At 38.4% G+C, this 115343-nt stretch carries 89 protein-coding genes and 1 tRNA gene (1 of these 90 running past the window's edge); 24 read left to right on the top strand and 66 right to left on the bottom strand.

All coding sequences use genetic code 11. The features are described 5' to 3' along the window. From ACJMMI_RS10010 to ACJMMI_RS10000, 3 genes are all read left to right on the top strand, one after another. Positions 1–902, top strand: the 3' portion of a protein-coding gene (locus ACJMMI_RS10010; protein ID WP_405355387.1) for an L-lactate dehydrogenase. Its footprint begins 52 nt before the window's first position; only the last 902 of its 954 coding nucleotides appear in the window; its start codon lies off the left edge, out of view; its stop codon occupies positions 900–902. 153 nt (positions 903–1055) lie between these two features. Beyond that, positions 1056–3002: a methionine--tRNA ligase gene (gene metG / locus ACJMMI_RS10005; RefSeq protein WP_405355386.1), complete on the top strand. Its 1947-nt coding sequence runs from the start codon at positions 1056–1058 to the stop codon at positions 3000–3002. Between the two features lie 612 nt (positions 3003–3614). Beyond that, a complete protein-coding gene (locus tag ACJMMI_RS10000) occupies positions 3615–4262 on the top strand; it encodes a signal peptidase I (protein WP_405355385.1) in 648 nt (215 codons plus the stop codon). Positions 4263–4902: 640 nt separating this feature from the next. Here ACJMMI_RS10000 and ACJMMI_RS09995 read toward each other — a convergent pair. Together ACJMMI_RS09995 and gltX are read right to left on the bottom strand one after the other, a co-directional pair. After that, positions 4903–6594 carry a glutamine--tRNA ligase/YqeY domain fusion protein gene (locus tag ACJMMI_RS09995; protein ID WP_405355384.1) on the bottom strand — a complete coding sequence of 564 codons (1692 nt, stop codon included), beginning with the start codon at positions 6592–6594 and terminating at the stop codon, positions 4903–4905. A 29-nt stretch (positions 6595–6623) separates the two neighbouring features. Further along, positions 6624–8081: a glutamate--tRNA ligase gene (gltX, locus tag ACJMMI_RS09990; RefSeq protein ID WP_405355383.1), complete on the bottom strand. Its 1458-nt coding sequence runs from the start codon at positions 8079–8081 to the stop codon at positions 6624–6626. A gap of 283 nt (positions 8082–8364) precedes the next feature. On the opposite strand from gltX, the gene ACJMMI_RS09985 reads away from it, so the two are divergent. Further along, positions 8365–8441: transfer RNA gene (locus tag ACJMMI_RS09985), tRNA-Met, on the top strand. 781 nt (positions 8442–9222) lie between these two features. Here the strand turns inward: ACJMMI_RS09985 and ACJMMI_RS09980 are convergent. From ACJMMI_RS09980 to ACJMMI_RS09780, 41 genes are all read right to left on the bottom strand, one after another. After that, positions 9223–9888 carry a hypothetical protein gene (locus ACJMMI_RS09980; protein WP_337781501.1) on the bottom strand — a complete coding sequence of 222 codons (666 nt, stop codon included), beginning with the start codon at positions 9886–9888 and terminating at the stop codon, positions 9223–9225. 139 nt (positions 9889–10027) lie between these two features. Further along, positions 10028–10804 carry a hypothetical protein gene (locus ACJMMI_RS09975; RefSeq protein WP_296152965.1) on the bottom strand — a complete coding sequence of 259 codons (777 nt, stop codon included), beginning with the start codon at positions 10802–10804 and terminating at the stop codon, positions 10028–10030. Between the two features lie 213 nt (positions 10805–11017). Next, positions 11018–12598, bottom strand: a complete 1581-nt coding sequence (locus ACJMMI_RS09970; protein WP_405355381.1) for a DUF3991 domain-containing protein — start codon at positions 12596–12598, stop codon at positions 11018–11020. 2 nt (positions 12599–12600) lie between these two features. Continuing rightward, on the bottom strand, positions 12601–12912 hold the full coding sequence (locus ACJMMI_RS09965) for a hypothetical protein (RefSeq protein ID WP_295047201.1): 312 nt from the start codon (positions 12910–12912) through the stop codon (positions 12601–12603). Between the two features lie 391 nt (positions 12913–13303). Further along, on the bottom strand, positions 13304–14203 hold the full coding sequence (locus ACJMMI_RS09960) for a helix-turn-helix domain-containing protein (protein ID WP_405355379.1): 900 nt from the start codon (positions 14201–14203) through the stop codon (positions 13304–13306). Between the two features lie 96 nt (positions 14204–14299). Continuing rightward, positions 14300–14716, bottom strand: coding sequence for a topoisomerase C-terminal repeat-containing protein (locus ACJMMI_RS09955; protein WP_405355377.1), 417 nt, complete (start codon positions 14714–14716; stop codon positions 14300–14302). A gap of 15 nt (positions 14717–14731) precedes the next feature. Next, positions 14732–16150, bottom strand: coding sequence for an Ig domain-containing protein (locus ACJMMI_RS09950; protein WP_405355375.1), 1419 nt, complete (start codon positions 16148–16150; stop codon positions 14732–14734). Positions 16151–16157: 7 nt separating this feature from the next. Beyond that, on the bottom strand, positions 16158–18587 hold the full coding sequence (locus ACJMMI_RS09945) for a VirB4-like conjugal transfer ATPase, CD1110 family (RefSeq protein WP_405355373.1): 2430 nt from the start codon (positions 18585–18587) through the stop codon (positions 16158–16160). Continuing rightward, on the bottom strand, positions 18568–18891 hold the full coding sequence (locus tag ACJMMI_RS09940) for a PrgI family mobile element protein (RefSeq protein WP_405355371.1): 324 nt from the start codon (positions 18889–18891) through the stop codon (positions 18568–18570). The genes ACJMMI_RS09945 and ACJMMI_RS09940 overlap by 20 nt, the downstream gene beginning before the upstream one ends. Before the next feature lie 12 nt (positions 18892–18903). Next, positions 18904–20337, bottom strand: a complete 1434-nt coding sequence (locus ACJMMI_RS09935; RefSeq protein WP_405355369.1) for a hypothetical protein — start codon at positions 20335–20337, stop codon at positions 18904–18906. 59 nt (positions 20338–20396) lie between these two features. Then, positions 20397–20744, bottom strand: a complete 348-nt coding sequence (locus ACJMMI_RS09930; RefSeq protein ID WP_405355367.1) for a hypothetical protein — start codon at positions 20742–20744, stop codon at positions 20397–20399. Positions 20745–20826: 82 nt separating this feature from the next. Next, entirely contained in the window at positions 20827–21804 is a 978-nt protein-coding gene (locus tag ACJMMI_RS09925; RefSeq protein ID WP_405355364.1) for a hypothetical protein, read from the bottom strand. After that, a complete protein-coding gene (locus ACJMMI_RS09920) occupies positions 21797–23923 on the bottom strand; it encodes a VirD4-like conjugal transfer protein, CD1115 family (protein WP_405355362.1) in 2127 nt (708 codons plus the stop codon). The genes ACJMMI_RS09925 and ACJMMI_RS09920 overlap by 8 nt, the downstream gene beginning before the upstream one ends. Positions 23924–23981: 58 nt before the next feature. Next, positions 23982–24737, bottom strand: a complete 756-nt coding sequence (locus ACJMMI_RS09915) for a septation protein SpoVG family protein (protein WP_405355360.1) — start codon at positions 24735–24737, stop codon at positions 23982–23984. Positions 24738–24749: 12 nt separating this feature from the next. Continuing rightward, positions 24750–25073 (bottom strand): hypothetical protein, encoded by a 324-nt coding sequence (locus ACJMMI_RS09910; RefSeq protein ID WP_405355358.1) that lies wholly within the window; start codon positions 25071–25073, stop codon positions 24750–24752. Positions 25074–25078: 5 nt separating this feature from the next. Further along, on the bottom strand, positions 25079–25903 hold the full coding sequence (locus ACJMMI_RS09905; RefSeq protein WP_405355355.1) for a DUF6674 family protein: 825 nt from the start codon (positions 25901–25903) through the stop codon (positions 25079–25081). Between the two features lie 16 nt (positions 25904–25919). After that, positions 25920–32144 (bottom strand): LPD25 domain-containing protein, encoded by a 6225-nt coding sequence (locus tag ACJMMI_RS09900; RefSeq protein ID WP_405355402.1) that lies wholly within the window; start codon positions 32142–32144, stop codon positions 25920–25922. 575 nt (positions 32145–32719) lie between these two features. Then, positions 32720–33088, bottom strand: coding sequence for a TnpV protein (locus ACJMMI_RS09895; protein WP_368075095.1), 369 nt, complete (start codon positions 33086–33088; stop codon positions 32720–32722). Between the two features lie 928 nt (positions 33089–34016). Continuing rightward, on the bottom strand, positions 34017–35801 hold the full coding sequence (locus ACJMMI_RS09890) for a relaxase/mobilization nuclease domain-containing protein (protein ID WP_405355353.1): 1785 nt from the start codon (positions 35799–35801) through the stop codon (positions 34017–34019). After that, on the bottom strand, positions 35801–36247 hold the full coding sequence (locus tag ACJMMI_RS09885) for a plasmid mobilization protein (RefSeq protein ID WP_405355352.1): 447 nt from the start codon (positions 36245–36247) through the stop codon (positions 35801–35803). The genes ACJMMI_RS09890 and ACJMMI_RS09885 overlap by 1 nt, the downstream gene beginning before the upstream one ends. A 257-nt stretch (positions 36248–36504) precedes the next feature. Beyond that, positions 36505–36771 carry a hypothetical protein gene (locus tag ACJMMI_RS09880; RefSeq protein WP_405355351.1) on the bottom strand — a complete coding sequence of 89 codons (267 nt, stop codon included), beginning with the start codon at positions 36769–36771 and terminating at the stop codon, positions 36505–36507. A gap of 22 nt (positions 36772–36793) precedes the next feature. Next, the gene (locus tag ACJMMI_RS09875) at positions 36794–37882 is read right to left on the bottom strand and encodes a GH25 family lysozyme (RefSeq protein ID WP_405355350.1); all 1089 of its coding nucleotides are present in this window, start codon (positions 37880–37882) and stop codon (positions 36794–36796) included. A gap of 61 nt (positions 37883–37943) precedes the next feature. After that, positions 37944–38426 (bottom strand): macro domain-containing protein, encoded by a 483-nt coding sequence (locus ACJMMI_RS09870; RefSeq protein WP_249377321.1) that lies wholly within the window; start codon positions 38424–38426, stop codon positions 37944–37946. Further along, a complete protein-coding gene (locus ACJMMI_RS09865; protein WP_405355349.1) occupies positions 38423–38638 on the bottom strand; it encodes a hypothetical protein in 216 nt (71 codons plus the stop codon). The genes ACJMMI_RS09870 and ACJMMI_RS09865 overlap by 4 nt, the downstream gene beginning before the upstream one ends. Positions 38639–38642: 4 nt before the next feature. After that, positions 38643–39476, bottom strand: coding sequence for a class C sortase (locus ACJMMI_RS09860; RefSeq protein ID WP_405355348.1), 834 nt, complete (start codon positions 39474–39476; stop codon positions 38643–38645). Between the two features lie 56 nt (positions 39477–39532). Further along, positions 39533–41041 (bottom strand): SpaH/EbpB family LPXTG-anchored major pilin, encoded by a 1509-nt coding sequence (locus ACJMMI_RS09855; RefSeq protein ID WP_405355347.1) that lies wholly within the window; start codon positions 41039–41041, stop codon positions 39533–39535. Between the two features lie 67 nt (positions 41042–41108). Next, positions 41109–44228: a SpaA isopeptide-forming pilin-related protein gene (locus ACJMMI_RS09850; protein WP_405355346.1), complete on the bottom strand. Its 3120-nt coding sequence runs from the start codon at positions 44226–44228 to the stop codon at positions 41109–41111. A gap of 155 nt (positions 44229–44383) precedes the next feature. Continuing rightward, positions 44384–45319 carry a hypothetical protein gene (locus tag ACJMMI_RS09845; protein ID WP_405355344.1) on the bottom strand — a complete coding sequence of 312 codons (936 nt, stop codon included), beginning with the start codon at positions 45317–45319 and terminating at the stop codon, positions 44384–44386. A gap of 136 nt (positions 45320–45455) precedes the next feature. Then, the gene (locus ACJMMI_RS09840) at positions 45456–46016 is read right to left on the bottom strand and encodes a molecular chaperone GrpE (protein ID WP_405355342.1); all 561 of its coding nucleotides are present in this window, start codon (positions 46014–46016) and stop codon (positions 45456–45458) included. Between the two features lie 351 nt (positions 46017–46367). Further along, on the bottom strand, positions 46368–46694 hold the full coding sequence (locus tag ACJMMI_RS09835) for a BlaI/MecI/CopY family transcriptional regulator (RefSeq protein WP_405355340.1): 327 nt from the start codon (positions 46692–46694) through the stop codon (positions 46368–46370). Between the two features lie 33 nt (positions 46695–46727). Next, a complete protein-coding gene (locus ACJMMI_RS09830; protein ID WP_405355339.1) occupies positions 46728–47315 on the bottom strand; it encodes a leucine-rich repeat protein in 588 nt (195 codons plus the stop codon). Then, positions 47300–48469, bottom strand: coding sequence for an exonuclease domain-containing protein (locus ACJMMI_RS09825; protein ID WP_405355337.1), 1170 nt, complete (start codon positions 48467–48469; stop codon positions 47300–47302). The genes ACJMMI_RS09830 and ACJMMI_RS09825 overlap by 16 nt, the downstream gene beginning before the upstream one ends. A gap of 17 nt (positions 48470–48486) precedes the next feature. Next, complete coding sequence (locus tag ACJMMI_RS09820; RefSeq protein ID WP_405355336.1) at positions 48487–49515, bottom strand: replication initiator protein A; 1029 nt, start codon at positions 49513–49515, stop codon at positions 48487–48489. Continuing rightward, on the bottom strand, positions 49512–49721 hold the full coding sequence (locus ACJMMI_RS09815; protein WP_405355335.1) for a hypothetical protein: 210 nt from the start codon (positions 49719–49721) through the stop codon (positions 49512–49514). The genes ACJMMI_RS09820 and ACJMMI_RS09815 overlap by 4 nt, the downstream gene beginning before the upstream one ends. Next, on the bottom strand, positions 49721–49993 hold the full coding sequence (locus tag ACJMMI_RS09810) for a septation protein SpoVG family protein (RefSeq protein WP_249377309.1): 273 nt from the start codon (positions 49991–49993) through the stop codon (positions 49721–49723). The genes ACJMMI_RS09815 and ACJMMI_RS09810 overlap by 1 nt, the downstream gene beginning before the upstream one ends. Next, positions 49983–51263 (bottom strand): ParB/RepB/Spo0J family partition protein, encoded by a 1281-nt coding sequence (locus ACJMMI_RS09805; protein ID WP_405355334.1) that lies wholly within the window; start codon positions 51261–51263, stop codon positions 49983–49985. The genes ACJMMI_RS09810 and ACJMMI_RS09805 overlap by 11 nt, the downstream gene beginning before the upstream one ends. A gap of 3 nt (positions 51264–51266) precedes the next feature. Beyond that, on the bottom strand, positions 51267–52055 hold the full coding sequence (locus tag ACJMMI_RS09800) for a ParA family protein (protein WP_405355333.1): 789 nt from the start codon (positions 52053–52055) through the stop codon (positions 51267–51269). A gap of 85 nt (positions 52056–52140) precedes the next feature. Next, positions 52141–53169: a tyrosine-type recombinase/integrase gene (locus ACJMMI_RS09795; RefSeq protein WP_405355332.1), complete on the bottom strand. Its 1029-nt coding sequence runs from the start codon at positions 53167–53169 to the stop codon at positions 52141–52143. Positions 53170–53447: 278 nt separating this feature from the next. Further along, the gene (locus ACJMMI_RS09790) at positions 53448–55040 is read right to left on the bottom strand and encodes a zinc ribbon domain-containing protein (protein ID WP_405355331.1); all 1593 of its coding nucleotides are present in this window, start codon (positions 55038–55040) and stop codon (positions 53448–53450) included. A 79-nt stretch (positions 55041–55119) separates the two neighbouring features. Continuing rightward, on the bottom strand, positions 55120–56400 hold the full coding sequence (locus tag ACJMMI_RS09785; protein ID WP_405355330.1) for a hypothetical protein: 1281 nt from the start codon (positions 56398–56400) through the stop codon (positions 55120–55122). Between the two features lie 36 nt (positions 56401–56436). Then, positions 56437–56841 (bottom strand): hypothetical protein, encoded by a 405-nt coding sequence (locus ACJMMI_RS09780; RefSeq protein ID WP_405355329.1) that lies wholly within the window; start codon positions 56839–56841, stop codon positions 56437–56439. 199 nt (positions 56842–57040) lie between these two features. Here ACJMMI_RS09780 and ACJMMI_RS09775 point away from each other — a divergent pair, with 199 nt between their 5' ends. Then, positions 57041–57376 carry a helix-turn-helix domain-containing protein gene (locus tag ACJMMI_RS09775; protein WP_405355328.1) on the top strand — a complete coding sequence of 112 codons (336 nt, stop codon included), beginning with the start codon at positions 57041–57043 and terminating at the stop codon, positions 57374–57376. Between the two features lie 103 nt (positions 57377–57479). Here the strand turns inward: ACJMMI_RS09775 and ACJMMI_RS09770 are convergent, their stop codons facing one another. Next, positions 57480–58184, bottom strand: coding sequence for a serine/threonine-protein kinase (locus ACJMMI_RS09770; protein ID WP_405355327.1), 705 nt, complete (start codon positions 58182–58184; stop codon positions 57480–57482). A gap of 83 nt (positions 58185–58267) precedes the next feature. Here ACJMMI_RS09770 and ACJMMI_RS09765 point away from each other — a divergent pair, with 83 nt between their 5' ends. Then, positions 58268–58696: a hypothetical protein gene (locus tag ACJMMI_RS09765; RefSeq protein ID WP_405355326.1), complete on the top strand. Its 429-nt coding sequence runs from the start codon at positions 58268–58270 to the stop codon at positions 58694–58696. A 12-nt stretch (positions 58697–58708) separates the two neighbouring features. After that, positions 58709–59446: an elongation factor P 5-aminopentanone reductase gene (gene ymfI, locus ACJMMI_RS09760; RefSeq protein WP_405355325.1), complete on the top strand. Its 738-nt coding sequence runs from the start codon at positions 58709–58711 to the stop codon at positions 59444–59446. A gap of 119 nt (positions 59447–59565) precedes the next feature. On the opposite strand, the gene ACJMMI_RS09755 is transcribed toward ymfI, so the two are convergent. Beyond that, positions 59566–60219 (bottom strand): Crp/Fnr family transcriptional regulator, encoded by a 654-nt coding sequence (locus ACJMMI_RS09755; RefSeq protein ID WP_405355324.1) that lies wholly within the window; start codon positions 60217–60219, stop codon positions 59566–59568. Between the two features lie 600 nt (positions 60220–60819). On the opposite strand from ACJMMI_RS09755, the gene leuC reads away from it, so the two are divergent. From leuC to ACJMMI_RS09725, 6 genes are all read left to right on the top strand, one after another. Further along, on the top strand, positions 60820–62085 hold the full coding sequence (gene leuC, locus ACJMMI_RS09750; protein ID WP_405355323.1) for a 3-isopropylmalate dehydratase large subunit: 1266 nt from the start codon (positions 60820–60822) through the stop codon (positions 62083–62085). 24 nt (positions 62086–62109) lie between these two features. Further along, positions 62110–62589 (top strand): 3-isopropylmalate dehydratase small subunit, encoded by a 480-nt coding sequence (gene leuD / locus ACJMMI_RS09745; RefSeq protein WP_405355321.1) that lies wholly within the window; start codon positions 62110–62112, stop codon positions 62587–62589. A 189-nt stretch (positions 62590–62778) separates the two neighbouring features. Beyond that, entirely contained in the window at positions 62779–63546 is a 768-nt protein-coding gene (locus ACJMMI_RS09740) for a nucleotidyltransferase domain-containing protein (RefSeq protein WP_405355318.1), read from the top strand. Between the two features lie 629 nt (positions 63547–64175). After that, positions 64176–65423 (top strand): hypothetical protein, encoded by a 1248-nt coding sequence (locus ACJMMI_RS09735; RefSeq protein ID WP_405355317.1) that lies wholly within the window; start codon positions 64176–64178, stop codon positions 65421–65423. Positions 65424–65437: 14 nt separating this feature from the next. After that, positions 65438–66397 (top strand): leucine-rich repeat protein, encoded by a 960-nt coding sequence (locus tag ACJMMI_RS09730; protein WP_405355314.1) that lies wholly within the window; start codon positions 65438–65440, stop codon positions 66395–66397. A 9-nt stretch (positions 66398–66406) separates the two neighbouring features. After that, positions 66407–67432 (top strand): leucine-rich repeat protein, encoded by a 1026-nt coding sequence (locus ACJMMI_RS09725; protein WP_405355311.1) that lies wholly within the window; start codon positions 66407–66409, stop codon positions 67430–67432. A gap of 638 nt (positions 67433–68070) precedes the next feature. Here ACJMMI_RS09725 and ACJMMI_RS09720 read toward each other — a convergent pair. The 3 genes from ACJMMI_RS09720 to ACJMMI_RS09710 form a co-directional block, all read right to left on the bottom strand. Further along, positions 68071–68529, bottom strand: a complete 459-nt coding sequence (locus ACJMMI_RS09720; RefSeq protein WP_405355310.1) for a GtrA family protein — start codon at positions 68527–68529, stop codon at positions 68071–68073. Between the two features lie 2 nt (positions 68530–68531). Beyond that, positions 68532–69488, bottom strand: coding sequence for a glycosyltransferase family 2 protein (locus ACJMMI_RS09715; protein WP_405355308.1), 957 nt, complete (start codon positions 69486–69488; stop codon positions 68532–68534). 145 nt (positions 69489–69633) lie between these two features. Beyond that, on the bottom strand, positions 69634–70422 hold the full coding sequence (locus ACJMMI_RS09710; protein ID WP_405355306.1) for a dockerin type I repeat-containing protein: 789 nt from the start codon (positions 70420–70422) through the stop codon (positions 69634–69636). Positions 70423–70734: 312 nt separating this feature from the next. On the opposite strand from ACJMMI_RS09710, the gene ACJMMI_RS09705 reads away from it, so the two are divergent. The 3 genes from ACJMMI_RS09705 to ACJMMI_RS09695 all read left to right on the top strand — a co-directional run bounded on the left by ACJMMI_RS09705 (position 70735) and on the right by ACJMMI_RS09695 (position 75468). Further along, a complete protein-coding gene (locus ACJMMI_RS09705) occupies positions 70735–73515 on the top strand; it encodes a YfhO family protein (protein ID WP_405355305.1) in 2781 nt (926 codons plus the stop codon). Between the two features lie 657 nt (positions 73516–74172). Next, complete coding sequence (locus ACJMMI_RS09700) at positions 74173–74805, top strand: DUF4230 domain-containing protein (protein WP_405355303.1); 633 nt, start codon at positions 74173–74175, stop codon at positions 74803–74805. 3 nt (positions 74806–74808) lie between these two features. After that, on the top strand, positions 74809–75468 hold the full coding sequence (locus ACJMMI_RS09695) for a DUF4230 domain-containing protein (RefSeq protein ID WP_405355302.1): 660 nt from the start codon (positions 74809–74811) through the stop codon (positions 75466–75468). Positions 75469–76082: 614 nt separating this feature from the next. Here the strand turns inward: ACJMMI_RS09695 and ACJMMI_RS09690 are convergent. Further along, positions 76083–77978: a glycoside hydrolase family 13 protein gene (locus ACJMMI_RS09690; protein WP_405355301.1), complete on the bottom strand. Its 1896-nt coding sequence runs from the start codon at positions 77976–77978 to the stop codon at positions 76083–76085. Between the two features lie 357 nt (positions 77979–78335). Between ACJMMI_RS09690 and zapA the strand changes: the two genes are divergently transcribed. The 5 genes from zapA (at position 78336) to lexA (ending at position 83337) form a co-directional block, all read left to right on the top strand. Then, entirely contained in the window at positions 78336–78833 is a 498-nt protein-coding gene (zapA, locus tag ACJMMI_RS09685; RefSeq protein WP_405355300.1) for a cell division protein ZapA, read from the top strand. 5 nt (positions 78834–78838) lie between these two features. Beyond that, positions 78839–80905 (top strand): DUF3656 domain-containing protein, encoded by a 2067-nt coding sequence (locus ACJMMI_RS09680; protein ID WP_405355299.1) that lies wholly within the window; start codon positions 78839–78841, stop codon positions 80903–80905. Between the two features lie 200 nt (positions 80906–81105). Continuing rightward, the gene (gene dut, locus ACJMMI_RS09675) at positions 81106–81546 is read left to right on the top strand and encodes a dUTP diphosphatase (protein ID WP_405355297.1); all 441 of its coding nucleotides are present in this window, start codon (positions 81106–81108) and stop codon (positions 81544–81546) included. A gap of 29 nt (positions 81547–81575) precedes the next feature. Next, the gene (locus tag ACJMMI_RS09670) at positions 81576–82082 is read left to right on the top strand and encodes a flavin reductase family protein (protein WP_405355296.1); all 507 of its coding nucleotides are present in this window, start codon (positions 81576–81578) and stop codon (positions 82080–82082) included. Positions 82083–82749: 667 nt separating this feature from the next. Continuing rightward, a complete protein-coding gene (gene lexA, locus ACJMMI_RS09665) occupies positions 82750–83337 on the top strand; it encodes a transcriptional repressor LexA (RefSeq protein WP_405355295.1) in 588 nt (195 codons plus the stop codon). Positions 83338–83884: 547 nt separating this feature from the next. On the opposite strand, the gene ACJMMI_RS09660 is transcribed toward lexA, so the two are convergent. The 12 genes from ACJMMI_RS09660 to ACJMMI_RS09605 all read right to left on the bottom strand — a co-directional run bounded on the left by ACJMMI_RS09660 (position 83885) and on the right by ACJMMI_RS09605 (position 99530). Continuing rightward, positions 83885–85054, bottom strand: coding sequence for an Ig-like domain-containing protein (locus tag ACJMMI_RS09660; protein WP_405355293.1), 1170 nt, complete (start codon positions 85052–85054; stop codon positions 83885–83887). Between the two features lie 17 nt (positions 85055–85071). Continuing rightward, positions 85072–87633 carry a starch-binding protein gene (locus ACJMMI_RS09655; RefSeq protein ID WP_405355291.1) on the bottom strand — a complete coding sequence of 854 codons (2562 nt, stop codon included), beginning with the start codon at positions 87631–87633 and terminating at the stop codon, positions 85072–85074. Between the two features lie 18 nt (positions 87634–87651). Continuing rightward, positions 87652–89688: a hypothetical protein gene (locus tag ACJMMI_RS09650; protein ID WP_405355289.1), complete on the bottom strand. Its 2037-nt coding sequence runs from the start codon at positions 89686–89688 to the stop codon at positions 87652–87654. Between the two features lie 15 nt (positions 89689–89703). Continuing rightward, the gene (locus ACJMMI_RS09645) at positions 89704–90681 is read right to left on the bottom strand and encodes a hypothetical protein (protein WP_405355287.1); all 978 of its coding nucleotides are present in this window, start codon (positions 90679–90681) and stop codon (positions 89704–89706) included. Positions 90682–90693: 12 nt separating this feature from the next. After that, positions 90694–93339 (bottom strand): hypothetical protein, encoded by a 2646-nt coding sequence (locus tag ACJMMI_RS09640; protein ID WP_405355284.1) that lies wholly within the window; start codon positions 93337–93339, stop codon positions 90694–90696. Positions 93340–93464: 125 nt separating this feature from the next. Further along, the gene (locus tag ACJMMI_RS09635; RefSeq protein ID WP_405355282.1) at positions 93465–95006 is read right to left on the bottom strand and encodes a hypothetical protein; all 1542 of its coding nucleotides are present in this window, start codon (positions 95004–95006) and stop codon (positions 93465–93467) included. A 192-nt stretch (positions 95007–95198) separates the two neighbouring features. Next, positions 95199–95897, bottom strand: a complete 699-nt coding sequence (locus ACJMMI_RS09630; RefSeq protein ID WP_405355279.1) for a signal peptidase I — start codon at positions 95895–95897, stop codon at positions 95199–95201. 36 nt (positions 95898–95933) lie between these two features. Further along, positions 95934–96680, bottom strand: a complete 747-nt coding sequence (locus ACJMMI_RS09625) for a hypothetical protein (protein WP_405355278.1) — start codon at positions 96678–96680, stop codon at positions 95934–95936. Positions 96681–96770: 90 nt separating this feature from the next. After that, on the bottom strand, positions 96771–97568 hold the full coding sequence (locus ACJMMI_RS09620) for a hypothetical protein (RefSeq protein WP_405355276.1): 798 nt from the start codon (positions 97566–97568) through the stop codon (positions 96771–96773). Between the two features lie 23 nt (positions 97569–97591). Then, positions 97592–98404: a hypothetical protein gene (locus ACJMMI_RS09615; RefSeq protein ID WP_405355274.1), complete on the bottom strand. Its 813-nt coding sequence runs from the start codon at positions 98402–98404 to the stop codon at positions 97592–97594. Between the two features lie 369 nt (positions 98405–98773). Continuing rightward, entirely contained in the window at positions 98774–98947 is a 174-nt protein-coding gene (locus ACJMMI_RS09610) for a DUF6472 family protein (RefSeq protein WP_022234144.1), read from the bottom strand. After that, complete coding sequence (locus ACJMMI_RS09605; protein ID WP_405355273.1) at positions 98940–99530, bottom strand: TIGR00730 family Rossman fold protein; 591 nt, start codon at positions 99528–99530, stop codon at positions 98940–98942. The genes ACJMMI_RS09610 and ACJMMI_RS09605 overlap by 8 nt, the downstream gene beginning before the upstream one ends. Before the next feature lie 119 nt (positions 99531–99649). Here ACJMMI_RS09605 and ACJMMI_RS09600 point away from each other — a divergent pair, with 119 nt between their 5' ends. From ACJMMI_RS09600 to ACJMMI_RS09590, 3 genes are all read left to right on the top strand, one after another. Continuing rightward, positions 99650–101023: an MATE family efflux transporter gene (locus ACJMMI_RS09600; protein WP_405355271.1), complete on the top strand. Its 1374-nt coding sequence runs from the start codon at positions 99650–99652 to the stop codon at positions 101021–101023. Positions 101024–101650: 627 nt separating this feature from the next. Next, on the top strand, positions 101651–102766 hold the full coding sequence (locus tag ACJMMI_RS09595) for a hypothetical protein (RefSeq protein WP_405355268.1): 1116 nt from the start codon (positions 101651–101653) through the stop codon (positions 102764–102766). A gap of 118 nt (positions 102767–102884) precedes the next feature. After that, a complete protein-coding gene (locus tag ACJMMI_RS09590) occupies positions 102885–103682 on the top strand; it encodes a hypothetical protein (protein WP_405355266.1) in 798 nt (265 codons plus the stop codon). A 670-nt stretch (positions 103683–104352) separates the two neighbouring features. Here ACJMMI_RS09590 and rpoC read toward each other — a convergent pair. The 5 genes from rpoC to ACJMMI_RS09565 all read right to left on the bottom strand — a co-directional run bounded on the left by rpoC (position 104353) and on the right by ACJMMI_RS09565 (position 114821). After that, positions 104353–107937 (bottom strand): DNA-directed RNA polymerase subunit beta', encoded by a 3585-nt coding sequence (gene rpoC / locus ACJMMI_RS09585; RefSeq protein ID WP_405355265.1) that lies wholly within the window; start codon positions 107935–107937, stop codon positions 104353–104355. Between the two features lie 14 nt (positions 107938–107951). After that, positions 107952–111677: a DNA-directed RNA polymerase subunit beta gene (rpoB, locus tag ACJMMI_RS09580; RefSeq protein WP_405355264.1), complete on the bottom strand. Its 3726-nt coding sequence runs from the start codon at positions 111675–111677 to the stop codon at positions 107952–107954. Between the two features lie 1095 nt (positions 111678–112772). Then, complete coding sequence (locus ACJMMI_RS09575) at positions 112773–113249, bottom strand: DUF4854 domain-containing protein (protein ID WP_405355262.1); 477 nt, start codon at positions 113247–113249, stop codon at positions 112773–112775. Positions 113250–113776: 527 nt separating this feature from the next. Continuing rightward, on the bottom strand, positions 113777–114349 hold the full coding sequence (locus ACJMMI_RS09570; protein WP_405355261.1) for a hypothetical protein: 573 nt from the start codon (positions 114347–114349) through the stop codon (positions 113777–113779). Further along, positions 114333–114821: an RNA polymerase sigma factor gene (locus ACJMMI_RS09565; protein ID WP_405355260.1), complete on the bottom strand. Its 489-nt coding sequence runs from the start codon at positions 114819–114821 to the stop codon at positions 114333–114335. The genes ACJMMI_RS09570 and ACJMMI_RS09565 overlap by 17 nt, the downstream gene beginning before the upstream one ends. Positions 114822–115343: the final 522 nt, after the last annotated feature.

Here is a 115343-nt window from a genome sequence, read left to right as displayed (position 1 = left end):
TGAGCTTTGCTTATGCGTCACTCAATCAAAATTTATGTGATGAGCTTGTGCTTATCGACATAAACGAACAGCGAGCTAAAGGCGAGGCAATGGACTTAAACCACGGCATTGCCTTTTCCCCCTCAAGCACCAAAATTTATGCAGGCAATTACAGCGACTGCAAAGACGCCGACATTGTTGTAATTTGTGCCGGTGCAAATCAGCGACAGCCTGACCAAAGCCGACTTGACCTTTTAAAAGGCAACTATAATGTTTTCAAAAGTATTGTTCCGCAGGTGGTCGAAAGCGGATTTGATGGGATTTTTATTGTTGCCACAAATCCTGTTGATATTATGACACGCATAACCTGCGAATTGTCGGGCTTTAAACCTGAAAAAGTAATTGGTACAGGCACTACCCTTGATACCGCAAGACTCAGGTATCTTCTCGGTGAATATTTTGAGGTTGACCCACGCAACATACACGCATATGTTATAGGCGAACACGGCGACAGCGAATTTGTGCCATGGTCACAGGCTTTGATTGCGGTAAAGCCAATTTGTGATATTCTCACCGACAATCCAAAAAGTTATTTTATGGAGGATCTCGACCGCATAAGCAAGGAGGTACGCACTGCCGCCCACGAAATTATTGCCGCAAAAAAGGCCACCTATTATGGTATCGGTATGGCAATCGTGCGTGTTGCAAGGGCTGTGCTTGAAAATGAAAATTCCGTTCTTACCGTATCTGTTCGACTTCGCGGTGAATATGGGGGTAAAAAAGATGTGTTCCTCGGCAATCCTGCCATTATCGGCAGTGAGGGTGCAAAGCGTATTCTTGAATTAAAACTCACCCCATCCGAGCAAAAATACCTCGAAAATTCCTATAATATTTTAAACGACACCTACAAGGGGATAATGTAAATTGTACGGTGTTTCTACTTTGCCTGCCCGACTTTAGCTTTTGCCAAGGTCGGGGATTTTTTCTGTTTACTTTCACTTTATTATTGCAATTTTTGTATGATATTGGTATAATATAATATACAGCTCATTTGCTGAAAAGGGAGGAAATTAATTATGTGTCAGAAAAAACCGTACTACATCACGACACCAATCTACTATCCATCAGGTAATCCGCATATCGGACATTGCTACACTACTGTTGCTTGCGACTCTATCGCTCGTTACAGACGAATGCAGGGCTATGATGTAATGTTTCTTACGGGAACTGACGAGCACGGACTTAAAATTGAGCAGAAAGCTGCCGAAAAGGGCGTGACTCCCAAGGAATATGTTGACGAAATCGTAAAGACATTCAAAGGCCTTTGGAGCTTTATGAATATCAGCTACGACAGATATATCAGAACCACAGACGATTACCACATCAAGACCGTTCAGAAGATTTTTAAAGAGCTTTACGACAAGGGCTACATTTACAAGGGTGAATACTCAGGTAAATACTGCACACCTTGCGAAAGCTTCTGGACTGAAAGCCAGCTTGTTGACGGCAAATGTCCCGAGTGCCACAGAGAGGTTACCGAGGCTAAGGAGGAGGCTTACTTCTTCAAGATGTCACCGTTTGCCGACAGAATTGAAAAGCTTCTTACCGAAACCGATTACTTACAGCCAAAAACTCGTGCAACTGAGCTTGTAAACAACTTTATCAAGCCCGGTCTTGAGGATCTTTGCGTATCAAGAACCACATTCAAATGGGGTATTCCTGTAACCTTTGATGATAAGCATGTTGTTTATGTGTGGATTGACGCACTTTCAAACTATATCTCGGCACTCGGTTTTTACAACGATGCCTACAAAGATTTTGACAAGTTCTGGCCTGCCGATGTACATATGGTAGCAAAGGATATTATGCGTTTCCACGCTATCATCTGGCCTGCAATGCTTATGGCTCTCGATTTGCCGCTTCCAAAGCATCTTGCAGTTCACGGCTGGATTACATTTAACGGTCAGAAAATGAGTAAATCACTCGGCAATGTTGTTGACCCGTTTGTACTCGGTGAAAGATACGGTGCAGACGCTATCCGTTACCACATCCTTCGTGAAATGGCTCTCGGTGCAGACAGCTCATTCTCTAACGAAATTATGATTAACCGCATCAACTCCGACCTTGCAAACGGCTTTGGCAACCTTGTTTCCCGTACCGTTGCTATGGTTGAAAAATACTTTGGCGGTACACTTCCAACCGAGCGTGAAAGCGGCGAATTTGACGATGACCTTATCGCAACCGCTGCCGCACTCAAGGCAAGCGTTGACGAATATATGGATAAAACTCAGCTTAACAACGCACTTGCTGAGATTTTCAAGGTGGTTTCCCGTGCCAACAAGTACATTGATGAAACCGCACCTTGGGTAATTGCAAAGGACGAAACCAAGAAAGCAAGACTTGCAACTGTCCTTTACAACTTGCTTGAAACTATCAGAATTACAGCTACACTTCTCTCTGCATTTATGCCAACCACAATGCCAAAGGCACTTGAGCAGATTGGTGCTTGCGAAAAGTGTGCTACCTATGAAAACGCAGACAAGTTCGGCGTTCTTCCGCTTGATGTAACAGTTAAAAAGGGCGAGGCTCTCTTCCCGAGAATTGATGTTGAAAAGGAAATCGAAGAGCTTAACGCTATCATTAAGAACAACGAGCAGGCTGACGAAAAGACAGCAAAGCTTAAAGAGGAAATCGAGGGTGTTGCTCAGATTGGCATTGACGATTTCTGCAAGGTTGACCTCAGAGTGGCTGAAATCAAGGCTTGCGAGCCGATTAAAAAGGCTAAAAAGCTCTTAAAGCTCACAGTATTTGACGGTGTAAAGGAAAGAACAGTTGCCTCAGGCATTGCAAAGTACTACACACCTGATGAACTTATCGGCAGAAAGATTATTCTTGTGTCAAACCTCAAGCCTGCAAAGCTCTGTGGTGTTGAAAGCTGCGGAATGATTCTCGCCGCTACCTGTGGCGAAGATGTAAAGGTCATTTTCGTTGACGATATGGAAGCCGGCTCAAAGATTAGCTAATTTAATTGCTTAATAATTCACCTCTGCAAAATTTCGTGCAGAGGTGATTTTATTTGTCTGACATCAACAAAAGCATTGCCCGAAAAATTTTGCTGTGCTATAATAAAATTGATTTTTATTATGAGTTAGATAAATTAGTGTTTAGTAGAAAGTTTCGGATAAATAACAAAAAATTTAGGTCAAGCCTTTTTAAAGGCTTGCGGGTATGGGCAGAGCCCATAAAATCTTCCAATATAACAATTTATCAGACACAAACAGCAACGCTGTTTGTGTGCCAAAGCAAGCTTTGACAAAACAGGCGGTAGCCTTTTAATAAAAAATGATTATAATGGAGAAAGAATATCTTTTCTGTTTTGTGTTGCTATCGCATTATAAGGCTTTCGCCATTGTGTTCAAGCCGCCAAACAGCAAGCTGTTCGGCTATAAGAATTTTGCATAAACTTAAAGTATTTGTGGGCTTTGCCCACACCCACAACCTTTGAAAAAGGTTGACCAAATTTTTATTTTCGAGTATAAAGTCTGTGCTAATTCAAAGAAAATTTCCCGACCGTTGCTAAACCATAATTTATCCCCAAAAAATTAGCATAGAACCGTAAAATTAAGGTGATTAAATTGGAAAAGCTTAAAAGAAACAAAGCTGTGCGAATTTTGCTCGCTATTAAAAATATAATTTGCTGGATGCTGATTGTGTGCCTTGCATTTTTGATTGTAATGATGATTTACTCCCGCATAAAGGGCGAAGTACCGTCTGTGTTTGGCTACTCAATTTTGCGAGTATCAACCGGCAGTATGGAGCCTGAGCTTATGGTGGGCGATGTTATTCTCGACAAAGATATTGACGATGTGCAAAGTATTAAAGTTGACGATGTTATAACCTACAGGGGCAGTGGTGAGCTTAGCGGTATGTTGATTACCCATAAGGTGATAAAAGCACCGTACCTTGCCGAGGATGGCACATACTATTTGCAGACAAAGGGCATTGCAAACGAGATTGCCGACAAGGAAATATCCGCCGATAAAGTAGTTTCTGTTATGGTGTGCAAAATCCCACAGCTTGACGCATTATACAACTTTTTTCTGTCGCCATGGGGACTTGTTGTATTTATAGTGCTTATAGTGCTGATTTTCTTCGATGAGCTTGTCGCATTTGTAAGAGCCTTGACAGGCAACACAAAATCAGCAAAAGACGCTACAGATATTAACGAAATAATTGAAAGATTGTCCGCCGAAAACAAGAATAAAGATGATAAGGAAAAATAATTCTGTTTATCATTACAGCGTAATAAAAAAGTCAAAACAAACAGGTGTCATCAAAAATTAGATAACACCTGTTTGTTTAGGTTCTTCATAAATAGTTGGGGGTAAATTATGGTTTAGCAGAGAGCTTTGGAAAATAAACAAAAAATTTAGGTCGAGCCTTTTTAAAGGCTCGTAGGTTTGGGCAAAGCCCAAGAAAAGTTGTTTTTATTTCAAATTTTCAAGCACAAACAGCAACGCTGTTTGTGTGCTAACGCAAGGTTTGATAAAACAGGCGACAGCCATTAAAAAGAAATACTTCATTAATAAATAATAAAGAAAAACGGCTTTTTGTGTCGCTGTCGCAATTATAAGGCTTTCGCTGTTGTGCTCAAGCCGCCAAACAGCAGGCTGTTTGGCTATCAAAAAAATTCCGTAAACCGAAAGTATTGTGGGCTTTGCCCACACCCACAACCTTTAAAAAGGTTGACCAAATTTTTATTTCCGAGTAGAAATTTAGGCAAATTTCAAACCTTTTTACTCCCGACCGTTACTAAGTCATTGTCAGGAACAAGAAAATTAAACTATCTTCTCATAATAAAAATAAAAAACAAGCGGCAAAATTCATTCTGCCGCTTGTTAATAGATTTTTGTTAAAGCAAAATTATTTCTTAAATCCGTCTTTTAAGCTTACACTTCTGTTGAAAACAAGGTGCTCCGGTGAAGAATCTTTGTTATCCACGCAGAAGTAGCCAATTCTCATAAACTGTAAGCTCTGTGGAGCAACGGCAGTTTCGAGGTTTTTCTCTGCTTTACAGCCTGTAAGCACCTCAAGTGAGTTTGGATTGAGGTAGTCGAGGAAGTTTCTGTCGCCTGTATCCGGATCAGGAACGGTAAAGAGGTTGTCGTAAAGTCTTACCTCGGCATCGGCACAGTTGTTTGCGTCAACCCAATGGATTGTGCCTCTCACCTTTCTGCCGTCAGGTGTGTTGCCGCCTCTGGTTTCAGGGTCATACTCGGCATAAACCTCAACAACGTTGCCATTCTCGTCCTTTTTACAGCCTGTGCACTTTACAATATAGGTTGACTTGAGTCTTACCTCGTTGCCCGGATAAAGACGCTGATACTTCTTGATTGGCTCTTCCATAAAATCGTCAGCCTCAATAAAGCACTCTCTTGAGAAAGTAACGGTTCTTGTGCCGTCCTCAGGGCGGTTAGGGTTGTTTTCAACCTCAAATTCCTCGGTTTTACCCTCAGGATAGTTTGTAATAACAAGCTTAATCGGATGGAGTACGCACATTGCACGCTTTGCGTTTTCATTTAAATCATCACGCAGGCAATGCTCAAGAAATCCGTACTCAACTGTGGAATTTACCTTTGAAACGCCAATTTGTTCTGTAAATGAACGGATAGACTTAGGTGTGTAGCCTCTTCTTCTGAGTCCGCAGAGTGTAGGCATTCTCGGATCGTCCCAACCGCTTACATAGTTCTTTTCAACAAGCTCACGAAGCTTACGCTTTGACATAACTGTGTTGTTAATGCCAAGACGGGCAAACTCAATCTGACGAGGCTTGCTTGGAGCCGAAATATTGTTGATAACCCAATCGTAAAGCGGACGGTGAGCCTCAAACTCAAGTGAACAAAGGCTGTGAGTAATGCCCTCAATAGCGTCCTCTATCGGATGTGCAAAGTCATACATTGGGTAAATGCACCACTTGTCGCCTGTGCGGTGGTGTGTAAGACGATTAATTCTGTAAATAACAGGGTCACGCATATTAAAGTTGCCCGATGCAAGGTCAATTTTTGCACGAAGAGTCATTTTGCCGTCCTCAAATTCGCCGGCTTTCATTCGCTCAAAAAGGTCAAGGCTTTCTTCAATAGGTCTGTCACGATACGGACTCTTTGCCGGAGTCTGAGTGTCGCCTCTGTTTTCCCTCATCTGCTCAGGTGTAAGCTCGCAAACATAGGCAAGTCCCTTTTTGATAAGCTCAACAGCGTACTCGTACATCTGGTCAAAGTACTCAGACGCAAAGTAAAAGCGATCCTCCCAGTCAAATCCGAGCCATTTAATATCCTCTTTAATAGCGTCAACATACTCTACATCTTCCTTTGTAGGGTTTGTGTCGTCCATACGAAGATTGCAAATACCGCCGAATTTTTCGGCTGTGCCAAAGTCAATGCAAATAGCCTTTGCGTGGCCTATGTGGAGGTAGCCGTTTGGCTCAGGAGGGAAACGGGTGTGAACCTTTTTGCCCTCAAATCTGCCGCCCTCGGCAATGTCCTCCTCAATAAATGTATGAATAAAGTTACCGCTTGGAGTTTCGGTAGCTTCAGTATTTTTAATTTCTTCTGCCATATAATATACCTCTTTTGCCGATGTATTACTTATTCTGCAAGAATTGCCAAACCTTTTTCAAGTCTTGCAAGTGTTTCATCTCTGCCGAGAATGTCGAGAATTTCAACTGCACCGCCCGGTGTAACCGTCTTGCCGGCAGCCGCAATTCTTACAGGCCACATTACTGTGCCGTTTTTAAGCTCCTTTTCAACAGCCATATTGATAAGGCAATCGTGAATTGAAGTTTCGTTCCACTCAGGCATAGCCTTTAATCTCTCGTAAGCCTCTTTCAAAACTACAGGTGAGTTTTCAAGGTTTGTCTTGCTCTTCTTGTTTACAAAAAGCTCCTTTGTGTAGCTTGGAAGCTCAGCGAAGAAATCAATCATTTCAGGAATCTGAGTAAGCTGAGTTGTACGCTTTTGGAGAATTGCCGCAAACTTTTCGTATGGCATTTCCTTGTCGCCAAACACCTTTTTATAGTAAGGCATAGCAAACTCGGTGAATTTTTCCGGAGTCATAGCCTTGATGTACTCGCCATTGAACCAGGTGAGCTTATCATAGTCAAAAATAGCAGGCGACTTGCTGATACCGCTGATGTCAAATGCTTTTTCAAGCTCTTTAAGTGTGAAAATCTCCTGATTGTCCTTAGGACACCAGCCAAGAAGTGCAATGTAGTTGATGATAGCCTCAGGCAAATAACCCTCGTCAATCAAATCATAAAAGCCGGTTGCACCGTGACGCTTTGAAAGCTTTGAAACATTGCCCTCAGCGTCCTTGCCCATAATAAGTGGGAGATGAATATAGGTAGGAATTTCCCAGCCGAATGCCTCGTAAAGAAGGTTATACTTAGGAGTAGAGCTGAGATATTCACATCCACGAACAACATGGGTGATACCCATTGTGTGGTCATCAATAACATTTGCAAAGTTATAGGTTGGATAGCCGTCAGTCTTAATCAAAATCTGATCCTGCAATTCGCTGTTTTCAACGGTGATTTCACCGAATACAGCGTCAACAAATGTTGTGCTGCCCTCGATTGGCATTTTTTGACGGATTACATATGGAGTACCCTCGGCAAGAAGTCTGTCGATTTCCTCCTGTGGCAGGTCACGGCAATGTCTGTCATAGCCGCCGCCAACTGTGTCATCTTGTAATTTTTCAAGTCTTTCCTTTGAGCAGAAGCAACGGTAAGCTTTGCCCTCCTTGACAAGCTGCTCGGCATAAGGAAGGTACATATCCTTTCTCTCCGACTGAACATACGGGCCAAAGTCACCGCCAAGGTCAGGGCCTTCATCGTGCTGAAGACCGGCAAGCTTTAAGGTATTATAAATAACATCAACCGCACCGTCAACAAGTCTTTCACGGTCGGTATCCTCAATTCTCAAAATAAATTTGCCGTTCTGAGATTTTGCAACAAGGTACTCATAAAGAGCAGTACGCAGGTTGCCCACATGCATAAATCCTGTAGGACTTGGTGCATATCTTGTACGAACTGTAAGCTCAGGCATATTTTTACCCTCTCTCTATAAAAAATTAGCTTTATTCTTTATTATATCAATAATGGCGGTACTTTTCAATATTTTACAAGCTTTTTTATCCTACATTAAAGAATAATTTTATCAATGCTTAAAAACATAGTAATGTTATGTTTAAAGTAATAGAGTAACAGCCGATTTTTATGTTTGAATAAAATAAATGTAAAAAAGTTTTTAAAAAGTCTTGACAAAATGATAATAAAGGTGTATTATAATAGAGCTGTGAAGATACAGCGATATGCAGTATCTTAAATATCGCGGGATAGAGCAGCTCGGTAGCTCGTCGGGCTCATAACCCGAAGGTCGTCGGTTCAAATCCGGCTCCCGCAACCAAATTAAGTAAAGTGATTTAAATAGCCGCAAAGCTACTTAAATCACTTTGCTGTATAATTTTTGTAAATTAATTAGAACTGAAAACATCAAACATCTTTCCTTTGGTCTTAGATTATGCTAATCACTTAGTAATCGTGTGTGGCTCACGCAATGCTGCGATTTATGAGTTTTGCATACTATATGTTGTAAGCGGACAAATTGTCCGGTTATGAGCATACGGTATTTGCACAGCCAAGTATTGAACAGGGAATATTATCTCCCTTTCACCCTTTTATTTAACATTGTTCTAGTCAACATTGTAGCAATAATGTTACTGACAATATTGGCTCGCTTCTCGCAAGAATGTTTCGCAACATTCAAAAGTGCATATGGTCACGGCGTAACTCTGAGAACAATAGGTGTACTGATGTTCGAAGTTTTGATTTATTTAGTTTTGTGTATAAAAAAGACCTGCGTCCGACCGTTGTCAGAGCAGGCAAGTAAAAGTTGACAGTTTGCTTATTTTGTGTTATAATACACTATAAATAAGCCATAACGCAACTGAGTACTTCCAATACTCTGTAGCGGGACACCAAGATATTTTATGGATATTTTGGTGTCTATGGACTTTTATGTCCTTTTTACATAGATTATTATACCATATATTTCCTGTAATGTCAATGTTTAAAGTATATTTTATTATAATATTTTTGTATAAGTAAACAGTTTTGTTTACTTTTTTGTTTTTAAGAGAAAAAGGCTTCACTTGTTTTAGGTGAAGCCTTTTTCTGTTTATATTACCTTATGTTGAAGGGTAAACGCTTGTATCTAATACTTCTCCTTCGCTATCCTTTACTATATATGTACAAGTTATAATTTCGCTGTCATCATTTTTCTTTAGTAGTGCTTGATAATATACACTCTCATAATTAATTTCTTGGTTATGCGAATAATCTGTATATGGTAAAGTGTACAATAGAGCACGGTTTTGGTCATCGTCAGAACTGTGCTCAGGCTCAGTTTCTTTAGGAACTTGATACTCAACAATTTCCGAAAAATCATCGTTGTACTCTATTCTATCTATATACATATCGGCTTGTTCACGCTCTATAAGCTCACACAACTTATTCTTTTGGTGTTCCAGCAACTGGTCATACTTGTCTTTTTCGACTGTAATAATCATACCTCCGGTTGACACTTTTTCTTTGCTTATTATGCCGCACTCCCTGTCTTCATTAGTAAGAATTAAATCGCTATCTGTAGGTAACCCTCCTGCCGGAAAGCACGAATACGGCAAATGAATTTTATACTCTGTTGCTTCTGTTGGTGCTTCTGTTTGAAGTGCTGTTGTTGCAACAGTCTGAGATGATGCAGATGTATCTGATTCAGCTGTGGTAGTTGTTCCATTGCAAGCTGTTAAACTTGCAATCAAAGCAGTTGCAATACATAAAGCTATAAGTTTTTTCATTTTCTATTCCCCTCTTTGATTTTTGTATCTAAAGAGTATCACAACATATACCTTATGTCAAGCAAAATATAACAATTTGTGAAAAAATCGCAACAAGCAATTTTGTTTGTTGCGATTTTTCTGTAAACTTAGGTTAATATTATTTTTGTTTAATTATTTTAGCTCCAGCAGGGGGCTCATAGTTAGCTTCGTAATTAGTATCGCCTTGTACATATATGGAAAAGTGTCCGATAGTAGGAGCATTCATATAATCTGATTCATTTAATACTTGGTTAGCTTGCGTTTGGTCCAATATCGGGGTAACTTGATGCTTTAATACAGTGTTAAAGTTTGACCATTTCATAGTGCAGAGATTGTTTATATAATGTATGTATTCAGTATCATATTCATTTGAGTACTTTTTGTTACTAAAAAAAACGAAATGGGGGATCGTAACATTGAAATGTTTTTTCCCAAAAACTTCAGAATTGCGACACTCAACAACCCCGGCATATTCCATATTTTTAGCTTCTTCTGGATTTAGCACTATCCAATCTTTAGGACAAATCAATACACCGTTTTTAATGTCATATTTTTTGTACTCTTTTTTTTCATCTTCTTTAACTATAATGTCTTTGCCTTCGTTTAAAAAGTTTGCTATGTTACAATAGGCGTTATAACTTTCAATCAAACTTTTTTTATAGAATTCTTCGTGTGGAGATAATAATCGTATTTCCTGTTCAATACTCGAGATTCTCGACTTTATAAAATCAAGAAGTTCTGCTTTTACTCTATCAGGAATATTGAGAAAAGTATCCATTGTATGATTGATTATCTTACCCAAAGAAGTCGGTTTATCCAACTTTATTCTATCAAGTAATGCTTTGTTTTCTTCGCTAAGGTTAATAGTTGATTTATAAGTATTTTTAGAATTCATATATATACCTCCTTGTTGCTTTAATAATAGCATACATTAATATTCTTGTCAATACCGTATTTTTATTTTTCGGCATACATAAATATTCTTGCAAAAATATTAAGAGCATATTTTAATGTTGTCTAATATGAAATGCTTATGGTATGTATGCAATTCATTCGCTTTTTAGAGAAGAATAAAAAAAGTATATAATTAATAATAAATACAAAAAACTCATTTCTTTAATGTATTACAGCGAATGTTTTGTTGTATCATTGCCGATAATTCTTCCGTTACACTCTCCCCAACAGACTCAAATCTTGTACAGGCATAGCCTTTTTCACTATACTTCTGCAAAAAATGTCTGCTCGTTTCAATGTCAATTTCTTCGCCACCGAGCTGAAAACATATTTGATTAACATCAGGATTTTCGGCAAGAAAATTCTGCAAAGCTGTATCATCAGTTCCGCCAAGAGATAATCTTGTTGAATTGAGCCACTCACGTTTACTGCGAAAAGTAAGGTTGCTCATAGTTGCGTCAGCCAATAAGTCAATCGGGGATTTATATACAATAACTTTACTTTTATCATAACCTTTTAAGTAGAAGCTATTTTTTGTTGACCCCGATACACTAACAGAATTATCGTTAATGCTTACGCTATAAGAATAAACAGGTGATCCACCTCGATTATGACCAACAAAAGAAATATTCTCTGCATCTGAGCAAATATAATTTTTGTTAATCAGCGTAGTAACAATTTCGGGTGCTATACCGAGCTTCTCCGTTAAGTAAGTATAAGCTGCCTGATTTTCTTTTTCTGTTGGTAGCTGTAAAGGCAAGTCCAGCATATTGTGTAGTTCAGCATATCTGCACAAATCTTCGTTGTAGTCTTTTGTGCGTGGCAGTATTGTATCAACACGATAGCCTTGATTTTTATACTTTTCGGAAATGACCTCACAAGCTTTTCGGCCTGCGAGGTCATTATCTAATCGTAAGTTTATATGTCTGACTGTCGGATGATTTTGCAAAAAAGTTTCTAATGCTCTGTCAGATACACCGGCAAGACTTAAGCGTGTAGCGTTAAGCCATTCTTGTGGATTGCCTGTTTCGATATTGCACATTGTTGCGTGTGAAAGCAAATCAATAGGCGATTCAAATACATCTACCGTTGTATTGTCCTTTCCCATAACAAAAAATGATATACTCTTATCTGAACCGGGAGAGTCTTTTCTGTACTGCACTTCCGTTAAAGTGCCACGCACAGTAGCATATGCAGGCAGTTTATTTGTTCCGTAACCGACAAACACACAGTTGTGCATTACATCCTCGTATAAATACTTTTTGTGCATAAGCTCATTGACTATTTCAGGAGCTATGCAGCGAGTTTTCGTTAAATAAGCAAATACTCGTTTGTACTTACCTTGTACAGCTACCGGCATTTGCAAATCTTTTTTTAGTTCTTCCGGAGGAAGCTGCTCCGCTTTTTTGTATTGCGGTACTGCAACGGAATTACTTTTGTTCACATTAAAAAGTGTCATCAGGGCTTCTTCGTATGACTTGTTTTCCACTTTCATCATAAATTCTATAACATCAGAACCACCAAATCCTCTGCTGTTCCAATACCAACCTCGTCCGTCAGCACGCACAATAAAGCTATCGTGTTCCTTGCAACGCATCATAGTGCCTGCTTTCGTAAAATGATAGCCATATGTTCTTTCCAAGTATTCGAGCGTGGACATCTGTTTTGCCTGCTCCTTTTCCTCCCTTGTGAAATTGTAATATTCCTGCCCGTCACGGCTTTTTATAACCTTCATAATTAGTCCTCCTTGTTATTATTTCTGTCAGCTTCGGCAATTCTTTTACGCATTAAATGTAAATGAAAAGTCAGTGCTATGACAGGTAATGTGTTTATTAAAATAAGTGTGTTGTTTCCAACGCATAAGCCGACAACCGTAATAATTGCAACAATAATTGCAGAAAAAAGCACCAACTTCTTAATTGAAATCGGTGCTTTGTCCTTACCCGCCATTTTGCTGTATGCTATAAATCTAAAGTGCAGTTCCCAGCGGTAATAATTCACCGCAATTAGATAGTAAATGTAGAATATTGAGATTATTATTATGCTCATAATTACCTCCCAAGCGGACAATTTGTCCACTAACAAAAAACAGCCACAGAAAAGCTCTGCGACTGTTGACATAAATTTTTGATTGTGATAATATAATAGTGTAAAGAAACGGTTTTAGCTGTTTCGCTTACAAAATGGTTATATTAAATGACAACCGCCTTGTATTCGCAGTACAGGGCGGTTATTTCTTTCTTATGTTCTTTATGATTTCATTTACTACTGTCAAAGCAATAGCAAATGTGAGTAATAAAATTACATCAGTCATTAAGATACTCACCCCCTTTCGCAAGGGAGCTGAAACAGCCGCCACCGTTTCCTTACTTGAACATTATATCAGACAATCAGCATATTTGCAAGATAACCAGCAGAATAAGAAAAACGCAATACAAGTTCATTTTTTGCGCTTGCTGTGCGAGTCATTGCATTTGAACGGATTTTTTAAGTGATATAAGGTTAAATTACATCTATACTTTAAGTATAATCTAATTCTATTCTTTTTTCTGTTGGTATAAAAGTGGGTACTATCATATGTACTGCAAAAAAATGGACTACCCCTTGTTACAAAAAATAAATTTTTCCTACTTTTCCTCTTGACAAATGCAACCGTTTGTTTTACACTTGTAAGTGAAGATGCATATGCTAATTTATAGCATATATTTAGACCTTGTCGAAGTAGTGAGCGGCAAGGTCTTTTCCTTTTTCTCCTAAATTTATAGGTATATTTCAAAGGAATAACCTTGTAATGATTATCAGAAAAGCTGCCGTCACTTTTTTTAATTCTATACTTCCTTATGAGTTTCATTGAAATAAGCTCCTTTACAGTCTTAACTACAACTGTACGCTTAATTCCTAAAGCGTTGGCAATATCATTAAAGCTGTTCCAACAACGCTTATTAGATGGATTCGCAGCCTTGCAGAAGAATAAATACATTCTAAACTGAGCTGATGTAAGTTTATGCTTAAATATTTTACGGTCAACAAAGAAATAGTTTTTTCTCATAACCGGCAGGGTATATACATATGCGTCCAGCTTATGGTAATCGGCATAATAGCGTCTAATAGCTCGAATATAGCCGTATAAGGAAAGTTTGGCAATAGCCGATGAAACTGTTCGTGCAGAAGAAAAGCCGCAAATACGGGCAATTGTGGCTTGATTTACCTTGACATACTTCTGACCTCTGTATATCGATTTAGAGCGTAGCGAATAGAGAGCTGCAAGGACTTTGATTTCTCCGGCAGAGAGCTTACCTCCAAAAATATCGTTAGGCATTTTAAAAAGATTTCTGTTCATAAATTCACCTCGTTCCATTAATACAATAGGCTTTTTTAGTTGTTCTATATCAGAGCAATTAAAAAAGCCTGTTGTTTTTTCAACAGACTTTTTGACTTACTTCGCATTAGGAAATTCAAAATGCAACTTTGCTGTTTTGGTATCATAACGCAGAACTGCACTGAAAGGTTTACCGGTCTTACTTTTAAATCCGCTTATAGTTTTTGTTCTGTGTTGCCTGAGCAACATAATAAGTTGAGTTGCAGTCAATTTTTTACCACAAATCAAGAATGGCAAAGAGAATTGACATCCATTTTTATACTGTGAGCAGTAGTAATTATTCTGCCCTTTTATTATGGCATTGCCACAAATAGGACACTTTTCTCTTTCAACATTAGATGAAGAAACATCATCTTTTTCGTTGAACGCATACCATATCGTCGCATATGGGTGCTCCTCGGTGAATCTGTCAATGTTATCAAAATCGGTTGTGTAATGATTAATGTTTTCCTTGGTTGTATAGCAAATTACCATAGAATTTATATCTCCTTATTCGATAATTAATTTTGCTGTATATTCTCTGCCTGTGCTGTTATTGGTTGCCGTAATAGTAACCGTTGTTCTTGATTTTGCTTTAATTTGTATTCTATTTGTTCCTCCGCCTATTATTTGAACTGCACTTGGGTTGCTAATATTGAATGAACAGTTATTTGCATTAATAAGAGTAAAGGTGATCACCTCATTAATATTACAATACTTTTCAGCCGGTGTTATGTATACACTGTCTTGAGTTTCCTTTTCTTTGACTACAACAGTGCAAGTTGCAGAATGATTACCGGCAGTTGCAGTTATATAAGCTGTACCCGCAGAATGGGAAACTACATAGCCGTCATTTACTGTAGCTACATTAGAATTTGATGTGCTCCAGCTGACTGACTTATTTGTTGCATTTGAGGGAGTTATATTAGCAGATAAGTTTATACTTTCACCCGCTGTTAAAGTTTTTGAAAGATAATTAAGTGATATACCACTTACCTCTATATCCTTACTCTGATTGCTTGAGTAATTATATTCGGGCTTGCTTACTGTAACATAACTATGAGAACCTGAGTTATTTCCACCGTTGTTATTCTGATTATCATTTGAGTTGTGATTGTTGTTGCTTTGATTATTATTATTTCTACTCTCGCTCTTGAAACGACTTTCTTCTTTTGTGTCGTCCTGATGGCTATTGCTTACGGTAGCAATGGCAGCAGTTGCAGGTTGAGTATTGTCGGCTGCAACAGTTGCAACGGACACTGTTGCCTGTGCAGGAATGGTTACACTTTGGATTGATACAGGTTGAGTTTGATTAGCTGTAGTAGTAACAACTTCTGTAATACTTGATGTTGTTTCTGCTGATGGTTTATCCGTTGCTTTATTACAGGATTTGACACACAGTGCAACAACAATCAATACCACAACAGCTACAAAAGGAATTAACAGTAGCGGATTAAATTTAAAGTCTTTCCTCTTTTTCTTGTTCTTGATTTTTTTCGGCTTTCGAGTCGGTGTTTTCTTAGGTGCTTTTTCTACAGGCTTTGAAACTTCTTTGCTCTCATTGTCAATGCCGGTCACAACATTATCCCCTGTTGATTCAAGTATCTGAGCGAGCTTAGCACTTGATATTGCACCTTTAATTACAGAAGCAGACGGGAATATTCTGCTCTCGTCTGCTTCTGCCAATACTACTATTTTGATGTAGTTGTATGTATTGCCTATCTGTTCGGTTATCTGCGGCAAAAGATTATTATAATCTACTGCCGTATCAATAATTATTGCATTAGGTGTATAGCGAGTTCCAATTTCTGTAACTAATGTTTGAGATACTGTATTAATTACACCTATGGTTTTAGTATTTTTCAGCTTATTAATAATATCTGTATATGCTTTGCCGTTGACCCTGTCGGCTACAATTAATACATTCATTGTATCATCACTCTTTCTTTTGGTCAGCCATTTTGGTCGAGAACAACTTGTACACAGCTGAATTTTTATTAATCTGATTATCAAATGGGATTATCTGCTTACCATTCTTAATCAGACCTTTGCCGGGCTCATCAATATCAAGATAAGCCGCCTGCTTTTCTGATAATTTGAACATACTCTTAATCTTATCTAAGTCTGTTTCATTCTGAGCCAGCATAATACAAAAATTGCTGTTTTGTAGCATTTTTGTTGCCTGCGGGCTTTCCATAACTTCTGACATATTTTGTGTGTAGCCTGACGCTACACCTCCATACTTACGAATTCTTTTATACACGTTTTCGAAGAAATCGCCTGTTCTAAACACACCGTTTGTATCTCGGAAGAACATAGAAAACTCATCCGTAGTAAACCAAGTACGAATACCTCGTTTTCGGTTTTCAATAACCTTTTGCCAAATACTTTCAAGAATTACAAGAGAGCCAATGTCAGAGAGCTGTTTGCCCATTTCTTGTACATCATAGATAATAATCCTCTTGTTAAGGTCAACATTGGTATGGTGAGCAAATGTGCTGAAGTTACCTTTAACATACAGTTCAAGTTTAAGTGCCATATCCTTTGCTTCATTTTCGGGCTGGGCAAGCAAAATGTTGTAGAAATCTACGAGCGTAGGCAAATATTTTTTGTCACCATCATTAGCCAAGAATTCTTGATACACTAAGTTTACACATCTGTCAAGTACAGTTTTTTCGTTTGCAGTAAGCCCAGAGCCTTTTACACATTCGCAAAATGTCATTATAAAGTCTGTCTTTAGAGCAACAGCAGATTGACCCTCGTCTGTATATGTTATATCAGTATCAAATAAGTTTATATGCGTATTTGTGTTTGGCGAAACAGTAATCACCTGTGCGTCAAAAGCATTATTCTTAGTCATTGCTGCCATATATTCCCTCTCAGGGTCAAGAAAAATAAATACATCATCAGGATACTTCAATGCTCCGTTCAGAAACTCCAACTTGCCTGCCATTGATTTACCTGCACCCGAAGTGCCGACAACAAAGCCGTTAGCGTTAAGTCCCTCACTTCTGTCTATAATAATCGGCATATGCGTAATCTGATTAATGCCGTAGCATATTCCCGACTGGATAATATTGTTTTGATAAGTAAAAGGAATGAGATTCGCTACCTCATCAGTAGTGAAGTAAAACGGCTGCCCCAGCAAAGTTTTATCATCGGACAAAGCTGGCTGAGCAAACGGCAATATACACTGCAAACCTTTTTCTTGAATTGCAGAGCCTGTCAGTATATCAAGTGTAACCTGATGTCTGCGAGCTGTTTGCTTAATATAATCTCTTAGGTCATTGAGTTCTTTAAGGCTGTTAGCTGCAACATAGATATACATAGCAAATTCAAACAAATCACAGTCTGTAGATGATAATTTTTCCTCAAGAGCTTCAAGCTCTTTTTTTCTCCTCTGCAAAGACCAAGGAATGAAACTACTACCACCACTTGCACCACTACGCTTATAATTTATCTCAAGTCTACGGTCAATTCTACCCTGTAGGTCATTCATCTGTTCCTTGAGAATATCAAGACTCGTGTCCTTTTCAAGTCTTGAAAAATGCTTACTGACAATGATTTTAGAAGAATTGTCAAGCAAGTCCATAACAAACTCATCATCACAAGTTCTTGAAAACCTTTTTGCGAACATCACACAAGAATAATCTAAGCCGACTTCATTGTATTTGGAAGCAAACTTAAATGATGACGGTGCAAGATAATCTTTAAGATTTACATCTACATTGAAAAAAGATGTAGGGAGTAAAAACTGTTCAGGATTAGAAAAGTGGTAAATGCGATGAATGATTTCAAAACTTTTCTCAGGTGGGAGAAGTTCAGTCTTGATATTAATCTCAGCAAACTGAGCTGCAATTTCATTATAATGCTTAAAAAGCACATTGATACTATCCATTTTCACAACAGGCTTAAATGAAAGAGCACCATATATTTGCTGTTCACAAGAGCTGTTCTCGGCTTCTGCGATGATAGCTTTCTGCTTCTCAACAAAGCTATCATATATTTCTTGAGTACAAACACCATTGTATTGCGGAACTAAAGCATCTACATAATTATTAATGTCAATGTCTGTATTAACAATAAATTCTTGATATTTAACCTCAGACGGCAAACAGTTAAGAAGTTTTTGATACCTTTTGTATATGCCGTTACGCTCATTATCTTTAAACACCTTATAATCAATGTTTGGAATATAAAAAATCAGGGAATAGGTATCACCTATACGAAAAATGCCATTATCATAAATCTCGTCAAAAGGAATAGTATCCTGAGCGGTTTTCTTTACTTTTTTAGACTGTGATTTTTTTCTCTGCGGGTTTTCTTTTTCCTGTTCAACATATATTTTACTCGTCGTTTTCTTCATAGTATTTAGCTCCTTTGCTTTGGTAAGGTCTGTTAATCGGACCTTTCATACACACAATAAAATGTTTGACAAGGCTCATACCATTCACTCTGACTATACTTACAAGAGCAGTAGCAACTACCTCTAAGAACACAAGTGTCATAACCAATTCAGTTGGTAATTTTAGAACGAATAACAGTATAACAAGTGTAGCTGTTACTATCACACCGCCTATTGCTATTCCTATAATTTGCTTAACTGTCAAACCAAACATCTTTTCATTTGGTCTGACAGTCTGCTGTTTTGTCATTTGTACTTTTCTCATATTAACCTCCCACTACACTGATACTAATTCTGTCAAAACTTTTGGTGGCTTTCTAACAATATGACAACAAGCTATAAGAATTAAAGCTGTTGAAAAATTTTTACCGAACCAAGATAATACGCCCTGTGCAGTTGAAGCAGATGTAAGGCTATCACTTATCCATACAGTGCCGACAGCATATACTGCTGCTACAAAAAGCAAATAACAACAAGTAGATAAAAACGCTGCCATAAATTTTTTAAAATAGGGTCTTGTTTCTTCTCCAATTAAAGTAGAAAAGAATAATGGAGAAATAGTAACTAATGCTGTTATTTCAAATCCTCTCGCAATAAGTTTAATAACAACGCTAAGTATGCAGAATATAACAACACCTTCAAGTATTAGTTCAGGCAAACTGTGTGAAAAAGAAGTAATAAGATTAATAATAGCTCCTATTCCTCCAAAAGCATCGTTATCGACCACAGATTGATTGCTGCTCGCATTATATGCATCAAAAATAGTCTGACTGTATGTAAATGTATTTATAACTTGAGCAGTTAAGCTATTAACTATAGCTAAAACATATATACAAATGTTAATTGATACATCAATCCACACTTTAATAAGCAAGACTCTTGCAAATATTTTAAAAAGACCTTTTGTTTCCATTAGTTCAAACTGCAAAGCTGAACGGGAAACATTTATGCCAAACAACACCGCCGCTAACCCATAAGCAAAAGCCTTAATAATAGGACTTACCGTATTAGCTATATCTTTAATATTATCTGAAGTCCAGGAAACACCGAATAAATATGATGTAGATGTAGAACCTGTACCGATTGCTTTAATCAGCACACCGAGTTCATTCCACAAAGTTGTAAATATCTCATATCCGTTTTTTCCAAGAATTTCAACAGTATCGGAAGCAGTAAATTTTGCTGATGTATAAGATGAATAAATTTTAGTAGTTAATTGATAAAGTTCATTGTATTTATCCGTGATGTTACTAATCATATTTTGATATACTTCAGTTGTAACTTCTTTACCATTTACAACAGGAATATTACTACTTCCACCACAAATTTGAGCCACATCATTTATTAAATTGCTTATTTCTGAATATAAATTATTCCATTCCGAGCCATAGTTCGCTGCTAATACTTGGTCACCGTTCGCACGAATATAATTAAGTTGATTAACAATATTCTGTTCGGGATTGGTATTTACCAAATAACCATTGAACTTAGACGATAAATCATAAGCATTGTTATAACATCTTTTTCTGACTTCGGACCAATCACTTTTATCTACAAACGAATGAAAATAGCTTGTATCAACTCTATCAAGAACAAGTCCCCAGGAAGTTGATACCGCAAAAGCCGAAACGGAAGATATTGATAATAATGTAATAACAATAAAAACAATGCCGATTATTTTACGGTTTGTTTTTTTATTAAGTTGTTTCAAAAAACCACCTCCATTGTGGGCTGACATAAATATACAGCCCACAATTTTTGTTTTGCGAATTATAAAAATATGTATCTTACCGCAACGCAAGCAGCACCGCAAACAGCACCTGTAATTACGGCAGTAAGACCTGAGTTAAATCCACGCTTATCCTCATTAGCCTGACCTTCAGCCATCGCCTTGAATCCAGGAATACAAGAGCAAGCAATAATAAGAATGCCTGCTGCCCAGAATATGATGTTGAGCAGGGCATCATAATTGCTTGTGTCAACACCTTCCGGAGCACTACTACCACCTCCTTCAGCAGCAAAAGCTGTAGCGTTAAGTGCAATTGTGTTAGCAGCAACAGCTACAGTCGCATATGCTTTGATAAGATTTTTCTTTACTTTCTTAACATTGATTTTCATTTTTGAAAACCCCTTTCTAAAAAATTAAGCGGACAAATTGTCCGCTTTTATAAAATAAAAAAGAGAGCATTAAAACTCTCCTTTATGACTTATTTATGTGATTTTGTGTACTAAAACTGTTGCTTGATTTTTTTAGTAACTCAAAACCTTTTTTACTAATGTCAACAGCAATAGAAACCCCGGCTGTAGCTGTTGCCGCTCCCGTCTTAGCAGCCGCATTTACCGTTGTTTTAGCAGCCTTAGTAGCTACTTCGGCATTCTTTTTTGTTGCTTGTGCTGCTTGTTTCGCTTTTTGTATTTTATCTGCCGCTTGCTGCATATTATCAGGTGTAACTTTTGTAATTTTGAGATTTGTCTTAATACCTTTTCTGTCCTGCTGGGCAAAATAGGTATTAAGTTTATCAGTCGGCTTTGCATTGCCGTTCTCATCTACGCTAATAAACTCATACTTTTTAAGCATATCAAACATTTTTTTCATAACGGGGTTATTATCAAAGGATTTGATATTGAGTGTATCTACATACCTAAATACATTTACATCATCTTTAGTTCCGGTAAATTCTACCACGGCTGTATTTTTAAAGTTTTCGTTGTACAATGTATTCTTGATGTTTTTTTCGAGCTGCTTTTTAAAATTCTCTGAATTGACCAGCTCTTTGCCTTTGTCGGTAAGAGTATAGATTACATCACTCTCGGCTTTCGACCACTCACGCTTGAGCAAGCCGTCTTTAACAGCGTTGTTGTATGTATCCATTACATTATTTAAGAGCTTTTCGTCATCCTTACACAGTTCAGATATAGCTTTTTCAGTGATTTTGTCTGTGTCAGCATAAGCAATATCAGTGAATTGCCCTGTTAGCTTAATATTGCTTGACAATTCATTTACATTATTGCTTTTCTGTTGCACGGATTGTTGTGCTGTTTCGGTTACAACATTATGATTTTTTCCGTTGTTGCCGTAAATCGTTTTATTAATAATGATTGATGTTGCTTGTTGCACTATGCCTTTAACAGTTTGTGTAGCAAACATTGTCTGAGCAGTATCTTCAACACTATTCATTTACTTGTTGCATCTCCTTTATTTTTTCAACTACAGGACTTATGTCAAACATAAAATCGTCCTCATAAGGCTCATCTGAAAAATCCTGCACAGGAGGTAACTCTCCGTTGTCAACACTTTCGCAGTATTCCTCATATTCTTCTTCTGACGGTTCTTCATTCGCAGGAAGTTCAATCTGAACATTATTACGTTCAAATTCAGCTTCAAGCTCTGCTTGCTCCTGCTCTTTCTGTATTTCGACTTCTTCTTCATATGCTTTTATTTCTTCTTTAGATTGTGTATTATGCTTATCATACATTTTATGATATTCAATTAATCGTCGCTTCCATATCGGCATATACACAACAGAAACATCTGTACAATTATGCACATACTCTTGGTATTTCGAGCCACACTCGGCAAAGCGTGGGTGAGAGGGAGTATCGAATTTTGGCAAATAAACAGGGTCTTCATATCCAACGAAAACTATGCAGCTTCCGCCATATTTTCGAGTCTTGCCTTTAGGCTTAATTGCCTTTTTGATTTCGTTAGGATAGAGCAGAGGTCTTTCAATATACGCTTCGGTATCCTGACCACCTCCACCATTTGACATTCCTCTGTTAAAACTTCTGCTATCACCACGAACAGTAATTTTATCGAGCTTAGCGGATACATATTCGAGTGTATCCTTATCCTTTGAGCCAAGCAAAGTGAAAATATCACAGTTACCGATGATAGCTTCGTATGTTTTTTCGTAGATAGCCTTAAGCTGTGCAAGACCTTGCAACACAATACATATTCTTATGTTGTAGCTTCTTACAACAGAAAGAATTTCATTGAAGGAAGGTACTTCACCTATGTTCGCAAACTCGTCCATTTCACAGCTTACAAGCAATGGTAAACAGCCGTTGTACTTCGTATCAGCTATATACATAAGTCGCTCAAACAGCTGAGTATAGAAGATATTTGAGATTGCCTTGTATGTGTTTCTTGCTGCGGGTAAAATAAGAAATATTACAGTTTTTTCGACACCAACCATATCAAAGTCCATCTCATCAGTTGATGTGATTGCGTCCAAATCGGTAGTAGCAAACAGCGTGAGTCTGTTAGATAATACTTCAAGAACCGAAGCCATTGTTTCCTGTGGCAAGCCTTGAAAGCCTGTCCAACTGATTGTGCCAAAGTCATTCGGATTTTTAGCAGCGTGCTTGTTCATACATCTTGCAAGTTCACAAGACATATCAATCTGATTATTGGAATACGCTACACTATTTACTAAACGAACAACTCTGCCGAACGATTTTATTTCTGTATCGTCTTTAAAAAGGTAAAGCATAAGCATTGAAAGAATTTTTTGAGCGTCACCGCTCCAGAAATCATCTTTTTCGCCCTCACCTTTTGTATTTTTCATAAACAGGTCAGACAATGAAAAAACATCTTGTTCTGATTTAAGATACACAAAAGGATTGTAAGAATTACTGTAATGCAAGTCTTTGAGATTTAGCACTCTGACCTTGTAGCCATTTGCAATAAGCATACGGGATAAGTCACGATACAACTCGCCCTTTGGGTCGGTAACTACATAGCTACCGAGTATTTGCATTATATGCGGCTTAATACCTCTGAACGTCTTACCTGCACCTGAACCACCAATCATAAGCTCATTGAGATTGGCAGTTTTTGAACCGTCGATTGGCACATAAAAATCTTTTGCAACAGGAATTGCTTTTTCAGGATTTGAAAATTCTTCTATCATCTCATCATCAGCCCATTTGGCAGAACCGTGTTCCATTCCCTTGAAATCATTTCTGTCTGCTGATAAAAGCATTACCCATATTAATGCAGCAGCTATAAGATAGACCCACCATAGCGAAAGATGTATCTTTAAAATTTGCTTAATTATCTCAATTCCAAACGGCAAAGAGAAATCAAATGAAAACATATTGCTGATAGCTGTCAGCAACTGAAAAGCCTTCATATCTTGAACAGTGATATGATTCGTATAAGCGTAATTAAGAACCGAATAAATACCTAATGACACCAACAGAAAAAAGATAACAAACATAATGCTTAGCATAATAATCATAGGTTTTTTGCTTTTCTTACGATTACGCAAGATATTTTGACTTGGTTGTGACAATATGACCATCTCCTTAAACAACAAAAGAGGGAGCAATCAATACTCCCTCTTTAAAAATTTATCCTATGATTTTTGGTGCTGAAACTGTTGCCTGATTTATAACTGACATTACCTTATTGGCATCAGTAGCTTTAAATTTAATGAGATTGTCAGTTGCTGACTTTGCAAGCTGAAACTCTACACCGGCTTTTTTTAACCGCTTAATATTATCATCAGTTGCTCTTTTGTACATATACTCAGTGTTGTACTCATTGATGTATGCCTTATTAAGCAACTGATAAGAATTTTTGCTCTTTGGCACTACAATTGAGCGGTATTCACCGGTAGTAGATAAGTAAGCCGGCATACTGATTGTTAAATTACCATTGTCTGTATGCCTAAGTTTTACATTATGCACCACAAAAGAAGATACTACTAAATCCGCACGAGCAAGAAAGGTATTTCCCTCACTATATTTAGAGCAATTTACAATTCTTACTTGCGGTGAATATTTCTTGTTGCTTGTAGCATTGTCAATATAAGTAAATTGACCTGTTTCGTACATATCAATCAGCTTATCATTAAGCGTCTGCCTGACCTTGCTGTTAAACGGATGTGCAACGTCAATGTATGTACCGTCTGTAGTTAGCTTTGCAGGCATTTTTACATACAGACCACCATATTTGCTTTCTTTGAGAGCAATGCTGTTAATAGTGATAGTATCATCAACAGTCACATTAGCAAGAGCAACCGTTCCTCTTCGTGGTTGCTGAAGAGGAGTTATTATAACTTGCGACAGCGTATTCGGTGGCTGAACGGTAAAGTTATCACTCATTATGTTCACCTCTTATGTCATTGGCATTGAATGTTTTACAGTTCTGATTAACCTTACGACTTCATCTTTGTTAGCTTCACTACATTTAACTATGTAGTGATCACCGGACTTGCGTGTATTGCTGATATATTCGTCACGCTTTGTTTGCAACAAGCGTTGATACTCTTCTTCGCTAAGTTTCAAGTAAACATCAGAAGGTTTATTGTAATTATTATCAACAAAATCGCATCTTCCGTCACCGTCAGTATCTCGGTTGCGGAGGTTTTCAATTGTTCCAACAGATTTACGAGCATTTTCAATCGGTATATCCTGATAAATTACTTTTTTGTTTGTCATATCAATTACCTCACATTTTTCATTGTATTATTCTGATTATTTACAATTTTAATAATATTGTTTTTTTCTTCTGCTGGATACTTAATAATATAATTTCCATCATCAGACTGCGAAAACTCTTTGTATCCCTCAGAAGAAAGAATATCCTTTTGTTCTGCTGAAATTTTCATATACCTGTAACCGATTTCATCAGACAAATTGTCCGCACGAGAGCCAAGTTTATCACATTTCTGCGATAATCCTGTAAAACCTTTTTCAATGAGATGAAGCAAGCCTTTATCATTATCAAGGTGCTTTGGAGCTTCGGTTATATCTTTGCCGGCAAGCACTGCTACCACATTTGCGGCGGAATGTCTTACTCCGCCCAATTCTTTAGAAAGCAACTTAGTTCGTTCCGCACTTGTTTTGAATGTTTCCGAAGCTGAATGATAGAGTTTTGCACCTTCTTTTACAAGCAAATCAAATTTTGTTGCCTTCAAAGCTGTTTTGAAGGCATTACTACCTTTCAATCTGAATGTCATAAGAAGTGATTTCAATGTGCTGCTGCATTTTTTTCCATATAATTTTAAATTTGAAACTTTATTTTTGCTCTCATTAATCATTGTTTCCTGAGCATCTTTAATCTTTTCGTCTTGCAGGTTTTCAAGACTTTTATTCATAGCTTCAATTTGCTTTTCTAAAGCAATAATTTGAGTCTGAAGTTCTGCAACATATTTGCCAAACTTCTCTATGTCGTTACTGTCATTGTTCATACCCTCAGATTTAGCAATTCTGATAAGCTGACTTACAAACTCCGGTAACATTACCTCATTTTTTACTATTGTATTCATATTTACCGACCTTTCATTATAATTTAATAGCATTATTGTTGAGTAACTGTTGCACTTTGACTTTGTCAGCAGCAGGATATTTGACGATAAATTTTCCTCCGTCATCCGAGGGTGCAAAATCTTTGTAACCCTCAGAAAAAAGAATGTCTTTTTGCTTTTCGTTGACCTTGGCATAGTGATACTCATCATCACTACTCTCTACTATATCTTGTTTCTTATTTGCTTTATTGGACGAATTGTCCATTTCAAGAATAGCGTTAAGTTCTTTAAGTCGAGCAAGTTTCGTATTAAGCTCTTCTTCTTTGTCAAAAGTGGTATTGACAGCTTCTTTTGCTGAATCACAGTCGCTCTCAACCTTTGAAAGTTCATTTTTTGCTTTTTCAAGCTCACTGGGCAAGGACTTAAGTACATTATCAATTCTCGTCAAATTGCCGAAAATATCCTGACCTAATTCAACATCATAATGAGCAGAGCCATTAAGCGTTAAAATATATTTATTACTATGGTAAGAGTCAAATCTTAGGTCGAGAATAAAGCCTTTATATTCACCAATTCTGACTTTATCAGAGCCAATGCTTTTATCACAAGCAAGAAGCAGTTGTTGTCCTGCTTCTTTTTTGTCATTATAAGTAATGCCTTTAATTTTAAGTGCAAAATCGTCATTGATATGACTTTTTGCAAGCTCAATATCACTTTTGATTTTTTCAACATTATATTTTGCACTGCTGATTTTCTGCGGAAAAGTGCTTGCAATTTGGTCTTCAAGCTCATACTTTACAGATAAGAAATTAGCCTTTAATATTTTTAGCTTTGACACCTGAACATCTAAATCCATCTTCTCTTTAATCAGCGGATTACCACTTGCAAGAGCCTTGATTTCAGAGTAGGAGAGAGCCTGCTCATCAACATCTTCTGCAGAACGAACAGGTGATTTACTCGTCATTATCTGACTTATAAACTTTTGCTTGTTTTCAACAAGCTGATACAAATACGCATCAAAAGTATTTTCAGTTACATAGCTATAGATATGTACCAAAGAATTTTTATTGCCCTGTCTTATAATTCTGCCTTCACGCTGCTGTAAATCCGCAGGACGCCAAGGGCAATCAAGGTGATGTAAGGCTATAAGTTTATCCTGACAGTTAGTACCCGCTCCCATTTTACTGGTAGAGCCGATAATAACTCTTATTTTGCCACTTCTTACTTGACTGAAAATATCCTGCTTCTGCTGATTAGTCTTAGCATCGTGAATAAATGCAATTTCGTTTTCGGGAATACCTTTTGCTATGAGTTTTTCTTTTAAATCATCATATACATTAAATTTTCCCGCACCGTTGGGAGTAGATATGTCACAGAAAACCATCTGTGCAAGTCTATCTTCTTTTGTTTTATCCCACAGAGAAAAAATATTATCCGCACAAGCGTTCAATTTACTTCCCTCAAAATCAGGCAGCATAGGATTGATAAGTCGCTGGTCAAGTGCAAGTTTTCTGCCGTCATTAGTAATCTTGAGCATATTATCTTTCGAAGGGTCAACAGCACCACCACGAACATTTTCCGCTCTTTCTGCAAGTCCGGCGAGAATATCTTTTTGTTGCTCTGATGGTTTGGTAAGAACATTATGTCGTTCTACTTCAGGAACATCTAAATCTAAAACATCAGCGGTTTTAATGTCAGCAATTTCCCTAAATGTACTCATCAACTCCGGCAAATTAAAGAATTTAGCAAATCTTGTCTTTGCTCTGTACCCATTACCTTCCGGGGAGAGTTCGAGTGCTGTTACTGTTTCGCCAAAGGTAGAAGCCCAAGCATCAAAATTATTAAGTTTCAACTCAAGTAGCTTGTTGTACTGCAAATACCTCTGCATTGTGTATAACTCTGTCATTGAATTGCTTATAGGTGTACCTGTTGCAAATACAACACCCTTGCCGTCTGTAATCTCATCAAGATAACGGCACTTCATAAAGAGGTCGCTTGACTTCTGTGCTTCGGTCTGACCTACACCTGCTACATTTCGCATTTTAGTGTAAAGGAACAAGTTTTTGTAATAGTGTGCTTCGTCAACGAACAATCTGTCTACACCAAGCTCCTCAAAGGTAACAACATCATCTTTCCTTGATTGGTCGTTGAGCTTTTGTAATTTGTTTTCCAAATTCTTTTTTGTTTTTTCGAGCTGTTTTATTGTAAAGTTTTCAGCGTTGTTGTCTTGTGCAAACGCAATGCTTTCAATAACATCATCAATCTGCATTTCGATAATCTGACGCTGTCTTTCAATGCTCATCGGTATCTTTTCAAATTGCGAATGACCTATGATTACTGCATCGTAATCTCCCGTTGCTATACGGCTGCAAAATTTTTTTCTGTTCGCTGTTTCAAAGTCTTTCTTTGTCGCAACCAAGATATTAGCGGCAGGATAGAGCTGCATAAATTCAATACCCATTTGCTCCGTAATATGATTTGGTACAACAAACAGCGACTTATTGCATAAACCTAAACGCTTACTTTCCATTGCGATAGCGACCATTTCAAAGGTCTTTCCGGCTCCGACGGTATGTGCGAGCAAGGTATTTCCGCCGTATATTGCGTGAGCTACTGCGTTTCTCTGATGTTCTCTTAACTGTATTTCACTGTTCATTCCATCAAAAATGAGGTGACTGCCGTCATACTCACGAGGACGAACAGAGTTAAATTTTTCGTTGTAAAGACGGCAAAGTCTTTCTCGTCTATCTCTGTCTGAAAAAATCCAACTTGCAAAGCGACTCTTTATAAGCTCCTGCTTACTCTGAGCAATGGCTGTTTCCTCCTTGTTCAGTATTCTTTTTTCCTTGCCGTCCTCAAAAACATTATCAAATATTTTTACATCTCTTAAATTGAGTGTATCTTCAAGTATTTTGTAAGCATTGATTCTCTTAGTACCATATGTGCTGACTGCATTTACAGATTTATCGAAGCTCTTATGTGATATTCTCCACTCGGAATTATATTCAGAATACGAAACATCTATCGAGTTCCTTATGTATTGAGAAGTTCCAAAAGTTTCATACATAAAGTCCCTTACCACATCAACGGGCAACCAAGTTGCACCTAAGCGAACATCAATCTCAGTTGCAGTTAAGTCAACAGGCTGAACAGCTTTAAGTGCGGTTATATTGCAGTCATATTGCTCCGGCTTATCGTAACTATATGATAAAGCTGTTCTGAGTTTTTCTCTTACATTGCCTGACAGATACTCATCAGCAGTTTGATAAATATCCGTTCCGGGTACATTAAATATTACTCCCTCAAGCTCATCAATAATATCATCAACAGATTTGCCATATAGCTTGCTCATATATTCCAAGTCAATCTTTGCTTTTTCTGAAATGGATACCGCAAGTGCGTCAGATGCTGTATCAACCTTATCAACAGCCTTATGCGGCTTGATTGTTCGCTTGCTGAAAATATCCGATTTGCCTTTATAATTCTTTTCACTGTCAAATTTTTCAAGTGATGCAAGCAAATTGATTGAGTTATCTTTTTCGAAAGCCTTCATATTTGCTTTTGAATTAATATAACCATACTCATTGACGAACCTATCATAGATAACATTGAGCTTTCGCTGAGAGTTTGCAATAATCTCATCAGGCATATCCTCAAGTTGATTATTAAGAACTTCTCGAAGAGCCTCTCTTACTTTAACAAGAGCCTTTATTCTTTTTTCAGCGGTTTTATTAGGCTTCTGTTTCTCCATAACGCTGTTTTGGCGATAATATATATCACCGTCAACAACTGTATAAGAGAAATTTTTAACATCAGGAGTAGCAGGAATTAAGTCTGCGTCCTCATCATCCTCCGTATCTTCAAAGAGCTTTTCGATTGCCTGTGCTTTATACTCTCCGTCAATATTAGATACAGCTTCATTCAGCAAGTCCTCAAGATTTGCATTTTCATAAGCAATGCACTCTGCTTTTGCTCCGAACGGTCCTGAAACTTCTTGCATTTCGCCGAGTATCATTTCCGGGTGTTCGACAAAGTAGCTGTTAATTGTAATACCGTTATCATCTGTGCCAAGATGTACCCAATCAGGCTCAATGTCAATCATTCTCTCACGCTTTTTCAGTATCAGAATATCGGAAGTAACCTCCGTTCCGGCGGTCTTTGAAAAAGTATCATTTGGAAGTCTGATTGCTCCGAGAAGTTCCGCTCTCTGTGCTATGTATTTTCTTACTTTAGAGGACTTTTTGTCCATTGTACCCTTAGAAGTAATAAAAGCAATTATGCCGCCCGGTCTTACCTTATCCAATGTCTTTGCAAAAAAGTAATCGTGAATAAGAAAATTATATTTATCGTACTTTTTATCAAGCACTTTAAGCTGAGCAAACGGAACATTACCGACTGCAGCGTCAAAAAAATTATCGGGAAGATTGGTTGTTTCAAAGCCTTGCACCGCAATATTAGCCTGCGGATACAGCTTACTTGCAATTCTGCCGGATATATCATCAAGCTCTACTCCGTAGAATTTGCTGTCTGACATATTGGTCGGGCATAACCCCATAAAGTTGCCGACACCGCAGCTTGGCTCAAGGATATTGCCTGTTTTAAATCCTAAGTTATTAAGTGCATTATACACTGCTCGGATAACTGCAGGAGGTGTATAGAATGATGTAAGTGTGCTTGCTAATGCAGCTTTATACTCATCATCGTTTAGTAGAGCTTTTAGTTGTGCGTTGTTTTCAGCTTTGAAGTAGCTGTCAAGACCTCCCCAACCTACATACTTTGCAAGTATTTCTTGTTCTGCTGGTGTAGCCTGTCTGTTGCTGCTTTCAATTTCCTTAAGCGTTTTTATTGCGTTAATATTATTGGCATAACGCTCACTTTTTGTGCCATCGGCAAAATTATCATCTGTGATTACATAGTTTTTACCATCAGAAGAAAAAATAACATCTTCTCGCTTTTGCTGAGCGGACAAATTGTCCGATTGCTCTTCCACTTCTTTTACAAATTCTTCCCCATAAACAGGAGTTAAGAGTGATGGTTCGTTATCTCTTTCCTGTTCAAGTATTGGCACAAGATTTTTATAGTTATCATACTGCCTTAAAAAGTCAATAACACCGCCGTCACCGTCGCCAATGTCTTGTCTTTCTGTGTATCGAGTTCCGTCGGGCATATTGATAATAAACTTTGTCTTTGCATAGCCTTGATGAACACTGTCAATTTCTCCGTCTTCATAGGCTTGATATATTGCGTCCATATCATTGCCATATGTGTCTTGCTCATACTGTCTGAGTCTGACCCATTCATCATCGGCAGACTTCATAATTCTGTCAAAATCTGCTACCGAATAAGTCTTGCCATCTTCAAACGCAGGATGTTCGCTCCAGTCGCAAGTGATTGTCGGACGGTCGGCTTTTGGTTCGATGTCAGCTTGCTGTAATTTTTCATAATCATCAGCTGACATACTTCCGTCATAAACTGCCGTATCGAAATCATCTTCGAAACCCATACTGAATTTATCGGAAAAAGGCAAATTATTTCGCTTTGCAACTTCCTGTGCTTTGTTACGCAAGTTTGCTCTTTCCGCTATATCCTCCGGCTCAACGGTCAATATTTTATAACCGATTTCAACAAGCAAGTTTTCGTTATCTTCAAGATAAGAGGACGGAAATCCGACCATTGGTATCTTTTCTCCGTTAATTGTTCGTGACATAAGCGTTAAATTAAGTGCCTCGGCTGCTTCTTGAGCATTATCACCTAACACCTCATAAAAGTCACCCACACGGAACAGTATTATCGCATCGGGATTTTCTGATTGTATCTCTGAATAAGAGTCATAATAATTCTTTTGCTTGAAATTGGTATCGCCTGACAAAGCAATAAAAGCAATATTTGTAAGCTGATTTTTTACATCATCAGTCAGACCTTCGGCGAAGTGGCTGTTACTGTTGTATTTGTCGAGTGAATCACGGAAGAATTCACTGTCAACATCGACTGCAGTTTGTCTTCCTACTGAAACAATATAGTCAAAAAATTCAGATGTGTTATCAGAGTATTTTTTTGATGCTTCAATAACTTGTTCGTAAGGTATTTCTGTAATAACAAACTGACCACCTGAATCTGCATCAGGATTGTAATAAATGTATGTAAACGATTCTTTGTCTAAATTATTGAAAAATAAATCTTTATCAAGCGATTTTTTAACAAATAAATGTTCATTAAACTGCCTATTTTCTGTAATCTTTTTTTCAAACTCTTCTTTGCTCATATCTGTACTGAGCAAAGGATAACGGCTGTCAAACAATGATACAGCATTATCGGTTATACCGATAATCTTATACTCATCAGCTCCGATGTAACACTTTTTCCCTACAGAATATGCAAGTTCTAACTCCTCAGCAGGGATTTCGGCTTCTTTTTGTTTCTCTGCGGGTAGTTCTTTTGCTTTCTTATAGTCAATGTAACCTTGTTTTTCAGCTGAATTTAGGTATCCGTCGGTTTTGATGAGATAGGATATAATCTTAGCGACTTTTTCCCATTTGAGTAATATTTTATTTTCGGTGTTTTTGTTAGCTAATAACAGCCCTTTTCCATCCCAATCGACACCAATATGGTTATAAGTTGCGGCACTTGACTTACCGCCAATCCCATACTCATTTTTCAAAAATTGAGCATTATCTTTTAAAGTTTCGTCTTTCGCAAATTGCTCGTATATTCTATATTTTCCGTTTACAACGCCACTTCCCTCAGTAATAATCTTATTGATTTGCTCCTGAGAAATAGAAAAAGCAGAGGAATTATCAATTACCTCTGCTTCTGTATTGCTTGTTAAATTTTCTTCATTTAGATGTAAATCATTTCTTCGAGAACTTCCTGACGAGCTTCCTCCTGAATGCTGTTCGCTAACTGAACCCACTTGAGCCAGTCTTTCTCCTTGAGTTCCTCTGTTACTCCCAACGCTTTCCTCTTCTGCTCTATCAATGTTTCGTACCTCTCCTGAGCCTGAGTTTGAACTGTTTCGAGGTGCTGAAGAATCTCTCCCGTCATCATCATTTCTTCGAATAGCATCTCGTCGTTGTTCTTCAAGTAATCTCTCCTTGCTACTCCCCAATTGTTCAACTCGAACTCCGGAAGTGGAAGGTCCGGATACCAAATCTCGTCCTCGCCCAGAATATAATCTATTCCATTGACTGTTTTCCTTGTTTCGCTCATAACTTTTCTCCTTTTCAATTTCTTTGTTAATGGTATATGATATAACATTTAAAATTTCTTTTGCGGTATTTAATGTTGCGCTGCCAAGAGCCAGTGTTGTTTTTGAGCTATCAAACACAGTTACATCTTGAAAATCATTTGCATTAAACAATTTTGTAATATCATATCCGCAACGAGAAACCACTACAGCCATTGCACTTTTTGCAATCATATCACCGTATATTTTTTTTGCAGTAGCTCCGAATTTAACCAAAGGTGTATTATTATAAACTTTTTGCAAATAATTGTAATTGCTGTCAAGACTTATTAAAGTAAGTTTGTTGATAGCTCCTGAAATTGCAGTTTCAAAACTGGAACATTTTAAATTAAATTTTGAGTTCAGAGCTTTAACCACATTACTTTCGTGTTTATTGTTGTATCTCCATAATGGCACAGGCTTTGAATTTTCGGTTTCAACGGTTTGCGAAATATCGAAATAGTATTTCACCCTTATTCTTTTGCCTTGTGTAAAATCCAAAGAGGGAATACCGGTTTCTTGCTTTTTTACTCTCCTGCCAAATTTACTATTCCAATCTTTAAGCTGTAACAATGCCGTTGCATTTGGAAAAGTTGTATTGACTAAAACAAGTTCTCTGAAATCAAGTTTGTAGTTATTGCAAGATGTATGCAAGAATTTGAGCCAATCTTCGGGTGTTGCTGTAATATATCTTGTTTCATTTTCAAGCATACGAAGATAATTTTTTACTTTGTTTTCATATTCTATTGACATCATTATTCTCCTAACATTTTATTACTTTAAAGCGTAAAAGTCAAGCCTAACTTGAACTTTTTTTGATTAAGTAATAAAGTCCATCGCACTTATATAAGTTTGGTAGCATATAGAGTCCTCCTTTTCTTAAATGTCAAATTGAATTAGCTCGCAAAACTATTATTGCAAGGTTACCTTCTTTCCGGGATATAATATATTATTTATATTGTTGCTGTCGCTCTCAAGAAAAACAAGATTGTAAGTTCCGTTTTCTTTTTTAAACACAGCAAAATCAATATCTGAGTTCTTAATAAGGTCATATTGCTTTGAGCTTATAACCTTGTAACAAAGTTTTTCTCCTGTTTCTTCTGATTGTTTTTTCAATCTTCTGTTAATCTGAGCGTTGACCTGCACAAATGTTGGTGCAGTTGGCTCTGTTGATTTATTCGGATATAGTAAATTCAATATTCTGTCTTTATCATTTTCGAGAAAAACGATATTGAACTTATCTTCTGATTTTTGAAATTTTGCAAACTGAACACATTTTAAATTTAAAATTTCAATTTGCTTTTTGTTTACCATCAGATACTCAAGTTCTTTGCCTGACTTTTTAAGTCTTGCATATGTTTTTTTGTTTCTGATGGTGTCAGCTTGTGAAATAATAGAGTCAGCATTTTCAAGACCGAGAACATTTGCTATTCTTTTAAGATTGTGTTCTTTAACCGTAACCATAGCAATACCTGTTGTCATATCAACATTTGCATAACACAGTATCCCGTCATTGAATAGTTTAGCAAGCTGGAAGCTGTATAACTTAATTTGTGCCGTATTACCAAGTGTACCTGTTAATTCATTATACGGTACATTTGATATTCTTTTTTTCATCTTTGTATAATCTGTAGTTTGTCTGACTGTATATTTTAAATTTTGCTTGATTACATTTTTGTGAACTGATTTTTTAGAATTTGTAAATATGTGCTTTATTAATTTCAGAGTAAATACAAAAGGATTTTTAAAAAAGCGTAAGTTTTCGAAATACTTATGATTTGTTACTTTAACTTTATCAGCGTAACGCTTTTCGTAACGCTCCCATTGTCTTTTAGCTTCTTGTTCCATTTCCTCTAAAACTTTTTGTGCATTTTCTTTTCTGTAGGTTTTCTTTTTCTTCTTTTCGATTTGCAAACCTAATGCTTTATCAATATTGGCTTTGCAATATTTATTGCCGAATTGTTTTGCAAGTGTGTCGGCTCTTATCGATTTTGCTTCGCCGTTTTTGTGAAACACAATATGTGCGTTGCCATATTTAATTTCATAATCGTTGCTTTCAAAGAAGTTTATAAACTCTTCTTTTGTTTTGCAATCTTCAAGTGCTTTATCAATATCATTGACAAGATTAAATTTCCAACTTTTTCCCTCAATGGCTTTGCGAAACGTAGCATCATCAAGTCTGCACGTTTGTTGCGGATTTTCAATTACATTTAAACCGTACTTGTAGCACAGCTCATCCGAAACTCGTCTAATCATTCTGACGGTTTTCATATTGTCAAGAAATTTGTGTCCGTCGATTGGTGATACTGAATTAATAATAAAGTGATTATGTAAACACTTACCGTCAAGGTGAGTAGTCATTACAACCTGCATATCAGGGAAACATTTATGAATTAACTCTCTGCCTATTTTGTTTGCAAGCTCAGGTGTAAGTTTATCGTTTACATCGAATGATTGTACTAAATGATGAGCAAGAATTTTATTATCCTTGTCATACATTTTTCTCGTTTGCTGAAAAAATTTTATCGTTTCATAATTTGTGAAATTTGAATTTGATAAATTATAATATGTTAATTCGGGTGTTGTTTTATCTTTTCGTGTTATATAATTCAAAGCACCAAAGGCTTGTGCATCTGAATACATACGGTTTGAGGTTTGTTTGTGTTTATCCTTGTTAATGGTTTTTACTACTGCCATTACATTTCCTTCTTTTCGTTCTTTGCAGAATATTGATTTATTCTGCTGTTAATGACAGCGAGAGCATTATTAATTTCTTCTACAACCTCATCGCTTAATTGCTTATTTGTTGTTTTTTCGTTTGGCTCACAAATGTAAGAAACAAATTCCGACATTTTTTCGTAACATTCAGTTAAAATGTTTTTTGTAGCTTCAATCTGCTTTTCTGATATGTACTTATTCGTATTAGCAACGGCGGCAATCTGATTTAGGTTGTTGCCAAGTGCAGAAAGCTGGTAAAGCAAATCGGGGAAATTGTCACACACTACTATTCGTTTTCTTTGCACGCATTTCAGCACATACTCAGAAATAGACATATCGTTGAGTGCAGCCTGATATGCAATTTCTGCTTTTTCTGCTTCTGATAATCGTATATCAATACGAAAGTTTTTTGCATTATTTTTCATTTTGACCTCCCAAAACCACAAATTTCACCCGATTTTTCTTTTCTTTTCCTGATGGTTTTGTAACATCATTTTCGGCACGAAATGATGTTACGCCAGCACAGATTTTGTGTGTACAAAATGAATTTTGTACACACAAATCGCTGGTCAGGTGTATACCCCTGAAACCCCATAGTTTTTATTTTTGTAAAAACTAAATCGCATACGCTCACCAACAGAAAAAGAAACTTTTTCTGTACAATCCGAAAATTGATTTATAATCAATTTTCTCCATTTGCATTTTCGTCAGCACTTGCTTCCGATGTATACTTTTCCAAAAAGTCCTGAAAATCATTTACGGATTTAATTCCGTAGTCCGACAAAACCGAGCACAGCTCGTTGTGCTTTTCTTTTTCAATTTGCAGCTCAAGCTTCTTTTTTTGTGCGTTGAGCTTTTTAATTTTCTCTTTTGATTTTTCAATTTCAGCTTTTGTGTTTTCAATTTCTGAAATCACCTTTTTTAATTTTTCATTAGTTGTTGTTCTCATTTCTTATTCTCCTTTATATTGATTAATAGTTTAGATTGTATATGTAATTCATATCAACCTTTTCGGAAATTCCATCAACCTTGCCTTTCCAACTGTACTGATGAATGTCAACAAATGGCGGAAGCTCATTGTACGAATTATTTGGTGCTGCCATCCAAATTAAATATTTGCTTGCAAGCTCATCAGGATAAGCACTGTCAACAAGCATTGATTTTGCACTATACATTCCAACATCAAATCCATAACCCTTTACTCCGTCACAAAAGGTTGAAATAATATCAGTCAATGTTCTGCGTGGCAAAACAGCCTGTCTGTATTCTTCAACATCAAGAAAAACAGGCAAGTCAAACTCTTTGCCCCTAATGGTTTTCATACAATTTCTTACTTCCGCTTTTGCGGCATCGACAGATGTAGCGTAACTATACCAATACGCACCTACATTCAGTCCTGCGGCTTTAGCCTGTCTATAATACTCATTGAATTTATTATCTTCTTGGTTCGGGTCTTTGCCATAGCCTGCTCGGAGAATAACACAAGTTATGCCTGCGTTTTTTACTTTGCTAAAATTAATATCACCGTTCCATTCAGAAACATCAATACATTTTGCTTTTTCAACTTTTACTTTTGTTGTAATTATTTTATTACATTGTTTTATAGTAACAGTTGCATTGCCAACTTTATTCACTTTTACTTTTGCCAAACTTTTTTCCGTTGAAATAATTTTAGCAACAGAACTGTCAGATGATGTAAAGGTGATCTCATTTACATCATTATTTGTATCAACAGAAATCGTAAAAGTATCACCGACATTTTTGCAATATTCTTTTGTTGATATACTTATCTGTGTATTATTTTCTACGCTCTGATTGCTGATTTCAATTTGTAAAAACGATACATCGTTTACATCAATTCTGCCGTCGTTGTTCAAATCAAGTTTTGTATCTTCTGCAAAATTAGATAAAGCATTTTGCAGATATGTAACATCGTTTACACTAACGCTATCATCGTTATTCACATCAAAGCCGGCAGCAAAGGCTGCGGTGGTGCTGTAACAGATGACCGACAATATTGCTGTTGCTGTAATCAGCAATTTCTTGAATAGCTTATTCATTTTCCGTTCCTCTTTCTTTTCTCTAACTTAATCGTCAGTAAAAAATATTATACATCATAAATCAATAAGGTAATACAATATAAAAAATCACTTTGCTGCTTACAAGATTATTTATCAGTAGTTCTTTAACCGCTTTGCGATTAAGTTTTCCTGTACCTGTACCAAGCAAAGGCACTGCTACAGAGCGAAGATTTAATTTTTCGGCTGTCAATTTTATTTTAGGTATAAGTTTTTCTATTGTTTCAAATTTCGCTTTACCACCCGGAAATCGCATTGTTACAGCGTGAATAATTTTTTTATATTCCATATTTGGAGCATCTGTAACAAATACCTCTCCGGGAGCATAGCCGAATATATGATGAGCTTTACATTCTTTTTTAGCAAGTTTCTCAACTGCTCCTTTTGTAACATACTGTATACTTTCGGCTACACCTTTATGTAATTCCTTAACGCACACTCTTCCACCCATATAGCCAATACCGTTAGAAGCATTCACAATAGCTTCTATATCATCGAGCTTTGTTATATCACCGTAAATAATCATATATACTCCTCAAATGCTTGTTTAGCTTCACTTTCGCTGAAAAAAACATTTTTACCAACAGTCCAAAATTCATCGCCTGATGTTTTGCACCTTACGCTCATACTGTTTTCTTCTATAAGAATTGCGGTAACGGTATCACTGCACATTAGCATTTCTCCGTCACCACAATCATCAGTCAAGAAAACTTTTTTACCTATCATATTTTCAATCACATTCTTACCTCCTTTTACAAACTGTTCTCTTAATACAAATAATTAAAACAACTAACAAGCTAATACCTAAAATGATAAACACAAGCGTTAAATCATTATGATTATCATTGCTAATCACCTCATCAGCTGTTGCAGTATCAGTAATCGTATCTTCAACCCTTTCGCCACGCACACACAATCTGTGCGTATTAATTGAGTACGGATAGCAAGTGACCAATGTCACATAGTCTTTGCCGTTCTCAATTTCAAGTTTACTTGAATCGTCAGGGTCAACTATATTAATCTCACACACCTTGTATGTGAGTGTTTTATTCAGTACATTTATTTTAAAGGTATCTCCGATTTGCAGTTTGTCCAACTCATCAAAGAACACCTGTTCAGGATAACCGGAGTGAGCGGATATAACAGCGTGTGTGCTTGCACCGCCAATGGGCAAGGAAGTGTTTGCCAAATGTACACAGCCGTTTTTGAGTTTTTCTTCTCTGTTGGTGCTGTCGTGATACACCGGTAAGTCAACATTTATCTTCGGAATTTCGATAGTACACATTATATCGTCATAGTTGAGAATGTTCTCATACTCTGACATTGCTGCATTGTATTCGTCTTTTTCTTCATCGTTTAATGCACTCTTTGCAAGCAATTCGTTAAAATTTTGAGCCTTAGCAAGCTCGTTGTCGATTTCATCATCAGACATTGTTTGAGTGCTTTCACTGTAGTTTTTTATAACTGTTTCATTGCTTTTACTGTTGATGTAATCGGCAATGTTGGGATATACTATAAAGCCTATTCCGACCGCAGCAAGAACGCAGAGGGATATAAAAAATATTTTAGTTTTCATAATTTTTTGTGAGCAAGGGCCACCGATAAATCGGCAGCCCTTTTGTTATAGTTTAATTATTTAGCTGTCTTAGCCGATTTCTTCTTGATGAGGTATGCAAGTACCAATGCAAGAGAAATGCCTACACAAGCCACACCAGCCATTCTGATGAAGCCTACATATCCGCCTGTCTTAGGGAAGAATACGATTGTATCAGTTACGGTAATTTCAACTGCGCCGTTTGTCGGTGCATTCTTTACCCAAGTGTTTTTAGTGAATACCGAATTATACTGAACAGGGATTTCAACTTCAATTACCTTGCCGTAAACATTGTAACCGGCAGGAGCAACAGTTTCTACAATGTAATATGTTCCGCTCTGTACTTTCATTTCTTCGTTAGCGGAGTTCATAAACTTAACTGTGCCGTTGCTGTCTGATGTACCTGTTGCAATAGCGTTTTTCTGTGATTCAGCGTCAGCCTTTGTCTTGTAAAGTTCAAAGGTTGCGCCTGCAAGCGGATTGCCTGCTTCATCGAGCTTGTTTACGCCAATGCGATAAGTGTAAACATATACCTTATTGCCCGGAACACTGTCAACACCTGAATCGTTACCGTATTCAAGTTTTACATCTTCATTCGGGTTGCCTGCTGTACCGACTACAGCGTATTTGTTGACTGTTGTAGAATATGTTACAATAACAAATTTTGCGTTGCTTGTATAAAAATCTGACTTTGCAAGATACTCGGAAGTAAGAGCGACATTAAACTTTGTGTTTTTGCCCTCACCCTCGCTTGTTACATTTACCTTGTAATCTGTGCCTTTGGTGAGGTCGGCTACTTTAGCACCTTTAGCGTCAACAAGTGTAACCTTGAATGAATTTTTGTTAAGTGTAAGACCTGCACTCATATCATCATATACAGCATATGTTGTGAGCTTAATGTCATTTGAGCCTGCTACTGTATTCTTAAGTTTAAAGTTTACAGTGTCGCCAAGGCTTACATCTGTATAGTTAGTATTGTTCTTTGTGCTGTTGGTAATTGACTTTTCTGTTGACGGTGTGCTGTCAGCTACCTTGCTTGCAAGATTGATTTCAGCGTAGCTATATACCCACTCACCGTTATTGTAATACGGGAGAGCAAGAACAGAGTTTGTGATACTTGTAACACCGGCAGGGTACTTAACACACTTGATATAATAAATACCCTGTGCAAGGCTTGAAAAGCTCTGTGTTGTGTTTGTTGCCGATGAAGTAAATGTACCCTGTGATACTGCTGTGCTTAAATCAGCATTATCGAGTGCGTCAAGAGCAGCCTTTGAATCGCCTGCAAGAATTTCAGCACTTACAGAAGAAATAAGCGATGTGTACTCTGTTTTGAACGGAGTAGCTGTTGTGCTCTTGAGGTCCGCAACTCTGAAAAGTTCAAAAGTATAGCCCGGTTTAGTGCATTTCACACTGATATTTACCTTTTGATTTGTCTTAAGTGCAGTAGCCGCACTTGCTGTTGGGATCGCCGCAAAGAGTAATGTCAACATCATTACTACTGCGAGCAGTTTGCCTGTGAATGATTTTCTAATTGATTTTCTCATAAGAAAACCCCTCCTTAAAAATTTTTTGCGGACAATTTGTCCGTTGTATGGAAAAAGCCCAACAGATTTACTGTTGAGCCTTTTTGCCGATGTTTTTTTTCTTTTTTCTTATACCTAAACCGATAGCACCTACCAATATTGTAAACGCTAATACAGCGGCGCCGATTTCAATGTAAATCGGTCTGTTGTTGCCTGTTCCGCCGGTTTCAGGAATGAAGACACTGTTATTCTTAACTGTAAGCTGTATGTCAAGTGTATCTAAGCTGTCGGGCAAAATCGTAAAGTTAATCTTGCCTGCATACGGCATATTACCTTTGCTGTCTGTTTCAATGAAGTAATAATCACCGGGCAAGAGGTTATTTACAATAATTCTGCCGTCGCTGCCGGTAACGAGCTTTGTTACCGTATCAGCCGTCTTGCTGTCGGCAGCTTCGTACATAATACTGCTGTTTTTATTTATAACATTAACAATGCCTGTTTTTGTGTTGTAGAGTTCAAACTCAATACCCTCAAGCGGATTGCCGTTGCCGTCTGTTTTTAAAAGCTCTACACTGCCACGCTTGAGCAGGTTTTTCATCGTAACTACAAAGCTTTTGCCGTCCTCAAGTGTAACTGTCTGAGCCGCAGGCTTTACATACTTAGCAGGGAAGTAATATGTACCGTCTGCATTTTTAAAACCTAATTCATCAATTGTGTATTTAACCTTTTCATTGCTTGTGTTATACACCGCAAGATTGGTAAGATGAGCAGTGCCGTCCTCGCCTGTTACAAGCACCTTATTTGTTTTGCCGTCATCAGACTTTACCGAGAAGTAAAAGCCGCTTACAATGCCGTCCTCAGACTCTTTTTGAACGATTAAGCCTGTCTTTTGCAGTCTGTTTGCAAAATAAAATGAAAGAGTAACATTTTCCTTTAGCGTAACGGTTTTTTGAGCAAGAGGAACATATCTGTCAGGCACAGAATATGTACCGTCAGCGTTTTTGTAGCCAAGCTCTTTAATTGTGTAGTTTACATATTCACCGCTTGCTTTGTAAACAGGCAAGTCGCTGAGCGTTGCTGCACCATCTATGCCCTTGCTTTTTGTTACTATGTTTTCGTCTGTCACTCCGTCATCAGACTTGACATTAAACCATACATCCTTAGCAGTATTAGCTCCTCGCTTACTGTCATCAGCTGTTTTGTAGATTGTAAGATTGCCGTAAACGGTATCTCGTGGTTCAGGCACTTCAATCTCATTAAAGGTTGTGATTGAGCCTGTGGCTTCATCAACCTTAATTTGTCGGATAAACAATTCAGGATTGATTTTGTAACCTGTCGGGGCTTTGGTTTCCTGTATTGTCACTGTGCCTAAAGGCAAGGTGGCTATTCCATCACTATAATAAAATTCATTGCCATAGTCACTATCTGCACGATATTTTTCACTTAAATCAGTATAACCGTTTTGGTTGGTTTTAAGTACCCATATTCTTTCAGGTGATTTTCCTGCAAGTTCACTTTCAGAATAGTAATAACCGCTATAATATTTAACAGTAAATTCTGCACCTGACATATTGGTTGTCTGACCGGTAACGGCATCCTTTTTTTGGACTTTAATACCTATAGGGTCATTAAGAGGTGTGTCAGAAATAGTTGCTGATAATACGGCAAAACCACCGTTTGTGCCATTTATAACCATTTGCACCGGACGGTTGTACTTTTTAAAACCTTTCGGTGCTACCATTTCAACAGCATAGTAACTGTCACTGTATGCAATTTTATACAGGTCTGAATTTGCGTTATAGTCCCAAGAGTTGCCGTCTTTAGATATAGCTTTGCAATCACCGTTGCTGTCGGTAATGAAGTACCTGACGATGTTATTCTTTACACTGTTATCTGCAAGATAATCATAAGCACTCTTTTTGTTCGCAAATACAGCAAACATACCGCCGTCTAATGAATAGCAGTCATTGTCTGTTGTCAAATCAGGATTACTGCTTTCTTTTTTGAATTTCAGTTTAACGATTTCGGTATCAGACAGTTGAAGAATATCAAGTATTCTTTCGTTATTGCAATCGTCTGTTGTGACTGTAACATTGTATTTCTTGTCGCTAAGAGCGAAGTAACCGTTACTTGGTGCTTTTGTTTCTTTGAGGTAATACTGACCTGAACCAAGCTCAAAGTAATTCTTTGTAATCCACTCGCTGTTGGAGTATGAATACAAAATTTTAGCAATGTTACCGTTTTTATCAAGCTCCGCAACTGCAACTGCTTTGTTATCATCACTATACAAGGTGTACTGTGCACCTGCAAAATTCAAGTAATCTTTATCAGTTGTCTGTTCTGTCAGGTTCTTGATTTCTTCGCTTGTACCTGACTTTTCAAGATATAATTTAGCTTTTTTCGGTATTCTTACTATTAAGTGCTGACAAAAAGTGCCGTCTTTGCCTTTTGGCTGTGTAATATAGTAATTGTTGGTTGCACAACTACGCTTGATAGCTGAATAATCACCTGTGGATTTTACTATATTCTTTGTGTAATCTACTAAGCGATTAATCATTGTGTTAACATCTTTGTAGTTGCTCCAAGTTTTCCAAGATGTACCGTCATTTACAAGCTCGTGATAAAGCTGTGAGAGCGTATAATGCGATAAGAAATAATACTTATCTTCTCGTGTATTCATCTTACTAAATAAAGATGAATACACACCGTCAATAAATCCGTCCATTATGGACTTAGCGGATTTACCGCCGTTCTCGAATGTTGAGAAATAATCTCCGTAACCGCCGTAAAGAACACTCAGACCTACTATAAGAGCCTTTTCTTTTTCGTCAGTCGAGTTAGGGTCAAGTTTTATTACTTCCTTGCCTGTTTCACCCGAAAACTGTGTAAACTCCATAGTCTTGCCGCCTGTCTTTTGTGCCGGCAGCTGTGGGTCAATACAATAACCGACCTCACCGTTGATAAGGAATTTATATGCGTCAAGTTTGCCGGCACTTCCGTTGTCAATAAGGACTAACGGTTTTTCCGAAGATTGAATCAATACCTTGCCGCCGATTTCACTAAGCCCTGTATATGAATAAGCACTTGCCGAAATATTAGCGACAGGTAGCATTGCAAAGATTGTTGTTAATGCAACTGCCAATGATGTCAGCTTTTTAGGCTTGCAAAAGGAAATAATTGCCGACTTTAGCTTTTTAAATTTGTTCATAAAACTCTCCTTTCAATGAGATAGTATATTTTTCTTTCTGTTGGTGGACTCCTTTTTCCGCTCATAATACCGCTCCTTTTCTTTATAGGTATGAAAAAAGCAGTCAAGCTCTTGCTTAACTGCTTTAATTGATGTGTTTAATTTTCATATATATATCAATACCAACCTGCTGCTCTTACGAGAGTTGTTTTTGTTTCATAATGTCCTTTTTCGGGAACTGTTTCAGTTTCATAGCCAACAATTGTTGATACAGTTTCGACACGATAACTACCATTTTCACCTTTATCCATATGAGCCTCCATATGTTCACTTGTATGTCCGGTAATTTCAGCACCACAAGTATTACAAATCGCAGCTGTATGGTCTTCATATATCGGACATTGCCAAGTGTAGCCTTCCTCATCTACAACCCAAACTTTTTCGGTTTTGTACTCTGCATCGTACCAAGTTTTGCCCTCGTGTGGGTCTTTTGTAGTCGGCTGTGTAGCCGGTGCAGGCTTACTTGAAGATGATGAGCCGGAACCGCTTGACGGCTTGCTCTGACTTGAGCTGCTTGATGAACCGCCTGACGGTTTACTCTGACTTGATGAACCGCTTGAGCCTGAATTGCTTGCAGGCTTGTTTGTGCTGCCTGATGAGCCGTTGTTCTTGCTTGTCTGACCGTTGCCGGCATTGTTATTATTGTTGTTAGTCTGATTGCTGTTGCCGTTGCTGTTATTGTTGCTCTGACCGCCGTTGTTCTGCTTGTTGTCGGTCTTTGCTGCATTCTGTGCATTAACTTCCGTAGCTTTTTCAGACTTCTCCGCAGGCTGTGTCTGCTTAACCTCAACAACCTTTGTTTCTTCCTCAATATGTGTATTGCCCTGACTGTCCGTCACAACTTGTGTAACAGTCTGAACAGAAGTACCGATTACCTCATCAGCCGTTGCCGTAGGCTGTTTGTTTCCGCAAGCGGTCAGCATAGCAATAATGACCGCCGCTACCGTTACTGTAGCAACCGCAACAATACCAATAGCCTTTTTCTTATTCGTTTTTTTCTCTGTCGGTTCATTCGTGTTTGTAATGTTTGTGTTCATTTCCTGTGTAGTCATAACTCTGACCCCTTTCGTATATGTCTTTATATCTTAATTTTACAATTCACATTTTTGTTTGTCAATATCAATATTCTTTCAAATTTTTGGATATAAAAAGCAGTCAAGAAATTTACTTAACTGCTTCGGTCTTGCCCTATTCATTGATTAACCTCTCCTTTGCTTTCCACCATTCGTTGACTTTTTCGACTTCTTTCTCCCAGTCGGCTTTCTCATTCTTTTTGAGATAGTCCGATTTGATTTCTGCGATTTGCTTCTCCCAGTCATCAATATCGGTTTTCAAAAATTCGATTTCTTCCTCGTCAAAAACACTCTGGTCTTTTTTGTAATCTTCCAGTTCTGCATATCCATTTTCAATATCATCTATGATTTCTAAAAAATCATCATACACATCATAACCAGTGTACAAAAGAAATTTTAAAAGTGTTTCTTCGGGGAACATTCCAAACCAACAACGCTCGAACCACTTGTTGGCATAATCTCTTTCATCACTTCCGTTTGAGTAAGTACCACCAACTAAATCTCCGACAAAATTCTCTATCAGCTTTCCAATAGTCAGACCATACTCCCCACACTTTCTCGCCAGTCGGTCACAATCTGCGTCCGAAAGCCTTACAGTGATTTTTCTCTCTTTTATTGTTTCAATTTCTTTCTTCTGTTCGTTGTCCCAACTCATATTCTTTACTTTTACTTTCATATTAACAAATCCTTTCCTCTTGAGGTGCGAAAAAAGCTAATAAATATTTAAAATATATTTTAAAATCGAATAAATAAAAATATTACACCTATGATTTCAACAGCAAACCAAGTAGCTGTCATTAATATTCCATATTTATCTACAAGTTTTATTTTTCAGTATATTTTAATGGTGTTGTAAAGTGAAATTGCTATAAAAATCGGTAAAATAATTATTATAATAAGTAATAGTATAATCATAAATTTCCTTTCATTTATATAATAAATTATGTTTACATAAATCACGGCAGTTCCGCACTGACTGCCGTGTAAATTTTTATGGCAAAAATAAAAGGAGAATAGGGTTAAATCATCAAGTGCGGTTTGTAAGTAAATCATTGCATAATGATACAAGTTCTTTAGCGTCTTGCTCATTGGGATTGAGCAAGTAAAAACAAAATTCTGCTTTGGTAAACGTTGGCTCATACACTATTGAGCATCGTGTAACACCGGCACGCAAGCCACAAGATTTAACGAAATTGCGTTTTTCTAATTGTCTTACAACATTAAATATGTATGTATCAGTATATGGATATTTTAATTTTGCACAATGCTCTGCTATTTCATTGCGTGTGCATTCTTTGTATTTCCAAAAAAGGTTCATTATCCTTAATTCAGCTTCTTTAACGTATTCAACCATAATCTTTTCTCCTCTATCGGACAATTTGTCCGCTTATCCAAATTTAAAACTACTTATCGGACAGTTTTCAAATGATGAACTGTCAATATGGCACTTATCATTTTTTATTGTAACTGTAGTTAAGTTTTTGCAATTTGCAAAAGCATAATTTCCGATTTTGCTTATATTATCTGCAATAGTTACTTCTGTAAGCTGATATTTACCATACAAAGCTTTGTTACCTATTGCTGTGACTTTGATTGCTTCCTGCTTATCTGTATACATATAATTGGGAACGCTGAGCTTTTTAGCTGTACCTCTGTAGTTAGTTATCGTTGCAGTGTTGTTTGCAACGGTATAAAAGAAATCGTTATATATGAATAATTGATTAGTCATATACAGTTGTATAGCTGATATATCATTGACGGTTATACTGCCGTCACCATCGAAATCAGCGTAATACAAAGTGAAATTAGCGGGGGTATGACCGGCTATATATATTTGTGTAAGTGTTACATCGAAAATGTTAATATTACCGTCTTTATTTACATCGCCTTTTTGGTATGTAGCAGCTTGTCCAACTGTCGAACAAGTTGCTACTGCTATAACCACAAGAACAAAAGAAACTATTTTTTTAAACACGCAAAATCCTCCTTACATTCGTTTATTTTATTGTAGCAATACAAAGTAGCTCGGCAATCAGCTAAACTGTCGTGTGCTGTATCGTTTTCCCAGTCATAACCGTAATACTCTGCACACTTAGTTAGTTTCTGCCCTTTATTGCAGCCATACTTATCACTCCATTCGCCGTATATGTCTGCGAAATCCTTCATAACATCTACAATAGTTGCGTTTTTATTTTCTGCTCCTACTGCATTAGCAGAAAGAAATTTCAAATCAAAGTTTACATTATATCCAATAATGACTTTTGCAGATTCAATGATATGTACTAATGCAGGGTAAATCTCAGCAGAAGTAGGTGCTTTTTCAACCATTTTAGGAGTAATGTTATTGACTGCCATTGCTTCGTCCCAACTATTTGTGTTCACTGGCTTTAGATAGCTGTTGAACAATGTATTTCCATCGCCATCGATGATTGAAACTTGCAAAAGCTCGTCAGTTTCAGGATTAAGTCCGGTTGTTTCTGTATCAACAACTATGACTTCATTTTCTTTCACCAACGATAAGTATTCTAACTTATCAGGGAAGAAATATCTTATAAATTTCTCATACATATCTTTGTCATAGTTTAAAAACTTCAAAAATTCAACTGCTTCTTTCCAGTTAAACATCTTTTGCAGATTTTTCTTGCTCATTTTAATTGTCTTACGGATACCAAAATCAGTAATAAAGTCTGCAACAAAATTATCTTTGTAATCGTAGAGTGCTATATCAACAGTCTTGGCAATACATACTGAATTATTGATTATTTTATTTCTCATTGCTTTTATCATATTAAAACTCCTTCTTTCAGTGGACGATTTGTCCAGTTTTTGTTTCTTTAGCTTATCAAACTCAGCCTTTAACTCTCTGCGTTTTGCCCGAGCGACACGCTTTTCTTTTTCTTCTGCACGGTAAGTAGCAAGCTCTTCATCAGTCATTTTGCGTACTTCCTCGTCCCATAGATATAGCTCTTGATTAGGACAATAAGCATTAACCCATAGATACTTACCGCATTTATCGTTAAGCTTAACATAATGCTTGAGCTTCCACTGCCTTTCGGTCAGCAAAAGTCTATCTTGCTTAACATTTATCCTTGTCCTTACGCTTGTTTTATAATCGTCCCAAATGCTCATATATACGCTCCTTTCTATCAATCACCTTTATAAGCTAACTGTGAATCAATATCAATATCAATTATCACAGGTGCATTGTATAGACAACTTATAGTGTATTTTCGAATGTTTTTGATTTGTTGTGATTTAAAAGCCTGTTTTAGCTTGCTAATCACATATGTTATGTGTGTATCATCAAGCAAGCTAAAGCGTTTGGCAACTCTTGCAGAAGAAATGCTTATGTTGTTGATATTAAACATATCGCCTGAATTTTGATTAATATACACATCAGCAATCAGACTAACGATAAAATCAAGATAATTTTCTTCTGTACCTTGAGAATACAAACTATCGTATGATATTTGTTCTTTAATATTTTCAACACATTGCGAATATTCCACTACTCCGTCACTCAATCCCTCAGAGATAGAAGATAGATTGTTCTGACTATTCTCAGTATGACTATTCTCAGTATTATTACATTCCGATTTTTGGAAGTCTTGATTTTCGTTTTTCGGAGGTCTTGAACTGTCTTTTTCGGAGTTTAAGACTTCTGACTTTTGAGAGTCTTGATTTTCGTTTTTCGGAAGTCTTGACTTCCTTTTTATCTGTTTCAGACTTTCACTTTTCGTAAGTCTTGAGTTGCCTTTTTCGGAGTTTAAGACTTCCATTTTGCTTTTTTCAGACTTCTGATTTTCGGAGGTCTGAGCCTGAGATAGTGGTTTTGCAAAATTCATAACATAAATCTTACAAGGATTGCCTTGCCCTTGGCGGATACGAATTATCAGTCCTATTTCATCAAGCTCGCTGAATATCTTAGTAGCCTTGCCTGTTCCAATGTTGAGCTTTTCTTTGGCTTCGTCTTGCGTGAAATACACATAGACTTTGCCGTCCTCATCAGTCCACTTATTTTTAGCTGATAGAGCCGTTCTGTCAAGCAAGAAACCATACAGCAGTTTAGCTTCAGACGAAATATATCTAAATTCATCATCAGTAAAAAGAACTTGTGGTACTCTGTAGAACAAGTATTGTTCACATTCGTTCCCTCTGAAAAAATCGAATTTCATACTGCACACTCTCTTTCGATTTTTTTAAATTCCTTATGATAAGTATTGATTTTTGCAGCTCCAATGTTTTCGATAAGACTTGCTACTTGCATAATGCTTGTGGCTGTTGCAGAATTGGTAAGCAAGATTGAAAATAACAATTTTGCTTCTGCTGAATAATTTTTGTATTCATCTGTCATTAATGATTTTGGTATATAAATATCCATTAGTGATCCTCTTTCATTATATCAGTGTAACTATCAATCACTGCTTTAGTAATTGTCTGACGGATTTTATTGTTAATCGGCACTATACTTTCTTGCCCGATTTTTTCAGCAACTTTAGTTGCCGGAAATTTCAAGTGATATTTGTCGGCAATCTTAATAAGCTGTATGTCATTGATGATAAAAGAATCATCAATGACAACAGAAACAATAGCTTTGATGTTAGAACCTTTGCGGTATCGTTTAATGCGGAGCTGTATATTACTAATCTTCATTTTCTACTCCAATCTTTATGATTTTGACAATATCATCTGTGGTATAATGTTCCCGAATATACTGTCTTACTATGCGTTCAAGGATTTTATGCTGCATAATATATGTTGTTTTATTAACCTTGATTGAAAACATATTGTGAGCTGCCCGGAAATTATACGACACCTTGCAGTCGTCAATTTTTACCCCGACAGCAGTGTAATAGCTTTCAATATAATTCTTCTTAAGGTAGTTATAACAATCATTTGCATCAAAAAATTCTCTGATAATGTAATAGTCAATTCTTGTAGCAGTAATTACTGTCTTTGCAATTATGCTTCTGTCAGATAAAGAAATATTTTCAGGAGCAATTACTTGAATGGTGTCAGCATCAGTTTGTCTTGTTTTTTCTACTGCTGGTGATACTGATAACTGTTCTGATGTCAGAGAACTTTCTGTATTCTCTTTCTTAACTCGTTTCTCAGCCTTTTCTTCTTTTGTATCTGAAACGGCAGATAAATTATCTGTTTCAGTATCAGAAAAATCGTTATCAGGATTATTTACAATATAGTTATCATAATCATAATGCCAAAAATAATATTCCATATTTCTGAAATCTTTTTTTAGTGCTTTGGCAATTTTTAAACCAATTTTACAGCTTGTATTATTAAGCAAAAAGCCGTAGAGCTTTGATTGTTCCTGCTCATTTAAGTACGACAACTCAACAGCCGCAAGGACCGGAATCTTTTCATTGTCGGTAAGGTCAAGCAATGGCTTGATAAGATTGTTAAGTCTAATGTATCTGTATATCTTCTTTTCGTCAGTATCGGTTTCCATTGACATCTGCTGACGGGTATAACCAAGTTTCTGCAATTCCTTGTAGCCGTAAGCAAGTTCAGAAGGAAGATAGTCATTATTTCTTGCAAGGTTAGTAGTGAGCTGAACCTTTTTATATGCAACCTTATCGGTTGCTAAATCGTTGCGAATGATACATTTTACAAACGGCAAGCCAGCTTCTTTGACAGCTAAAAACCTGTGTCTGCCGTCAACTATTTGATACTTATTATCAGCGAGAGGAATTACAATGCAAGGTGAAATTTGACCATCAGTCTTAATACACTTTGCAAGAAAACTTATAGTATCATTATGTATTTTAAACTGTTGTTCATTGTCTATAGAGAGCTTGTCAGTTTCAATTTCTACAACAGTATTATCGTTGAGAATAGCTGTCGGATTACCTGAACCTGTAACATTGAAATTCAGACTACCTGTTTGGATTGACATTTTTTTCATTGCTTAGCCCTCCATTCTCTCAATGATTTCATTGACAACTGACATATATTCCTGACCTAATGTATTCGTTTTAGCATTCGATTTAACGCAACTCTGATGATAGCCAACAGCATTTTTGGCAGCTGTCTTATAAGAAATAGTTGTATTAAACACTAAATCTCCATAAGACGCTTTGAGTGCATCATATACTTCTTTGCTGTGGGTTGTGCTTTTCTGATACATTGTACCTAAGATACCAAGTATATACTTCGATACATCAGTATCATTTTTTGTATTAACGAGCTGCTGAAGAATATCATTAACCTTGTTGTATGACATTATGTCACACTGCACTGGGATAAGCAGCTTGTCTGCTGCTGCAATAGCGTTAGTTACAAGTAGGTCAGTTGCAGGAGAACAATCAATGAGTATGTAATCATATTCACTAAAGCTACCTACAGATAACAGCTTTTTTAAAATGTTTGTGCAATCGTTTTTTCCGGCGAGGTAGGAAGGAATACCGTCAAGGCTTGCACTCAACGCAGGTATATAATCAAAACCCTCAGAAGAAAAATGTCTGATACAAGCGTTGTAATCAATATACATTCCGCTGACTGAAAACATTATCATCTCTGCGATAGTAGGTTTGCCGTCAAACTCATAGTTGAGCCAAAACGATAGATTCGCTTGCTGGTCGAGGTCGATGAGCAATACCCTTTTGCCCTCTTTTGAAAGTCCTGCTGCTAAGTTAAGTGCAGTTGTTGTCTTGCCTACTCCACCTTTTTTGTTTACGATTGCGATTGTCTTTTTCATAAGTCTTACTCCTTTTCTGGACAAATTGTCCACTTTTTATAAAATAAAAAAGCCGACTACAATGTAATCGACTTTTGTTTACTAATTAAATATTTTCTATGTCTAAATCTGACTGAATATAATTGTCAAATTTGCTTATATTTAGTTCTCTAAATTGCTGGTCAAGATGTGTATATATTTTAAGAGTTATTTCTATGTTGCTATGTCCTAACAGCTCCGATGCTGTAAGCACATCAACTCCTGATATATACAGAAGCGTTGCATATGTATGTCTGAGCTGATGAGCACTAAATGTATTTATAATTCTTGGAATACCTGTTGGAGTATGCTTGTTTTCAGGTTTTATTCCTGCATCGGCACATTTTTTGCAATAGGCTGTGTAGTTTATTTCGTTCTGATAGGATTTCCATAAACTTCTCCATTGAGTTGGAGATTGGAGTTCTCCAGCTCTATTTGGCATCACAAGGTATGAATTTGATATATCCTTTTGTTTTTTTAACCAAGCTCCTAAATTAACAGGAATTGAAACATAACGGCACTTGCCATTTTTTGTACCTTCTGTTACAATATACTTATTACTCGAAATTCTTTGTGTTCTTTTATTGACAGAGAGCTTATAGTTGACTAAATCAATATCTCCCCATTCAAGAGCAAGCACTTCACCGGTTCGCAATCCCATAAACATCATTATTACAGCTGCAATTTTGGCTCGGTGTTCTGTATCAATTACGAGTTGCTGCTGTTCGGGAGTGATTGCACCAACTATTTTTGTCGGTGCATTTTTTGGAATGACTTTCTTTTTGTTTCTTGCTGGATTTTTGTAGATTAGCTCGTTTTCGATAGCGTAATCAAAAATTCGAGTAGCACAGTCAACTATATTTTTCAAGACTTTTTTGGAAGTCGGTTTTTTGGTGTTCGGGTTTTCTATATACAGCCGTCTTATTATTTCGTCAATATGAGCAGGCTTTACATCAGTCACTTTACATTCACCTATTCCATTATTAAGGTGATTGATGTAAGACTGTAAATTCTGTTGATAGGTATAAGTTTTACCCAAAGACGACACAGATAGCCATCGTTGTGATAGCTCTTTAAATGTAATTGATTTTTCCATTGTTTACCACTCTTTCATTTATTATACTAATATATTATAGATTTAAAGCAATGGAAAATAAAGAGGGAAATATGGAAACTATAAACTATATATCTCACACTCATAACCCGAAGGTCGTCGGTTCAAATCCGGCTCCCGCAACCACTTAAAGCACTAATCGAAAGGTTAGTGCTTATTTTTGTTTAAAATCTGATTATAAATTATCATTAAATACAATTCCAAAAAAGTAAAAGCTTGGGTAAATATTATCATTTACTCAAGCTTTTATAATGTAAAAATTAATTCACTAATTCGCCGGTTGTTACAAGTTCACCGGTTTTTGCGTTCAATTCAAATGAAACAAAGTTGTTTGCTACAATTATTTTGTCATCTACAAACTGAACGGTGTTTGAACTGCCGGAATAATTATCGTTCATAATGTTGGTTTTCCATACTATGTTGCCGTCTAAATCCGTTTTCATAACGGAATCAGATTTTTCGGCGGAAAACATTATCAAACCGTCAGCAACCTTTCGTATATCGGTTTTTTCACCGACATAGCTTGGTTTTGTGACATCTTCGCCGGTCTGCATATCAATTATGTACAAATCATTGTTGGCAACAATATAGAACTTGCTTTTAGTGTAATCATAAACACCGTTGACGGTTTCTTCAAAATCTCTCTGCCAAATTTTCTTAAAGTCGCTGTCATAATAAGCAACCGACATTGAATTTAAGCTTGTGTCAAAGGTGTAGATGAGGTAGTGCTGAAAATCAGGAGCAAACTCAATTTTTCTGATGATTTCAGCATTGTCTGTGTCTGTACCTGTATGGCAAACGCTCGATTTTGACTTTGCGTCTTCAATTATTCCCTGTTTAAGATAAAATCTGTATTTGGTAAATTTTGCATTTGACTGGTTTTCAGGCTCGCATATCATAAACGGATAGTCTGTAAAATTACAGTTCATAGCTCCCTTGCTCGAATCATAATCCTCGCCGTCTTTTGCGTTTCTTACTTCAATATCATTGCCAAACAAAGCTTTTGCAACCTGCTTTACAAAGGTATCGTCAAATTTATTCGGTGAGCCTATGGCTTTATTAAAGAATGTACGATATACATTTACTGTAGGAATTGTATATGAAGTACCGTCAATAGACTGAGTGTCAATTTTGGTATATCTGCCATAGCATACAATCTCATCACCGATTACAAGTCGGGCATCTGTTTGTTTTCCTTTTATTATAATGAGGTTGTCCTTTGTGCTTTCTTTGTATTCGTCATAAGGAACATTCATATTTGCGTTTCTGTAGTAATAGTTAGCCTCATTTTTGCCTACCCACACAAGTATCTCGTAGTCTGTGTCGGTAGATTTTATTATCTTCTGAACTGTGCCGGTAAAGCAAATCTGTGCGTTTTCAAATATTGACGGATAGCGTGCAAGAAATTCATACTTTGTTATATCTATGTAGTCATTGTCAAAGTATTGGGCAACCGTTTTTTGCTCGTCTGTTGTAATGCTTTCGGAATCAACCTTTGTGTTTCTCAAACCGATTTCATTGTCAACGCCTGAATTTGTTTCTGCCGTTTGAGCTGTCGGGCTAACGCTTTCCTGTGGTGAAGCCGTTGTCTGCACCTGAACAGTGCTCGGTGCGGTCACATCGTCATTTGCTTTTGCGTTGCCGGAAGTAATGACCACCACTACACCTGTAGTAACAAGTGCAACCGCCAAAACCGCCGAAACGCAGATAATAAGCAGTTTTTTTAGCGGAGGTTTCTTTTTGTTTTTCTCTTTATTGTCTAAGTCAAATTTCGTCATACAGTACGGGCAAAAGGTTGCTTCAATCGGCAATTCCTTTCCGCAATTTCTGCAAAACTGCGTGTCCTTTCCCATATACATCACCTCATATAGATAGTATAAAGCAAAAAATCAAATAAAGCAATGTTGTTTTCTGCATTGCGTTATCTAATGCTTAATATGACAGAGCAAAATATTTTGCCAGAGCTTCAAATTCGTAACTGCCTGAAAGAGTACAATCTCCTGCTTCCACATCACTAAACTGTATATATATAGTACCGTTAAAATCATATGTCGCACTTGCATAACTTCTATATCTTCCGGAAACTGTTACTGTACAGCTATTATCTCCTGTTCTATCAACAGAAATATCGGGCGATTTAAACATCATAGCTATTAATTCTCCATATGATATATCATTGCAAGCACCTGCTGATAATTGTGCAGGAAGATAATCTTCACAATAGCTTGTGCTTTTTAAAACACCTATAATTTTGTTATAGTATTCCTGGTCGCTCATATTTCTTAATTCAAGGTTGGGTGCCGTATTTCCCTCTGTAAGTTCTCCATATTCAGTTTTGGTTAAAGGATAAACGCATAGTGCATATAAATTTCTATATGGATTGTCATAAATTTTGTAACACACATTGTTATAAAATAAAGTTTTATATCCATCAGAATCATATTTCCCTGAGCATTCAAGATTTTCAGCAAGCTCATTGATCTTAAATATACCTAATTCAGGATTTAGCATACAAATAGCTTGTCTTACATAATCTGTCATTACTTTATCAAGATCATCACGATTATTATCTTTTATTCTCATACATATTTCGAAAAAATTAATTTTATCCGAACGGTTTTCTTTATAAAGATTTATCCAATATCCAATACGATCATTGTTTGTATCTTCTCTATTTAACTCATACTGTGTAGCACTTACTCCAAAAGATTCACAATCTTTTTCAACAGTATCAAGTAAAACAGCTAAAAAGCCATGTTGGTCTGTTTTAAGATTAAGTTTGTTTACTGCATTAGTATTGAGCTTCTGAAATCCCATTTCATCAAAATTAAAACGCAAACCATTGTCATTATCCGCTTCTTCGGTAACTACCGTCGATTCAACAAAAGGATCACCAAAATACTTTTGAGGAATTTTCAGTACAAATGTAATTACAATAATAGCGATAACAAGTATTATTGAAACGCAGGGAATAATTATTTTTTTTCTTTTCTTTTTCGGCTTTTGCTTTATTGCGTCGATATTTGCATTTGTATTTTGCTGTTGTGCATAAACAGAACTTTCAGGGGCTTGGTTGATACAGGCTTCCTGCTGATTAAAATTTTCCTTTTGATGTTTAAGCGAATTTTCAAATTCATTTAAATCTTGACCGCAATGTTTGCAGAAATTATCACTGTCGTTATTCATAAATCCACATTTTGTGCAACTTTTCATAGTTCTTTCCTCCATTAATCATTTAGGAACAATTTGTTATATAAAACTGATTATTTCTTTAATATAATCCTTATTGGTTTCAGCGAACAGACTGCCTTTTCTTTCTTTCAGGCGGTCATCATCAATGATTATATATTTGTTGATACTGCTGTTAAGCCATTTTACACCAATTTCATTTTCGCAATTTTCGTAACCTTGATGTGTATTTTGGCGTTTTAATTCACTTGTTACAATACCAACAGCCTTTACTTTCATTGCTTTTGATGCGTGGTAAAGAGATTTGATATAAATAATATCACCGATTTTGATATCGTTTAAGATTTCATACAATTCGGGCTTGTCCTCACACCTCCAACCGATACAAGCAAAACCGTCTTTAACAAAATTTTTCAGCTGTTCCTCTGTTGAAGAAAACATTGAACCCATTCCATAAACCGACATAAAGTTCACTCCTTTAGATATTTAATAATACACAGACAGCAAGATAAGCTATCTGACAAAATTCATAAATTTTTTATCTATTACAACTCAAGTTTAGCACAATTAATGCTACAAGTTAATAATAAATGCTTACAGTAAATTTATTTTTTTGTTCAAAAAGTTTAGAATAAACTATATATAACATTCTGAGGTTTTATTTATGAACAAAAATATTGACTATACGGCTCTCGGTAAAAGAATAAAGGAAAAGCGAATTGAAAAAGGACTTACTCAGGAACAGCTTGGCGAATTGTGCGAACTTTCGGCGGCTCACATAGGTCATATTGAGCGTGGCACAAGGATACTTTCTGTTGATGTGCTTTTCCGAATTTCACAGGTGCTCGACACAAGCATTGACTACCTTGTTTTTGACTCTGTCGGAAATGAAAATATGCTGAGCGAAATTGCAAGTACTATTAAAAACGCCGATAAAAACAAGGTAAGTACATTTCTGAATACTATTCGTGTGCTTGCCGATAACATTGATGAGCTTTAAATAATCTTTTGTTAAAAATAGATAAAATAAATAACCGCCTATGATTAAATTATAATCAAAGGCGGTATTTTTGTCCTGTGCTGTCAGCACAGTTTTGTTGATTTTATAAATTTCTTTTAAGTTCCTTTACATTCTTGTAGCGGTTGTCGGGAATTGTCTGCGTACATTTTACAATAACCTTTTTAAGTCTTCCGTTATAAAGCTCAATTTCAGGAGGTTTTCCTGTCAGCATAACATTCATCAGCACTCCCAAAGCGTAAATATCCGTTCTTTCGTCAGTCTGATTCATTCCGTATTGTTCAGGTGCCGCATAACCGATTGTACCAATCGCCAGCGTGTCTTTCTGTCGATAAGGCTTGTAAATTCGTGCGGCGTCATAATCAATCAGCTTTACATTGCCGTTGTTGTCAATCATTACATTTTCGGGCTTAATGTCTTTGTGAATGATTTTGTGGCTATGCAAAAAATCAAGTGCGTCACAAAGGGCAGAGGCTATCTTTTTTACTCCTGACGGAACATAAAGGCTTTCCTGTAAATAGTCGGCTATGGTTTGACCGTCAATAAATTCTTCAAGCACAATAATGCCTGTATCGGTTTTTATAACATCATAAATATTTGCAATGTTTGGGTGAGAAAAGTTTTTCAAAACAGAGTAAACCTCTCTGCTACTTTGCATTGTTCGTTTTATAATCTGTTTTCCGAGCGTTTTGTGTCTGAATACACAAATTTCGGTTTTTTCATTACGCTTGAGCACTCGCACAAATTGGTATTGCTCCTTGAGTACCTTATCAGTCCAATTATTTTCCATTACATTTGCTCCACTTTGTTGATAAGTAAATTATAACATGATAAAATGTATTTGAAAACTTATATTTTTAAGGGGATTTAGATATGCAGAACAAATCGACAACACAGCTTTTGAAGGAACTCGAAAATTTTAATACCTTTGAGGAATATGAAAAGGTAAACAAGGCATCTATGATTAATAAAAATCTGTCGGAATATCTTTCTGACTTGGTGGCAGAAAGAAAGCTTACAAAAGCAGAGGTAATCAGGAAAGCGGAGTTAGGCGAGAGCTACGCATATCAGATGTTTTCAGGTGTAAAAACCGCTCCGAAAAGAGATAAGTTAATTTGCCTTTCAATCGGTATGGGACTGTCGGTAAAAGAAACCAACAGCGTATTAAAAATTGCAGGTCTGTCACCACTGTATCCTAAAATTAAGCGTGACAGCATTATTATTATAAATATGAATAACGGTAAAAGTGTTGTGGAAATCAACGAAGCATTATATAACGAAAATGAAGATACATTGAATTAAGAGAGGAATAATATGAGAACAGCGGTAATTACAGGTGCGTCGGGCGGAATCGGCTCAGCGATTGCATTGGCATTTGCAGGTGAGGGCTGCAATGTTGTGCTGCAGTATAACAAAGGAAAAGAGAAGGCAGAGGCACTTGCCGAGAAAATTCAGAAAGAGTATGGCGTGATTGCCCTGCCGGTACAGGCAGATATTTCGTCATCACAGTCGGTTAAAAGCCTTTTTGACAAGGTGGAAGCTAAGCTTTCAAATGTTGATGTGCTTGTAAATAACGCAGGAATTGCACAGCAAAAGCTGTTTACGGACATTACGGACGAGGATTGGCACAGAATGATTGGCACAAACCTTGACGGAGTTTTTTACTGCTCAAGAGAGGTTCTGAGCCGCTTTATGATAAAAAACCACAGCGGAGTAATTCTTAATATAAGCTCAATGTGGGGACAGGTAGGAGCATCATGCGAGGTGCATTACAGTGCGGCAAAGGCAGGAGTAATCGGACTTACAAAGGCTCTTGCAAAGGAGGTCGGACTTTCAAATATTAGGGTAAACTGCATTGCACCGGGAGTGGTTATGACCGATATGATGAAATCGTTTGATGAGCAGACGATAAATGAACTGAAAGAAGAAACTCCGCTTAATATGCTCGGTCAGCCGGAGGATATTGCACAGACAGCAGTTTTTCTTTGCTCAGATAAGGCAAAATTTATTACCGGACAAGTGCTCGGCGTAAACGGCGGGTTTATTATATAATTAGAAATTCTAGAAAGTGTGATAATAACCTAACTTATTGCCCGAATAAATTCTTATACTGTCGTTACAAGTCAAAGTTTTTAACATTTTATTAAATCTATGTTAAAAACTTTGGCTTTTTATTTTTCACCGCATATTTTTTCAAGTGCTGTTTTATTGAGGATTTTTATTCCCCTGTAATGCGTTGCAAGTACGCCTTGAGAGGAAAGTCGGCTCAGGGTTTTGGTTACTGTAATTCTTGATACACCCACAGTTAGTGCGATTTCTTCATGCGTGAGCGACACCTTGTCATCTACCATATCGTCAAGCAAAAGCTTGGCTATTCGTGCATCTGCCTGCATAAAGGTCATTGAGTCAAGCTGAGTTGTTAGCAGGCGGATTCGTGTGGCAAGAATTTCGAGAAGTTCAAAGGCTATAGGAGGATTTTTTTGAATTAAGTCGAGGAGAATTTTTTTATCTATAATAACAAGCTCGCTTGCAGTCACAGCTTTTGCGGAGCTTACCCTCGGCTTATGGTCAAAGAACGCACCCTCACCGATAAGTTCTCCCTTGACAGCAGTATTTAAAGTTTTTTCCATTCCGTCGGGAGAAATCATAAAAACTGTAGTCTTCCCTTTTTTTATGTAATAAAAGCTGTCGGCAATGTCACCCTGATGATAAATAATCTCGCCTTTTGCAAAGGATTTTGTGTAAGGCAGGGTGTCAAATAAGGTTTTCATATCGTTGTGGGTGTTGTAAAGTTGTGTTGTCGGAGTGTTCAGATTTTTTTCCATAGTTTCACCATATTGCAAAGTTTTGGTTTTGTAATAATAAAATTTAGGTCGAGCCTTTTTAAAGGCTCGTGGGTTTGGGCAAAGCCCAAGAAAAGTTGTTTTTATTGTAAATTTTCAGGCACAAACAGCGTTGCTGTTTGTGTGTTAAAACAAAGTTTGTAAAAACAGGCGACAGCCTTTTAAAAAAATAATTTATAAATATAAAAAGAAAATCTTTTCTGTTTTGTGTTGCTGTCGCATTATAAGGCTTCCACCATTGCGTTAAAGCCGCCAAACAGCAAGCTGTTTGGCTATCAGAATTTTGCATTATATAAAAGCTAAGCTTTGTGGGCTTTGCCCACACCCACAACCTTTGAAAAAGGTTGCCAAATTTTTATATCCGAGTATAAAGTCTGTGCTAATTAAAGCAAAATTTCCCGACCATTTCAAACAATGATTTATCAATGTTACCCTAATATATTAAAAGCAGAATCATTTTCTTTTTACAATTCTAATTACTCACTGCTTTTGCCATTTTTGTTTTAATTGTAGCATACTTTACAATCTTTTTGCAAGTGGTATGTAATAATGTAATTAGAAAAAATATAAGGAGTGATATTTATGGGTATGACTATGTCACAGAAAATTCTTGCCGCTCACGCAGGACTTTCAGAGGTTAAGGCAGGTCAGCTTATTGAGGCAAAACTCGATATGGTACTCGGCAACGATGTAACATCACCTGTTGCAATCAATGTTTTTGAACAGAACGGTGCAACAGCAGTATTTGATAACACTAAAATAGCAATGATTATGGACCACTTTACTCCTAACAAGGATATTAAAGCGGCTACTCAGGTTAAGCAGGTTAGAACTTTTGCTGATAAATACGACATCAAAAACTACAGAGATGTAGGTCAGATGGGCATTGAACACGCTCTTCTTCCTGAGCAGGGTCTTGTTGGCCCGGGCTGTCTGTGCATTGGTGCAGACTCTCACACCTGTACATACGGTGCACTCGGTGCATTCTCTACAGGTGTTGGTTCTACAGATATGGCTGCCGGTATGATCAGCGGCAAGGCTTGGTTCAAAGTTCCTTCTGCTATCAAGTTCAACCTCATTGGCAAGCCACAGGGCTTTGTCAGCGGTAAAGATGTAATTTTACATATTATCGGTATGATTGGCGTTGACGGTGCTCTTTACAAATCAATGGAATTTACAGGCGAGGGCGTTCAGTACCTCAACATTGACGACAGACTTTGCATTGCAAATATGGCTATTGAAGCAGGTGCTAAAAACGGCATCTTCCCTGTTGACGATGTAACCCGTGAATACTGCAACGGCAGATACCAGGGTACTCCTGTTGAATACACAGCTGATGAGGACGCTGTATATGACGAGGAATACACAATTGATTTAAGCAAAATCCGTCCTACAGTTGCTTTCCCACATCTTCCGGAGAACACAAGAACTGTTGATGAAATCGGTGAAACCGAGGTTAAGATTGACCAGTGCGTTATCGGTTCTTGCACAAACGGCAGAATTACCGACCTTAGAGCAGCAGCAGAGGTATTCAAGGGCAGAAAGATAGCTAAAAATGTAAGATGTATCATCTTCCCCGGCACACAGGCAATTTGGCTTCAGGCTATGCACGAGGGACTTTTTGATATTTTCATTGAGGCAGGTGCAGTTGTTTCCACTCCAACCTGCGGTCCATGTCTTGGCGGACATATGGGTATTCTTGCAGCCGGTGAAAAGGCTATTTCAACCACAAACCGTAACTTCGTAGGCAGAATGGGGCATGTTGACAGTGAGGTTTACCTTGCAAGCCCGGCGGTTGCTGCTGCAAGTGCTGTTAAGGGTTACATTACAGACCCTGCAAAGCTTTGATTTTTTGAAAGGTAGGTACTGATTATGAACGCTAAGGGTACAGTCCATAAATTTGGCGACAATGTAGATACAGATGTAATTATTCCTGCTCGTTACCTCAACACAGCATCTCACAAGGAGCTTGCTGCACATTGTATGGAGGATATTGACGCAGAATTTGTAAATAAGGTTCACGAGGGCGACATTATGGTTGCCGAAAAGAACTTTGGCTGCGGTTCTTCAAGAGAGCACGCACCTATTGCAATTAAAGCAAGTGGTATTTCTTGCGTAATTGCCTCAACCTTTGCAAGAATTTTCTACCGCAACGCAATCAACATCGGTCTTCCGATTCTTGAGTGTGACGAGGCCGCAAAGGAAATTAAGGAAGGCGATGTTGTTTCTGTAAACTTTGACACAGGTGTTATTACAGACGAAACAACAGGCAAGACTTATCAGGCTGAGCCTTTCCCTGAGTTTATTCAGAATATAATTAAAAAAGGCGGACTTATTAAGTCTATTATGTAATTTAGGAGCGGCAAAGGCAGTACAGTACTTTGCCGCTTTTTGCTATAAAATATTGGTTAAAAAACTCCCGATTGATTTATTAACAAAAAAATTTGGTCAACTTTTTTCAAAGGCTGGACCTAAACTTTATGTCTTATTATCACTTTGCAAGCTATCTTCTCATAATAAAAACAAAAGGTTGGTGAAACTATGGTAAATGAAATTTTCAAAAAACTGGCTGATTTACCGCAGGTTGAGGCTATTGCTCTCGGCGGCTCTCGTGCTAACGGCGTTTTTGATGAATTTTCCGACTATGATGTCTATGTATATGTCACAGCGGAAATCGACAGCAAGGTAAGAGGAAAGCTCCTTGCTCCTTACTGCTCAGAAATGGAAATCAACAATCACTACTGGGAATTTGAGGACAATGTTATACTAAAAAGCGGTGTTGGAATGGATATTATATACCGTCCTATGGATAAATTTGACCAATTTATCAGCTACACAGTTTTTGACTTCCACGCAAGCAACGGCTACTCCACCTGCTTTTGGCACAACATTATAACATCACAAATTGTTTATGACTCAAACGGCAAATATGCAAAGCTTAAAGAAAAATTCTCTGTGCCTTATCCGGAAGAACTTCGCAAAAATATCATTGATAAAAATATGAAGCTCTTGACAGGTGTGCTGCCGTCCTATGACAAGCAGATTAAAAAGGCACTCGACAGACAGGATTTCGTAAGTGTAAATCACAGAATTGCAGGCTTTTTGGCAAGCTATTTTGATGTAATCTTTGCCGTAAACAGGCTGACTCACCCGGGTGAAAAGCGACTTGTACAGCTTTGTAAGGAGCGTTGCGAGGTTTTGCCAAAGGACTTTGAGGAGAATTTAAACAAACTTCTCACAGAAAAGCCAACCTCAGAAATCACAGATATAATTGATGATATGACCGCAAAGCTTAAAGAAATTATTTGAACGACAGCTCTGTTTTGTGGTTCTTTTTTAATAGTTGAGGTGAATTATGGTTTGTAACGGTCGGGAAATTTCTGCTTGAATTAGCACATACATTCTGCTCGGACATAAAAATTTTGTCAACCTTTTTCAAAGGTTGTGGGTGTGGGCAAAGCCCACAATGCTTTAGCTAACTCAAAATTTTTGTAGCCAAACAGCAAGCTGTTTGGCAGCTTGAACACAATGGCGAAAGCCTTATAATTGCGACAGCAACACAAAACAGAAAGATATTCTTTTTTTATAAATCATTTCTTATTAAAAGGCTGTCGCCTGTTTTAACAAACTTTGCCTCAGCACACAAACAGCGTTGCTGTTTGTGCCCGATAGAATGATATAAAAACAACTTTTCTTGGGCGTTGCCCAAACCCACGAGCCTTTAAAAAGGCTCGACCTAAATTTTATATTATTTATCTGAAGCTTTCTGCTAAACCACAATTTATAATATTACCCCAATATTTAAAACAGCTCTGTTTTAGTTAAACTAATGCAGAGCTGTCATTTTTTACTTAATTTTAAAAACAATTCTGTTTATTGTTGACAAAAATTGCAAACAGTGGGATAATATACTTGTAATTTTTACAAGGAGCAATCAGATGAAAAGTATTTTTAAAAAATTAGTATCTGCAGCACTTGCTGTAGTTGCCGTTTCATCGGCTGCAATTACTGCATCTGCTAAAGATATTAGTAAATACGACTTAAACGGTGACGGCATTTTTGATGTGCGTGATGTCACATATATGCAGGAGGCACTTGCAAACGGCGAAGCACTTGACAGCAAGGCAGACTTCGACAAATCCGGATATGTAAATGTAAACGATGTTACCTATGCTCAGAACATAATTAACGGAAGCTTTTACATTGAACCCGAATTTAAGCTACAGTCAAATTCAAAAAGCAAGCTGAATTTGACAAGTGTATATGGAGGTCAGGAGAAAAAATATCCGAATAGTGCCTACCACCCAAAGATTGTTGATATGGGAAGCAAGTGGCACGGCTACCGCTATTGGATTTCATACACACCTTACCCTAAGGCGATTGACAAATACGAAAATCCTACAATCGTAGGTTCAAATGACCTTATTAATTACTCAGAAATCAAGTTTTGCGAGGGTATTCCTAACAATTACAAGGCAAATGTGAGGTATAATTCCGACTCTGAGCTTGTGTATAATTCTGACAAAAACCGCCTTGAGCTTTTTTGGCGATACACGGATTACGAAAAAAATTATATGGCTCTTTATATGCGTTATTCATATGACGGCAGCAAGTGGAGCGGTCGCAATGCCGTTTTTGAAACTTATAATAAAAATTCGGAAGATATGATAAGCCCTACAATCGTATATGAAAACGGCACATATAAGGTTTGGTATGTGAAGGGTTACAAAGTATGGTACAAGGAACTGAAAAACGGCGAATGGTCAGAGCCGACAGTTACAAATCTGCCTTACTCTGTCACCACCTACACATGGCATATTGATGTAGAAAAAATCAACGGCAGATACGAGCTTATGGCATGTGCCACCACCAATAAATCTGACCGCAGACATATGAGTCTGTACTACACGACTTCTACTGACGGAAAGAACTGGAATACTGCACAGGTTGTTCTCAAGCCGTCAAGCAATCCCACAGACTGGGACGGCGGCGGACTTTATCGTTCAGCATTTATCTACACAAATGGCAACTATATAGTATTTTACAGCGGAAGAAATGATGCGGAGGACTTTGGCACAGGTCTTGCATTTGGCGAAAGTATGACAAGCCTCAAAGGCACAGATCTTGATTTTATAAATGATTCAACTGCCTCATCAGAAAAGTTATGGAAATATATTAATCAGTAATACAGGAGGATATTATGAAAAGAACAGTTAAAATAATGTCAGTTTTTATGTCGGCTATGCTCAGTGTAAGCACGCTTAGTCTTATTCCGACAACAGCAAGTGCATTGGAAAGCTCAGACAATTCTCAGGTTATAACGAGCGGTGACTATAAGTATATTTTAAATGACGGCAATGCCACGATCACAGGCTACACAGGAAATTCTGCCGAGATTACTCTGCCCGGTTTTATTGACGGATACAAGGTTGCGAGCGTTGGCGACTACGCTTTTTCGGGCAACCAAAAGCTTGAAACTATCACACTGCCTGTTACCATAACAAGCCTTGGCTCAAGTGCTTTTGCTGAGTCAAACGCACTAAAGACCGTTAATTTTTCTGATAATATAAAGAAAATCGGCGTTTCGGCTTTTTATGGTTGCAAAAGCTTAACTTCAATAAAAATCCCTAATGGAGTCAGCGAAATTCAGGAATACACCTTTGCCGAGTGCGATAACCTCGGAGAGGTTACCTTGCCAAAAACTGTAGAATCAATCGGAGCAAACGCATTTGAAAAATGCCCAAATCTTTATAGAGTTCATTTGGCTTATAGTCCGGTGAGCATTGGTGATGACGCTTTCAGCGAATGTACTTCACTTAAAAGCATAAATCTTGAAAATGTAACCTCTGTAGGCATTAGCAGTTTTTATGCCTGCCAAAGCCTTTACAATGCTGATTTGTCAAACTGCACAAGCTTTGGCGACTACGCATTTTTTGACTGCGAAACTCTGAAAAATATAGATTTTTCAGATGAAATCTACTCAATCCCTCAGAACGCTTTTGAATATACAGCCTGGACAATGTACGCTCCTGACGGTATTTTGTACGCAGGCAATCTTGCATATGAAATTATCGGCGACTATACCGACAAAAGCATAAGCTTTAAAAACGGCACTACTGCTATTAATGACAATTTTCTCTCCTACAACGAAAGTATTTAGAGCATTTCCTTGCCTGAGGGACTTGTAAGCGTGGGTGTGTCTGCTTTTGAGGGTTGTTCTAAACTTAAAAAGGTAACAATTCCGGACCTTTGCACAGTGCAGGCTATGGCTTTTTATGATTGCTCAAGCCTTACTGACATTAATTATAACGACGGTATGGTGTGGACTGCTCCGTCAGCCTTTGAAAATACCGCTTGGTTTAACAGTCAGCCTGACGGCATTGTGTATCATGGAACAGCTGCTTGCGGTTACAAAGGGGACTTTAACACAACCGAAAAGGTTAAAGACGGCACAACCGTTATTGTAGACGGACTTTTTTACGCTGATGAGGAGCTTACAAGCATTGACATTCCCGACAGTGTGGAATACATTGGCAGTATGGCTTTTGAGGAATGTGTGAACCTTAAAAATGTAAAACTTCCGGAAAGCCTTTACACTCTTTCTGCCGAAACATTTCTTGGCTGTGAAAGCCTTGAGAGTGTAGTACTTCCTGAGGTTGTGAACATTGGCGAATCTGCTTTTGCTCATTGCACAAGCCTTAAAAGCATTGTAATTCCTGAGAGCGTATGTACAAGCATTGATGATTGTGCGTTCTTAAACTGTACTTCACTTGAAAATGTCACAATTAAGGGCGACATTCAGGCTATCGGCTCGGCTGTGTTTATGAACTGCGAGAGCCTTAAATCAATCAACATTCCCGAAAGCGTTACTTCTATCGGCAACGATGTATTTGAATTTTGCGAAAATGTAACTATTTATTGCTATGAAAACTCATATGCCCACGAGTATGCAAAAAGCAATAGCATTAATTATTCGCTTATCACAGACGGCAGACAGCTTGGCGATGTCAACAATGACGGCAGGGTTGATGTAAACGATGTTACACAGCTGCAAAAATACCTTGCAGGCTTTACAGCTGATGACGGTCAACCGCTTTTGAGTGACGCTGAAATAATTTATGCCGATATGACAAAAGACGGAATAATCGACTCAAGAGATGTAACCGCACTCCAAATTTATCTTTCAGAGCAGTAATTTTATTATAAAAATATAGCTTGTGTTAAATAACACAAATAATGCCCGACCGCTACAAAGTTATGGTCGGGCATTATATTTTTCGAATTATTACCGATTTTTCTCGGACATAAAAATTTGGTCAACCTTTTTAAAGGTTGTGGGTGTGGGCAAAGCCCACAATACTGTAGCTTATGCAAAATCCTGATAGCCAAACAGCCTGCTGTTTGGCGGCTTGAACACAACGGCTAAAGCTTTATAATTGCGACAGCAACACAAAACAGAAAAGTTATTCTTTTTCTATTTATAAATTATTTCTTATTAAAAGGCTGTCGCCTGTTTTGTCAAACTTTGCCTCAGCACACAAACAGCGTTGCTGTTTGTCCCTTATAAATTGCAATAAACACAACTTTTCTTGGGCGTTGCCCAAACCCACGAGCCTTTAAAAAGGCTCGACCTAAATTTTTTGTTCTAGCAGAAAGTATAAACAATTTCAATACTTTTAACTCCCGACCATTACTAAGTCATTGTCAGAAACAGAAAAATTATTACTTTGCAAACTATCTTCTCGTAATAAAAAATCTAGTTTACCCCCAACTATTGAAAAAAAGCAAAGCAAAAGCACTCCCGACTAAAACTAATCGGAAGTGCAATTTTTATCACTTTTTCTCTTTGAATGCAAAAAATCTTTGTCCTATGTAATTGAATGCAACAAACAGGCAAGAGCCGAGTATCATTGAGGCATAGCCTGCAAACTGTTCAACTGTGAGTGAGAACATTGTAAAATTGTTTGCTGTGCAAATCCATTTTATAAGCGGTATCGCTATGCAATACGAAAGCGTGTAGCATACCGCAATGTTTAGTGCAAAGCGTAAAATCGGCTTCCATCCTTTTTCGGTATTCTTGAAAGTAAAATATTTATTGAGGAAATAGCTCACAATACTTCCGATAAAATATCCGAGTGCCGAGGCAAGCCACACACCCCATTCGTACCTATCCCACGCAAAAAGTGCAAACAGCACGAACTGTAGTCCATTGCCCACAAGGGTGTTTATAACGCCAACCAAAATAAACTTCCAGAATTTTATATCAAAAAACTTTTTTATAAATTCGCCCATAATTATTCCTTTTCTTCGTTGTTTTCGTCCTCAAAATTCGAGAATTTGGTTATGTAAATCGGTCTGTCCTTGGTTTCCATATAAATTCTGCCAATATACTCACCCAAAATACCAATCGACATCTCTGTGATTCCGCCTAAAAACAACACCGCACAAAGTGTGGTTACATATCCCGGTGTCACAATTCCGAAAAACAAGGTTTGAATCAGAGTTATCATTATATAGACAAGTGAAAATGCAAAAATTATCGCACCCATTACCGCAGTAAATCTGAGCGGAGCAACCGAAAAGCAGGTAATTCCGTCAATAGCATAACGGAAAAGGCTTGAGAACTTCCATGTAGTCTGACCAAGCTGGCGGTCAACGGTTTTAAACGAAATCCACTTTGTGTTAAAACCGACCCAAGAGAAAATGCCCTTTGAAAATCTCTGCACCTCGGCAAGCTCAAGAATTGACTCCACAACCTGTCTTTTCATCATTCTGAAATCCATTGCACCATATGGCATCTTGGTGTCGGTCAGCTTATTTGAAAGAGCAAAGAACATTTTTGAAAAAATTCCTCTGAATTTGCTCTCGCCCTCTCGCTCATCACGCTTTGTGGCACAAACATCATATCCCTCGTTTTCGAGAGCGTCAACCATTTGCGGAAAAAGTGTTGGCGGATGCTGTAAATCAGCGTCCATTACCACCACATAATCAGCGGTAGAGTGTTGAAGTCCTGCGTACATAGCCGCCTCTTTGCCAAAATTTCTTGAAAAAGAAATGTACTTTACATACGCAAACTGCTTTGCAAGCTTTTTCATCACAAGGTATGTTTTGTCCTTGCTGCCGTCATTTACAAGGATATATCGGAACGCATACTCAGGCATTGAATCAATTACCTTGTTGGTTTCAAGCACAAAATGCTCAAGTCCCTCTTCCTCATTATAGCACGGCACAATTAAATCTATAGTTTTCATAATAATTCGCCTTTTATTGTTAAATTTGTATAAGCCTATAATTATTTTTATTATACCAAATAGCCACACAAAAGTCTATATTTTTATAAATTATTTGAAATAACGCCTGCAAAAATCCCCCTCCAAGCGGAGAGGGATTAAAATTTTACTGTGCTAAATATGTTGTACAGTATCCGATTTCTGTAATATTTACAATATCGGATTTATTTAATTTGTAAATATTATTTTCACAAACGATTTTATTTTCATCGCCGATTTGACCGGACTCCCAATAAGTATCAACTCTATAATCATATACAATCAGCTTGTTACCGTCAGTTTCAAATTGATAAATGCCTGAAGAATCATATCTGTGCATAACAGTAAGAGTTATGAAAAGAGCATTTTCTTTGAAAAATTCATCGTCAAACTCCGGCGACTCCGCTTTAAATAAATCGCAGAACTGTTCCTTTGATGTAATAAGTGCACTGCCTTTAAAAGGAGATCTTTCTTTCTCGTCAACAGTCATAAAATAATCCTCGGCACCGAATATTTTTTCACTTTTAATTACAGTACCTCCGATACTGCCATGACCATAATAACCATCATACGGATAGCTTTTTTGCTCAATATCTCTATATGAGCTGTCCATTTTCTGATAGCATTTAAAATCTTCTCCTGCAACCATTTTCTGCATTTCCGACACATCGTTTACATCAAAACTGCCGTCACCGTTGAAATCGGTATGCTCAAGGGCTGTACCTGTGATTACATCATCACCCGAAAGTTGTAATTGTAATGCTGTGATGTCTGATACATCTACTCTATTGTTTGCGTCATAGTCGCCGATTTTTGTAAAAGTAAATTTTTCTTCTGCCGCAAATGCAGGTACTGCCGATGCCGCTCCAATGCAAAGTGCAAGTGCTGTGGATATTAAAGCCTTTGTCTTTTTCATAATTCTACCTCCGTTTGCTATTATATTATTTAATAAATTATATCACAATATATATCAAATATCTACATAATAAAAGATAATAAAAGCAAATTTGTAATATACAATTTTCGCCTCTGCTTTTGTGGATTTTCAACAATGGCATTGGCAGTATTGACGATTTTGCAAAATACGGCTGATTTTTTTAAAATATTATTTACCTTGACTAAATAAAGTGATACAATATATAAGTTATAGTATATGCAAAAAGCATAGCTAATCGGCAACCCTTACCTTACGGAAAGGGCAACATAATTTTATGGAGGTTTATATCTTATGCTTATGACAGCTTTACAAACAAAAGCAAAAAAGCTGCCCGAAAAGCCTGAGGCTGAGCAAAAGGGATTTAAGGCATTTTTAAAGAAAAATGTTTACATTATAATTGCCTTTTTCCTGCCGTTTGTGCTTATGACCATAGGCTTTGCGATAATGGAGGTTTCTCCGTTTGGCGACAAGCAAATTCTTGTTACTGACCTTTGGCATCAGTATTACCCGTTTTTGGTTGACTTTCAGGACAAGCTGAAAAACGGCGAATCGCTGTTCTGGTCATGGACTCAGGGCGGCGGCGTAAACTACTTTTCACTTATGTCCTACTACCTTGCAGGCCCTATGAACTTTTTGTGCGTGTTCATTCCGTCTGATTGGCTAAGAGAATTTCTTATGTTCAGCGTAAGTGCAAAGGTTGCGTTCGGCGGCTGCTTTACTGCGTTGTTCTTACGCTCGGTTTACAGAAAGAACGACTTTTCACTCGTTGTGTTCGGCACAAGCTTTTCGTTCTGTGCGTTCTTTATGGGCTACTACTGGAACACAATTTGGCTTGACACCGTCTGCATTACTCCGCTTGTGGCACTCGGAATTGTAAAGTTCCTCACCGAGGGCAAATTCAGACTTTTCACAATTTCGCTTGCAGTTTCTCTGCTTTCCAACTACTACATAGGCTTGTTTACCTGTATTTTCGTTCTTCTCATCTTCATTGCATACAGCATTGTAAAGTGGGACGGCTTTAAAAGCTTTTTCACAAAGCTTGTTAAAACAGGGCTTTTCTCATTGCTTGCAATCGGAATGACGGCTTTCTTCCTGTTGCCTGCGTTCTTTGCTCTGCAAAATACCCACGCAACCTCAAGTACATTCCCAAGCACTTATGCCATCAACATAGGTTCTTCAAACGACCTGCTCGGTACGCTTGAGGCTATGAAGAAAATCTTCTCTAACCTGCTCACATTCATTACTCCGGCTACCAAAGAGGCTGACGCTCTGCCGAATATCGCCTGCGGTACGGTTTCTCTTGTACTTGGCATTTTGTTCTTGACTTCAAAGAAAATCAGCCTTAAAGAGAAAATTGTTGACGGCTGTCTTGTTCTCTTTATGATGCTCAGCTGTGTTATCCGTCAGCTTGACTACATCTGGCACGGCTTCCACTTTACAAATATGATTCCTTACCGTTTCAGCTATCTTATCAGCTTTGTCATTGTGGTTATGGCTTACAGAGCGTTTATGCTGATTGATTTTTCAACCTGCTGGGATGTTATTTTGGCTGCGTTGTTCTCGGCGGTTATTATTCTGATTTCCATTGATACACAGGAAACCTACGCTATCGTGGGCACTGCTGTTATTGCGGCCCTTGTGTGCATTGTGCTTTTCCTTTACACAAAGAGAATTATTCCAAAGCAGGTGCTTTTGATTGTTCTTGCGGTTATAGTCATTGGTGAAAGCGGTGCTACTGCTTACATCGGTGTTAAAACAACCACAGTTACAGGCACATACGACTACCCACGAGGCGAAGAAAGAACCGAGGCTGTCATTGATTATATGGACTCGCTTGAAGAAAATACCACAGAAATGTGGAGAGCCGAGATGACTAACACCCAGACTCTTAATGACGCTTCACTTAACGGCTACAATGGACTTTCAATGTTCAACTCAATGGCTAACGAGGATATGACAATTTTCTTCCAGAACTTTGGTATGATGGGCTGGCAGAGCGGTAACCGCTACACCTATGCTGAAAGCTCACCTGTTACCAATACATTTGTGAACTTAAAGTATCTTATTTCAAGAGATGGTTCATACAAAAATACCTATGACCTCACAAACACCTATCAGATTGGCGGTGTTACACTGCTTAAAAACGAGCATTATCTGCCAATGGGCTTTATGGTAAATTCCGACTTGCTCAAGTGGCAGGTAAACAAAAATGAAGACCAATTCAACCCATTTGACCAGCAGAACGAATTCTTTAAGCTTGCAACAGGTGTCAGCGAAAATGTATATGACAAGCTTGAGGTAGTTTCTCAGGGACATACAGATTATTCACAGTTCCCTGTAAACAAGACCTCCTACGGCAACTACAGCTACAACTGCACCGACACCACCACAACTCCTCACCTCAAGTGGAACTACACCGCACCGTACACAGGATATGTGTATGTATATGCTGACATTGACGGCAAGGACGATGTAACACTTATGATTAACGATGATGCTGCAAACACAACAAATCTCGGTATGAGCAGACCTTACATTGCCTGCGGCGGATATGTAAACGAGGGCGATAAAATCTCTGTTTACGCCGAACTTCCACAGGGACAGGCAGGTAACGCTCATGTCTATGTAAATATGCTCAATCAGAACGTATTTGAACAGGGCTATGCAAACATCAGTAAAGATGTTATGACAACAACCGAGCTTACAGGCTCATCAATGAAGGGCACTATCAATGCAAGCAAGGACGGACTTTTCTACACCTCTATTCCTAATGAAGAGGGTGGCTGGAAAGCTTATGTTGACGGCAAAGAAGTAAATATCACACCTGTTGGTGACGCACTTATTGCCTTCAACCTTTCACAGGGTGAGCATAACATTGAGCTTGTGTATTATCCAAAGGGCTTTAAGCCGGGTGCTGTTGCATCTGCAATCTGCGTTTTAGGCTTTGCGGCTATTTGTGCTTATGTTTATATAATCAAAAAGAAAAAAGGCGAAACAGTAGCAAAAGAGGTTACACCGGTAACTACTGCACCACCCGCAAAAGCTAAAAAAGCTAAAAGTAAAAAGAAGTAATTTTTAATTACAGACTAACCCCCGACAGTTTTTAATTGTCGGGGGTTTTTATTACGAGAAGATAGTTTGCAAAGTAATAATTTTCTTGTTCCCGACAATAACTTAGTAACGGTCGGGAATTTTTGCCTAAATTATCACAGACTTTATACCCGAAAATAAAAATTTGGTCAACCTTTTTAAAGGTTGTGGGTGTGGGCAAAGCCCACAATACTTTAAACTAACGCAAAGTTTTAATAGCCAAACAGCCTGCTGTTGGGTGGCTTAATCACAATGACAAAAGCCTTATAACTGCGACAGCAACATAAAAAATCCGTTATTCTATATTAAACAAATTCTTTTTAAAAGGCTGTCGCCTGTTTTGACAAACTTTGCGTTAGCACACAAACAGCAACGCTGTTTGTGCCTTGTGAAATGATAAAGAAACGACCTTTCTTGGGCGTTGCCCAAACCCACGAGCCTTTAAAAAGGCTCGATCTAAACTTTATGATTATTCAACCTATAAATCTATAACTATGAATATGCGATAAAGTCGAAATTTAGTATAAATTTCTTATTTTATGCTGTCAGCATATTGCTCATTTTGTCGATTTATGATATTATAATAATGGTTATTTGTAATAACTATCCAAGATTTTCACACAAAGGATAAATGAGCAGATGAAAAAATTTAAGAAAAAAATTATTATTATAGCAGTTGCGGTTGCTTTGGTGGCTGCCATTGTGGCGGCGATTACGGTTGTTGTACCGCAGATAAGCAAAAAGGAAGAAAGCGTACCCGAAATTGTAACAGAATCATCACTTGAAAAAATCATTAAAGTAAACGAGCTTTCCACCTGCACCGCTGTGTATAACGGCATTGCAAAGGTTGACAATCCAGACAAGCCTGACGAAATAAATTACTATGTTTCATACGATGCCAAGGTAAAGGCAGGTTTTGATTTTGACAAGGTAAATGTTGAAATTAATGATGTTCCGGGCAACGAGGGCAAGAGCAAGATTGTGTCTATAGTTGTGCCAAAGGTACACATTACAAGCATTAATGTTGACATATCCTCACTGGATTTTATGTTTATAAACAACAGTTCAAACACCTCGTCTGTTACAGAGGAGGCATACAAGGCTTGCAATGATGACGCTAAAACCGAGGCTGAAAGTCAGCAGGCAATTTATGACCTTGCAAAGCAAAATGCCGAGAGCGTTGTAACCGCACTTGTTAAACCGCTTTTGGAACAGCTCAACGATGAACAGCAGGACATTCACTATGAATTGACGGTAACTGTGGAGGACTAAGCTATGAAAAGAATAATTGCACTATTACTTTCGCTGATTGCCGTTGCAGGACTTACCGCCTGCGGAGAAAAAGCAGAGGAAACAAACAAATTCAACACCGAGCCAAAAGTTTCGCAAATGAAAACAATTTGTGAGCTTGCGGTAATGGATTGCTACTACCACAATGTGGCAAAGTTCACGCAAAAGGACGCAAGCGGTTGGTGGCTGTGGACTAAGGATAAACACTTTTGGATTGAATACAGCGGTACAGTTACACTGGGCGTTGATGTGTCACAGGTGACGATGAATATTGACGGTGACAATGTTACAATCACAATTCCGCAGGCAACAGTTCAGAGTTGCAAGGTTGACGAGTCGAGCCTTTCAAAAGACAGCTATTTTGTGGATAAGGACTCGGCAGAAATCACCGCCGAGGACGAGGTAATGGCATTTGCGGAGGCTCAAAGCAAGCTTGAAGAAACCGCTGCTGCCGACAAGGCATTGCTCTCTGAGGCACAGCAAAGAACGCAAATTTTGCTTGAGGACTACATAAAAAACATCGGAAACACAGTTGGCAAGGAATATAAAATCACTTGGAAATACCTTGATTCAAGCGGAAATTCCACTGAAAATTCCGCTGCAACCGAGTCTGCAACCGAAAACTCTGCAGAAACTACAGCTTAATAAAAATCTAACCCCATTTCACATTGCGAAATGGGGTTTGCTAATGGTCGGGAAATTTTATTTGAACTATCACAGACCTTATACTCGAAAATAAAGATTTGGTCAACCTTTTTCAAAGGTTGTGGGTGTGGGCAAAGCCCACGAGCCTTTAAAAAGGCTTGACCTAAATTTTTTGCTCGAGTAGAAAGTATTAGCAATTTTCAAAGCTTTTACTTCCCGACCGCTACTAAGTCATTGCCTGAAACAAAAAGAACGGTTTGCAACTGCAGACCGTTCCTTTTTATTTATGGTTTTTAATATTAGGGTAACATTGATAAATTATTGTTTAGCAGATTTATAAATTTAAATGATTTTTCAGATACGCACCAAGGCTTCCCCTGTCAGGGGAAGCTGTCACGCAAGTGACTGATGAGGTGTTGAACTCGCTAAGAGTTCACTTATAACAAAGCTTTAGCTAAGGAAAAACGCCGTAAACGGCGACACCTCATTCGTCATTTTCTTGCGAAAATGCCACCTTCCCCTCAAGGGGAAGGCTTTCAAATTTCCGATAATTTTGTAGTATAAACCATAATTTACCCAAACTATTCAAAAATAGCCTTATTTATTGAATTGTATTAATAAGCAAGGCTTAATCTGCTGTCGGTTTCATTCATAATGAAGGCACAGCTGAGTGGCGGAATGGTTAATCTGCCGTTTTCAAGCTTTGTATCAAAAAGCGGTGTGCCGTCAGCGTATCCTGGAGGCGGATCAAGCTCTCTCTGCTCATTGCTTGCGTTGAACGCACAATAGAGCGAGGTCTTTTTGTCAAGGCGGATATAGCTAAGATAGTTTTTATCAGCTGTAACCTTAACAAAATCACCGTCCCAAAGCGGTGAGCAAGACTTTCTGAGATTACCGAGTGCCTTATGCCACTCAATAAGCTCCTTATCCTCTCTGCCCCATGGATAGCAACAACGGTTGAATGGGTCACGATAACCCTCAAGTCCTGCCTCGTCACCATAATACACACACGGGAAACCCGGAAGAGTATATTGCATACCAACGGCAAGCTTTAAAAGTGCAATGCCACGCTTACGCTGGTCATAGCTTAACTTCTGATTTGCCTGCCACTGACGATCTCTGCCGTTGAGCGGTTCGCCTGCAATAACGGTAAGAGCACGCTCGGTATCGTGGGTTGAAAGCGAGTTCATAAGCACACGAAGCACAGGGCGAGGATAGTTTTCAATAACACTCATAATCTGATCCATAACATACTTGGCATCTGCACCACGGCAGAAATCAAGAATTGCGTTTCTGAACACATAGTTCATTACAGAGTCGAGCTGCTCACCAAGCAAGAATTTTCTTCTTGCACCGTAGCTTTCCTTGTTGCTTGCGTCTTCCCATACTTCACCTACAATAAAGCCCTCAGGATTTTCTTCCTTAACAGCCTTACGCAGGTTCTCCATAAACTCGTCAGGAAGCTCATCGGCAACATCAAGTCGCCAGCCTGAATTTCCGTAACGCATAAAGGTTCTTACAATACCGTCCTTGCCGTTAATGTATTCATTAAACTGCGGGTCGGTTTCATTTACCTCAGGCAAGGTATAGAAGCCCCACCATGAGTGGTAATCATTTGGCCAGTTGTTGAACTGATACCATCTGTAGTACGGAGAATTTTTATCTCTGTACGCACCTGTATTCTCGCCGTATCTGCCGCTCCTGTTAAAGTATATGCTGTCTGAGCCTGTGTGAGAGTAAACACCATCGTTAATTACATGGATACCCCTCTTTTTAGCCTCAGCACAAAGCTCTTTGAAATCATCATTTGTACCGAGAATCGGGTCAACCTTTGAGTAATCACCTGTATCGTAGCGGTGGTTTGAGTAAGCCTCACCAATCGGATTTAGGTAAATGCAGCTTACACCCAACTCCTCAAGATAATCGAGCTTCTGGGTAATACCCTTTAAGTCGCCCATAAAGAAGTCGCTGTTAGTAATTTCGCCGTTCTCGTTAGGCCACCATTGTGGCAAAGCATACCAATCGGTATTTCTTGTAAAATCGGTACGAGTAAGGTTCTTCTCTTCACCGCTGAAATTAAATCTATCCGGCAAAATTTGATACATAACACCACCAACAGGCCACTTTGGGGTAGTAAAGCCCTTTTTGTAGCAAGTAAGCTGCCAGCTTCTGCCCGGTGAAGTTTCAATTGTACTGATGTTATATGGATCTGACGGCACAATGTATCTTATGCCGTACTTTGTGTGAAGCTTAAAGCCATACCAGTACAATCCGATTTTGTCCGGAGTAAAGTCAGCCTCCCAAATCTCAGTAGCGTCATCAAAAGTGCCACACCAGAAAAAGCCAAAATATTCCCAGCTGTAATCGTAATCATACTTAACTGCCAATTCTGCTCTCTGAGTGTGGAGATCTCGTGGCAAAAGTATTCTTAAATGTATGGTTGTTCCCTGCTCAACCGCACCGAATGGTGAACGATAGTAGATTTTTCTTGAATCAAAAGGAACTGGCATATAATCACTTCCCTGTAAAATAATATTCCGCAAAAGTGTTTTTGATATGTAATATTAATAAAATGTTATTAATTACTATCAAAAAAACAATATTATAAGTAGTAAAACGATGCGAAATCGACAAAACAGTACTGTTTTGTCGCATATATTATATGATAGCACAAAATTTGGTGGTTTACAATATAATTGACAAAAAATAACAAAAAAACGCTATATCAGGATAATTTTATCAAAATTAGATTACAAGTTTAACATAATACTTTAACAACACCAAAATTTATATTATAATTTAGGGTGGATTATAATTTATTGTAAAAAGCTCTGCTTTTCAGGGCTTGAATATGGAGAGGTGCTGTAATGAATACTAAAAGAAAAGTCACCGTACAGATTGAGGGCAGGAGCTACTCGGTAATTACTACGGATGACGAAAAATATGTGCAAAAAGTTGCTGATGAGGTTATTGAGCAGATTAAAACTATTATAACCTCAAGCCACCACCTTGACACAAGAGATTGTGCTGTGCTTGCAGCTCTTAATTTTTGTGACGACCGCAACAAGGCTCTGCGTAACAAAAAGGAGTGCATCTCTAAGGCAGACAAGATTATCCGCCAGACAAACGACCTTAACAAGCAATGCACCGAGTACAAAAACCGTCTTGCTGAGGTTATCAATGAAAACACCGCACTCACACGCAAATATTTAAGACTTGAAAAGGAAAATCAACAGCTGAGAAACGCTTTGCAGCAGGCGGTTAATTCTGCTCAGTCAGATGAAACAGAGAACGATAAGACTGAGGAAAACGATGAAATTATCCGTCAGATGCACAAGCAGCAGATCTCACTTTTTGATCAATGATGACTATGGAAAATAAAATTGAAATTCTTGCACCTGCCGGCAGTATGGACAGCGTTGTGGCTGCCGTGCGTAGCGGTGCAGATGCGGTTTATTTGGGCGAAAAGGAATTTTCCGCCCGTTCTTCTGCCCATAATTTTGACGAAAATGAGCTTAAAGAGGCGGTTCGCTACTGCCACATTCACTCGGTAAAGGTTTATGTCACCCTCAACACCATTGTTTTTGACGATGAAATGCAAAGGCTTAAAGAGGCTATACTGATTGCCGCAAGGGCAGATGTTGACGCACTTATTGTTCAGAATATGGGTGTTGCCCGACTTGCCCGTCAGCTTGTGCCGTCAATGCACCTGCACGCCTCCACCCAAATGAGCGTACATTCTTACTATGGTGTAAAGGCTCTTTATGAAATGGGCTTTGAAAGGGTTGTTGTATCAAGGGAAATGAGCAAAAAAGAGCTTGAAAAAGCGGCTGAAATTCCCGTTGAGCTTGAGGTTTTTGTACATGGTGCATTGTGTATGTGCGTATCGGGACAATGCTATTTCAGTGCAATGCTCGGCTCAAGAAGCGGAAACCGCGGTGCTTGTGCTCAGCCTTGCCGTTTGCCGTTTTCTGTAGGCAAGGTCAGGGACGGACACGCTCTCAGCCTGAAGGACAACAGCATTATACCATATATTACGCAGCTGCAGGAAATGGGTGTTGCTTCCGCTAAAATAGAGGGCAGAATGAAGCGACCCGAGTATGTTTCGGCTGCTGTAAGGGCCTGCAAGGAACAGCGTGACAACGGCTTTATAAGTGACGATACCGCCGAACTTCTGAAAAGCGTATTTTCCCGCACAGGCTTTACTGACGGCTACTATACAGGCAAAACGGGATATGAAATGTTTGGCTACCGCAGAAAAAATGATGTGGTATCTGCCGACGAAAAGCTTTTTTCAAAAATTCGCCAAAGCTACAAGGACGAACTGAGCAACATTGCGATTAACGGCACCTTTACAGCGAAAATCGGTGAAAATCCTGTGCTTGAAATTTCAGACGGCACAAATAACATAAGGGTCGGCTCTGACTTTATTTGCCAGAAAGCCGAAAAGGTTGCACTTGACAAAGCAAAGTGCGATGCCCAGCTTAAAAAGACGGGGGCAACGGCATATTTCTTTGACAGCCTGAGTATAAATATTGAGGACAGCCTCTCTCTCCCACTCTCTGTGCTTAACGCAATGCGTAGAGATGCCCTTTCTAATCTTGACAATTTAAGGGCAAAATGGCACGATTATAAAATTTTTGATGTTGAAATTACCGAACCTGACACCTCGCTTGTGCCAAACGGAAACGCAATCAGGGCAAGAATGACTACTGCAAAGTTTTCACCTGCTTTCAAGGAATGTGAACTGATTTATGTTCCGATTTTTACCGATAACGAAAAGTTGAAATCACTTTTGGCTGACGGCTACAAAATCGGTGTTGAAATTCCGAGAGGACTTTTTAAGTCGGAAGAACGAGTTGCAAAAAGATTGCACGAGGTAAAAGAACTTGGAATTGAACACGCACTTTGCGGAAATCTTGCCGCTGTGTATATGGCAAAAGCCGAAAAAATGCGAGTACATGGCGGTTTTGGTCTTAATATTGTAAATACCTTTGACCTACTCTGGGCAGAGGAATACGGATTTGAAGATGTTGAGCTAAGCTTTGAGCTTACTTTTGAGAGAATTAACCGCCTCGGCGGAAGAATTCCGAGGGGAATTATCACCTACGGACATCTGCCGCTTATGCTTACCGTGAACTGTCCTGCAAAGAGCGAAAACATCTCTTGCAAAACTTGCAAAAACAGCTCAAAAATGACGGACAGAAAAGGTGAAAAATTTCCGTTGAAATGTGACGGAATATGCACCGAAGTGCTGAATTGTGTACCCCTTTACATCTCACAAAAAGAGTTTTCCACACTTTCAACATCGTTTTATTCACTTAGGCTGACTGTTGAAAACTATGTGGAAAATGTGAATAACATATGCGAATTTACGGAAAATCCGATGTTAAAAGTCAAATCAACAAGGGGTTTATATCTTAGGGGTGTTAAATAGTATTGTTAAAACAATGTTAATGTTAATAACTCTGTTAATATTGTTTAAAAGAATTAAATTAAAGTCTTGTTACAAAAATTACAAGCTTTTAATTTTCTAATAAAACATTATTAAAATTTTTTAAACTTTATTTTTGCAAGGTATTTTTAAAATTCCTGCAAAAAATGATTGTATATGCAATCTAAAAAGAAAGGACAGTTATGGAATTAAAGATAAAAAAGGTAAAACCAAACGCAAAAATCCCCAAAATTGCAACAGCCGGTGCTGCCGGTATGGATTTATATGCCTGCGTTAACGAAAAAATCACAGTTGAGCCGCAAAAGATAGCAGTTATTCCAACAGGCATTGCCATTGAATTGCCTGACCCGTCTGTGGCAGCGTTTATTTATGCAAGATCCGGACTCGGCATTAAACACGGCATTTGCCTTGCCAACGGCGTTGGAGTTATTGACAGCGACTACAGGGGCGAAATCTGCGTTGGTCTTTGCAATGTTTCAGACAAGCCGTATACAGTTGAGCCGTTTGAGAGGGTGGCACAAATGGTGATTGCACCTGTAATTGTGCCGACTGTTACCGAGGTAACCGAGCTTTCAGATACAGAGCGTGGCGAAGGCGGCTTTGGCTCAACAGGCACAAAATAAATTTTGACAATGCTTTTAGGAGGATAATTATGTCAGATTTTAAGAAAATCAATCCACAGGAGATTAACGAAAGTGTATTTGACCTTATCGGAAAGGATTGGGCACTTGTTACAAGCGGAAATGCCGACAAATTTAACACAATGACAATCAGTTGGGGCGGTGCAGGTATTATGTGGGGCAAGCCGGTTGCCTTTACATTTATTCGTCCACAGCGTTATACATTTGAGTTTATCGAGAACAACGGCTACTACACAATGAGCTTTTTTGACGAAAAATATCGTGACGCACTCAAACTTTGCGGCTCAAAGAGCGGCAGAGATGTTGATAAGGTAGCCGAAACCGGTCTTACTCCTGCGTTTACAGAGGACGGTGTGCCATACTTTAAAGAGGCTAAGCTTGTGCTTGTGTGCAAAAAAATGTACGCTCAGTTCCTTAACAGTGAAAGTATTGTGGATAATGAGGCTGTTGATAAGTGGTACAATGACGATTTCCACAAAATGTATATCAGTGAAATTGTTGAGGTTTTAGCTAAATAATTTTTGTAAAAGAAACAGGCAGATGTATTTTTCAACATCTGCCTGTTGTTTTTCTGGAAATGTGGATATCAAAAATTAGAATATTGCTTATGGTTAGGAGTTAAAAGTTTTGAGATTGCCTGTACTTTCTGCCTGGGCATAAAAATTTAGGTCAAGCCTTTTTAAAGGCTTGCGGGTATGGGCAGAGCCCATAAAATCTTCCAATATAACAATTTATAAGACACAAACAGCGTTGCTGTTTGTGTGCTAAAGCAAAGTTTGACAAAACAGGCGACAGCCTATTAATAAGAAAAGATTTATAAAATAGAAAAAGAATATCTTTTCTGTTTTGTGTTGCTATTGTGTTTAAAGCAGAACTAAATTTTCAAAATTGAAAAGCACCATGCAGTTAAACATGGTGCTTTCCTGTTCTTAAAAAAATGAGGGGTACAATTACGGGCCGAGTGCCCGTATTGAGGAGGGTAGAACAATATACTCGGCGGTTGCGGTTCCGCCTTTTGAGTACAGTTATATTAAACTATATTTATTTGAAAAGCGTGTGAACTTATTATGAAAGAAGATTGAAAAATTATTTTTAAAAAATTAAAACAAATGTTTGATTTTTAGGAAGAAATGTGTTATAATATATGCAGGCATAAATCGACACTTATTTACTTGAGAGGTCACTATGAAACCATTAAGCAAAAGCCAGCAGGCTATTTATAACTATTTAAAGCAATGTGCAGATGAGGGCAGAACACCGTCTGTGCGTGAAATTTGTGAGGCAACCGGTCTGAAATCTACTTCTACTGTGCACCACCACCTTGAAGCACTTGAGGAAAAGGGGCTTATTGAGCGTGAGCATGGCTTGAACCGCTGTATTCGCATTACAGGCGAAGAGCGTAGCGTGAATGTACCACTCGTGGGCAGCGTTGCCGCAGGCTATCCTGTGCTTGCGGTTGAGGAAATTGAAACCTACATACCGATTCCCGAAAGCCTGAGCCGTGGCAGAGAGCTTTTTGCTCTGCATGTAAAGGGCGAAAGTATGATTAAGGCAGGAATACTTGACGGCGATATTGTAATTGTACACCGCACTCCTGTTGCGTCTAATGGCGAAATTGTGGTTGCTCTCATTGATGACGAGGCTACTGTAAAGCGTTTTTATAAAGAAAACGGTCATTTCAGACTACAGCCTGAAAATGACGCTTTTGAGCCGATTATAGCCGATGAAGTCGCAATTCTCGGTAAAGTTGTGTCTTTAATCAGATATTATTAATAGATTATGATATAAATTATTCCTTGTAACGGTCGAAAAATTTTTGCTCGAATTATTACAAACTTTATACTCGAACAAAAAAGTTTGGTCAACCTTTTTCAAAGGTTGTGGGCTTTGCCCACAAATAATTTAAGCTTTCATAAAATTCCGATAGCCAAATAGCTTGCTGTTTGGTTGATTAAGCATAATGGTGAAAGCCTTATAATGCGACAGCAACACAAAAAGTCCGTTCTTATTAAATAAAAATTATTTCTTTTTAAAAGGCTGTCACCTGTTTTTACAAACCTTGCTTTAGCACATAAACAGCGGTGCTGTTTGTGCCTTACAAATTGCAATAGGCACAACTATTCTTGGGCTTTGCCCAAACCCACAAGCCTTTAAAAAGGCTTGACCTAAATTTTATTAATTTAAGCTTTTGCGTCAGCAAATGAATAATTCAACTTACTATATACAAAAAGGACAGCAGTCGAAGAATCTGCTGTCCTTTTTTATTTAAAGAGAGAGGTATTAGCAATTTTATAAATCAATGATATTCCCTTTTGCTTTATTAAAGCGAAAGATATAAATCATCAATACTGTATGTAAGATTTCCGCTGTCTGAATCATTTTTAATATACCAGTAAACTGACACAACTGTGTCTTTATCACCCTTTGCAGGAACTTTTAGGTTGGTGACTACCGGTATATCAGACATATTTTCTCCTACTGTAACATCACAAGTTACCGAAAGAGTTTCACCATAGCTTACCCCTTTTACACTTATTGTTATGCTCGCTGAACCACTTTTTTTAGCAGTAATTTTACCAGAACTATCAACTGTACAAACATCTGAATTATTTGAAGTATATGTTGGAGCATTGCCTGTATATTTATCACTTGCAAGTGCAATAGAAAAACTTGAACCATTTAAAAGATTTACTGAACTATAATACTCAAGAATATTAGCTCCGGTAACTCCATCACTTGATGAATACAACTTGTTTTTATAACCATCTTCACCGCCTGTAAGCCAGTAAACTACACTTTTAGTCTGTGACAAACTACCCGGTGAAATATCCGGTGTTCTGCCATTGTCTGATGTAACATTATTAGCATTCGCAAAATAAAACTTGGTTGTTGTGTTTGGAATATCCGCACAGTATGTTCCGTTGTTTACTGATGACATTTTTAAAAAAGTATTTTTAGAATTATCTGTATAACACACATAATAATCTGTAACTGACCAAACTCCTTTAGGCTGAAAATACACTCTCATAACATTACGCTGTGTTTTTGTGCCTGAATCATGGGTTATATTCACATTGTAATTTTTATAAGTCTTTAACGGGTCATTTACACCGAGATAGAATTTGCCGTTTCCGGAGGTTTCTAAGTTTGAAAGATAAAGCGAAACACTCTGGTCTGTACTGCCCGAATTAGTAATATCTGTACGGTAATATTTGCGGTCGCCTGCCGCAAGTCCACTGCTGTTGCTCAAAGCAGTTACTTCATTATCGCCATAGGTATTGCCGTCCGGTGATGAATAAGTAGCCATTGATATTCCGCTGCCGTTTGAAGTATTATAGCTGAGGGCAGTATTGGTATCATCATTAGTCCAACTAAAATAACCGCCGGTCTGAGTGCCACGGGTGAACCACGAAAAGCTCGAAGTACACATAATCATAAGACATAATATAACGCTCAATGCTGTTAATGCTAAAACTTTTGACTTTTTCATAGGCTCACCTCCTGCCTTTATGATGGTTTATTGGTTGATTTGTCAACCTTGTAGTTATTGCCTTCTTTATTGCCGTTAAGCTTGCAAACTACATATCCGCTGTTAGTCGGAATTTCAATATCAACCGTTTGCGGATTTCCGTTGCTGTTGAAAATAATGTACTTGTAGTTCTTAGATAAATCAAACTGGGCACTATAATATGTTGTATTACCAATTTTCACTTCGGTGGTCGGATTACCCGGCCAAGCTTTCTCAGGGTTTCCGTTAGCATCCCAAACATAGTATTTAATTGTGCCGTTCCACGCAGAATTATTGTTCTTGTTAAAGTAAACAGTAACCTTTGTCTGCTTAAATTTAGCGTAATAGTTCAAATCACCGCTTACTTTAATTTCTGTATCTCCTTTTACAACATTTCCGTTTTTGTCATACCAATTAACAAATTCATAGTTCTTCTGGTCAGGTACAACATCGAAAACATCGTTAAGTGTGAATGTATTGTTGTATATAGCAGAATACGAAGCCGATGAAGCGGCTGTTCCGCTCTTTAATTTTACAGTACCGCCTGTTGTAGAATCGGTAGTCTGACCCTCAACCTGCGAATGTGCTGTTATTTTGTAAGTTTTGTATGTAAACCTTACATAAACATCTGTATCAGAATTGAGCGTTACTGTGGTTACCTTATTTCCATTTGCATCATACCAACCATCAATCTCGTAGTGAGTGTTTGGTGTTGCGGTAAATACAGAGGTTAATGTAACCTTAGTGCCGCCTTTTGCCTTATATACCGCTGTACTGCCTGCTGTACCACCGGAGGTAAGCTTTACTGTACCACCTGTTGTGGAATCCGTAGCAGCACCAACCACCCTTGAATGCAAGGTAAGCTTATAGTTATCTATAAAATAAGCAACATAGTTAAGGTCAGCATTTGCTGTGACCTCTGCGGTGCTGTTTGTATTGACTGTAGTGCCGTCTTTCCATTGCTTGAACTGATAGTCGGTCTTTGGTGTGGCTACAAATGTTACCTTTGTGCCTTTTGTAACTCTATAGCCGTTCACGCTGTTGCTGCCAATCTTTACATCTGCTGTACCAAAGTCCTTGCAAGAATCATCTACAGTTGCCTTTACAAGAACACCTGCACCCCAGTAGCCTGTATTCTGAGAGGTTACCGTATAGGCGGTTTCATTATTTCTTGTGAGTGTGGTAGATGTTTGCTTTAAAGTTGAAGTATCAGGGCCTGTCGCATTTTCTGCACTAAAGCCAAGCTGATTGACCGTTGACGGAATAAAGCAACGCCAAAATCCGTTTTCATAGCTCATTTCTACGCCAATGTCAGAAGTGCCGCTTTTATAAAGTAATTTTATGTGAGCAGCCTTATTGGTTGCTGTAGTTGACGGTATTGGAAGTACTGCCTTTGCAGTTGTGGTATTCTCAGCATTCAGCGTAATTTCAGTTACGCTGTCCCAAGTACCTCTGCAATCACCGCTTGCATTATACTTAGAGCCGAATGCGGTATAAGTAGCACTGTCGGTCTGATATTTGGTACTCCATTTGTTAAATACCTTGGTTTTATCCGCCGCATCGGTTACAGGGTTTGTAACTGTGCTTGATGTGCGATAGAAAACAATGGCTGTATTTGTTGTATATGAACCGGAGCGAACATTTGCAATCCACTCGTCAGAGTCGCCGTTTTTTGTCATTTTGTATGAGTTTGTGCCGTCATACAGCCACACACACGCACCGTCATTTTTAACCCAATGCCACGAATTAGTAGAAGCATTGTTCTGATCGTTAAAAGCAGACGTTTTATCTACAAATGTAATTCTTGTTGTCTGCTGTGCGGTTGTGATAAGCTCAAGTCCCTCAACGGATACAACGCCGCTTGTAATCTTGCAGGTCGGGTCTTCCAGCCAGAGGGACACTGTGAGAGTTGCTGTCTTACCTGAACTAACAGAAAAAATTGAGTTTTTTCCGATAGTATAATTGCCAAATGAATTTACTGTGAGGGCGGTTGTATCTCCGTTTATACTGTTAATCGGAGTTGCCTCTGCACTGCTTTTTGCAAAAACTCCCTTATTCTCATCATTAAGATAGAAAGCCATTCGCAATGAGGTGTCGGTATTAGAAACAGCTGTGCCGTTGATTTTTATTGTAGGCGACTGCCTGAAATAAAAGGTTCTGTCGGCACTGTCGGCTTTTACCTGCAAAGAAAAGCTCAGATAATTTACATTTTTATCATTAATATTATTTTTTCTGTATTTCAATGCAGAACTTGAGCTTGTAGTTTTTTTAATCGGAAAGTAAAAATCCTTGCCGTTCGGACTTGAGCAAGATGCAAGATGCACATTGCCTGACTTGCTGAAATATGAATCGAGATTTAAAGCTGTGATTGACTCGTCAATTTTGGCGGTATTATTTATGCCTGTGTCAATAACGCCGTCTTTCTGAGTAAGAATTTTCAATGAAGAAATAGTTTCTGTCCAGGCAAAAACCGAAACAACGCTAATAAGTAAAACTTCAACGAGAGCCACAATGGCGATAATGTTCTTTTTAATAAATTTTTTGTTCAAAAACCTTTTCACTATGTGGCCCTCCTTTTGTTATTCTTGTACCGAAATGTTATCGTTTGAATTTAAAGTACACTTGAACGTTGTGCTTTTATTGATTTCAAGATTTAAATTCCAGGTACGATAAGCTTTATTTTGGGAATTTCTGATTTCAATTCTTTCAAATATCTGACCGCTTGGTATTTTGGTGTTAAGATATTCCATATACTTATCACCTTTTTCTTTAAGCTCTATTTCTGTGCCATTGCTAAATACAGCATAAAGATGTGAGCCATTGTATTTACAATCTCTATAAACCCATGCACTGCTTGAGTTATCCTGAAGCGTTACAGAAATAGAGCAATCTCCGCCAACCTCTGTAGTTTCTTTTTTGGTTATTGTGAATTTATAATTATCCTCAGCTGAAGCATCAAGTGTTATTACATAGTCGCCCATAGTTGTGGTTTTTAAGGTGAATTTATCTCCGCTTTCAGCCTTTATAACTGCATTATCGGTAACATTATCGATAATTACAGATGTACCGCCGTAATATGTGGTTGACGATGTTGTGCCCTGTGCTGTGGTAGCTGTGATAATATTTTTAAAATTAAATGTATAACTGCTGTTTGCCTTTAATGATACCGAATAGGTATATACATTATCATTTTCAAGCGACTCATCAAGCTTTTCATCTCGCTGACTGCCGGAAAGATTTGATGAAATGTACCACTCGGAATTCTTGGTTACCTCGGTTTCGCTGTCGGTTTCCTTACCGCCTACGGTTGACCAATGTCCGTTACAAGGATACGGTCTGTATTTTTCTGTGGTTTCGTAACCGTTACCACCCTCGGCAACATACCTTATACAACGGTATTTCTTTCCGTCTGAGCCTGTTTTAATTCGGGTTTCATCAAGTCCCTTTACCTTTTGGTCTGAGTGCATTGAGTTTACACCCGGTCTTGTGTACCATGCGTTCCATACGGTTTTTTCTGTCGGACTGTAGCGGTTAAAGGTAATATTAGTCAATACGCCAAACGGCAAAGATGCTCTCCATGTGTAGTCGTTGTCATAGTCAGGCGACTTGAGCATTGCAAGAGTTTTTTGCTTGCCTGTCTTTGCGTCTATATAAGACATTGTAACAATACAGCTGTCCGAATTTATCCAATGCTTTACGCTTTTATCATTATCACCAACGGTGTCATCGACAAATTCAATGGTATCCATATTGTCCCAGTTGGTTTCAAAATTAACCATTATGTTTACTGCCTGACCAACAAAATTCTGGCAGATCGAGCCTTTGTTTTGTCCGTTCTTAATAAGATCTCCGCCCTCAATCCATGCAACCATGGTAACATCGAGCTTCTGACCGTCTTTTATGGTAAAAATCGGGTTGTTGTTTGAAAAATAGTATTCGGCAAACGAATGAGCCGTTGAATCTGTAAGTATCGGACTTCCATCTGAATTTGTATTTCCTACAGCACGATAGGTTGTTGCGTATTCATCAAGAGCCGCTGTTGGGTCAATCACTATCGGAGTTTCGCTGCTGTCAAGAATAAAAGCTATTCTGATAGGACAATCAACTGTAGTTTCTTCATTATCCTTCTGAAGGTCGGTTGAATAAACATTGCTGCCAACCTTCACCGTAAAGTCTTTTACATATACATCTGTGTCGCCTGAGTCTGAACTGAGCGTAAAGTTTTTGTAATAATACTTTACATTCTTATCTCCTGCGTTGCCATCTCTGAAAAGCATATCCGAAGTTGTAGTAGTGAATGATTCTGACGCAGGAAAGTACATATTTCTGCCGTCAACACTTGAGGCTTCGGCAAGTCTTAGGTTATCGGCAAGCTTTATCTGTCCCGAAAGCTCATCACCGCTGTTTACTCTCATTCCCGCAGTTGCATTCATTGAAATTGCACTTGTATCAAGGCTTGCGGAATCCTTTTGAGTAAACCACGACATTGTGGCGGTAATTAAAACCGCCGAAACAAGAAAAAGTGAAACATACGAAGTAAAAAGCTTTTTCTTGTCAACCTTTAAGCTGCTCGATTTCCTGATTAAAAAATCTTGAATAAGCTTTTCAATTTTCATATGTTTCACCTGCCTTTAACTAACAAGATCTCCGTCAAGATTGAAATTCAGCTTGAATTTGCCACCGGAAAGGGCAAGTCTTGCCTCGGCGTCTTCGCCCTCTACCCAAAGGTTTACAACCACATGGGTGTAGTAGTAACCGTCATCAGATTTTTGTGCACCTGACAAATTGGCAATTTCTTTTTTTACACCGAGCTGAACGGTGCTGTTTGTTACTGTGCTTGCCACAAAGTCTGCATCGGTTGATTTTATTTTTGTCTGAGTGTTGCCGTTTTCCGTTACCTTCCAGTAATTATGTGTGTATGTGCCATAAGAATTATCTGTAAGTCCTGTTAATACAGAATAATTTGTATCGTCCTGATTAAGGTAAATATCCGGACGGGTAATCCACTTAACTTTACTGTTATTATCGCTATCAAATATAGAAAACCTTGTTGCACCAATCATACAATCCTTTGAAAAATTGCCGTATGTACTTGGGTTGTTGCTTTTTGTGCTTTCACCCGTCCAAGTAAGCTCCTCATCAAGCGGTGAAAGGCTTGAATCTGCTGTAATATATATTTTTCTCGGATTTTGCATTCGCATATAGAGGTCAAAGCATAGATAATCAACACCAGGATTTGCCAATGTCCATTTATCATCTTCATCCGGTACGGCCACACCGTTTACCTGTGTAAGCTTTGGTGAATAAAAGGTTACTCCGTCACTTGTAAGCTCTCTCATATCAAGCTTTGCAAGAAAGCCTGTTTCGTCAAGCACAAGCTTAGTTTTGTAGTCTGACGCAAGCGGTGTTTTGCCATGCTCAACTGCTGCAATTTCTACACCGTCAGGTGCCTGACAGCTTACGCTGAGTCCGCTCGCTTTTGCGGTGCTTTTGGTTGAAAACCACGAATAAATGCCGACAAAGCACACAACAGCAAGGGTAAGCAGAACTATTAAATTTTTCATAATCATTCTGCCCGTTTTCCTGTTGGGCTGTGCCGATTTATTCATAGCATACCTCGCTTATTCTCCGCAAAAATATATGCCAATAATTCCTGTTGACTGTATTCTTCTGTTCTGTGAAACCGTTACCTTACAATCGGCTGTTTCTTTGATTTTACCTGCAATTTCCTCGGCAACCTCGCTGCCAACGCCTGCAAAGCTGATGAATACCGGCTGTCCCTCAACTCCGCCGAATGAAGAAACTGTGTCGCCAATGGCAACATCATATTTTGTAACACCCGGATAAAGCTTTAAAAGCTTGGCTGAACCGTGGGTGTACATTGTGAGAGTGAGTCCCTTTTGAGTCGGTGCAATCATAATTGCTCTGATTGCAGCTGTGGCTGAAACAAGGTGATCGGCAAATTCCTCTCTGCCCTCACTTGCGTATTTCTCGGCAAGCATAGCCATAAGACCAACTGAGCCTGCCTCGTATGCAGCTGCGAAAACTTCCTTTTTCTTTTTGAAAAGCTTGTTTTCGCCCTTTGCCTCGGCAATTTTTTCTTTTGCGTCTTTTTCTGCCTTGCGAACTTCTTCCTTTGCCTGCTTTTTAATCTCGGCAATGGTATCGTTCATTTTCTTTGTGGTTGTTTTCTCAAAATCTGCCACACGCTTGTCGGCAGCCTTATTAACTGCTTTAAGCTCTTTTTCGTGGTTAGAATTAAGCTCCTTGATTTCAGAATTGAGGTCGGAAACCTTCTTTTCGTAATCGTTTGTAAGGGTTGAAATCTGAGCGGTGTAGTCGGCTTTCATTGAAGAAAGCTGTCCCTCATAGTTAGACTTTAAATTAGCAGTTGCGGTAGCGTTTTCCTTATTAATAGTATCAATTCGATTTTCGTAATCGCTTTTTACGCTTGTAAGCTCGCTGTTGTGGCTGCTGTTAAGTTGATTGATTTTCTCTGTATGCTCATTGTTAAGCTTTGCAATATATTCGTTGTGAGCAGTATTGGCGTCATCAAATTCTTTTTGCTTTGCGTTGAGCTTGTTTGTGAAGTTTTCTTCTGCAATTCTTGACTTCTCTGCAAAGTCAGCATTCATCTGCTCAATCTGCTGTGCATGGCTTGCTCTCTCGCTTTCGAGTGTATCCTTAAGCTCAAGAATTTCCTGATTTCTGCGGGAAATTTCTTCTTTTGCATTATTAAGTTCTTTCTTTAAGTCCTCAATATTCTTTTCAAGAAGTGCAATCTTTCCCTCCTGAGTCTTAATGATTTTTGCCTGCTCTTCAATTTTCTGCTTTTGCTCTTCTATCTGAGCCTTTTGCTGTTCGTTTTCCGTCTGCAATCTGCGAATTTCTGCCTGTTGCTGGTCAATAACCTTGTTTTTCTCCTCGATTACTGCCTCAAGCTCTTTGATTTTGCTCTTTAGCTGTGCAATTTCCGCAACAAGCTTTTCAATTTCTTCTTTAAGTCTTTCAATTTCTTTCTGAGCCTCAAGTAACTTTAACTTGGTTTCTTTAAGTTCATTCTTTGTATTGTCGAGTTCGTCCTGAAGTGCAGAAAGCTGACCCTTGAGGGTGAGAATCTGCTGTTCCTTCTGGTCGATTGTAATTTTTAAACTTCTGATTTCTGCGTTGAGGTCAAGAATCTGCTTTTCACGCTCACGAATTTCCTTTAAGCGGATTTCCATTTCCTCTTTGCGTACTGCTTCAAGCTGAGCCTCAAGCACCATTTCCTTAACCTTTTCAGGGCGTTTTGCCTCTGCCTCGGCAAGGGCATTTTCTTCATCGTACTTTTCCTGCAACATTTTTCTGAGTGCCGGATTGGTGGTAATCGACATCATAAAATGCTGAAATTCCATTGCAAGATAAACATCCTGCTTGTTTTCGTCACTCATTTTGCCGTCATACTCTTCGCCGACAATCTCAAAGCCTTGCTTTTTGTATGTATCAAGGAAGTTCCAAAGTTCAACTGCCTTCTTAAAATTCGGATTCTTTTTAAGTAGGTTTGTCTGAGTCAGAGGCGGTCTTACCTGTGGCTCTTTCGCAATTTCTTTCATAAGAGGGGTTGCAAGGCACTCGTTGAGTCCCTGACGAATTCTGCGGATACGGTCAAAATCCGAAAGCGACTCAATATCCTCAACATCAAGGTCATCAACCATAGTTTCGTGGTTTTCGTTCACATAATTAACGCTGAAATCCAACTTTTGCTGATTAAGCTCAAGGTGGCGGTTCATTGTAATATTATTGTATGAATCGTTCGGCACATCTTTCATCTTTGAATATTTGTCATCAACAAACATAAGTGCCTTATGAATAAGTGTCAAAAGCACACGATTTTCATATATTGCAAAGCTTTCTTCACGCTCTACTGTGAGAATTTTATTAGGTGTAACCTTGCCGTCTTCAACCTTTGCAATGAATGAAGTATGCTGTGCAAGGTGCTTTACGGAATCTGTGCCTATTTTCTTAGCTTTTTCAATGCGAACCACATTTTCTACCTGTTTGATAAATCTACGCTGTTCGTCAATGGCTTTTTGAATATATGGCAGGGTTTCTTCGATTGCGATAACCCAATCCATATCAATTACTTTTTCATTAGTTTTGCCGACAATAGAATCTTTACCCTCATCACCGTCTTTGAGGGCTTCCTCAATATAATTGTGAGTAAAGTCTGTTTTCAACAAATCCTGCATATATTTATAGGATCTGTAGTACTTACTAAAATCTACCATTTCAGTAACTCCTCATCTTCTAAATTTTAGCTTTATTATACGCCAATATATATAGTTTATCAGCAAAAATGAACAATGTCAATCAATCAGCTAAAGGGCGAACAAAGTTCGCCCTTATTTGCAGATTAAACAAGCTTTTTGAGCATCTTTAAGTAGTCTTTACATTCGTTCATATTCTCTTCTCCGAACAACTCGTCAAGATAAGCAAGAAGTCCGTCAATTTCATCTCTGATGTATGAAAGGTTCAAAGCCTCAAACTTTCTGAATACCTTACGGGCAAGAACATAGTCAAGACCGTCAATTTCAGTACCGCCGCAACCGACATACGCAGGCACAAAATCACGCAGCTGCTTTACAATACGGTTACCAAAAGCAATTCTGAAATGCTCAATAACATAGTCGTCAAGAAGATTAAGCTTCTGCATACTCTCATTTGATACCACGAAAGTGGCTTTTGCGGTATTGAGAAGGCTTTCAAAGTGTTTATAGTTAATATAAATAGAATCTGTCTGAGGAGCGTCAAAGGCAACTCCCTTTGTGTTGATGTCGATAGGCATAGCTCTATCGTAAACCTTATCTGTAATAGCAAAGGTAGAATCATCGTTGTTGGCAGTACCGATGTACCACATATTCGGCGGAATCTGCAACTGACCGTTGACAATGTGTTTAGGGTCTGACGGCCACGCATTTGGAATAATATCAACTACCCACTCACTGCGGGACGGCATTTCAAGAATAGAAAGCATTTCTGCAAAGTAGTACTCAACACGGGCGATGTTCATCTCATCGAGGATAACCGCATAAATATTTTCGTTGTAGGAAGCCTCGTACATAGCTCTTAAAAGCTCGGTTTCGTTGTACTTCTTTGTAAATTCGTTAAAATAGCCGAAAAGCTCGCTTCGGTCACGCCATGACGGCTGAACAGATGCAATAACCGCCGGATTGTTTACAAACTTACCAAAGGCATACGGAAGTGAGGTTTTACCTGTACCGGAAATACCCTGTAGAATGATAAGTCTTGTTGATGCAAATGCTGCAACGAAAAGTCTGATAATTTTAATATCGTAGTAAAGTCCGAGTTTTGAGCAGGCAAAAAGTCTGAATCTGTCGCAAAACTCAGGGAGTGTGATTTCATCATCATATACAGGAGGCTGATAATCTGCCCAAAGTTCGTCGATTTCGGCAAGTTTGTAAAATCTCTTCTCGCCTGTATCCACTTCTTCTTTGTTTTCGCCGTTAAGGGATTCGATTTCTTCGCCGGTAAGCTCTGAAATTTCGTTAGGATTAAGACCGATCTGAGAAACCTTCATAGAAAGGATTTTGTCCTTTTCGAGGTTTAAACGCATAACCTCTTTATTGAGAGCCTGCACCTCTTTAACAAGCGAATCGGTATCCTTTCTTCTGCGGTGAGAACGGATAAACTTTTTTACAGAGGCGACTATGAGCCAGACAGCAAGTCCAAGCACAGCGATGAGCAAAATGATTGCGAGGATAGCAATACCCCAGGCAAGTCCGCCCAGCTCGGTAGTATAGGCATTTATTATATTTATGTAGGCAGGAAAGTCGAATGCTCCTCCGATGCCTGTAAACAAGCCTGTTATGATTGACCACAGAGAGCCAAAAAACTGACCGAGAAATTCAAACAGAAATTTAAATACTGTATCCACGGCTGTCGTCTCCTTAAAAAAATCTATACGGGTAAAAAGCGAAACTTTGGCAACGCAATATTTCTTTTCCACCGCAAAGGGTGGAAAAGAAATACATCCGTTCAAAATGCACCTAAGTGCTTAGGGACAAAATTAGATAAAGCTCTTTAATTGCTCCGGGCGAATATTCAGAAAAAAGCAGGTGTTTATTACTTATTCTGATTTTCCGTCTGTTTCGTCTTTGCTTTCATTGAGAGAGGCAAGGTATTCTTCAATAGCCTTTTTCTTCTGCTCCTCGGTAAGCTCTGAGCTTGCCACGGTAGCCTTAGCCTCCTCAAGTGCTTTTTCCTTATTATAGGCAATAACATTGAGAACAACTCTGACCGCCTCGTAAAGGAAGAAAATAATCATTGGAAGAAGAACGCAGAGGAAAAATCCGAGCTGAGTTCTTAAAAAGCTGAGGACTGTACCGAGTCCGCCGATTTTAGTACCGGTGTATTTTGCTACAATGGTAGATGAGGTCTGCAAAGCCTCGTCGGCAACCGGGTTAGTGTACTTATTGTCGCCCTGAGTCTGATAATATGTATTGTTGTCATCCTTAATAACATCGACAATGCGGTGAGTATTGAGTGTGTCAACTCCGTCAATTTCTATTGGGAAAGTTACGATGTCGTCCTTTTGATATTCTGTGGACGGATCATTTGTAACTTTACAGAAAATCAGATCTCCGGGCTCAAATGTACCTGACATTGAACCTGACTGCACGCTGAGCGGTGCAATGCCAAATATGTTAGGAACCCCTGAGCTTTTGCTTGTGAGGGAAAGGGTGGCAATGAGCAATGATACCACAAGCACCAGTATCACAAGCACATCAACTACTATGTGTAAAATTTTGCTAAGTTTTTGTTTCATTTGTCAGGGACTCCAATCGGGGAAAATTAAATATAATTATGCAGTATGTTTTGTAAAGTCAACATCTACTGATACATCTACTCCAGCGTTTACATCCTTACATTCTGGATCTTCACCTTCAAACCAAATGTAGAGAGTTACTTTTTGACCCTCATCAGCAGTAAGATCTAAAGAGCCCTTAATAGCAGCAGTTGTAATATCCTGCTCACCTAATTCAGGTGTTGTTGAAGTAAGGCAAGCTTTATCATCTGCTTTATTACCATAAATCTGAGTGAGTGTGCCATCTTGTTTCTTCATAGCAACACGAACATAATCGAGCTGGTTATTTGCTTCTGCTGAAGTTGCCTTAACATTAATCTGGAAATCAGCCTGAATGCTTTCAGCAACTGATTTTACATAAAATTCTCTTGCTACATAATAGCCATTTGCTTCACCATTAGTTACTTCTGTAACTTCACCACGACCACCTTCATCAGTTGCTGCTGCATTATAAACTGTAGCTTTTGCTTTAAACCAGTTTGAGCAATCCTTTGTTGAAGCCGGTTCTAATTTTTTGTCATCAATATTAAGGTCAAGAGTACTCTTCCAATCTGATGCTTCTGTACTGTTTGTATCGCAAAGAACAAGGTTTGAACCCTTAACTGTCTTAACATTTACACCATTAGCTGTTGCCTTTGTATTCTGTGAGAACCATGCAAATGTTGCAGAACCGAGTGATACGGTTGCTACCATCATCATAGCTATTGATGATACTAATACTTTTTTTCTTGATGTCTGTTTCATAGAGAAATTCCTCCTAAAAATTTTTTTGTCCCCAAAACACCATAGGGATATTTTACTGTTTTATTATATAAAGTGCCTTGCACTAAATATCTACTTTGTAGCGTCCTCATCTTCAACGCTGAAAAGCATTCTCATTCTGATGTGGCCGTTGCGGATGTCGTCAACACATTCGGGGTCGTTGCCCTCTACCCAAATGACGATTGTGTACTTATCTACATCGTCAACCTTAAAATTCTCAGAGCGGGTGGTCATTACGGTTTTATCGTCAACAAACTTTGTGCAATCGGTTTCTGCCTGTTCACGATTATCGTACTTGCCCTTGCCAAAGATATATGGCTCACCGTTTTTGTAAACCATCACTCGTGCCGCCTCATCTGCCGACTTTGCCACACCGGTGATTTCAAGTGTGGCGTCATAATTGAGGGCGGCCTGTCCGTTGTTTTTACAATAGAAAGTATAGGCAACATAGTTTTTGCCGTTGTGCTCGCCGTCCTTGCTTGTGTCAAGGTCGGTAGGCAGCCACGCATATGTAATATTTGTTACATTTTCAACCTGTTTGGCTGTAAGAGAGGCACTCTGAGTTTTAAACTCGGAGTCCTCACTCAGCACAATTCCCCTTTTTACTGCGGGAGAGTCCACGCTGATAATCAAATCGCCCCATTGGGTGACAAGCATTGAAATAATGAAAAGTATCAGCAGTACCGCAATGCACACTCCCAAAATAATACTAAGAATTCTTTTCCTCTTACTATATTTGACAATTTCTGCCGAATCTGTTTTGATATGGAAATGCTCAATTTCCGGTACGGCAGTTTGCTTATCGTTTAATTTACTAAGTTCCTGCGGGGTAATTTCCTGTTCAGTTTTTTTCTTCTTTTTTGAGAACAAGTAAATCACTCCCAATTATAAATTTAAGCTATAGGCTGGTTGTTATTGTCACAGCCTATAAAACCAAGCTGAATGCCAAGGTTTGCGTTCTGCACATCATCATCGCATTGTGGGTCTTCGCCGTCAATCCACACTCTAATTGTAACTAAAGTAGGAGTGAGTGCGTCAAGGTGGAAAAGTCTGGTGCTGTTTGAATAAACCATTGTACCGGACGGCAAGTCAAAGGTGGTTTGACCGTTTACCGGTGTACCCTTATTCGGCTCGTAAATTGCTGTGCCGTTTGTCTGAGTAGTAAAGTCAACTCTTGTGCATTGTATGACCTCGTTTTGCGGTGATGGTGAGGTTGAAGTAACCCTTGTGCCGTCATTCTTGCCAACCTCGGTGCTCTCGGTTGTGAGGTGCACCCACATTTCCTCGGTTGCTATAAAGTAGCATTGAAATTCAAGGTATGAACGGCTGTTTGCCTGTCTTAATGCACCGCTGCGGTTTGTAAATCGAACTCCGTCTGTAGTTGTAACAGGGTCAAGTACGGTCTGGGCAAGGCTTGTGTTGCTTTTTGCTAGATAAGAATCAATCATCTGATTGGTGATTTCCTTGCTGTACCTTGTGAGGTCTGTACCGTAATTTTCCATACCGACCTTTAGCTGTGCACTTACGGAAATATTAAGGTTTAAGTTATCTACGCCTGCAAAGGTATTTACACTAAACCATGCAACTGTGGTAGTAACCATTGAGAGTAAAGTGATAATGCTTATAAAAATTATTAAGCGTTTACGCTTCTGACGAGAAACCTTTTCGTTCATCATCTTATCAATAATTTTACTAAAAAAGCTCATCACACACTCTCCTCTCTTGTAAAATTCCGCATTAACGAAGTAGTTTATTTATAAACTTTGCTTTAAATTACTATACTATTTTAATACAATTTGCATATTTTTTCAACGATAATTTCAAATTTACAATAACTTTTGTACACTTGCACTAATCCAACTTCAAAAGTTCGTCACATTTAACAGTTTATATTTTTATGGACTATTTCTGTAAATTACCCTATCTATTTACAAATGACAACAAAAACAAAAAAACACCCTTGAATTGAGGGTGTTTTTTTGATAACATATAAAAAAAGGACAATAATATTATTTATATAATTTTTTAATAGAAAATTACATTTTTGTAAGCTTTGTGAAAACTACAATCACAAATTAATTTTGTTTCTGCACGATTTTGTATTCGTCATAAAGTCTGAAATAATGGCATTGCTCGGTATTTCCGGTTAAAAACTTCTCCATTTCGTCCTCATCAAGGCTTAATGAGCAGTAATCACCGTACTCATCGTCTTCTACAAAATAAGTGCATTGGTCGCAACGGTCAGCCATTGTTTTCACCTTCCTTTAAGAATCCGTACTTATCGTAAGTATATTCTTCGTAATTGTCTATCTGCTCAAAAACCTCTTGTTCGGTATTTGCTACAGTAAAGAGTTTAAGACAATCATCACTCATAAAGCCCTCGGATACGGACTTTTTCATCATATTTATGAGCGAATCGTAATAACCGTTTACATTGTACATAACAATAGGCTTTCTGTGCTGACTTAATTGCTTTAAGGTGAGCACTTCAAAAAATTCCTCAAAAGTGCCGATACCGCCTGCACAAATCACAAATGCGTCTGCTTTATCTTCCATAATGCCCTTGCGTTCACGCATTGTGTCGGTAAAAATAAGCTCGGTGCATTTATCGTAGAGGACATTGTCTTTCTTAAAAAATTCAGGTGAAACGCCGATAAGTTCACCGTTTACAGAGGAAACTCCTCTTGCGGTAGCACCCATTACTCCGTATTTGCCTGCACCGTAAATTACAGCGTCACCACGGTTTGCAATGGCTCTGCCTAAGCTTTCGGCTGTATCTATATAAATTTTATCTATCTGCTCACTTGAAGCACCAAATACACAAATTTTCATTTCGGTTATCCTTTCGTAATATAAAATCTATTATTGATTAAAATTAGTTTATTTATTGACCTTATTATACAATATTAAAATATAAAGTCAACATACATCTTGTAAAGGAAGTGTTTTTTATGGCTGAATCGTCTGCCAGATTAAAGAAAAAACAAGTTGACCCACTAAAGAGAACCGTGTTCAGCCTTGCACTGCCAATATTTTTTCAGTCGCTGTTGGGAATTTCACTTGGCTACATCGACACAATTATGCTGTCGAATTACAACGACATTGCAGTAGGTGCAATCGGCAACGCAAACTCAATTCTCGGATTTTTAAACCTTGCGTTCAATATTATTTCGAGTGCAACCGGCGTTATGGTAAGCCAATATCTGGGTGCAAAGCAATTTGAAAAGATGAATAAAATCTATACGGTTGCCATTGCTTTTAACCTTGCGTTAAGCGTTGTAATCAGCCTTGTAGTATTTTTGTTCAGCGAACCTCTACTTATTATTATGCAAGTACCGGCTGAAATGATACCTGACGCCAATATGTATATGAAAATAGTTGGCGGTACAATTTTTACTCAGGCTGTGTTCAATGCCTTTGCCTCAATTTTTATGAGCCATGGCAAAACAGGACTCGGTATGTTTGTTTCGATTGGTATGAACATTGTAAATATCGTGGGCAACTTCTGCTTCCTTTACGGCCCTCTGTCATTCCTTGACCTTGGTACTGAGGGTGTGGCTATTTCCACCTGCTCAAGCCGTATTTTTGCACTTGTGACCGCTGTTATTTACTTCTATAAGGTAATTCACGGCAGACTTGGTATTAAGTATCTTCGCCCGTTCCCGTTCAATATTCTTAAAGAGCTGTTAAAGCTCGGTATTCCAACCGCCGGAGAAAACATCAGCTACAACTTTTCTCAACTTGTGCTACAAGCATTCATCAACACAATGGGTATGGTTGCGATAAATGCAAGAATTTACGCAAATATGATGTGTACCTTTACATATATGTTTGCTTATTCCGCTGCGATTGCTACTCAGATTATTGTAGGTCACAGCGTTGGTGCGAATGATTATGACTTTGCATATAAGCGAGTTATGAAAACTCTGAAAATCGGTATGATAGTCTCCATTTCGATTGCTGTAGTAAACTGGCTTGCTTCCGGCTACACATTCAGAGCCTTTACAAGCGATATGGAGGTTGTACAACTTGCCTCAAATATGATGTTCATTGCAATCTTCCTTGAAATCGGCAGAACTACTAACATTGTAATAATCAACTCAATGAAAGCCGCCGGCGATGTAAAATTCCCGACAATACTCGCTATTTTCTCAATGTGGGGCATAAGCGTATTGCTTGCGTATGTGCTTGGCATTGTAATGGGTATGGGACTTGCAGGCGTGTGGATAGGTATGGCTTGTGATGAAATATTCAGAGGAATTATTGTGTTTATCCGTTGGCAGAGGGGTACATGGAGAGGCAAAAGAATTGTGTCTAACGCATAAGTTACAATTTAAAATCGTATGCTAAAATCAGTCCTGTAAGGCTTGTGTAAGTCTTGCAGGATTTTTTTTGCTTTAATTTTTTGGTAACATTGATAAATTATGGTTTAGCAGAGAGCTTTGGATAATTAAAATAAAATTTAGGTCAAGCCTTTTTAAAGGCTTGCGGGTATGGGCAGAGCCCATAAAATCTTCCAATATTGAAATTTATAGGGCACAAACAGCAACGCTGTTTGTGTGCTAAAGCAAGGGTTTATAAAACAGGCGACAGCCTTATAAAAAGAAATAATTTTCAAATAAAAAGAATATATTTTCTGTTTGGTATTGCTGTCGCAGTTATAAAGCTTTCGCTATTGTGTTCAAGCCGCCAAACAGCCTGCTGTTTGGCTATCAAAGCTTTGCGTAAGAGAAAAGTATTTGTGGGCTTTGCCCACACCCACAACCTTTGAAAAAGGTTGACCAAATTTTTTTGTCCGAGTAGAAAACATAGTCAAAATTTAAGGCTTTTAACTCCCGACCGTAACAACCTAACCATTAATGAACTCTTTTCAGTCAAACATTGACAAACAATTTTGTTTTTATTTATAATATAAGACAGGTATATTTAAAGAAAACTTTGTGAGGAATAAAATGAAAAAAATACAGTTTTACGGCGAAGATGAGTTTACCGAAAGCGAACCTATTTCACCCGAAGAAATCTTTCCGCCTGAGGAGTTACCTCCCGAAAAGAAAAGCTTTTATAAAAAATTCAGAATTTTAGATTTTGTTGCTATAATTTTATGCTTGCTTTTGGTTGCAGAAGGATTTATTTTAAAAGCAACCCGAATGTACTTTGACGATGAATCTCGAATGAATATGTCATTTCTGTTCATTGAGGCAATAACAGTTGCCCTTGGCATAGGAATCTTCCTTGCCTACCGCTACATAAATCATTCGCTCACTACCCAAAATATGGCAGTAATCATAGTTACGGAATGTGTGCTTGCGACAGGAGAATTTTTGCTGTATAGCTTTTGTGTGCCGGTTTTGTTCTGGATACTAGTTGCACTTAGCGGTGCTTTCATTATATATGCAATAACAAAGCTGAATTGCAGGGTTATTTTTCGGCTTGCAATCTGCCTTGTACTGATTTTTGTGCTGAGCAATGCAAATTTTGTATGCCTGCACAGCTTTGAATTTACTCCGAGGTACATTTACTTTGCAAATTCAGGCTACAATGATAAAAGCAGTGACGAATCAAACATTTATTACGCAGGTAAAATAGACGAAACCTATTTTGGCACAAATGACGGTTTTGATTATATATATTCAACCGAACAAAAGCGTAACTCTATGGAAGAATTAAAAAATGTAATTGAACAAATTTCAAGTATTGGCTCTATGGCGACTTCTGTAGATGAACTCAAAAACTGGAGCGATAAAGTTTCGGACATTGTGCCGTTAGACAAGATATTCAGTATTATGAACCGTTATGACGATGAATTTTTCAAGAGCAATATGCTGGCTATCTCGGTAATTGAGCTTAAAAACAAGAACGATACCATAGAAGTTACGGATATTCAGTATTCGGAAAAGTATTCAAAAACCTATTTGAATTACCATAAAAGCCACAAGGAAACCGATAAAGGCGATAAGGCTGTTTGCGTGATTTTGTATGAAATACCACAAGATGTGGCACTGAATATTTTTCAGTCTATTTTTGGCTATTCCACAAGGAATGCCGAAATAACCTACATTGATAAGTAATGACTTCATAATTTTTTGCAATAATATTGACTTTGACAGCAGATAAGAATAAAATTAATATGTTAGGGCAATAGCCGAGGTGCTGTTGCCTTAAATTTTTGTTTGGAGTAATTTTAAGATGAAAAAAATTTTTACAAAATCAATAATCACAACACTTGTATGCTCAATGCTTGCCGTACTTGCTGTTGGCTGTACAAACGGCAACGAGCAGAGCGTAGCACCGACTGAAACTCAGGCAACACAGGCGGAAACTACTATCCCGCAGGAGGGAGTGAATTTTAGTCTTGAAGGCTTACACGCACCAAAGGAGAATGATTCAGATCCGTTTGTCGGCTATTGGAAAATTGCGGACGGTGCAGGCTCAAATTTAAAGAGCTTTATCTATCTGTTTGACGGTGACGGCGGTGCGTCGATTATAGTCGGAAATATGGGATACTGCGGCACATACACCGTAGGCACAGACGAGGCAACGGGAAACGAAACCTTTAAATGCCAGCTTATGTTTGGCATTAACGGCGAATATTCATATGTAGCGGCTGATGACGGCAAGAAGATTACCATAACAAACAACGGTGAGGATTCTGTGCTTGAAAAGGTAGAAAATCCTGAATTTGTTACAACTGCACCTGAGAACCCGCAGATTGACAAAAAGCTTGTAGGTGCGTGGGATTCCGGCACAGGACTTTACTATTATTTCGGTGATGACGGAAGAATGTACTGCAACTCATACGGCACAACATTTACATACTTTACATACAGTACAAAGCTTAATAAGGTGACTGCTGTGTACGATATGGGCGGAGAGCAGACCGATACTTATGACTATGAATTTGACGGCAATGACCTTGTATTTGACGGAATGAGATATACTCAGATCACACCTGATAAATTGATGTCGGTAATTCAGGCATATTAACAGCAAAAACATAATAAGTAATATTTTACGCCGATTATCAGTTGATGATCGGCGTTTTTTGCTTTGTTATGGTCGGGAAATAAATGTTTTGAAATTACCTAAGTTTTCTACTCGGACATAAAAATTTGGTCAACCTTTTTCAAAGGTTGCAGGTGTGGACAGAGTCCACAAATACTTTTCAGCTTACGCAAAGTTTTGATAGCCAAACAGCAAGCTGTTTTGCGGCTTAATCACAATGGCAAAAGCCTTATAATGCGACAGCAACACAAAAAGCCATTATTTTTTCCTAATAAATTATCTCTCTTTAAAGGGCTGTCGCCTGTTTTGACAAACTTTGCGTCAGCACACAAACAGCGACGCTGTTTGTGCCAAATAAAAGGCAACGGAAACAGCTTTCTTGGGCGTTGCCCAAACCCACGAGCCTTTAAAAAGGCTCGACCTAAATTTCTTCGTCCGAGCAGAAAGCATAGACAATCTCAATACTTTTAACTCCCGACCGTTACTAAGTCATTGTCGGGAATAGGAAAATTATTACTTTGCAAACCATCTTCTCGTAATAAAAACCATAATTACCCCAACTATTGAAAAAGAGCCGTAAAAGAAATCCCGACAACAACCTTAGTTATTGTCGGGTTAATAATTTTGATATTAAACCAAAATTTATATTAAATTATTCAGCAATATCAGCAGTTTCAGTTGCCTCTACAGCATTTTCCTCTGTTTCCTCAACCTCAGGCTTTGGCTCATCGAGCTTTACACCTGCGTATCTTGGCATACCTGTACCTGCCGGGATAACCTTACCGATGATAACATTTTCTTTAAGACCGATAAGCGGATCAACCTTACCCTTGATAGCTGCGTCTGTAAGAACTCTTGTTGTTTCCTGGAATGATGCGGCTGAAAGGAAGCTGTCTGTTGCAAGTGCTGCCTTTGTAATACCAAGGAGAAGCTGAGTAAAGGTCGCCTCTCTGAGGTTTTCCTCACCGTTTGCAATACGCTTTTTAATCTGCTCATTCTCAAAGAGAACATCGTTCTTATCATAAGTCTGACCGGACATAAACTTAGTATCGCCTGCGTCCTCAACTCTTACCTTACGCATCATCTGACGAACGATAACCTCAATGTGCTTATCGTTGATCTCAACACCCTGTAAGCGGTAAGTACTCTGTACCTCAGAAATAAGGTAGTTCATTACTGCGTCTGAACCGAGAATTGCAAGGATATCGTGTGGGTTTACAGCACCGTCGGTGATTTTGTCACCCTTCTTGATAATCTGTCCTTCCTGAACCTTAACTCTGAAGCCGAAAGGAATGAGGTACTGTCTTTCATCACCTGTCTGAGCGTTGAATACAACAGCGTGACGAGCATTTTTGATTTCTTCAAATCTAACTTCACCGTCAATTTCACTGATGATTGCAAGGCTCTTTGGCTTACGAGCCTCGAACAACTCCTCAACTCTTGGAAGACCCTGTGTAATATCTTCTGCCGATGCAACACCACCGGTATGGAATGTTCTCATTGTAAGCTGTGTACCAGGCTCACCGATTGACTGAGCGGCAATAATACCAACAGCTTCACCGACTGTTACAGGCTGACGGTTTGCAAGGTTAGAGCCGTAGCACTTCTTACAAGCACCGTGCTTAGCACGACAAGAAAGTACAGAACGAATCTTAATTCTCTCTACACCACTGTTTACGATTATGTCTGCCTCTTTGTCGCCCATCATAATATCCTTTGAAACAAGGGTATTACCATTTGAATCGCAGAAATCGTCAACGAGGTATCTGCCGATAAGTCTTTCGTGAAGTCCCTCGATAACATTGTTTTCGCCTGCTTTAATGTCGAAAATCTCAAGACCGTCAGTAGTACCGCAGTCGTCCTCACGAATGATAACTTCCTGAGATACATCAACAAGACGACGGGTAAGGTAACCTGAGTCGGCTGTTCTAAGAGCTGTATCGGTAAGACCTTTACGAGCACCTCGAGATGAAATAAAGTATTCCATGATGTTAAGACCCTCACGGTAGTTAGCCTTGATAGGAATTTCGATTGTTTTACCTGATGTATTGGCAATAAGACCACGCATACCTGCAAGCTGACGGATCTGGCTCATACTACCACGGGCACCTGAGTCAGCCATCATAAAGATTGGGTTGTAGCGGTCAAGGTTTTTCTGAAGTGCATCGGTAACATCGTTTGTAGCCTTTTCCCAAATCTTGAGGACTTCCTCATAACGCTCCTCGTTTGAACGAAGACCCATCATATAATCCTCACGAACTACATCGACATCTGCTTCTGCTTTCTTGATGATTTCCTTCTTTGCAGGAGGAATAACAGCGTCACAAACGGCAACTGTAATAGCACCCTTTGTAGAATACTTATAGCCCTGTGCCTTGATGTGGTCAAGAACATGGCTTGTTATCTCTGTGCCGTTAATCTTAATACATTTATCAATAATCTTCTTGAGCTTAGACTTACCAACAAGGAAGTCAACCTCAAGCTTAAAGCGGTTTTCAGGCTTGCTTCTGTCAACAAAACCGAGGTTCTGTGGAATTGGGTTGTTAAAGATGATCTTACCGATTGTTGTATCAACAAGGTCAGAGCACATAACACCGTCAAATTCCTTTTCGTATCTTACCTTGATTTTTGAGTGAAGCTGAATAACACCCATCTGGTAAGCCATCATAGCCTCGTCAACATCTCTGAATACCTTGCCCTCACCAAGCTCTCCGTCCTTATCAAGTGTAAGGTAGTAAGAACCGAGGATCATATCCTGTGTAGGAACTGTTACAGGCTGACCGTCTGATGGTTTAAGAAGGTTGCCCGCTGCGAGCATAAGGAATCTTGCCTCAGCCTGAGCCTCAGCAGAAAGCGGTACATGGACAGCCATCTGGTCGCCGTCAAAGTCTGCATTATATGCTGTACAAGCAAGTGGGTGAAGCTTAAGTGCTCTACCCTCAACGAGTACAGGCTCAAATGCCTGAATACCAAGACGGTGAAGTGTAGGTGCACGGTTGAGAAGAACAGGGTGTCCCTTGATTACAACTTCAAGTGCATCCCAAACTTCGTCCTTAGCACGCTCAACTGCTTTTCTTGCAGCCTTAATATTGATAACAGCCTTAGTTTCTACAAGGCGTTTCATAACGAACGGTTTGAAAAGCTCAATAGCCATTTCCTTAGGAAGACCGCACTGGTACATCTTAAGCTCAGGACCTACAACGATAACCGAACGGCCTGAGTAGTCAACACGCTTACCGAGAAGGTTCTGACGGAAACGGCCCTGCTTACCTTTAAGCATATCAGAAAGTGACTTGAGCGGACGGTTGTTAGGACCTGTAACAGGTCTGCCTCTTCTGCCGTTGTCAATGAGAGCGTCCACAGATTCCTGCAACATTCTCTTTTCGTTTCTGATGATGATTTCAGGAGCGTTAAGCTCAAGGAGCTTTTTAAGACGGTTGTTTCTGTTGATAACTCGTCTGTAAAGGTCATTAAGGTCAGAGGTAGCAAATCTGCCGCCGTCAAGCTGAACCATAGGACGAATATCAGGCGGAATTACAGGAACAACATCCATAATCATCCACTCAGGGCGGTTGCCTGAAAGACGGAAGCTTTCTACTACATCAAGACGCTTGAGAAGACGAACTCTCTTCTGGCCTGACGCTGTTTCAAGCTCTTCCTTAAGCTGAGCAGAGAGCTGCTCAAGGTCAATTTCCTTGAGTAACTTCTGAATAGACTCAGCACCCATACCTGCCTCAAAGTCATTGTCATACTTCTCACGCATTTCAGCGTACTCTTTTTCAGTAAGACACTGATTCTTTTCAAGGTCACGGCAGTTGCCCGGGTCTGTAACAATATATCTTGAGAAATAAAGAACATATTCAAGTGTTCTTGGAGAGATGTCGAGCATAAGGGAAATTCTTGAAGGAATACCCTTGAAATACCAAATGTGAGAAACAGGAGCAGCAAGCTCAATGTGACCCATTCTCTCTCTTCTTACCTTTGCTCTTGTAACCTCAACACCGCAACGGTCACAAATTTTGCCCTTAAAACGGATTCTCTTGTATTTACCGCAGTGGCATTCCCAGTCCTTTGTAGGTCCGAAAATACGCTCGCAGAACAAGCCGTCACGCTCAGGCTTTAATGTACGGTAGTTGATTGTTTCGGGCTTTTTAACCTCGCCGTAAGACCAGGCTCTAATTTGCTCAGGGGAAGCAAGTCCGATTTTAATTGAATCAAATGCGTTATTATCTATCATTTTGTACTTCCTCCTTACATATCATTCTTGTTTTCGTCATCAAAGTCATAATAGTCGCTGTCGTCATCATCAGCAGCAAGACCTGAATCATCAAACATATTGCCTTCCTCGCCGTCTTCGTCAAGGTTGTAGCCGTCCATTGATTCTGTCATTACGCTTTCCTCGTTAAACTCGGTTGTAGCTGCATCTGTGATGTCCTCGTCCTCATCAAACTTCTGCTTAATGTCAATTTCCTCGCCCTGTGCATCAAGAACACGAACATCAAGAGCAAGTGACTGCAATTCTTTGATAAGAACTCTGAATGACTCCGGAATACCAGGAGCAGGAATATTCTGACCTTTAACGATTGCCTCGTAGGTCTTAACTCTGCCGATAACATCGTCAGACTTAACAGTAAGAATTTCCTGAAGCGTATAAGCAGCACCGTAAGCCTCAAGTGCCCAAACTTCCATTTCACCGAAACGCTGACCGCCAAACTGTGCTTTACCACCGAGAGGCTGCTGTGTAACGAGTGAGTAAGGACCTGTGCTTCTTGCGTGAATCTTTTCATCAACGAGGTGATGGAGCTTGAGGTAGTACATATAACCAACGGTTACAGGGTTGTCAAAACGCTCACCTGTTCTGCCGTCAATAAGCCATGTCTTACCGTCTTCGCTGTAGCCGGCATCTTTAAGTGCCTGGAAAATATCGCCTTCGTGAGCACCGTCGAATACAGGGGTCATAATCTTCCAGCCAAGTGCCTTAGCTGCATAGCCGAGGTGAACCTCAAGTACCTGACCGATGTTCATACGAGAAGGTACGCCCAATGGGTTAAGTACGATGTCAAGCGGTGTACCGTCCGGAAGGAATGGCATATCTTCAACAGGGAGAATTCTTGAAACGACACCCTTGTTACCATGACGACCTGCCATCTTATCGCCAACGCTGATTTTACGCTTTAATGCAAGGTAAACTCTTACAACCTTGTTTACGCCCGTCTGAAGCTCGTTACGGCTGTCGGCTCTTGTAAATACCTTAACATCTACAACTGTACCGCTCTCGCCGTGTGGTACTCTGAGTGAAGTATCTCTAACTTCTCTTGCCTTTTCGCCAAAGATTGCTCTCAAAAGTCTTTCCTCGGCTGTAAGCTCGGTTTCACCCTTTGGTGTAACCTTACCTACGAGAATATCGCCTGCGTGTACCTCAGCACCTACCTGAATAATACCGTTTTCATCAAGGTACTTGAGCATATCTTCGCCGACATTTGGAATATCTCTTGTAATTTCCTCAGGGCCGAGCTTTGTATCTCTTGCCTCTGTGTCATATTCCTCAATATGAATAGATGTGTAAACATCATCTCTAACAATTTTTTCGTTAAGGAGAACCGCATCCTCGTAGTTATAACCTTCCCAGGTCATAAAGCCGATGAGTGCATTTTTACCGATAGCAACTTCACCATGGTCTGTAGCAGGACCGTCAGCGAGAACCTCGCCCTTCTTAACTCTCTGTCCTCTCTCAACGATAGGACGCTGGTTAATACAAGTACCCTGGTTTGAACGGAGGAACTTGATAACCTCATAATCCTGAACTTTACCTGAATCGTACTGTACACGAATGTTGCGGGCGTCAACGCTCACTACAACACCGTCATCCTCGGCAAGAATACATACGCCTGAGTCTGTACCTGCCTTATACTCCATACCTGTACCAACGATAGGTGCGTCAGTTCTGAGAAGTGGCACAGCCTGACGCTGCATGTTCGCACCCATAAGTGCTCGGTTTGCGTCATCGTTTTCGAGGAACGGAATCATAGCGGTAGCAACAGAAAGTACCTGCTTAGGTGAAACGTCCATAAAGTCGAATTCTTCGGCAGGAAGGTCAACGAACTCATCTCTGCGTCTGCCGACAACTCTTGCATGAACAAATCTGCCGTTTTCATCAAGAGGCTCATTCGCCTGAGCAACAGTATAGTTATCCTCAACATCAGCTGTCATATAAACAACATCGTTGGTAACTACGCCTGTTTCCTTATCAATTTTGCGGTAAGGTGACTCAATAAAGCCGTACTTGTTGATTCTTGCAAATGATGTAAGGTATGAAATAAGACCAATGTTAGGTCCTTCAGGAGTCTCGATAGGACACATTCTGCCGTAGTGGGTGTAGTGTACATCTCGAACCTCAAAGCCTGCACGATCTCTTGAAAGACCGCCAGGACCAAGTGCTGATAAACGACGCTTATGAGTAAGCTCAGCAAGTGGGTTTGTCTGATCCATGAACTGTGAAAGCGGAGAAGAACCGAAGAACTCTCTGATTGCGGCAGTTACAGGACGAATATTGATAAGTGAGTTAGGAGAAAGAGAGTCCATATCCTGTGACTGTGTAGCCATTCTCTCTCTTACAACTCTGTCAAGTCTTGAGAAACCGATTCTTACCTGATTCTGCAAAAGCTCGCCTACGCAACGAATTCTTCTGTTGCCGAGGTGGTCGATGTCGTCAGTTCTGCCAACACCGTGAGCAACGCAGTTGAGGTAGTTGATTGTAGCAAAAATATCATCTTTTGTAATGTGATTAGGAACAAGCTCGTCTGCTCTGTCTGCAAGCATTTCCTTGAGCTCGTCCTGATTCTGAGCGGCATCAAGAATTTCGCAGAGAACATCAAAACGAACATTCTCACGAATATCGCACTCAGCTTCGGCGTCAAAGTCAACATAAGCATTGATGTCAACCATACCGTTAGAAATAACCTTAACGATTTTTTCGTCCGGAGCCTTAACAAATGCAACCTTTACACCTGCATTTTCAATTTCAAGGGCCTTTTCCTTAGAGATTCTCTCATCTCTGAAAGCCATAACCTCGCCTGTGCGTGGGTTAGAAATCGGCTCAGCAATAACCTGATCTTCAAGTCTGTCGGCAATACCGAGCTTTTTATTGTACTTATATCTGCCAACTCTTGACATATCATATCTGCCGGGGTCAAAGAAAAGATTATTGATATGCTGCTGAGCACTGTCAACTGTAGGAGGCTCTGACGGACGGAGCTTTCTGTAAACCTCAATAAGACCTTCCTCAACTGTATGTGTCTGGTCCTTTTCGATTGTTGCCTTCATTCTTTCGTCGTCGCCGAAGAAATCGAGAATTTCAGCGTCTGTGCCAAGGCCTAAAGATCTGATAAATGATGTAACGGGAAGCTTACGGTTTTTATCAATACGAACATAGAAAACATCGTTGATGTCTGTTTCGTACTCAAGCCATGCACCACGGTTAGGAATAACAGTTGCACTGTAAAGCTCCTTACCTGTTTTGTCATGGTCCATTTTATAATAAACGCCAGGGCTTCGTACGAGCTGAGATACAATAACACGCTCAGCACCGTTGATGATGAATGTGCCGCTTGGTGTCATGAGTGGGAAGTCACCCATAAACACATTGCTCTCTTTAATCTCACCTGTAGCTCTGTTTAAAAGTCTTGCTGTTACACGCAATGCAGCAGAGAATGTTGCATCTCTTGACTTACATTCAACAATGCTGTAGTTAGGGTGATCAACATCAATTGAATAATCAATAAAATCAAGCACAAGATTATTCTGATAGTCTGTAATTCCGGAAACATCCTTAAATACTTCTTTAAGACCTTCGTCAAGGAACCACTTATAAGACTGCTTTTGAACATCAATAAGGTTAGGCATATCAATAACTTCATTGATTTTGCCAAAGCTCATTCGTTCACGACTGCCGAGCTTAACGGGTTTGACATTAACCATAGGCGTATCACTCCTTAATAAATTTGAGGGCAATGCCCCTGCCAAAAAAACCTCTTGACACTTTGGGAATTTTGTGATAATATTCCCCTGTAAGAAAAAATTTTTTGACGATTTGACCGATTATATCGGTACATAACCCCATTATGGTACATTGTACTATTTTACGCTACCAAAAGGAGCTTGTCAAGAGCTTTTTTCTAAAAAAGCAAAAATTTTTTAGAAATTTTGAAATTTCGGCAAATAAAATTCTCCGCAGGAAAATAATCCCTACGGAGTTGTTTTTTACTTCAAAATGCAACACCCGACACCGTGTAGAGATTTAAGCATTACACTCAGGTGCATTATTTTTTAGTTTCAGAATTATAAAATGAATAAAAATATATTCTTATATATTATATATATTGATATATATTGAGTTGGCTTTATAAATAAAAAATACCTCCGTACAAAAAACGGTTCTTTTTAAATAGTTGGTGTAAATTATAGTTTTTATTACAAGAAGATAGTTTGCAAAATAATAATTTTTTTGTTCTCGACAATGACTTAGTAAAGGTCGGGAGTTAAAAGTTTTAAAATTGTATACGCTTTCTACTCGAACAAAAAAGTTTGGTCAACCTTTTTCAAAGGTTGTGGGTGTGGGCAAAGCCCACAAATACTTTTCTCTTACGCAAAGCTTCGATAGCCAAACAGCTTGCTGTTTGGTGGCTTGAACTCAACAGCGAATACTTTATAATTGCGACAGCAACACAAAACAGAAATAACATTCATTTTATTTTTTATAAATCATTTCTTATTAAGAGGCTATCGCCTGTTTTGTCAAACTTTGCTTTAGCACACAAACAGCAACGCTGTTTGTGCCTTACAAATTGCAAAGGAAACAGCCTTTCTTGGGCGTTGCCCTAACCCACGAGCCTTTAAAAAGGCTCGACCTAAATTTTATATTATTTATCCGAAATTCTCTGCTAAATCAGCATTAAAAACAGAACCTAAAATCATTAAGTCAGTCCCTGACGGGGCAATTTTTAATTTAATTATATTTTTGCTCTATGGAAAAACAATATCAATCGGCACAAAAGTAACGCTGATTATTTCACGTTAATTCAAAATCGTTTTATCAAAAATCTTTTCCGCAATTACGCTTCCGTCGCTGTTGCAAAATCTCAGCACCACTCTCGGCTCTTGCACATCTACATTTTCAACTATCTGCTTCATCAGCGATTTTACTGTAGGTTTCATTTCCTCAAATTTATTGTCAAAAGCACTCTTAACCTCCGCTAATGCGTCCTCGCCTACGGTTTCCTTATATCTGTACTCATACACAAGGCTGTCCCCCTCGGCAATGCAATTAAAATCATACATTCCTGAAAGCGATTTTTTCATATCCGCAATGGCATTCTGCATTCCCTCGGCATTTACATATTCCTCCATGCTTGAAAACATTTTTTCGCCGCTGTTATTCTGCGTTACCTCTGCCGACTCGAAAAGATTGTTCTCGGTTTTTTCCGCATTTCCGCAAGCCGAAAAAGCAAACATCATCACAACACAAACAATCACAGCAAAAATTCTTTTCATAAACATTCCCCTGACAATCATATTAGGTTTAATTTTATCATAAAAATTCGCACAAAACAACAGTCACCACCCATTATAGACGGTGACTGTTTAATTATGTTTTTATTACGAGAAGACAGTTTGCAAAGCAATAATTTTCTTGTTCCCAACAATAACTTAGTAACGGTCGAGAGTTAAAAGTATTTAAATTGCCTGAATTTTCCACTCGGACATAAAAATTTGGTCAACCTTTTTAAAGGTTGTAGGTGTGGGCAAAGCCCACAAATACTTTAAGTTTACGTAAATTTCCGATAGCCAAACAGCAGGTGCTTGGCGGCTTAAACACAATAGCGAAAGCTTTATAATTGCGACAGCAACACAAAAAGCGTTGCTGTTTGTGCCTAATAAAAATGAAAACAGCTTCCTTTGGCGTTGCCCAAACCCACGAGCCTTTAAAAAGGCTCGACCTAAATTTTATGTTAATTACCCGAAGCTTTCTGCTGAATCATAATTTACCCCGACTTTTTGCTTTAACCTTATGTTAGCAATCAATCAAATTCTATTGTATAGCTATCGACACTTCCTGTGATTTTTACAGTATGTTCTTTATTATCCGCATCTTTAACTTTAACTTCTGCCTTTCCGTCAGCAAGGTCGTCTGTAATATCGCTGCTATAATTAAGATTAGCAATTTCAAGATAAACTCTGCCGTCCTTGCTCACCAAGTTTGCATCACCGACAGCATCGCCCTCAACATTCTCACCGTCTGAATCAACCGAAATACTTTTATTACCGTTTTCATCAACACTTTCGTTGTATTCGATTTTATTGTCGCCAACCAAATCGGTTTTTAAAATTTTATTGTTTCGCTCATCAATCGAAACAACAAGGATTGTTTCAAACAAGGTTTCGCCTGTAGCTGCATAAACCACAGCGTTGCTTGCCGCAAGCAATATTGCTGCAGCTGCAACAATATAAATCACCTTGCGAATAGCGTGTGTTTTTTTGTTAGTTTTTTCTTTATTCATAGCCTGCACCTTTCTTAAAAGCTCATCAGATGCGTGAATATCATCAAATGTACTTTTATAAAATTCCTTATTACTTTTAAATTGTTTCATCATTCCACGCCTCCTTTAATTGTACCCTCAGCTTTTTTCTTGCTCTCATAAGTCTGGTTTGCACATTGGTTTCAGAAATGCCGAGTATCTGCGAAATTTCCCGCACACTGTAATCCTCATAGTAATACAAATGCAAAACTATGCTGTACTTCTGAGGAAGTGACATTACCACAGAAAAAAGTTCGGATTTTTCATTTTCAATATATACCGGTTCTTTTTCAAGCACTTCAAAAGAAGATATTTTACTGTTCCACGGAGATTTCCAAATATTTTTACATTCATTTACCGCAACCCTAATAAGCCATTTTCTGATATGATCATCATTTTCAAAATCTATGTCACATTTCAACAGCTTTAAAAAGGTATTCTGAACAGCGTCTTCTGCATCGCTTTTATTTTTGCAAATATTTATTGCACTGCGATAAACAATGTCAATGTATTGCTCAGAAATTCGATTAAATTCGTTGTCAGTCATACCTTTCCTCCTTATGAAATTTGTTATTACGAAAGGCCTTTCAATATATGAACAATTTTATAGGCAAAAATATCACAAATTAAATGAAAAAATTTTATTCTAAATAAAGATAACAGCAATCAAAATAATGGTCGGGAAATTTTTCTTGAATTAGCACAGAATTTATACTCGAAAATAAAAATTTGGTCAACCTTTTTCAAAGTTTGTGGGTGTGGGCAAAGCCCACAAATACTTTCGGCTTACGTAAATTTCCGATAGCCAAACAGTCTGCTGTTTGGCAGCTTGAAAGAAACAGTGAATGCCTTATAATTGCGACAGCAACACAAAAAGCCATTCTTCTTTATCATTTGTTAATGAAGTATTTCTTTTTAAAGGCTGTCGCCTGTTTTAACAAACTTTGCTTTAGCACACAAACAGCGTTGCTGTTTGTGCCTAAAAATTTGCAATTGAAACAGCTTTCTTGGGCGTTGCCCAAACCCACGAGCCTTTAAAAAGGCTCGACCTAAATTTTTTGTCTTTGCA

This window comes from Ruminococcus sp., from assembly GCF_045129435.1.
Lineage (GTDB): Bacteria > Bacillota > Clostridia > Oscillospirales > Acutalibacteraceae > Ruminococcoides.
Note: the sequence above shows the minus strand (reverse complement) of the source record. Positions and strands in the feature narration are given on the sequence as shown.

Bases quoted from the DNA above. Each gene is read 5' to 3' on its own strand.
- ACJMMI_RS09630 (WP_405355279.1), bottom strand. From the start codon at position 95,897: ATGAAACAAAAACTTAGCAAAATTTTACACATAGTAGTTGATGTGCTT.
- ACJMMI_RS09795 (WP_405355332.1), bottom strand. From the start codon at position 53,169: ATGGAAAAATCAATTACATTTAAAGAGCTATCACAACGATGGCTATCT.
- gltX (WP_405355383.1), bottom strand. From the start codon at position 8,081: ATGCCTGAGCTTACAGTTCGTACAAGATATGCACCAAGTCCTACAGGA.
- ACJMMI_RS09610 (WP_022234144.1), bottom strand. From the start codon at position 98,947: ATGGCTGACCGTTGCGACCAATGCACTTATTTTGTAGAAGACGATGAG.
- ACJMMI_RS09600 (WP_405355271.1), top strand. From the start codon at position 99,650: ATGGCTGAATCGTCTGCCAGATTAAAGAAAAAACAAGTTGACCCACTA.
- ACJMMI_RS09625 (WP_405355278.1), bottom strand. From the start codon at position 96,680: ATGAAACAGACATCAAGAAAAAAAGTATTAGTATCATCAATAGCTATG.
- ACJMMI_RS09895 (WP_368075095.1), bottom strand. From the start codon at position 33,088: ATGAGCGAAACAAGGAAAACAGTCAATGGAATAGATTATATTCTGGGC.
- ACJMMI_RS09645 (WP_405355287.1), bottom strand. From the start codon at position 90,681: ATGAATAAATCGGCACAGCCCAACAGGAAAACGGGCAGAATGATTATG.
- ACJMMI_RS09695 (WP_405355302.1), top strand. From the start codon at position 74,809: ATGAAAAGAATAATTGCACTATTACTTTCGCTGATTGCCGTTGCAGGA.
- zapA (WP_405355300.1), top strand. From the start codon at position 78,336: ATGAATACTAAAAGAAAAGTCACCGTACAGATTGAGGGCAGGAGCTAC.
- ACJMMI_RS09905 (WP_405355355.1), bottom strand. From the start codon at position 25,903: ATGAATACAATAGTAAAAAATGAGGTAATGTTACCGGAGTTTGTAAGT.
- ACJMMI_RS09590 (WP_405355266.1), top strand. From the start codon at position 102,885: ATGAAAAAAATTTTTACAAAATCAATAATCACAACACTTGTATGCTCA.
- ACJMMI_RS09965 (WP_295047201.1), bottom strand. From the start codon at position 12,912: ATGAGCATAATAATAATCTCAATATTCTACATTTACTATCTAATTGCG.
- ACJMMI_RS09850 (WP_405355346.1), bottom strand. From the start codon at position 44,228: ATGAACAAATTTAAAAAGCTAAAGTCGGCAATTATTTCCTTTTGCAAG.
- ACJMMI_RS09875 (WP_405355350.1), bottom strand. From the start codon at position 37,882: ATGAATAAGCTATTCAAGAAATTGCTGATTACAGCAACAGCAATATTG.
- ACJMMI_RS09860 (WP_405355348.1), bottom strand. From the start codon at position 39,476: ATGAAAACTAAAATATTTTTTATATCCCTCTGCGTTCTTGCTGCGGTC.
- ACJMMI_RS09825 (WP_405355337.1), bottom strand. From the start codon at position 48,469: ATGAGCATTTGGGACGATTATAAAACAAGCGTAAGGACAAGGATAAAT.
- ACJMMI_RS09885 (WP_405355352.1), bottom strand. From the start codon at position 36,247: ATGAAAAATAATGCAAAAAACTTTCGTATTGATATACGATTATCAGAA.
- ACJMMI_RS09575 (WP_405355262.1), bottom strand. From the start codon at position 113,249: ATGAAAAGAATTTTTGCTGTGATTGTTTGTGTTGTGATGATGTTTGCT.
- ACJMMI_RS09700 (WP_405355303.1), top strand. From the start codon at position 74,173: ATGAAAAAATTTAAGAAAAAAATTATTATTATAGCAGTTGCGGTTGCT.
- ACJMMI_RS09810 (WP_249377309.1), bottom strand. From the start codon at position 49,993: ATGAAGATTAGTAATATACAGCTCCGCATTAAACGATACCGCAAAGGT.
- ACJMMI_RS09835 (WP_405355340.1), bottom strand. From the start codon at position 46,694: ATGGTTGAATACGTTAAAGAAGCTGAATTAAGGATAATGAACCTTTTT.
- rpoB (WP_405355264.1), bottom strand. From the start codon at position 111,677: ATGGTTAATGTCAAACCCGTTAAGCTCGGCAGTCGTGAACGAATGAGC.
- ACJMMI_RS09730 (WP_405355314.1), top strand. From the start codon at position 65,438: ATGAAAAGAACAGTTAAAATAATGTCAGTTTTTATGTCGGCTATGCTC.
- ACJMMI_RS09650 (WP_405355289.1), bottom strand. From the start codon at position 89,688: ATGAAAATTGAAAAGCTTATTCAAGATTTTTTAATCAGGAAATCGAGC.
- dut (WP_405355297.1), top strand. From the start codon at position 81,106: ATGGAATTAAAGATAAAAAAGGTAAAACCAAACGCAAAAATCCCCAAA.
- ACJMMI_RS09910 (WP_405355358.1), bottom strand. From the start codon at position 25,073: ATGACAAACAAAAAAGTAATTTATCAGGATATACCGATTGAAAATGCT.
- ACJMMI_RS09950 (WP_405355375.1), bottom strand. From the start codon at position 16,150: ATGAATGTATTAATTGTAGCCGACAGGGTCAACGGCAAAGCATATACA.
- ACJMMI_RS09740 (WP_405355318.1), top strand. From the start codon at position 62,779: ATGGTAAATGAAATTTTCAAAAAACTGGCTGATTTACCGCAGGTTGAG.
- ACJMMI_RS09565 (WP_405355260.1), bottom strand. From the start codon at position 114,821: ATGACTGACAACGAATTTAATCGAATTTCTGAGCAATACATTGACATT.
- ACJMMI_RS09670 (WP_405355296.1), top strand. From the start codon at position 81,576: ATGTCAGATTTTAAGAAAATCAATCCACAGGAGATTAACGAAAGTGTA.
- ACJMMI_RS09890 (WP_405355353.1), bottom strand. From the start codon at position 35,801: ATGGCAGTAGTAAAAACCATTAACAAGGATAAACACAAACAAACCTCA.
- ACJMMI_RS09815 (WP_405355335.1), bottom strand. From the start codon at position 49,721: ATGGATATTTATATACCAAAATCATTAATGACAGATGAATACAAAAAT.
- ACJMMI_RS09930 (WP_405355367.1), bottom strand. From the start codon at position 20,744: ATGAAAATCAATGTTAAGAAAGTAAAGAAAAATCTTATCAAAGCATAT.
- ACJMMI_RS09680 (WP_405355299.1), top strand. From the start codon at position 78,839: ATGGAAAATAAAATTGAAATTCTTGCACCTGCCGGCAGTATGGACAGC.
- ACJMMI_RS09900 (WP_405355402.1), bottom strand. From the start codon at position 32,144: ATGAGCAAAGAAGAGTTTGAAAAAAAGATTACAGAAAATAGGCAGTTT.
- ACJMMI_RS09615 (WP_405355274.1), bottom strand. From the start codon at position 98,404: ATGAGCTTTTTTAGTAAAATTATTGATAAGATGATGAACGAAAAGGTT.
- ACJMMI_RS09945 (WP_405355373.1), bottom strand. From the start codon at position 18,587: ATGAAGAAAACGACGAGTAAAATATATGTTGAACAGGAAAAAGAAAAC.
- ACJMMI_RS09925 (WP_405355364.1), bottom strand. From the start codon at position 21,804: ATGAATAGTGTTGAAGATACTGCTCAGACAATGTTTGCTACACAAACT.
- ACJMMI_RS09845 (WP_405355344.1), bottom strand. From the start codon at position 45,319: ATGACTACACAGGAAATGAACACAAACATTACAAACACGAATGAACCG.
- ACJMMI_RS09995 (WP_405355384.1), bottom strand. From the start codon at position 6,594: ATGGCAGAAGAAATTAAAAATACTGAAGCTACCGAAACTCCAAGCGGT.
- ACJMMI_RS09970 (WP_405355381.1), bottom strand. From the start codon at position 12,598: ATGAAGGTTATAAAAAGCCGTGACGGGCAGGAATATTACAATTTCACA.
- ACJMMI_RS09570 (WP_405355261.1), bottom strand. From the start codon at position 114,349: ATGATGAAACAATTTAAAAGTAATAAGGAATTTTATAAAAGTACATTT.
- lexA (WP_405355295.1), top strand. From the start codon at position 82,750: ATGAAACCATTAAGCAAAAGCCAGCAGGCTATTTATAACTATTTAAAG.
- ACJMMI_RS09735 (WP_405355317.1), top strand. From the start codon at position 64,176: ATGAAAAGTATTTTTAAAAAATTAGTATCTGCAGCACTTGCTGTAGTT.
- leuC (WP_405355323.1), top strand. From the start codon at position 60,820: ATGGGTATGACTATGTCACAGAAAATTCTTGCCGCTCACGCAGGACTT.
- ACJMMI_RS09855 (WP_405355347.1), bottom strand. From the start codon at position 41,041: ATGAGAAAATCAATTAGAAAATCATTCACAGGCAAACTGCTCGCAGTA.
- ACJMMI_RS09775 (WP_405355328.1), top strand. From the start codon at position 57,041: ATGAACAAAAATATTGACTATACGGCTCTCGGTAAAAGAATAAAGGAA.
- ACJMMI_RS09975 (WP_296152965.1), bottom strand. From the start codon at position 10,804: ATGAATTCTAAAAATACTTATAAATCAACTATTAACCTTAGCGAAGAA.
- ACJMMI_RS09770 (WP_405355327.1), bottom strand. From the start codon at position 58,184: ATGGAAAATAATTGGACTGATAAGGTACTCAAGGAGCAATACCAATTT.
- ymfI (WP_405355325.1), top strand. From the start codon at position 58,709: ATGAGAACAGCGGTAATTACAGGTGCGTCGGGCGGAATCGGCTCAGCG.
- ACJMMI_RS09820 (WP_405355336.1), bottom strand. From the start codon at position 49,515: ATGAAATTCGATTTTTTCAGAGGGAACGAATGTGAACAATACTTGTTC.
- ACJMMI_RS09705 (WP_405355305.1), top strand. From the start codon at position 70,735: ATGCTTATGACAGCTTTACAAACAAAAGCAAAAAAGCTGCCCGAAAAG.
- ACJMMI_RS09780 (WP_405355329.1), bottom strand. From the start codon at position 56,841: ATGTCGGTTTATGGAATGGGTTCAATGTTTTCTTCAACAGAGGAACAG.
- ACJMMI_RS09595 (WP_405355268.1), top strand. From the start codon at position 101,651: ATGAAAAAAATACAGTTTTACGGCGAAGATGAGTTTACCGAAAGCGAA.
- ACJMMI_RS09640 (WP_405355284.1), bottom strand. From the start codon at position 93,339: ATGGTAGATTTTAGTAAGTACTACAGATCCTATAAATATATGCAGGAT.
- ACJMMI_RS09755 (WP_405355324.1), bottom strand. From the start codon at position 60,219: ATGGAAAAAAATCTGAACACTCCGACAACACAACTTTACAACACCCAC.
- ACJMMI_RS09805 (WP_405355334.1), bottom strand. From the start codon at position 51,263: ATGAAAAAAATGTCAATCCAAACAGGTAGTCTGAATTTCAATGTTACA.
- ACJMMI_RS09870 (WP_249377321.1), bottom strand. From the start codon at position 38,426: ATGATTATTTACGGTGATATAACAAAGCTCGATGATATAGAAGCTATT.
- ACJMMI_RS09765 (WP_405355326.1), top strand. From the start codon at position 58,268: ATGCAGAACAAATCGACAACACAGCTTTTGAAGGAACTCGAAAATTTT.
- ACJMMI_RS09785 (WP_405355330.1), bottom strand. From the start codon at position 56,400: ATGAAAAGTTGCACAAAATGTGGATTTATGAATAACGACAGTGATAAT.
- ACJMMI_RS09880 (WP_405355351.1), bottom strand. From the start codon at position 36,771: ATGAGAACAACAACTAATGAAAAATTAAAAAAGGTGATTTCAGAAATT.
- metG (WP_405355386.1), top strand. From the start codon at position 1,056: ATGTGTCAGAAAAAACCGTACTACATCACGACACCAATCTACTATCCA.
- ACJMMI_RS09710 (WP_405355306.1), bottom strand. From the start codon at position 70,422: ATGAAAAAGACAAAGGCTTTAATATCCACAGCACTTGCACTTTGCATT.
- ACJMMI_RS09715 (WP_405355308.1), bottom strand. From the start codon at position 69,488: ATGAAAACTATAGATTTAATTGTGCCGTGCTATAATGAGGAAGAGGGA.
- ACJMMI_RS09940 (WP_405355371.1), bottom strand. From the start codon at position 18,891: ATGAGAAAAGTACAAATGACAAAACAGCAGACTGTCAGACCAAATGAA.
- ACJMMI_RS09840 (WP_405355342.1), bottom strand. From the start codon at position 46,016: ATGAAAGTAAAAGTAAAGAATATGAGTTGGGACAACGAACAGAAGAAA.
- ACJMMI_RS09915 (WP_405355360.1), bottom strand. From the start codon at position 24,737: ATGAGTGATAACTTTACCGTTCAGCCACCGAATACGCTGTCGCAAGTT.
- ACJMMI_RS09955 (WP_405355377.1), bottom strand. From the start codon at position 14,716: ATGGTAATTTGCTATACAACCAAGGAAAACATTAATCATTACACAACC.
- ACJMMI_RS09960 (WP_405355379.1), bottom strand. From the start codon at position 14,203: ATGAACAGAAATCTTTTTAAAATGCCTAACGATATTTTTGGAGGTAAG.
- ACJMMI_RS09790 (WP_405355331.1), bottom strand. From the start codon at position 55,040: ATGGGAAAGGACACGCAGTTTTGCAGAAATTGCGGAAAGGAATTGCCG.
- leuD (WP_405355321.1), top strand. From the start codon at position 62,110: ATGAACGCTAAGGGTACAGTCCATAAATTTGGCGACAATGTAGATACA.
- ACJMMI_RS09720 (WP_405355310.1), bottom strand. From the start codon at position 68,529: ATGGGCGAATTTATAAAAAAGTTTTTTGATATAAAATTCTGGAAGTTT.
- ACJMMI_RS09980 (WP_337781501.1), bottom strand. From the start codon at position 9,888: ATGAAAAAACTTATAGCTTTATGTATTGCAACTGCTTTGATTGCAAGT.
- ACJMMI_RS09690 (WP_405355301.1), bottom strand. From the start codon at position 77,978: ATGCCAGTTCCTTTTGATTCAAGAAAAATCTACTATCGTTCACCATTC.
- ACJMMI_RS09605 (WP_405355273.1), bottom strand. From the start codon at position 99,530: ATGAAAATTTGTGTATTTGGTGCTTCAAGTGAGCAGATAGATAAAATT.
- rpoC (WP_405355265.1), bottom strand. From the start codon at position 107,937: ATGATAGATAATAACGCATTTGATTCAATTAAAATCGGACTTGCTTCC.
- ACJMMI_RS09660 (WP_405355293.1), bottom strand. From the start codon at position 85,054: ATGAAAAAGTCAAAAGTTTTAGCATTAACAGCATTGAGCGTTATATTA.
- ACJMMI_RS09800 (WP_405355333.1), bottom strand. From the start codon at position 52,055: ATGAAAAAGACAATCGCAATCGTAAACAAAAAAGGTGGAGTAGGCAAG.